At 59.1% G+C, this 115,343-nt stretch carries 93 protein-coding genes, 1 tRNA gene and 1 pseudogene (1 of these 95 running past the window's edge); 51 read left to right on the forward strand and 44 right to left on the reverse strand.

All coding sequences use genetic code 11. The annotated features are described in order from the left end of the window. From C7H10_RS08505 to C7H10_RS08540, 8 genes are all read right to left on the reverse strand, one after another. The coding region (locus tag C7H10_RS08505) for an S-type pyocin domain-containing protein (protein WP_146136805.1) at nt 1-1,262 on the reverse strand (1,262 nt) is incomplete at its 3' end. Nucleotides 1,263-1,436: 174 nt separating this feature from the next. After that, complete coding sequence (locus C7H10_RS08510) at nt 1,437-3,425, reverse strand: acetoacetate--CoA ligase (RefSeq protein WP_106694537.1); 1,989 nt, start codon at nt 3,423-3,425, stop codon at nt 1,437-1,439. A gap of 16 nt (nt 3,426-3,441) precedes the next feature. After that, nucleotides 3,442-4,221, reverse strand: a complete 780-nt coding sequence (locus C7H10_RS08515; RefSeq protein WP_106694538.1) for a 3-hydroxybutyrate dehydrogenase — start codon at nt 4,219-4,221, stop codon at nt 3,442-3,444. Nucleotides 4,222-4,278: 57 nt separating this feature from the next. Then, entirely contained in the window at nt 4,279-5,649 is a 1,371-nt protein-coding gene (locus tag C7H10_RS08520; RefSeq protein WP_106694539.1) for a TRAP transporter large permease, read from the reverse strand. Between the two features lie 15 nt (nt 5,650-5,664). Beyond that, complete coding sequence (locus C7H10_RS08525; protein WP_208622815.1) at nt 5,665-6,279, reverse strand: TRAP transporter small permease subunit; 615 nt, start codon at nt 6,277-6,279, stop codon at nt 5,665-5,667. 76 nt (nt 6,280-6,355) lie between these two features. Further along, nucleotides 6,356-7,441, reverse strand: a complete 1,086-nt coding sequence (locus C7H10_RS08530; RefSeq protein WP_061331363.1) for a TRAP transporter substrate-binding protein — start codon at nt 7,439-7,441, stop codon at nt 6,356-6,358. 321 nt (nt 7,442-7,762) lie between these two features. Then, a complete protein-coding gene (locus C7H10_RS08535) occupies nt 7,763-9,175 on the reverse strand; it encodes a sigma-54 interaction domain-containing protein (protein ID WP_106694631.1) in 1,413 nt (470 codons plus the stop codon). Between the two features lie 144 nt (nt 9,176-9,319). Then, nucleotides 9,320-11,428, reverse strand: a complete 2,109-nt coding sequence (locus C7H10_RS08540; protein WP_106694540.1) for a 3-hydroxybutyrate oligomer hydrolase family protein — start codon at nt 11,426-11,428, stop codon at nt 9,320-9,322. A gap of 315 nt (nt 11,429-11,743) precedes the next feature. On the opposite strand from C7H10_RS08540, the gene C7H10_RS08545 reads away from it, so the two are divergent. Then, entirely contained in the window at nt 11,744-12,664 is a 921-nt protein-coding gene (locus C7H10_RS08545; protein WP_244178229.1) for an alpha/beta hydrolase, read from the forward strand. On the opposite strand, the gene C7H10_RS08550 is transcribed toward C7H10_RS08545, so the two are convergent. Beyond that, nucleotides 12,641-13,000 (reverse strand): DUF6164 family protein, encoded by a 360-nt coding sequence (locus tag C7H10_RS08550; RefSeq protein ID WP_106694541.1) that lies wholly within the window; start codon nt 12,998-13,000, stop codon nt 12,641-12,643. The genes C7H10_RS08545 and C7H10_RS08550 overlap by 24 nt on opposite strands. Nucleotides 13,001-13,083: 83 nt before the next feature. Here C7H10_RS08550 and C7H10_RS08555 point away from each other — a divergent pair, with 83 nt between their 5' ends. The 5 genes from C7H10_RS08555 (at nt 13,084) to C7H10_RS08575 (ending at nt 19,710) form a co-directional block, all read left to right on the forward strand. Beyond that, on the forward strand, nt 13,084-14,496 hold the full coding sequence (locus C7H10_RS08555; RefSeq protein WP_106694542.1) for a DUF2868 domain-containing protein: 1,413 nt from the start codon (nt 13,084-13,086) through the stop codon (nt 14,494-14,496). After that, nucleotides 14,493-15,923: a GTPase/DUF3482 domain-containing protein gene (locus tag C7H10_RS08560; RefSeq protein ID WP_106694543.1), complete on the forward strand. Its 1,431-nt coding sequence runs from the start codon at nt 14,493-14,495 to the stop codon at nt 15,921-15,923. Before C7H10_RS08555 ends, C7H10_RS08560 begins: the two co-directional genes overlap by 4 nt. Nucleotides 15,924-15,973: 50 nt before the next feature. Next, nucleotides 15,974-16,369 (forward strand): ectoine synthase, encoded by a 396-nt coding sequence (locus C7H10_RS08565; RefSeq protein ID WP_008176749.1) that lies wholly within the window; start codon nt 15,974-15,976, stop codon nt 16,367-16,369. 11 nt (nt 16,370-16,380) lie between these two features. Beyond that, nucleotides 16,381-17,571: an MFS transporter gene (locus C7H10_RS08570; protein ID WP_106694544.1), complete on the forward strand. Its 1,191-nt coding sequence runs from the start codon at nt 16,381-16,383 to the stop codon at nt 17,569-17,571. 69 nt (nt 17,572-17,640) lie between these two features. Beyond that, entirely contained in the window at nt 17,641-19,710 is a 2,070-nt protein-coding gene (locus tag C7H10_RS08575; protein ID WP_106694545.1) for a site-specific recombinase, read from the forward strand. Nucleotides 19,711-19,883: 173 nt separating this feature from the next. On the opposite strand, the gene C7H10_RS08580 is transcribed toward C7H10_RS08575, so the two are convergent. Continuing rightward, on the reverse strand, nt 19,884-21,059 hold the full coding sequence (locus tag C7H10_RS08580) for a type III PLP-dependent enzyme (RefSeq protein WP_106694546.1): 1,176 nt from the start codon (nt 21,057-21,059) through the stop codon (nt 19,884-19,886). A 171-nt stretch (nt 21,060-21,230) separates the two neighbouring features. Then, nucleotides 21,231-22,049: an ATP-grasp domain-containing protein gene (locus C7H10_RS08585; RefSeq protein ID WP_106694547.1), complete on the reverse strand. Its 819-nt coding sequence runs from the start codon at nt 22,047-22,049 to the stop codon at nt 21,231-21,233. A 147-nt stretch (nt 22,050-22,196) separates the two neighbouring features. On the opposite strand from C7H10_RS08585, the gene C7H10_RS08590 reads away from it, so the two are divergent. Both C7H10_RS08590 and C7H10_RS08595 read left to right on the forward strand, forming a co-directional pair. After that, a complete protein-coding gene (locus C7H10_RS08590) occupies nt 22,197-22,568 on the forward strand; it encodes a DUF6746 family protein (protein ID WP_106694548.1) in 372 nt (123 codons plus the stop codon). 72 nt (nt 22,569-22,640) lie between these two features. Then, nucleotides 22,641-23,495, forward strand: a complete 855-nt coding sequence (locus tag C7H10_RS08595; protein WP_106694549.1) for an eIF2B alpha/beta/delta subunit family protein — start codon at nt 22,641-22,643, stop codon at nt 23,493-23,495. Here C7H10_RS08595 and hrpB read toward each other — a convergent pair. The 7 genes from hrpB to C7H10_RS08630 form a co-directional block, all read right to left on the reverse strand. Then, the gene (gene hrpB / locus C7H10_RS08600) at nt 23,449-25,923 is read right to left on the reverse strand and encodes an ATP-dependent helicase HrpB (RefSeq protein WP_106694550.1); all 2,475 of its coding nucleotides are present in this window, start codon (nt 25,921-25,923) and stop codon (nt 23,449-23,451) included. The genes C7H10_RS08595 and hrpB overlap by 47 nt on opposite strands. A 372-nt stretch (nt 25,924-26,295) precedes the next feature. After that, the gene (locus C7H10_RS08605; RefSeq protein ID WP_106694551.1) at nt 26,296-27,498 is read right to left on the reverse strand and encodes a YbfB/YjiJ family MFS transporter; all 1,203 of its coding nucleotides are present in this window, start codon (nt 27,496-27,498) and stop codon (nt 26,296-26,298) included. Between the two features lie 126 nt (nt 27,499-27,624). Beyond that, complete coding sequence (locus tag C7H10_RS08610) at nt 27,625-28,287, reverse strand: SCO family protein (protein WP_058091859.1); 663 nt, start codon at nt 28,285-28,287, stop codon at nt 27,625-27,627. Between the two features lie 34 nt (nt 28,288-28,321). Then, entirely contained in the window at nt 28,322-29,242 is a 921-nt protein-coding gene (gene cyoE, locus C7H10_RS08615) for a heme o synthase (protein WP_106694552.1), read from the reverse strand. Then, complete coding sequence (locus C7H10_RS08620) at nt 29,239-30,297, reverse strand: COX15/CtaA family protein (protein ID WP_106694553.1); 1,059 nt, start codon at nt 30,295-30,297, stop codon at nt 29,239-29,241. The genes cyoE and C7H10_RS08620 overlap by 4 nt, the downstream gene beginning before the upstream one ends. 64 nt (nt 30,298-30,361) lie before the next feature. Beyond that, nucleotides 30,362-31,003, reverse strand: coding sequence for a hypothetical protein (locus tag C7H10_RS08625; protein WP_058091856.1), 642 nt, complete (start codon nt 31,001-31,003; stop codon nt 30,362-30,364). Beyond that, nucleotides 30,984-31,721, reverse strand: coding sequence for an SURF1 family protein (locus tag C7H10_RS08630; protein WP_106694554.1), 738 nt, complete (start codon nt 31,719-31,721; stop codon nt 30,984-30,986). Before C7H10_RS08630 ends, C7H10_RS08625 begins: the two co-directional genes overlap by 20 nt. 96 nt (nt 31,722-31,817) lie before the next feature. Here C7H10_RS08630 and C7H10_RS08635 point away from each other — a divergent pair, with 96 nt between their 5' ends. Next, nucleotides 31,818-32,027: a twin transmembrane helix small protein gene (locus tag C7H10_RS08635; protein ID WP_061331377.1), complete on the forward strand. Its 210-nt coding sequence runs from the start codon at nt 31,818-31,820 to the stop codon at nt 32,025-32,027. Nucleotides 32,028-32,042: 15 nt separating this feature from the next. Here C7H10_RS08635 and C7H10_RS08640 read toward each other — a convergent pair whose 3' ends face one another. From C7H10_RS08640 to coxB, 4 genes and pseudogenes are all read right to left on the reverse strand, one after another. Then, complete coding sequence (locus tag C7H10_RS08640) at nt 32,043-32,930, reverse strand: cytochrome c oxidase subunit 3 (RefSeq protein WP_106694555.1); 888 nt, start codon at nt 32,928-32,930, stop codon at nt 32,043-32,045. Between the two features lie 16 nt (nt 32,931-32,946). Then, nucleotides 32,947-33,549, reverse strand: a complete 603-nt coding sequence (locus C7H10_RS08645) for a cytochrome c oxidase assembly protein (protein WP_061331378.1) — start codon at nt 33,547-33,549, stop codon at nt 32,947-32,949. Between the two features lie 15 nt (nt 33,550-33,564). Next, nucleotides 33,565-35,148: a cytochrome c oxidase subunit I gene (ctaD, locus tag C7H10_RS08650; protein ID WP_058091851.1), complete on the reverse strand. Its 1,584-nt coding sequence runs from the start codon at nt 35,146-35,148 to the stop codon at nt 33,565-33,567. Between the two features lie 57 nt (nt 35,149-35,205). Beyond that, nucleotides 35,206-36,264, reverse strand: a pseudogene (gene coxB, locus C7H10_RS08655) (cytochrome c oxidase subunit II); the annotation flags it as partial. A 283-nt stretch (nt 36,265-36,547) separates the two neighbouring features. On the opposite strand from coxB, the gene C7H10_RS08660 reads away from it, so the two are divergent. From C7H10_RS08660 to C7H10_RS08690, 7 genes are all read left to right on the forward strand, one after another. Then, nucleotides 36,548-37,864 carry an MATE family efflux transporter gene (locus tag C7H10_RS08660; RefSeq protein ID WP_106694556.1) on the forward strand — a complete coding sequence of 439 codons (1,317 nt, stop codon included), beginning with the start codon at nt 36,548-36,550 and terminating at the stop codon, nt 37,862-37,864. 191 nt (nt 37,865-38,055) lie between these two features. Continuing rightward, nucleotides 38,056-38,706 (forward strand): hypothetical protein, encoded by a 651-nt coding sequence (locus C7H10_RS08665; protein ID WP_106694557.1) that lies wholly within the window; start codon nt 38,056-38,058, stop codon nt 38,704-38,706. A 16-nt stretch (nt 38,707-38,722) separates the two neighbouring features. Beyond that, nucleotides 38,723-39,388: a methylamine utilization protein gene (locus C7H10_RS08670; RefSeq protein ID WP_106694633.1), complete on the forward strand. Its 666-nt coding sequence runs from the start codon at nt 38,723-38,725 to the stop codon at nt 39,386-39,388. Further along, a complete protein-coding gene (locus C7H10_RS08675; RefSeq protein ID WP_106694558.1) occupies nt 39,388-41,742 on the forward strand; it encodes a putative bifunctional diguanylate cyclase/phosphodiesterase in 2,355 nt (784 codons plus the stop codon). The genes C7H10_RS08670 and C7H10_RS08675 overlap by 1 nt, the downstream gene beginning before the upstream one ends. Beyond that, nucleotides 41,739-42,614 carry a DUF3034 family protein gene (locus tag C7H10_RS08680; protein ID WP_106694559.1) on the forward strand — a complete coding sequence of 292 codons (876 nt, stop codon included), beginning with the start codon at nt 41,739-41,741 and terminating at the stop codon, nt 42,612-42,614. Before C7H10_RS08675 ends, C7H10_RS08680 begins: the two co-directional genes overlap by 4 nt. A gap of 2 nt (nt 42,615-42,616) precedes the next feature. After that, nucleotides 42,617-43,066, forward strand: coding sequence for a group I truncated hemoglobin (locus C7H10_RS08685; RefSeq protein WP_106694634.1), 450 nt, complete (start codon nt 42,617-42,619; stop codon nt 43,064-43,066). 16 nt (nt 43,067-43,082) lie between these two features. Further along, nucleotides 43,083-43,469, forward strand: a complete 387-nt coding sequence (locus C7H10_RS08690) for a DoxX family protein (protein WP_106694560.1) — start codon at nt 43,083-43,085, stop codon at nt 43,467-43,469. A 3-nt stretch (nt 43,470-43,472) separates the two neighbouring features. Here the strand turns inward: C7H10_RS08690 and C7H10_RS08695 are convergent, their stop codons facing one another. Further along, nucleotides 43,473-45,272 (reverse strand): sensor domain-containing diguanylate cyclase, encoded by a 1,800-nt coding sequence (locus C7H10_RS08695; protein WP_106694561.1) that lies wholly within the window; start codon nt 45,270-45,272, stop codon nt 43,473-43,475. Between the two features lie 161 nt (nt 45,273-45,433). Here C7H10_RS08695 and C7H10_RS08700 point away from each other — a divergent pair, with 161 nt between their 5' ends. Then, nucleotides 45,434-45,664 carry a DUF1653 domain-containing protein gene (locus C7H10_RS08700; RefSeq protein WP_058091846.1) on the forward strand — a complete coding sequence of 77 codons (231 nt, stop codon included), beginning with the start codon at nt 45,434-45,436 and terminating at the stop codon, nt 45,662-45,664. A gap of 114 nt (nt 45,665-45,778) precedes the next feature. Continuing rightward, on the forward strand, nt 45,779-47,101 hold the full coding sequence (locus C7H10_RS08705) for a Na+/H+ antiporter family protein (protein ID WP_061331384.1): 1,323 nt from the start codon (nt 45,779-45,781) through the stop codon (nt 47,099-47,101). Nucleotides 47,102-47,451: 350 nt separating this feature from the next. Here the strand turns inward: C7H10_RS08705 and C7H10_RS08710 are convergent, their stop codons facing one another. Beyond that, nucleotides 47,452-47,703 carry a YheV family putative zinc ribbon protein gene (locus C7H10_RS08710; protein ID WP_061331385.1) on the reverse strand — a complete coding sequence of 84 codons (252 nt, stop codon included), beginning with the start codon at nt 47,701-47,703 and terminating at the stop codon, nt 47,452-47,454. Between the two features lie 57 nt (nt 47,704-47,760). Next, nucleotides 47,761-49,806 (reverse strand): oligopeptidase A, encoded by a 2,046-nt coding sequence (prlC, locus tag C7H10_RS08715; RefSeq protein ID WP_106694562.1) that lies wholly within the window; start codon nt 49,804-49,806, stop codon nt 47,761-47,763. A 208-nt stretch (nt 49,807-50,014) separates the two neighbouring features. Between prlC and C7H10_RS08720 the strand changes: the two genes are divergently transcribed. The 6 genes from C7H10_RS08720 (at nt 50,015) to C7H10_RS08740 (ending at nt 56,697) form a co-directional block, all read left to right on the forward strand. Beyond that, nucleotides 50,015-50,554, forward strand: a complete 540-nt coding sequence (locus C7H10_RS08720; RefSeq protein ID WP_106694563.1) for a gamma carbonic anhydrase family protein — start codon at nt 50,015-50,017, stop codon at nt 50,552-50,554. A gap of 62 nt (nt 50,555-50,616) precedes the next feature. Beyond that, nucleotides 50,617-50,862 carry a hypothetical protein gene (locus C7H10_RS19195; RefSeq protein ID WP_167392887.1) on the forward strand — a complete coding sequence of 82 codons (246 nt, stop codon included), beginning with the start codon at nt 50,617-50,619 and terminating at the stop codon, nt 50,860-50,862. Beyond that, nucleotides 50,855-52,963: a glucans biosynthesis glucosyltransferase MdoH gene (gene mdoH / locus C7H10_RS08725; protein ID WP_244178230.1), complete on the forward strand. Its 2,109-nt coding sequence runs from the start codon at nt 50,855-50,857 to the stop codon at nt 52,961-52,963. The genes C7H10_RS19195 and mdoH overlap by 8 nt, the downstream gene beginning before the upstream one ends. Beyond that, complete coding sequence (locus C7H10_RS08730) at nt 52,942-54,519, forward strand: OpgD/OpgG family glucan biosynthesis protein (RefSeq protein WP_106694565.1); 1,578 nt, start codon at nt 52,942-52,944, stop codon at nt 54,517-54,519. Before mdoH ends, C7H10_RS08730 begins: the two co-directional genes overlap by 22 nt. Continuing rightward, nucleotides 54,519-56,087, forward strand: coding sequence for an alkaline phosphatase family protein (locus C7H10_RS08735; RefSeq protein WP_106694566.1), 1,569 nt, complete (start codon nt 54,519-54,521; stop codon nt 56,085-56,087). Before C7H10_RS08730 ends, C7H10_RS08735 begins: the two co-directional genes overlap by 1 nt. A 154-nt stretch (nt 56,088-56,241) precedes the next feature. Beyond that, the gene (locus C7H10_RS08740) at nt 56,242-56,697 is read left to right on the forward strand and encodes an Hsp20/alpha crystallin family protein (protein WP_058091842.1); all 456 of its coding nucleotides are present in this window, start codon (nt 56,242-56,244) and stop codon (nt 56,695-56,697) included. A gap of 20 nt (nt 56,698-56,717) precedes the next feature. On the opposite strand, the gene C7H10_RS08745 is transcribed toward C7H10_RS08740, so the two are convergent. The 8 genes from C7H10_RS08745 to C7H10_RS08780 form a co-directional block, all read right to left on the reverse strand. Next, nucleotides 56,718-57,035, reverse strand: a complete 318-nt coding sequence (locus tag C7H10_RS08745) for a PA4642 family protein (RefSeq protein WP_058091841.1) — start codon at nt 57,033-57,035, stop codon at nt 56,718-56,720. Between the two features lie 109 nt (nt 57,036-57,144). Next, entirely contained in the window at nt 57,145-57,978 is an 834-nt protein-coding gene (locus tag C7H10_RS08750) for a flagellar motor protein MotB (RefSeq protein ID WP_058091840.1), read from the reverse strand. Nucleotides 57,979-57,981: 3 nt separating this feature from the next. Next, entirely contained in the window at nt 57,982-58,755 is a 774-nt protein-coding gene (locus C7H10_RS08755; protein ID WP_061331392.1) for a motility protein A, read from the reverse strand. A gap of 35 nt (nt 58,756-58,790) precedes the next feature. Then, nucleotides 58,791-59,618 carry a shikimate dehydrogenase gene (gene aroE, locus C7H10_RS08760; RefSeq protein ID WP_106694567.1) on the reverse strand — a complete coding sequence of 276 codons (828 nt, stop codon included), beginning with the start codon at nt 59,616-59,618 and terminating at the stop codon, nt 58,791-58,793. Next, the gene (hemF, locus tag C7H10_RS08765; protein WP_106694568.1) at nt 59,608-60,537 is read right to left on the reverse strand and encodes an oxygen-dependent coproporphyrinogen oxidase; all 930 of its coding nucleotides are present in this window, start codon (nt 60,535-60,537) and stop codon (nt 59,608-59,610) included. The genes aroE and hemF overlap by 11 nt, the downstream gene beginning before the upstream one ends. An 8-nt stretch (nt 60,538-60,545) precedes the next feature. Continuing rightward, the gene (gene tsaC / locus C7H10_RS08770) at nt 60,546-61,118 is read right to left on the reverse strand and encodes an L-threonylcarbamoyladenylate synthase type 1 TsaC (protein ID WP_106694569.1); all 573 of its coding nucleotides are present in this window, start codon (nt 61,116-61,118) and stop codon (nt 60,546-60,548) included. A 45-nt stretch (nt 61,119-61,163) separates the two neighbouring features. Continuing rightward, the gene (dprA, locus tag C7H10_RS08775) at nt 61,164-62,309 is read right to left on the reverse strand and encodes a DNA-processing protein DprA (protein WP_106694570.1); all 1,146 of its coding nucleotides are present in this window, start codon (nt 62,307-62,309) and stop codon (nt 61,164-61,166) included. An 85-nt stretch (nt 62,310-62,394) separates the two neighbouring features. Next, on the reverse strand, nt 62,395-63,411 hold the full coding sequence (locus C7H10_RS08780) for a LysM peptidoglycan-binding domain-containing protein (RefSeq protein ID WP_061331396.1): 1,017 nt from the start codon (nt 63,409-63,411) through the stop codon (nt 62,395-62,397). Nucleotides 63,412-63,707: 296 nt separating this feature from the next. On the opposite strand from C7H10_RS08780, the gene def reads away from it, so the two are divergent. The 11 genes from def to C7H10_RS08835 all read left to right on the forward strand — a co-directional run bounded on the left by def (nt 63,708) and on the right by C7H10_RS08835 (nt 75,777). Next, nucleotides 63,708-64,214, forward strand: coding sequence for a peptide deformylase (def, locus tag C7H10_RS08785; protein WP_082780516.1), 507 nt, complete (start codon nt 63,708-63,710; stop codon nt 64,212-64,214). An 80-nt stretch (nt 64,215-64,294) separates the two neighbouring features. Then, nucleotides 64,295-65,230, forward strand: a complete 936-nt coding sequence (gene fmt, locus C7H10_RS08790; RefSeq protein WP_106694571.1) for a methionyl-tRNA formyltransferase — start codon at nt 64,295-64,297, stop codon at nt 65,228-65,230. Nucleotides 65,231-65,232: 2 nt separating this feature from the next. Further along, on the forward strand, nt 65,233-66,534 hold the full coding sequence (rsmB, locus tag C7H10_RS08795) for a 16S rRNA (cytosine(967)-C(5))-methyltransferase RsmB (RefSeq protein ID WP_106694572.1): 1,302 nt from the start codon (nt 65,233-65,235) through the stop codon (nt 66,532-66,534). After that, a complete protein-coding gene (gene trkA, locus C7H10_RS08800; protein ID WP_061331400.1) occupies nt 66,531-67,934 on the forward strand; it encodes a Trk system potassium transporter TrkA in 1,404 nt (467 codons plus the stop codon). Before rsmB ends, trkA begins: the two co-directional genes overlap by 4 nt. Nucleotides 67,935-68,069: 135 nt before the next feature. Then, on the forward strand, nt 68,070-69,092 hold the full coding sequence (gene glyQ / locus C7H10_RS08805) for a glycine--tRNA ligase subunit alpha (protein ID WP_058091829.1): 1,023 nt from the start codon (nt 68,070-68,072) through the stop codon (nt 69,090-69,092). A 2-nt stretch (nt 69,093-69,094) separates the two neighbouring features. Next, a complete protein-coding gene (gene glyS, locus C7H10_RS08810) occupies nt 69,095-71,176 on the forward strand; it encodes a glycine--tRNA ligase subunit beta (RefSeq protein ID WP_106694573.1) in 2,082 nt (693 codons plus the stop codon). A gap of 86 nt (nt 71,177-71,262) precedes the next feature. Next, nucleotides 71,263-71,339 (forward strand) — tRNA-Pro (locus C7H10_RS08815). Nucleotides 71,340-71,464: 125 nt separating this feature from the next. Beyond that, a complete protein-coding gene (locus tag C7H10_RS08820) occupies nt 71,465-71,785 on the forward strand; it encodes a nucleotide pyrophosphohydrolase (RefSeq protein WP_106694574.1) in 321 nt (106 codons plus the stop codon). Beyond that, nucleotides 71,782-73,992 carry a DNA/RNA helicase domain-containing protein gene (locus C7H10_RS08825; protein WP_106694575.1) on the forward strand — a complete coding sequence of 737 codons (2,211 nt, stop codon included), beginning with the start codon at nt 71,782-71,784 and terminating at the stop codon, nt 73,990-73,992. The genes C7H10_RS08820 and C7H10_RS08825 overlap by 4 nt, the downstream gene beginning before the upstream one ends. A gap of 184 nt (nt 73,993-74,176) precedes the next feature. Next, nucleotides 74,177-74,926, forward strand: a complete 750-nt coding sequence (locus C7H10_RS08830) for a HipA family kinase (protein WP_244178231.1) — start codon at nt 74,177-74,179, stop codon at nt 74,924-74,926. After that, entirely contained in the window at nt 74,923-75,777 is an 855-nt protein-coding gene (locus tag C7H10_RS08835; protein ID WP_244178232.1) for a DUF3037 domain-containing protein, read from the forward strand. The genes C7H10_RS08830 and C7H10_RS08835 overlap by 4 nt, the downstream gene beginning before the upstream one ends. A 46-nt stretch (nt 75,778-75,823) precedes the next feature. Here the strand turns inward: C7H10_RS08835 and C7H10_RS08840 are convergent, their stop codons facing one another. Then, complete coding sequence (locus C7H10_RS08840; protein ID WP_106694577.1) at nt 75,824-76,342, reverse strand: lipocalin family protein; 519 nt, start codon at nt 76,340-76,342, stop codon at nt 75,824-75,826. A gap of 136 nt (nt 76,343-76,478) precedes the next feature. Here C7H10_RS08840 and C7H10_RS08845 point away from each other — a divergent pair, with 136 nt between their 5' ends. Further along, entirely contained in the window at nt 76,479-76,850 is a 372-nt protein-coding gene (locus tag C7H10_RS08845; RefSeq protein ID WP_106694578.1) for a VOC family protein, read from the forward strand. A 46-nt stretch (nt 76,851-76,896) separates the two neighbouring features. On the opposite strand, the gene C7H10_RS08850 is transcribed toward C7H10_RS08845, so the two are convergent. The 3 genes from C7H10_RS08850 to C7H10_RS08860 form a co-directional block, all read right to left on the reverse strand. Next, on the reverse strand, nt 76,897-77,289 hold the full coding sequence (locus tag C7H10_RS08850) for a globin (RefSeq protein WP_106694579.1): 393 nt from the start codon (nt 77,287-77,289) through the stop codon (nt 76,897-76,899). A 140-nt stretch (nt 77,290-77,429) separates the two neighbouring features. Beyond that, the gene (locus tag C7H10_RS08855; RefSeq protein WP_106694580.1) at nt 77,430-79,676 is read right to left on the reverse strand and encodes an ATP-dependent DNA helicase; all 2,247 of its coding nucleotides are present in this window, start codon (nt 79,674-79,676) and stop codon (nt 77,430-77,432) included. Continuing rightward, nucleotides 79,673-81,391 carry a VRR-NUC domain-containing protein gene (locus tag C7H10_RS08860; RefSeq protein WP_244178233.1) on the reverse strand — a complete coding sequence of 573 codons (1,719 nt, stop codon included), beginning with the start codon at nt 81,389-81,391 and terminating at the stop codon, nt 79,673-79,675. The genes C7H10_RS08855 and C7H10_RS08860 overlap by 4 nt, the downstream gene beginning before the upstream one ends. Nucleotides 81,392-81,493: 102 nt before the next feature. Between C7H10_RS08860 and C7H10_RS08865 the strand changes: the two genes are divergently transcribed. Together C7H10_RS08865 and C7H10_RS08870 are read left to right on the forward strand one after the other, a co-directional pair. Continuing rightward, entirely contained in the window at nt 81,494-81,964 is a 471-nt protein-coding gene (locus C7H10_RS08865; RefSeq protein WP_106694582.1) for a hypothetical protein, read from the forward strand. Between the two features lie 15 nt (nt 81,965-81,979). Next, complete coding sequence (locus C7H10_RS08870; RefSeq protein WP_106694583.1) at nt 81,980-82,207, forward strand: hypothetical protein; 228 nt, start codon at nt 81,980-81,982, stop codon at nt 82,205-82,207. Nucleotides 82,208-82,212: 5 nt separating this feature from the next. Here C7H10_RS08870 and C7H10_RS08875 read toward each other — a convergent pair whose 3' ends face one another. Continuing rightward, nucleotides 82,213-82,656, reverse strand: coding sequence for a DUF4864 domain-containing protein (locus C7H10_RS08875; RefSeq protein ID WP_106694584.1), 444 nt, complete (start codon nt 82,654-82,656; stop codon nt 82,213-82,215). Between the two features lie 186 nt (nt 82,657-82,842). Between C7H10_RS08875 and recC the strand changes: the two genes are divergently transcribed. From recC to recD, 3 genes are read left to right on the forward strand one after another with little or no spacing between them, the layout of a single operon-like run. Then, the gene (recC, locus tag C7H10_RS08880; RefSeq protein WP_106694585.1) at nt 82,843-86,436 is read left to right on the forward strand and encodes an exodeoxyribonuclease V subunit gamma; all 3,594 of its coding nucleotides are present in this window, start codon (nt 82,843-82,845) and stop codon (nt 86,434-86,436) included. Beyond that, nucleotides 86,433-90,158 carry an exodeoxyribonuclease V subunit beta gene (gene recB / locus C7H10_RS08885; RefSeq protein ID WP_106694586.1) on the forward strand — a complete coding sequence of 1,242 codons (3,726 nt, stop codon included), beginning with the start codon at nt 86,433-86,435 and terminating at the stop codon, nt 90,156-90,158. The genes recC and recB overlap by 4 nt, the downstream gene beginning before the upstream one ends. Next, a complete protein-coding gene (gene recD / locus C7H10_RS08890; RefSeq protein ID WP_106694587.1) occupies nt 90,155-92,407 on the forward strand; it encodes an exodeoxyribonuclease V subunit alpha in 2,253 nt (750 codons plus the stop codon). The genes recB and recD overlap by 4 nt, the downstream gene beginning before the upstream one ends. Before the next feature lie 151 nt (nt 92,408-92,558). On the opposite strand, the gene C7H10_RS08895 is transcribed toward recD, so the two are convergent. After that, nucleotides 92,559-94,355, reverse strand: coding sequence for an ABCB family ABC transporter ATP-binding protein/permease (locus tag C7H10_RS08895; RefSeq protein ID WP_106694588.1), 1,797 nt, complete (start codon nt 94,353-94,355; stop codon nt 92,559-92,561). Between the two features lie 228 nt (nt 94,356-94,583). On the opposite strand from C7H10_RS08895, the gene C7H10_RS08900 reads away from it, so the two are divergent. The 4 genes from C7H10_RS08900 (at nt 94,584) to C7H10_RS08915 (ending at nt 100,748) form a co-directional block, all read left to right on the forward strand. Next, nucleotides 94,584-96,371, forward strand: coding sequence for an ABC transporter transmembrane domain-containing protein (locus tag C7H10_RS08900; RefSeq protein WP_106694589.1), 1,788 nt, complete (start codon nt 94,584-94,586; stop codon nt 96,369-96,371). Between the two features lie 60 nt (nt 96,372-96,431). Next, nucleotides 96,432-97,709: an aspartate aminotransferase family protein gene (locus C7H10_RS08905; protein WP_106694590.1), complete on the forward strand. Its 1,278-nt coding sequence runs from the start codon at nt 96,432-96,434 to the stop codon at nt 97,707-97,709. 438 nt (nt 97,710-98,147) lie between these two features. After that, entirely contained in the window at nt 98,148-99,884 is a 1,737-nt protein-coding gene (locus tag C7H10_RS08910; protein ID WP_106694591.1) for a carbohydrate-binding module family 20 domain-containing protein, read from the forward strand. Nucleotides 99,885-99,986: 102 nt separating this feature from the next. Further along, nucleotides 99,987-100,748 carry a VC0807 family protein gene (locus C7H10_RS08915; protein ID WP_061331419.1) on the forward strand — a complete coding sequence of 254 codons (762 nt, stop codon included), beginning with the start codon at nt 99,987-99,989 and terminating at the stop codon, nt 100,746-100,748. Nucleotides 100,749-100,837: 89 nt separating this feature from the next. Here C7H10_RS08915 and gyrB read toward each other — a convergent pair whose 3' ends face one another. The 5 genes from gyrB to dnaA form a co-directional block, all read right to left on the reverse strand. Then, nucleotides 100,838-103,252: a DNA topoisomerase (ATP-hydrolyzing) subunit B gene (gene gyrB / locus C7H10_RS08920; RefSeq protein WP_061331420.1), complete on the reverse strand. Its 2,415-nt coding sequence runs from the start codon at nt 103,250-103,252 to the stop codon at nt 100,838-100,840. 67 nt (nt 103,253-103,319) lie between these two features. Continuing rightward, nucleotides 103,320-104,462, reverse strand: a complete 1,143-nt coding sequence (gene recF / locus C7H10_RS08925; protein WP_106694592.1) for a DNA replication/repair protein RecF — start codon at nt 104,460-104,462, stop codon at nt 103,320-103,322. Between the two features lie 98 nt (nt 104,463-104,560). After that, entirely contained in the window at nt 104,561-105,832 is a 1,272-nt protein-coding gene (locus tag C7H10_RS08930) for an ABC1 kinase family protein (protein ID WP_061333174.1), read from the reverse strand. A gap of 18 nt (nt 105,833-105,850) precedes the next feature. Next, nucleotides 105,851-106,954 (reverse strand): DNA polymerase III subunit beta, encoded by a 1,104-nt coding sequence (dnaN, locus tag C7H10_RS08935; RefSeq protein WP_058090925.1) that lies wholly within the window; start codon nt 106,952-106,954, stop codon nt 105,851-105,853. Between the two features lie 53 nt (nt 106,955-107,007). Continuing rightward, complete coding sequence (gene dnaA, locus C7H10_RS08940; protein ID WP_374814451.1) at nt 107,008-108,462, reverse strand: chromosomal replication initiator protein DnaA; 1,455 nt, start codon at nt 108,460-108,462, stop codon at nt 107,008-107,010. A gap of 654 nt (nt 108,463-109,116) precedes the next feature. On the opposite strand from dnaA, the gene rpmH reads away from it, so the two are divergent. The 6 genes from rpmH to C7H10_RS08970 form a co-directional block, all read left to right on the forward strand. Continuing rightward, a complete protein-coding gene (rpmH, locus tag C7H10_RS08945) occupies nt 109,117-109,251 on the forward strand; it encodes a 50S ribosomal protein L34 (protein ID WP_008172542.1) in 135 nt (44 codons plus the stop codon). A 15-nt stretch (nt 109,252-109,266) separates the two neighbouring features. After that, nucleotides 109,267-109,665 carry a ribonuclease P protein component gene (gene rnpA / locus C7H10_RS08950; protein ID WP_072675874.1) on the forward strand — a complete coding sequence of 133 codons (399 nt, stop codon included), beginning with the start codon at nt 109,267-109,269 and terminating at the stop codon, nt 109,663-109,665. Then, complete coding sequence (yidD, locus tag C7H10_RS08955) at nt 109,665-109,919, forward strand: membrane protein insertion efficiency factor YidD (protein ID WP_082780614.1); 255 nt, start codon at nt 109,665-109,667, stop codon at nt 109,917-109,919. Before rnpA ends, yidD begins: the two co-directional genes overlap by 1 nt. Before the next feature lie 5 nt (nt 109,920-109,924). After that, the gene (gene yidC, locus C7H10_RS08960; protein ID WP_106694593.1) at nt 109,925-111,619 is read left to right on the forward strand and encodes a membrane protein insertase YidC; all 1,695 of its coding nucleotides are present in this window, start codon (nt 109,925-109,927) and stop codon (nt 111,617-111,619) included. 73 nt (nt 111,620-111,692) lie between these two features. Then, complete coding sequence (gene mnmE, locus C7H10_RS08965) at nt 111,693-113,063, forward strand: tRNA uridine-5-carboxymethylaminomethyl(34) synthesis GTPase MnmE (protein WP_061333178.1); 1,371 nt, start codon at nt 111,693-111,695, stop codon at nt 113,061-113,063. 119 nt (nt 113,064-113,182) lie between these two features. Beyond that, on the forward strand, nt 113,183-115,343 hold the 5' portion of the coding sequence (locus tag C7H10_RS08970; protein ID WP_106694594.1) for a TonB-dependent receptor domain-containing protein. It continues 32 nt past the right edge of the window; the window shows 2,161 of its 2,193 coding nt (coding positions 1-2,161); its start codon is at nt 113,183-113,185; its stop codon lies beyond the right edge, outside the window.

Genomic DNA, 115,343 nt, shown 5'->3' on the forward strand with positions numbered 1-115,343 from the left:
GCAGGTATCGGCGCTCCAAGATCTCTTGAGGCATTCTCTAACCAGATTCCGGTAATTTCTTCTCCGCCTCCAGTGACCACCCCTCGTTCATCGCGAGCAGTCTTCCGGAAAACCAAATACAACGGCTCAATCCCGCTGTCCGCCGGAAAGCTCACGATCAGCTCAACCTGATCCTCAAAGGGCTGCTGGTAGCCGGGTGGCGAATGTTCCTGGCCATCCTCCTGGATGGGTGTCACCAGAATGCTGTAGGGATCAATACCGGAATCCGCCGGGTATTCGGTGCTCACTACCGGGCGGTGGCCGCTGTCATCCGGGTACCACACGAGGGTGAAGTCGTCATCAACCACCACTTCAAAATTCTCGCCCTTGAGCTCTGCGTGAGCAACCGGAACCCGGTCTTTGTATCCGGTGCTGTCGTTGACGTGATAGCCGGCCACCCGGAGGTTTCCGGTGGCATCCACGTGCAGATGAAAACGCACCCGAATGGCCGCCTCAGCCATCTCAAGCAGTTCTTCCTCGGTGTACAGGGTGCTGTCGCCCAATTTGGATGGCCAGAGTGCCAACAGCACTGCACTGCCGGCGGTGCTGAGTACTCCGGCACCAATGCGCGCGGCCATGGCCCAGCCTTTTGCCAGTCTCATTGCCGAACCAGAGATCAGGCCCAGCGGCCGCAAGCCGTTTGCCCCAGGGCTGGTGACCGTGGCGGGGGCAAGCATCGCAAGGGTGCCGAAATTGCTGGCCTTTTCCTCGCCCTCATTACTGTCGGTATCCCCGGAGGGCCGGGTGCAAGACTTGGCGAATACCTTGGGCCCCAGGGGCGGAAGCCCAAAGTTTTCCGAGATCACCACCGGCGGGGGTAGAGGCTCAGGTGGTGGCTCAATCACCGGGGGTTCCGGCGTGTAGTCGAGCTTGGGCGGTGGTGGCAGGCTATCGGAATGAGCGTAGGCGGTGCCTCTGGAAGGAAACGCTTGCCGGTCACCGAAGCGTTTTTCGAAGGCCGTGACGGCATTCTCTGCAATGGCTGCAGAGGTGCTTTCCGTGGGAACAATGCGCCCGGATACCAGCCTGAAAACGGGAGCCGCCGGGATCTCTTTGAGCAACACCAACTCGCCACTGGCAAGCTGGTCTCTTAATCGGGCAGGGGTAGAACTGGAACTCGAAAGGTAGCTGGCCAATTCCCTATCGGAGTATTGGTCCCAACCACCCTCAATCATCAACGCTTCATGAAGCGCAAGCGAGTGCGGGTCTGCTATTTTGGTCACGTCCGTGTATCCACAAGGTGTTAATCGGCACAATCCATGCCTGTAGTGTTGGCAAATGTACCGGAATTGCCGAGCGAGTCCAAGCCTACATTCAGAACACTTGTGGTACTAAGTCGTAAGCCGGCCCTCGCTAATCAGAAGCATTGCATTCATGGCCATCCCTGGCCGATCAAATCACCTTGCGAGCAAACCAGTCTCCACCAACCGCTCACGTATCCGGTCCAGGGCTTCCGGATTGCCAAGGGCATCCCGGTTGTCCGCCTTGTTCGAGCCATTGATCAGCCGGGCCACCGCGAGTTCCACTTTTTTGCCACTGCGGGTGTAGGGAATGTCGGGCACTTCCACGATGTGTTTGGGTACGTGCCGGGGGCTGGCGCCTTCGCGGATTCGGGTTTTCAGGGTTTTGATCAGGTCGTCGGTGACAGTCTGGCCGTCGGCCGGGACTACGAACAGGACCACTTCCACGTCGCCGTCGATCTGGCGGCCGACCACGAGGCTGTCTTTCACCTCGCTGATGGTTTCCACCTGGCGGTAGATTTCGGCGGTGCCGATTCTTACGCCGCCGGGGTTGAGGGTGGCGTCGGAGCGGCCGTAGATGATGGCGCCGCCGTGTTCGGTGAATTCGATGAAGTCGCCGTGGGCCCAGACGCCGGGGAAGGTGTTGAAGTAGGCGTCTTTGTAGCGTTCGCCGTCCGGGTCCTGCCAAAAGCTGACGGGCATGGAGGGCAGCGGTTGGCGGCAAACGAGTTCGCCCCGGCCTTCGCTGACCGGCTGGCCGTCATCGCCGTAGGCGACGGCGTCCACGCCCAGGAAGCGGCACTGGATTTCGCCTCTTCGTACCGGCAGCAGTGGCGTTGATCCCACAAAGCAGCCGCAGATGTCGGTGCCGCCGGCGATGGAGCCGAGTAATACGTTGGGAGCGCCATCACTGTAGACCCAGTCGTAGTCTTCCGGCAGCAGTGGGGAACCGGTGGAGAACACCACGCGCAGGTGGCTCTGGTCCAGGGTTTTGGCCGGTTGCAGTTCGGCTTTGCGGCAGCCGGCAATGAAACGGGCGCTGGTGCCGTAGTGGGTCACCCGCTCTTTGGCCACGGTTTCCCACAGGAAACTCAGGCTCGGGTACCCCGGGGAACCGTCGACGGTAATGACGGCGGCGCCGGTCATCAGGGCGGAGGCCTGCCAGTTCCACATCATCCAGCCGCAGGTGGTGAAGTAGAGGAAGCGGTCGTCCGGACCCACGTCGCCGTGCAGCATAAGCTCTTTGGCGTGGTTGACCAACAGGCCGGCGGTGCCGTGAACGATGCACTTGGGTTTGCCGGTGGTGCCGGAGGAATAGAGGATGTAAACCGGGTGGTCCGGGTCCACTGGGGTGAATGAGGGGGCCTGGCCTTCGCCCGCCTTCAGGGCGTCGTCCCAGGTGGTGACCATCCCCCCTGGAATCGGGGCTTCGTCTGGCAGTTGCGCAACGCTGACCACCACTTTCAGGGACGGCAGGCCAGCGATCAATTCGGCAAAGTCATCCTGGCGGGCAAACACCTTTCCGCCATAACCGTAGCCATTCACCACGATCAACGCTGAGGGTTCGATCTGGCCGAAGCGGTCGTTGATGGCGCCGATACCGAAGTCCGGGGAGGCGGAGCTCCAGATGGCACCGAGACTGGTCGCTGCAAGCATGCCGACCAAGGCTTCGTAGCCGTTGGTGACCACGCCGGCCACTCGGTCACCTTTCTGGATACCTTTGCTGCGCAGGAAGGCTTCGAGGGCGCCGGCGTCGGCTTTCAGTTCAGCGTAGGTCTTGCGCATTACCGGGCGGGTTTCGCAGTAGGCCACCACGGCTTCTTTATCAGCATGATCGCCGTCCGCCAGCCGCAGCAGGTTGGCGGCAAAATTCAGCTTCATGCCGGGGAACCATTCAGCGCCGGGCATCTCACGGCGGCCCAACACCCGCTTGCCGGGGGTGTCGCAGACCAGGCCACAATAATCCCAGATCTTCTGCCAGAAGGTATCCAGCTCGGTGATCGACCACTGGTGCAGGGCGTGGTAATCGGCAAACGGGCCAAAGCCCTGTTGCTCAAGCCAGGCCTGAAACTGGCCCATTCGGGAACCGGTGAGGGTTTCCTGGCTCGGGGTCCAGACAACCGGTGATTGTTCTGTGTTGCTCATCCGTCTCTCCAGAAAATTACTGCATATGCCAGCCGTGGCTGACCACGATCGACTGGCCAGTGAGGGCGGCGGACGGGAAGGCCGCCAGGTGCACCGCCAGCTCTGATACGTCTTCGAGGGTGGTGAACTTGCCGTCCACCGTGTTCTTGAGCATCACCTTGCTGATCACTTCTTCCTCGGAAATGCCCAGCTCTTTGGCCTGCTCTGGGATCTGCTTGTCCACCAGCGGGGTGCGTACAAAGCCGGGGCAGATGATGTTGCTACGTACCCCATGCTCGGCACCCTCTTTCGCCACCGCCCGGCACAGGCCCAGCATGCCGTGCTTGGCGGCTACATAGGGCGCTTTCAGCGGCGAGGCTTCCACCGAGTGTACCGAGCCCATATACAGCATAGTACCCCCACCTTGGGTGTACATCTGGCGCAGGGCGGCACGGGTCACCAGGAAGGCGCCGTCCAGGTGCACGTTCATCACCTTGCTCCAGTCGGCAAAGGCCAGTTTATGCACCGGGTCAATGTGTTGGATGCCTGCGTTGGCCAGGGCCACATCGAGCCGGCCCCATTGCTCAATGATAGTAGCAACCCCCTGGTCCACCGCCTGCTCATCGGTGACATCCATGGCCAGGGCCATGGCCGTGCCGCCCGCCTGCTCGATGGCCGCGACAGTGTCGGCGGCACTTTCCAGTGTCAGGTCCGCGACCGCCACCCGGGCGCCTTCGCGGGCGTAATGCTCAGCAATGGCCCGGCCAATGCCCCGGCCAGCGCCGGTGATGAGTGCAACTTGGTTGTGAAGACGCATCACACTGTCTCCTTGTTGATGATCGGTTTGTTATTGGTCTTGTACAGGGCGGTCATATCAACGACCTCCGTAGACTTCGTTGGGCAGCCAGGTGGCCAGGGGTTCGAACCAGAAAACCAACGCCAGTCCGAGCACCTGCAGGGCAATAAACGGCAGCACACCCAGGTAGATATGGCGTGTGGTGATCCCCGGTGGGCAAACACCCTTGATGTAAAACAGGGAGAAACCAACCGGCGGGGTCAGGAACGAGGTCTGCAGACAGATGGCGAACATCACCGCAAACCACACCGGCTCCACGCCGAGGGAGAACACCACAGGGGCCACCAAGGGCAGGATGATCAGGGTGATTTCCACCCAGTCCAGGAAGAAGCCCAGCAGGAAGGTGATGAACAGCACGGTGATCAGGATGCCAGTGGTGCCGAACGGCAAACCGGTAATGGCATCGCGGATCACATCATCACCGCCCAGGCCGCGAAGGACGGCGGCAAATACCGTGGCGCCGATAAAGATGCCGAAGATAAAGGCCGTGGTGCGGCTGGTCTGGTACAGGGATTCCCGCAGTACCTTGACGTTAAGACGCCGGCTCAAAAGAGCCATCAGCAGGGCACCGAACGCCCCCACGGCCGAGGCTTCGGTGGTGGTGGCAATGCCAAAGAAAATGGAACCCAGCACCGCAATGATCAGCGCCATCGGCGGCACCACCGCCAGGAATACATCCAGAAGCGCCCTGAGATCCAGCGGCTCCCGGTTTTTCGGCGCCGGGGCCAGGTCCTTTTTGATGAAGGAGGCAATCAGGATGTACAGGATATACATGGCGCCGAGCATCAGGCCCGGAATCAGCGCTCCCATGAACAGCTTACCGACAGACGCATCGGACGTGCCCAAACGATCCGCCATCAACACCAGCATGATGCTGGGGGGCACCAGAATACCCAGGGTGCCCACGGAACACGCAGTACCCACCGCCAGGGATTTGTTGTACTGGGCCTGCATCATCGGCCCCAGGGACAACATGCCCAACAACACCACCGAAGCCCCGACAATACCGGTAGAAGCCGCCAGCAGCACACCGACAATCACCACGGTAATGGCATAGCCACCGCGCAGCGGGCCGAGTACCCGCACCAGGCTGTGCATCAGCCTCTCGGCAATGCCGGAGCGGTCGAGCATGATGCCCATGAAGATAAACAACGGTAGCGCCACCATCAGTTCATTGGCCACCACCCCATACAATCGGGCATCCAGGACGCCGATGGTGCCGTTCCAGGTGAACCAGAGGTCGGCATCAAAATGTTCAATCAGAAAGTTCGCCAGTACGGCAAACACCAGGCCTATGCCCGCCAATGACCAGGCCACTGGAAAACCCAGCAGCAACAGCACCATGAAGGCGGCGAACATGGCAATAACCAGAAGTGTTTCCAAGCCCATGATTCTTGTGCCTCGTTACGGATGCGGGTGTTCGCCGTTGCCATCACCTTCGGGCGTGGCAATCTCGCGGGGAAATCGGAACAGCAGCGTGCAGCAACGCAGGGCCCGGGAAGCCAGGGCAATACCCACCAGGGTCATGCCGATGGGCAGCACGCTCTTGAAGATGAAGCGATAGGGCAGGCCGCTGGGGGCCTGGGAACGCTCGTTGTACACATAAGAGCTGTAGGCGTAGGGAATCAGCGTTTCCACCATCAGGTAGACGATGGGCAGCGCCAGTAACAAGATGGCCGCCAGCTCTATTCTCGCCTGCCATTTCAGGGAAAACCGTTCCCGCAACACGTCCACCCGAACGTGATCGTCTTTCACCACCGCAAAGCCCAGCGTGAGCATCATGGCGGCACCGAAGAAGTGCCAGGACAATTCCTCAAGCCAGATCGATCCGGCATTGAGAATGAAACGGCTGAACACGTTGGCCAGCACCACCACCAGCACGGCAATCCATAGCCAGGAACTGAGCTTGCCAACGCCAGCCACAAACCGGTCCAGCCACCAGGACAACCGGTTGTAGGGCAGGCCAGACCCCGCCTGAGCAGGCACGGGCGCCTTGGGGGATTCGTGCTCGTGAGTCACAATCACCTCGACATAATCAGGGAAAATTCGGGGTGGATGCCGGCAACGCCGGCATCCACAGGTTCAGGACTCGGTATCAGTCGTACTGATAGAAGTCCCGGGGCAGGTAGCCCTTGGAGTGCCAGATAGAGTGGTGTTCCATAAACTCACGCTGGCTGGTCAGAACGCGACGGAACATTTCGTCTCCGGCTGCGATCTCGTCCAGTACTTCGTTGGTGACTTTCTGCAGCTCACGCAGTACCGGCTCCGGCAGAGTCTGGGCGTTTACGCCTTCCTTCTCGTAATCCCGCAGGGCGGTGGGCTGGGCCCATTCACTTTCGGCGAAGCCTTTCAGGGTTGCCGATTCGCAGCCCATTTCGATCACGGCGCGGGTTTCAGGCTTGAGCTTGTTCCAGACGTCCTTGTTCACCAGCAGGTGAGAAGTGGTCAGAGTCTGGTGCCAACCCGGCATGATGTAGTTCTTGATGATCTGGTCCAGGCCCAGCATCTTGTCGATGGCTGGCTGGGAGAACTCGGTGGCATCGATGGTCTTGCGCTCCAGGGCCTGATACAGCTCACCGCCCGGAATCATGGTGACTGATGCACCCAGCTTTTCCAGTACCTTGCCACCGATGCCGGCAAAGCGGATTCTCAGGCCGTCGATGTCATCCAGGCTTTCGATCGGCTTGGCGAACCAACCGGCACCCTCGGGGCCAATGATCGAACAGAGCATGGGGTGGATGTTGCGTTTAGCGTAGATTTCTTCAAGTAACTCGCGGCCCTCACCCTGGTAATACCAGGCCAGGTAGGCAGGGGGTTCCATGTTGAAGGGGGCGCCAGAGTACAACGGCAACGCGGGAATAGTACCCTGATCGTAACCCACCCAGGTGTAACCGGCGGGGTACTTGCCTGTGCTGACGGATTCCATGATTTCAAACGGGGGTACCAGCTCGCCCGGCTCATAGTAACGAAGCTGGATATTGCCGCCAGAAACCGCTTTCAGGTTCTCAGTCAGGTGTTTGACCGGGGTAGTCAGGCCAATCAGATGCGACGGGAATGCCAGGGGCACCTGCCAACGGACTCGTTCCGATGCCAGGGCATCGCTGCTGATCAGGCTGCCGGAAATCACAGCCGCAGCGGTAATACCATAGGTAAGACGCGAGAGCTTTTGCTTGATCGACATGAAATGGATCCTTCTTGTTGTTGTCATCCACCTTTCGGTCTTGGTGCCGAAAGGCTGGTCTGAGTTGAATCAGACAACGCACGAAACCGCGACTGACCGGTTCGGGTCCAACGAATGTGCGCCAGTGTTGTTTTCGAGCGTTGTTCTGACGTCCTGCATTCAGGCTGTAGCAGACACCGTGCCATCCAAACAAAGTCTTTATTTATCAATTAATTATGATTTTTCCCCATATTCCAGAAACATCGGAGCGTCTGGCTGACCGGACACTTCAAGACCTTGGTCGGAGTGAAGTGTCCTAAAAACAGGACATATGTCTTGGATTCAGGACAGCTTCGCCAGTTTTTCATAGAAAACCGACCGGGAAATGCCCAGCAGACGGGCGGCCTTGGTACGGTTACCCCGGCAGGCCAGCAGCGCCTGCTCGATGGCCTGGGCCTCCGCCTCGGCCAGGGTCTGGGCGAGCGGCCGCACCGGCCTGGGCGCCATGGCCGGCACAGTGCGCTGGCTCGCCCTCGGCAATACCTTGAAGATGGCATCGGCATCCAGCAGGTCGCCATCCTCACTCATGGTCAACGCCCGCTCCAGCACGTTGCGCAATTCCCGGATATTGCCCGGCCAGTCATAGCTGCCAAGAGCCGCCACCCCGGCATCGGTAATTTCCCCCCGCAGCCCCTGACCGTCGCAGATTTCACCCAGCAGCGCCTCGCACAGCACCCCGAGATCCGCCAAGCGGTCCCGCAGCGGCGGTATGTTGATTTCCAGCACGTTCAGGCGGTAATAGAGGTCTGACCGAAAACTGCCCTCAGCAATCATCGATTCCAGATTCCGGCTGGTTGCCGCGATGACCCGAACATCCACATTGGCCACCTTGTTTGAACCCAGGGGTTCGATTTCCCCCTCCTGGAGGGCCCGCAGCAGTTTCGCCTGCAACGGCAGCGGCATGTCGCCCACTTCGTCCAGGAACAGGGTGCCCCCGTTGGCCAGTTGAAACTTGCCATCACGGGTACGCCGGTCAGCTCCGGTATAGGCACCCGGCGCCACACCAAAAAACTCCGCTTCCAGCAGATTTTCCGGAATGGCCGCCACGTTCACCCCAACGAAGGGTTTGTCGGCCCGGGGCGATACCGCGTGGATCGCCTGGGCCAGAACCTCCTTGCCGGTACCGGTTTCTCCCAGCAGCAGCACTGGCATGTCCCGGCCAGCGGCCAGACGGGCACGCCGTTTGACTTCCAGGGCAGCGGGACTGCCACCAACAAAGTCCCCAAGGCTGTAACGGGTGCCCCGGGCCTTCTTCGCCAGCGCCTTGCGGGCGGCGGCGAGATCACGGTGCAGGCGACGGTATTTTGATACCAGCGGCGTCAGCGGTTGCAGGTCATCATAAAGGACGAAGGCAACCGCCCCCTCGATTTCACCCTGCTGGTCGTAATAGGGCAGCCGGGTAACCACCAACTGCTGCTGGTTGTGTTCCATGATGTCCAACAGCAGGGGTTTGCCGGTTTCCACCACCTCCGGCATTCGGGTTTGGGGTATCACCTGGCGCACCGGTTTGCCGATTGCCTGGGCTGGGTCGCCAAGGCCCAGCAGGTGGGAATAGCTGCTGTTAATCCAGGTAATCCGGGTATGCCGGTCCACGGCAATGGCACCGGCACTGGCTTCCTCAAACATGGGAAACAGCGCTTCTATCAGGTCTCTTGTCAGACCACTCTTGTTTTTATCGGTAAACAGCTCGGTCATGTACCGCGTACTCACGGGCCGGAATTGGTTCATGGGGCAACCCTGGGCGTCCGGATTTCCGGACGCAGTCACGGAAGTATAGAAAGCCCCCGGTCCGGGGGCAAATCGAAATATCCTGTCTTTCAGAAACCGACCAAACTCGCCCTACTCCGGTATTCGAAGCTGGCTTCCGGTATGGATAATCCGGTCGGCGTCCGCCGGTACCGGCAGCACTGGCGGGAGGTTGGCTTCCGTCAGCGGATTCGCCAGGTCGCCCCTCGGAACGGCCCGAACCACCTGGCTTGGCGGTAATGGCTGGCCTTCGGTGAGATGGGCCCACATCAAATCCAGCGCCTGGAAGTAGTAATGGTGAAGGGGGACATAACGATCTCCGACGCCGGGAAATCCGTTGAGCACATCCAGGTGGTGGGCGTTGAGGATTTCGTAATAGCGCAGTCCGCTGCCGCTGCCTTCCACCTGCCGGTTGAGCCCCACATAGGGCCGTGAGGTGTGATTGATGGGCAATATTGCATCGGCGCGCCCGGTCACAAACACCGCAGGTTTACCCCGAAGGTTTCCGGTTGCCCGCACCTCAGCAATACCCGAGGCGGCCGCATCGCTCAGCGCCGCTGCATCACCGGTCAGCTCGGCACCGGTTTCCGGGTGCGTGCCTTGCGCAAGGGCACGCAGGCACAACAGGGCATCCAGGCCGTAGTCCGGCAGGCTGGAGCTGGGAGACACACTGGCGGCAAGGTTGGTGGGCTGCCCTTCCGCCTGATCGTACACAATGTTGACACCGGCTGATGGGGGTATGCCATTACTGGCCGAGAACAGTGCCGCCTCCGCCGCCGGAGCCAGGGGTATGACAGCCCCGCTACCGTCAGTGGCGGCCAGGCTGAGGTCGCAGAGGCGATCTTCCACACCGCTGCGGCTGTAGGCATTGGCGTAGGTCATGGAAATGCTCTGGGCGACGGCCAGTCCGAAATGCAGCGGCGCCAGCAGGTTCTGTTCTGGCTGAATGGCAAATTCCTCATTGAGGATCCGCAGGGCATCGGTTGCCTGGTCATCCACCGTGGCGCCGGACACCAGGCCTTTGTTGGCCAGTGATTGGCAGATGTTCTGGCCAATGGCCGGAGGATTGAATGCACCGTTCAACGGTGCCAGGTCGCGAATGGCCGGGGCCTGATTGGCACACCCCTGATAAACCGCCAGGGCAGTGGTGTAATCCAGCAGGCTGCGGCTGTGTTCGGTGATCTCGGGCCCCTCTCCCTGGCGAATGCTGAAGCTGCGATCCACTACCGGATTGACATTGGGTTCAGACACCGCAACTCCGTCGATCAGCCCCTGCTGATCCTGCTCTGCTGCCTGTATCGAGGCACCGCCGCCATTGGAAACACTGGAGGCAATGACCAGGGTATTGTCCGGCTTAATGGTTTTCAGTCGTTTACCGTTCGGCAGCAGGCGCCCAAACTTTTGGTTCAGTACGTAGAAGCCAAACTCAACGGACTGCAGTACATGCCGGCCCCAGTCCGCCTCCGGATTGGCCCGGGAATGGGCATGCTTCCAGGCGAATCGGTCCGGCCACTGGGCGTTGAAGTCGCCGCGCTGGATGTCGGTCAGCGGTGCCCGAAACAGCACTGGCACATCCTGATCGGTCAGGTCGCCATCGAGGGTCTGGGCCTGATTGTTCGCCAGGTTGTGGGCACCGGTGCCGGTGCCTTTATCGGTGTACACCACGGCACACTGCTTCTTTAACCCCCATTCACCGGCCGTACCGATTGCACCATAGACTCCGCGGGAACCGGACGAAGGAGCGGTTACCATACAGGGCGCATCAACGTTGAAGCTAGCCGGCACCTGCACCATCACGGTCACCGGCACCGGGCTGCCAGGCACAGACATCAGAGCCAGGAATTCCTCACCGGGCACCTGGCCATCACCCGTCACCCCGACGTGTGGCCCGAACAGCTCACCGTAGCCGCCACCCGGGGCAGTATCCACCAACGCCCGGTAGTTGTTGTAAATAGCCAGTCGGCGACGCTCCCGGGCCGTCGGGTTGAGAGGGTCGGCGAACGCCGGAGCGGTGGCAGACGCCAATCCGTCTGCCCCCAGGCCTGCGGTCAGAAGATCGTCGGTAATGCCATCGTAATCGTGCTGAAGAACGTCGCCCTGGATGAAGTCGGGCAACTGATTGAAGGCGGGGTTGCGGTCGTTGCAGGCAGTCAGCAACAACCCGCTGGCCCCGATCAGGGCACAGAGTGTTATGGGTTTCATGATCGTTCCTTGTTTGTTGTTTTTGAAATCACCTCATAAGAGGCGAAAGTGCCCTTGCGGATCCTGTGCCAACAACCCAACCATCTGTTTTTATTGATTTAATTTCAAATAACACAGATTCAACAGGTGAAAGCTTCCGGATTTCCGGACATGCACAGGCTCAAATCACCTTCGATCCCCGGCAGTGCGGCCTTTACAGACGTGTCCGGCTTTTCATACAGCGTCCTGCGATCCGGACACATGCCCCCATCGACATCCATCTTCAGCGGCAGCTCGTATCATCGGGGTAATTGGCAAGCCTTAAGGAGGCAGGGAGTGATCGTTCGTAATGTCAGGTATTTCAGTGCCATCATGGCCATGTCCGCCCTGTTCCTGACAGGTTGCGCCAGCCACCAGCCAACGCCATCACACTCCGTTACCCTGCCGGAAACCGGGTTCACCGTTCATTCCTCACTCCGATATTCACCGGATACCTGGCCAGAGCCGCTGTACGCCGATCTCTACGTGCCTGAGCGCACTGATCCTGCCCCGGTAGTTCTGATGGTTCATGGTGGTGGTTGGGAGCGTCGCTCTCGAAGCGATATGACCTGGGTGGCGGAGTCCCTGGCCAGCCAGGGATTCGCCGTGCTCAACGTGGATTACCGGTTCGCCCCGGACTTCACGTTTCCGGCACAGCTGCACGACCTGCAGATCGCCCGCCACTGGCTGAACCGGAATGCTGGCCGCTATGGCCTGGACACTTCCCGGGTCACTGGCTTCGGCTTCTCCTCGGGCGCTCACCTGGTGGCCCTGCTAGCGACTGTCGCCAGCACAGACAGCGATCTGAACACCCCCCATGGCGGACCGGACACGGCCTTACAGGCAGCGGTGGCCGGCGGGCTTCCAGCGGACTTGCCCGCCTTTGGCTCTGGCCGGCTATTGCGTCAGCTTCTGGGGGCTGAATTGGAAGAACAACCCGATCGTTACCAACGGGCGTCTCCGGTTACCCATGTGAGTGCAGCAACGCCGCCGTTTTTCCTGTTTCACGGCACCATGGATATGTTGGTTCCGTTCAGTCAGGCCGAGCGTTTTGCCGAGGCCCTGGATGCCCAGGGGGTGTATCGCGAGATCTACCGGATGCGCCTGCGGGGCCATGTCACCAGCTTTCTGACCGCCGGCAATGCGGTCGATCAGGCGGCCCGGTTCCTGGCTCGCCAGGGCGCCGGGCCGCAATCAGCCCAGGCGAATGAACGGTAACAGGCTCAACCCGAGAATAACGGCAATGGCGATGAGTGCCGCCAGGAAGGTGACCGGCCGGAGTCGAAACTGATACCAGAGCCCGGTTTCACCACGCTGGCAACGGGCCAGGTAGTCTTCGCGCTGGGCCTGAAGGCGGCGTGCCTGGTAGTCATCCAACAGCGCCCGGGCGCGCTCCGCCTCGTCATCGTCATGCACCCAGAAACCGCCCATGCTGATGCCCCAGCGGCTGGGTGGTGTTTCGTAATAGCGCACCTCATGCTCTTCGAACAGGGCGCGGATATCGTCGGCCTCGTCGTCGGGTACGTTACGCAGGTTCATCAGGTGGTGGGGCATAGGGCGTTCCGGCTGGCTTAACGGGCGTTGTTGGCTATATCCTAGCAGGAAAGCATAACCGACCGAATGCAACAGGATTCTGCATGAGCCACCATCCCCTTCGTCTGCTGCTGGAGTTTGATGACCGCATCCAGCGCGACAGGGAGCAAGCCCCCGCCTTTCTGCACCGCCGGGACCGGCGTTTTGCACTGGACTGCGAACAGCAGGGCATTCGCCCCGACGCAGCGGCCTGGCTGGCACACATGCAGCGACTCAGCGGCCCCGGCAGTGCAAGCCAGGCGAACCACAAGCTCGAGTTGCAGTGGCAACGTATCCAGCGTGGTTTTATCGCAGCCGGGGCACTGTTCGGGTTGATTACCATGGCCGGCCTGCTGTTCTACGATGGCGGCCAGCGCATCAATATCACGGTGTTCGTGGCATTTGTGCTGCTGCAGCTGTTGCTGGCTACCGCAACCACCGTCCAGGCGGTTGCCGGCTGGCAGCCCTGGGGTTGGTTGCAACGGCGGTTGCAGCCGCAACTGCCGGGGCAAACCCTGGCACAATTGCAACCGCTGTTGATGGCCCGCGCCGCCCACGCCGGCGGCACCGCGTTCGCCACCACCGGGCTACTGACCCTGCTGGTGTTGCTTGTTATTCAAGACCTGGCCTTTGGCTGGAGCACCACACTCGACACGGCCGCCGGCGGGTATCACACACTGGTGCAGGCGCTTGCCACCCCCTGGGGCTGGCTGTGGCCGGCGGCTGTGCCGTCCCAGGAACTGGTCGAAGCCACGCGGTTTTTCCGGGCGGCTCCGGATAGCGCCGGCACAGCCCCGGCGCAATGGGGCCAATGGTGGCCATTTGTCGTCATGCTGTGGCTAACCTGGGTGCTGGTGCCCCGTTTGATGCTGCTGGCTTTCAGCCACTGGCTGATCAACCACAAGGCCGTCCGGATTCTGCAGCAGCATCCCGGCATGCAAGCGCTGGCCTGGCGCATGGAAACCCCGACCCTGGACACCGGCAACCAGCACAACGACGCCGACGACCTTCCCGACACCACCACCCGGGCCCGGACCGTCGAACTATCAGACACGGACCATATTGTCTGTTGGGCCGGCGCCGGTGAGCCGGAGTTACCGCAACAACTACTTGGCAACCAGACCCAGATCCTCAAGGCTGGAGGCCGGGCCTCCCTGGAAGAGGATGACCGGGTACTGGCAACCCTGGCGCAGGCCCTGGCGCAGAGCCCGGAACCCAGCGTTATGTTGATCACCCGCAGTTGGGAGCCCCCCACCGGTGAACTGCACGACTTCCTGGACCATGCCCGGGCACAATGGCCAGGGAATACCCGTGTACTGATACTGCCGCTGGCCTCCGACGCCAACCGGGCGCCGGCCGACCACTTGCTCCAGCCCTGGCTGCGCTTTACCGAGCGACTACCGGAGGGCTTTGCCCAGGTCACCGTGCTGCCGTCCGTGCCGGATAACCCCTACCAGACCGGAAACGAACGCCCATGAACCAGCAGCCGGTTTTCGCGGTGGTTGGCCACCCCAACAAAGGCAAGTCCAGTGTGGTGGCCACCCTGTCCCAGAACGACGCCATCGCCATCGCCCTGGAACCGGGCACCACCCGGGCCCGACAGGCCTACCCGCTCAGTGTTGATGGCCAGCAGCTGTACACCCTGGTCGACACCCCCGGCTTCCAGCGACCCCGGCGGGTACTGCAGTGGTTGGAAGCCCACAGCCTGTCGGCCTCCGACCATCCGGAAACCGTCCGGGCGTTCGTGCTCCAGCACCAGGGCGATGATCGCTACGTGGATGAATGCGAATTGCTGACACCCGTTATCGAAGGCGCCGGGATCATTTACGTGGTGGATGGTTCCGTGCCCTACAGTACCGAGCACGAGGCGGAAATGACCATCCTGCGCTGGACTGGCCGGCCAAGCCTGGCCCTGATCAACAGCATAGGTGATGACGACTACAGCGATACCTGGCAGGCCGCACTCGGCCAGTTCTTTCAGGTTGTCCGCAAGTTCGACGCCGTTCGCGCCCCATTCGAGCAGCATCTCAGCCTGCTCAAAGCCTTCGGACAGCTTGAACCGGACTGGGAGCAGACCCTCGCCCGGGCCACCGACCTGCTGGCCCAGCAACGACAACAGCGCCGCCACCAGGCCGCCGGCCTGATCGCGCGAGCCCTGGAAGACATGATGGGCTATCAGGAGAAGCGCACACTCACCCTGGATCAGGTGGCCAGCATCAGTGATGCTTCCCTGGCTGAAACCCTGCGGGACCGCTGGTATCGGCATCAGCGCCAGCGCGAACAGACCCTGCGGGTGAACATTGAACACCTGTACCAGCATCAGCGCATCCAGCGACAGGAGGCAGAGCTGGAATGGGCCAACCAGCACGACCTGTTCTCCGAAGACACCCGGAAACACTGGGCGGTCAGCAGGAAGTATCTGGCCGGGGCTGGCTTTGGTGCGGGTGCGGTCGGGGGTGCCGGCATTGACGCCGCGACCTTCGGCACCTCCCTGGGCACCGGAGCCCTGGTGGGTGGGCTGATCGGTGCCGCCGGCAGCTACTTTTACGGTGACCGGCTGCTGCTCCCGGCCCTGAACATCGGCCCCCTGAAAGATGGTTTGAAAAGCGCTACCTTCGGCCCCGTACAGGACAGCCAGTTCGGCTATGTTGTCCTGGGCAGGGCGGTGGATCACTGGTGGCACATCAGCCACCGAAACCACGCCGGCCGCGACCTTCTGGAGCTGGAACCGGCCGATCAGCACTGGCTGGAACGGCTCGATAAACACAGTCGCCGGGAGATCCAGAAAGCCTTCGACCGTTGTCGCAAACAAAAATCTCTCGGCCACCAGCAACGACAGATTCTGGCAACCGCCATTGAGCATGCCATGATGGTTTACGACGATTGGCGGTTGAATCGGCCTTAACTGGCATGTTTATACTGTACGGCTATTCCATCACACAATGAGGAATGCGAATGAAAATTGTACGAGTGCAAGACATTATCGGTACCGAGCGCGAAGTCACCGGCCCAGGCTGGACCAGCCGCCGCATGCTGCTGAAAAAAGACGGCATGGGTTTCTCGTTCCACGAAACCATTATTCCCGCCGGTGCCGAGCTTAACCTCTGGTACAAGCATCATCTGGAAGCGGTTTACTGCGTTGCCGGTAACGGCAAAATCCTGGATAAGGCCACCGGCGAAACCCACGAGATCACCGATGGCACCCTGTATGCACTCGACAAGCACGACCAGCATACCCTTTACGGTGGCACCGAAGACATGCGCCTGATCTGTGCCTTCAACCCTCCGGTCACCGGCCGCGAAGTACACGACGAAGACGGCGCCTACCTGCCCGACACCAGCGAAGACTGAACCCGCTTGTCGTGACAACCCCCTCGGCAACCACTGCACCGCCATCGCCAGCCAGGCTGCTGCCGGTGGCGGTGCTGCTTTGGCTGGCCGGTGTTTACCTGAGAATTCCGGTACTGGTGGCGCCGCCACTGGCGCCATTTATTTCAGATGAACTAGGCCTTACCCAGGCCCTGACCGGCGCCCTCACCACTTTACCCATCCTGATGCTGGCCATTGGCGCCATGCCTGGCTCCCTGGCCATTTCCCGCATCGGCCCCAGAAACACCCTGGCCATGGCCATGGTGATCATGGTGATCGGCTCCGCAGGTCGCGGCCTGGTGCCGGACACTACCACGCTGATGCTCGCCAGCGCGGTCATGGGGCTCGGCGTCGCCATGATGCAACCGGCATTACCGGCTTTGCTGCCACGCTGGCTGGCGCCCCATCACCTGGCCATCGGCTCTGCCATCTACATGAACGGCATGTTGATGGGCGAATTCATTGGTGCCGGCATCACATTACCGGTGCTCATGCCATTGCTGGATAACAGCTGGCGCGCCACGCTGCTGGCGTGGTCGTTACCGGCACTTCTGGTTGCCGCAGCCCTGTTTCTGCCCAAGCGGGACCTGGCACGGCCGGTGCGCCGCAGCGCCTGGCTGCCAGACTGGAAAAACCCGCTGACCCTGCGTATTGGCCTGCTGTTGGGCTTGTCCGGCTCCATGTTTTTTGGCCTTAACGCCTACATGGGGAACCTGCTGGAACAGCAGGGGCATTTTGAGAAGCTGGCAGACGCGCTTTTCTGGTATAACTTTGCGCAAGTGGTGGCCTCGCTGCTGATGCTCAAGATGGCCCGATTCTGGGTAGGTAAGCGCAGCATGATCATCTTGATGGCGGTGCTCAGTATCGCCGGCACCGGCGGCACCCTTGTCCTTGAGGGGTGGCCAGCCATATTCAGCGCCACCCTGATGAGTTTTGTTGCCGGTATCCTGCTGATTCTGCTGGTTGCGCTGCCACCACTGCTGGTACGCTCGGAGGAAACCGGGAGGTTGTCGGCCGGCACGTTTCTGGTGGGCTATACCCTGGCGTTTTCAGTGCCCATGATCGGCGGCCTGATTGCCGACTGGAGCGGGGATATCCGCCACGCCATCATGGTGATGGTAGGGTATAGCCTGCTGGTGTTACCCATAGCCTTTACCCTGGATCTGCGCCGTCGACCGGCCTGAGTATCATCTGTCAGCCAATAAACATCGTATGGAAGCCGTTAAGCCCCATGCTCAAGCAAGGACTCTGTGTTGAAACTGGCCACCCTGATTAACCAGCTCGCGGATGAAGACACCAGCGCCCTGAAAACACTCAGCCTGGTGGTGGACTGGATTCGCCCGCAACGGAGCGAAACCGTCCACAACGCCGTTGACCGCATGAAGCAATTGGAAGCGGCCCTGACCGAGAACCTGGACGTACACCTGGCAGTTTCTGGCCGGCTGCAGGAATGGCTCGACCAGGCACAGTTTTTCCAGTTGTTGTCTGGCCTGGGGCTCTATTCCCGCCGGGGCTTCCTGAAAGAAATCGGCGAGCGCCTTTACGAGCGAATCAACCCGGCCCCCAAAGACCGCAACAACGTCAAGAACGTGCTGTTTGTGGTGTTCCACCGCAAAGACGATGCCGAATGGATTCACCGCATCCCCGATGAGGCTTTAATCCGCCTGTTGACTACCCTCTGGCACTTTTCGCCCTCGGCCCTGGAACGCACCCGCAATCGCATTTACAGCCAGATGCTCAACGCCCTGGAGATGATGTCCATCTGGGTCGCCGCCGAGGAACTGGAGCCCAACATCCTGCGCTTGAACCCGAAGATCATCGACCGGGAATCCGCCTTCGTGGCCCTTCAGCGGGAAATCGCCGCGCTGGTGCAATCCTGGGGGCATGCCCTGCAGGAAAAGGAATCCGTTGAGCTGGACGATGCCCACGCCCGGGTACTGATTGAACAATGCCGTGAAGAGATTGACCGACTGCAACGCAAATCCGTCACCGCCGGCTCCACCATGGCGCTGACCCACCTGCTGGAGCGGCTGCACCAGACCCTGGACCGGATTGAACACCTGCTGGATATTCTGGACCCGGCAGACCCGGTTAAACGGCTCAATCGCTCCGTGGAACTGTTCAAGACCCTGGTCCAGGCCAGCGCCGAGCGCCACGGCGTCAGAGCCCTGTGGCGCGCCAATCTCAGGCTGATGTCCCGCAGCGTCACCGAGAACGCCAGCGACCACGGCGAGCATTACATCGCCGGCAGCCGAAAAGAATACCTGGCCATGCTGGCCTCAGGCGCCGGCGGCGGGTTTATCATCGCCTTCATGGCACTGATCAAAATCCAGATACTCCAACTGGACCTGACCAAGGGTTGGGAAACCCTCTGGGTCAGCCTGAACTACGGCATCGGCTTCATGATCATCCACATGCTGCACTGCACCGTGGCCACCAAACAGCCCGCCATGACTGCCGCCAGCATCGCCGAAAAAGTCGAGCAGGGCGAGCAGGGCCGCGCCAACGCCCGCAAACTGGCGGAACTGCTGGTCCGGGTTGGCCGCACCCAATTCGTCGCCATCATGGGCAACGTCGCCGTCGCCCTTTCTGTGGCTTTCGCCGTTGGCTCGTTATACAGCCATGTGCAAGGCGTTCCGCTGATCAGTACCGAACGCTACGATTACATGCTCACCGGCATCCACCCCTGGCAAAGCCTGGCCTTGATGTACGCCGCCATCGCCGGTGTCTGGCTGTTCTTCTCAGGCCTGGTGGCCGGCTACTTCGACAACCGCGCAGCCTACCTGAACCTGGCCGAACGCCTGGAACAACACCCCCTGCTGCGCCCCCTGATGCCGCCGGAAACCCGCGCCCGCTTCGGCGCCTACGTGGCTGAACACTACGGCGCCCTGATGAGCAACTTCGTGTTCGGCGTGCTGCTCGGCGTCACCGGCTACATCGGCTACCTCCTGGCCCTGCCCATCGACATCCGCCACGTCGCCTTCTCCTCCGCCGACGTCGGCTACGCCATGACCGTGTTCATCCCCGGCGCCAGCGACTTCGCCCTGTTCACCCTGTTCGCCCTGCTGATCGGCGGCGTCAACCTCATCGTCAGCTTCACCCTGGCCCTGAACGTGGCACTCAGAGCCAGAAACACCCGGATATCCAGCTTCCCGAAACTGATCAAAGCCTGGTTCCAGGTGGTCGCTGAAAACCCCATGGCGCTGATTTACCCGCCAAGAGATCCGCTACCGGAACCAGACGACCTCAAAGAGGCTCAACCCGACAGCCCGCAAACCAAGGCCGAAAACAAAGAACAGCGCCAAAAGGCCCTACAGAAATAAAAAAGGGCCGCCAAAGCGACCCACAAAACAGTGACGAAAATCAGACTCCCCGAACACAGCTAGCAGGCCGTGGGGCGGGGAGGTCTTTTCCGCCGGAAAAAAGATGTCTGAGCGAAGCGAGTTGTTTTTTCCAGAGGAAAAGACCTCCCCGCTCCGCGGCCAGACTCCCAAACTCAGATGTAGTAGTCCTTCAACGGAGGAAAGCCATTAAACTCCACCGCACTGTAAGTGGTGGTATAAGCCCCGGTCGACAACCAGTACATCCGGTCACCAATCGCCAGATTCAAAGGCAACGGATACTTGTGGTGCTCATACATGATATCGGCACTGTCACAGGTCGGCCCCGCAATCACACAGTCCTCGCCCTCGCCGGACTTCTCGGTCCAGATCGGAAACTTGATCGACTCATCCAGCGTCTCAATCAGCCCGGAGAACTTGCCCACATCGGTAAACACCCAGCGGTGCAACGCGGTACGGGACTTCCTGGAAATCAGCACCACCTCACTCACCAGCACACCGGCGTTAGAGATCAGCGACCGCCCCGGCTCAATAATGATTTCCGGCAGATCGTCGCCAAAATCCTCCCGCAGGAAACGGGCAATTTCTTCTGCATACACCGCCAGCTCATTGGTGCGGGTGATGTAGTTGGCCGGAAAACCACCGCCCATGTTGATCATCTTCAGCTCAATGCCGTCTTCTTCCTTCAGGCGCTCAAAAATCACCTTCACCTTGTTCAAGGCCGCATCCCAGGCGCCGATTTCCCGCTGCTGGGAACCCACGTGGAATGACACACCGTAAGGCACCAGGCCCAGATCGCGAGCCAGGATCAGCAGGTCCATGGCCATATCCGTCTGGCAGCCAAACTTGCGGGACAACGGCCAGTCTGCGGTCAGGGTGCCTTCGGTCAGAATGCGCACATACACTTTTGAGCCCGGCGCCGCTTTCGCGATGTTGCGCAGGTCGGCTTCGGAGTCAGTGGCAAACAGGCGCACGCCCTTCTCGTAGAAGGTGCGAATGTCCTTCGCCTTCTTGATGGTGTTGCCATAACTGATGCGATCACCGGTCACGCCCAGGCCCATCACCTTGTCCAGCTCATACACCGATGCGATATCGAAACAGGCACCCTTATCCCGCAGCATGGTCAGAATCTGCGGCGCCGGGTTGGCTTTAACCGCATAGTAAACCTTGGCGTACGGGAACCCTTCCACCAGCTCCTCGTACTGACGGTCAATGGTCTGGGTGTCGATGACCACAAACGGGGTTTCCTTGCCGTCGGCAAAGTCCTTGATCCGCTTGAAGGTCTCGGCGCTGTAATAATCGGCGATGTCAGCGTTGGGGTTCAGATTCATGGGTGGTGTGTCCCTCCACAGGGTAAACGGGCATAAAAAAAGGGTAGCACAGCCTCGCCGTGTTACCCGTGAATAGTCGCGATCATCAGGCTTTTTTCTGACCACCGCAAATGCGCATATATACCCATAAATCCGGCAACGGAAACCGGACCTCTGGCAGAGAATTCTGTATCACACCGCCACCGGCCAAAGCGGCGTCGGCTCTGTCGGCCCGTCCGGATCCTGGGGGCAGCTCTGCCTGTTCAGATAATCCAGAATGGCCTCTTTTAGATCGCTGCCCTGGCCGAGCCCCTGGTTGCCAAACAGCCGGTTGAATTCCAGAACGTAGGGGTAGCCGTCAACCAGCGCTATATCAAAGCCAGCGTGGTCTACTCCCAACTCTCTCGCCAACCGCAGGGCCAATTCGGTGACCACCCCTGGCACCTCGCTGGTATCAATTTTCCCACCCCGGGCCACGTTGTTGTAGAAGCCCTGTTCCGCCTGGGTTCGCCAATAGGCCGTCAGCACCCGGTCACCCACCACCACAACCCGCACATCGCGGTCGATAGGCAAGTATTCCTGAGCATAAAGTACGTGGGTACGTTCGCAGTACCGGCGCCAGTCGTCCCGGTTTTCAATCAGCCACACTCCTTCGCCCATACTGGCCTTGGGCAGCTTCGCCACAAAGGGCAGGGCCATGGTGTCCCAGATCAGATCCCGCTCCTGGGGGCCGTTGGCTTCGATCAACGTCCAGGGGGTGTGTTCCGGCGCTACGGTCTGGAACGCACGGGTCATCTCCACCTTGTCATGACCAATGCGGTAGCTGGCCTCGCTTGGAAACACGCGGCACTTGAGCCCATGGACCAGGGCGTTCAGTTGCCAGTATTCCGGGAACAGCACCCAGTCGGCGTCTCGCAGCAGGTCCTTGTGTCGAAGGAACTGCTCCGGCTTGAGTACTGTGGTGTCAGGAAAGCCAAGGGTACGGAAGATATCAAAGGAAACCAGGTGCATGGTGTCAGCGGCACTCCAGATAGGTTGCGCGCATTTTATACAGAATCCGGTTCCGGACAAGCTACCTCAGGAAAAATAATTGACCGGCGTCATGGACAGAGCGAATATAAATGATAATACTTTGCATTAACACAAAAGGAGCTACCCATGACCAAAAACCTGATGTTTGCCACCCTCACCTGCGCCGCCTTTGCATTCGGCGCCAACGCCCACGCCAGTGACGTCGAGCACTTCAAGGGCAAGCCCTCTGACACCCTGGAACAAGCGGTTAGCAACTTCTCGGAATACAACAATAAGTTGGAAAAGGTATTGGCCGGAGACATGACCCCCGAGGCCATGAACGAGGTCCACGAATTGACCTATACCCTGGAAAACGCCCTGGGCAAGATCAATGAGGAACTGCGCGAACTGGCGGATGTGCTGGAAGAAGTTCACGTTGCCTCCGAGCACGCTAATGGCAACGCTGTTAAAAAGCACGGGCAGAAGTACCTTGAAGTCAGTCGGGAAGTGATCAGATAACGGATTGCTGTTCCGGTTCTCCATCGCTGCTAACCTGAAGGCTACTCACCCGGTGAACACAGGTTAGTGGCGATGGCCGTTCTTGATCCGCAAGCGCAGGCACTGTTACAGCAGGTTGAACAGGATACCCACTCGGGCGCCAGTCAACTGGCGCTGACGACTCTGCGCCAGCTGCACCGCTACGTCGCTGAACAACCGGCGGCAATACAAGGCCTGGAACCGTTGTTGGCTGCCCTGACCAAAGCCCGCCCCAGCATGGTGGTGATTGGCAACAGTGTCGACCGCCTGCAACGAGCAATGGCTGAGAATCTACAGTCAGCTGAAAGCGCCATTCAGGCATTAATCATCGAGCTCGAATCAGCCACCAGCCAGCTGATCGCCCACGCCCGCGCACTTGTACAACACGGCAACACCATCCTGACCCACAGCGCCAGTTCTGTGGTGCTGCAGTGTCTGACCGAACTGGCCCGGGATGGCGTGGAGTTTTCGGTGATCTGCACCCAAAGCAGCCCCGGTTTCGAGGGCCACGGCCTGGCCACAGCGCTGGCCCACCAAGGGGTTCCGGTCACACTGATTACCGATGCCCAGGTCGGTCTGTTTATGCCGAGAGCAGACCTTGTGTTCACCGGCTGCGACTGCTGGCTGGCGGACCATCACTTTATCAATAAGAGCGGCACGCTGCTTGTAGCCCTGGCCGCGCGGCATGCGGGAACGCCGTTCTGGGTATTGGCGGACACTTTCCGGGACAGCCCGGAAACCGTTAACAGCATCCAACTCGAGGAAATGCCCGCGGATGAACTGCAGGGGCCCGCAGAGACGGGCATAACCGTGCGCAATATCTACTTCGAACCGGTGCCTGATAACCTGGTGACCGGGCGGGTCAGCGAGAAGGGCATTTTTTCGTTCCCTGCTGGGCCTGGGCGGTGAGTGGGTCGTCGGGCCAGGGGTGTTTGGGATAACGGCCACGCATGTCCTTGCGCACCTCGGGATAGGCGTTCTGCCAGAAACTGGCCAGGTCGGCAGTAACCGCTAAAGGCCGCTGGGCCGGTGACAAAAGGTGAATCAACACCGGTACTCGACCACCCGCCACTTTCGGCGTTTCGGTCCAGCCAAACAACGCCTGCAACTTGGCCGCCAGCACAGGGCCATTTTCAGCGCAGTAGTCCAGGGTGACATTCTGGCCGGTGGGAATAGTCAGAGATCTGGGCGCGAGTTCGTCCAGTTGTTGCTGTTGCGGATAATCCAGCAGGGCACTCAGGGCCTGAACCAGATTGATACCCGCCAGGTCAGACCAGCGCTTCATGCCCGCCATAAACGGCGCTAACCAGGTCTCCAGAGTGTCCAGCAAGAACTGGTCGCTGACCTCCGGCCAGTCGCCAGGGAACTGCCCCGCCAGCAATCGCACCCGGGCAACCCACTGGCGGGCCGCATCGCTCCAGGGCAGGCTGTCCAGACCTTTGCGGCGCACCGCATCCAGCAGCCCCTGCTGAACCAGTTCCGGGGCAACCTGATTCAGCGGCTTCTCCGCCAGCACCAGTGCCCCGAGCTTACGGATCCGGCGGGCGACGATGGTACCGCGTTTGTCGTCCCACAGGGCATCCTCACGTTCTTCGATATGGTTAGCCAGGTCCTGTTCAAGGTCCGTGAGATCGACCGGTGCCGCCAGATAAATCGTCGCTTCCCGGGCCTTACCATCCAGATCCGCCGTCACCAGCCAGTCCTGCCGAGCCAGGGGATCGTCCTCCCGCAACACCGCACCCTTGCCGTTACTCAACTGATACCGGGGCATGGCCCCTGAGCGGCGGCGGGCAATACGGTCCGGATAGGCCTGGGCCAACACCCGCCCAACGTCGGTTTCCGAGGGTAAATCCTGTGCCAGCTGGCCACGGCACAGTCGTTTTGCCGCCTGCCGAACCGCCTGCACCCGTGCGGCATCCAGCCCGCGATGACCGCGTTCGCCCCGCAGCACCCGAATCCGTTCATGCAGATCCGCACCGGAGCCTGGCCCGAGCAGATCCCGCTCCTCCAACAGCGCCGCCAGCTCGGCCGCCAGCTGGCCCAGCCCCAGGGTACGGCCTTTGATCACCATATGGGCCAGGCGAGGGTGCAGGCCCAGCTCCCGGGCCGCCTTGCCGTGGTCTGTGATGGCTCCCTCGGCATCCAGCAGTTCCAGCCACTGCAACAACGCCACCGCCTGCTGCCAGTGCGCCTTCGGCGGGGCATCAATCCAACCCACCTGCTCCGGGGAACGGGCCCCCCACTGGGCCAATTCCAGCACCACCGGCGCCAGGTCGGCTTGCTGGATTTCCGGCGGCGTGTAGTCCGCCAACCCGAACTGCTCCGACTCACTCCACAGCCTGTAACACACCCCCGGCTCCACCCGACCGGCCCGGCCCTTGCGCTGCTCGGCAGACGCCTTCGATACCCGCCCGGTCACTAGGCGCGTCATACCGCTGTTAGGATCAAACACTGCCCGGCGCTGCTGGCCGGCATCAATCACCACCCGCACGCCTTCAATAGTCAGACTGGTCTCGGCAATCGCCGTGGCCAGCACAATCTTTCGGGTACCATCCGGCGCCGGCGAAATCGCCCGGTCCTGTTCTTCGGACTTTAAATTACCGTACAAGGGGGCCAGCAGTACGTTAGCCGGCAACTGCCCCGCCAGCTGCTGCGCCACTCGCCGAATCTCCCCGGCCCCGGGCAGGAACACCAGCAGGGAGCCGGTCTGATCCCGAAGCGCTTCCTGAACCACCGCCACCACCTGATCCACAACCCGGCCATTACGGGGCAGGGGCCGGTACATCACCTCCACCGGAAACGCCCGGCCCTCGCTGGTGATTACAGGTACATTCCCCAGTACCCGGGCAATGGGCGCGGTGTCCAGCGTGGCCGACATCACCAGCAATCGCAGGTCTTCCCGCAGGGCCTGCTGACTCTCCCGCACCAGCGCCAATCCCAGATCGGCTTGCAAGGAGCGCTCGTGAAACTCATCAAACAACACAGCAGCATAGTCTTCCAGCATCGGGTCGTTCTGAATCAGGCGCGTCAGAATGCCCTCGGTCACCACCTCAATCCTGGTGCTACCTGACACTTTGGTATCCAGACGAGTCCGATACCCCACCGTCTGCCCCGGCGCTTCCCCAAGCTGCTTCGCCATATACCGAGCCGCCGACCGCGCCGCCAGCCGCCTGGGCTCCAACATCAGGATCTTCCGGTTGTCCCGCCACGGGGCATCCAACAGAGCCAGCGGAACCCTTGTCGTTTTACCCGCGCCCGGCGGGGCCTGAAGCAGGGCCGTGGTGCCCTCTTTCAGCGTTTGTTTCAGCTCTGGGAGTATGTGTTCTATTGGGAGCATGGGGTGTGGTTGGGTTTAGCCTGCTGGTTTCGGGTGTGGCGCGGGGGTGTTTTGGTTTTTTTGGCCGAAAAAGAACTCGCTTCGCTCAGACACCTTTATTCGGTCAAAAAAACCAAAACACCCCCACACCCTGCGTAACTTTAAGGGTATATCCAGAGGTTACCATGGTCTGTCTGGGGTTAAGCGGCTCATGCTGTCAAACACACCCGGCAATTTTTTCTTCAGCGGAACCGCCATGGTCAGCTAGAGCGGGGTGGTGGGGTATTTTTTTCCGCCGGAAATGAATGTCTGAGCGCAGCGAGTTTCATTTCCAAGGCAAAAAATACCCCACCACCCCGATCAATCCCCCAGAACCCGCAGTCTGGGGCCAAATCAAGACCGCGAATGCCAAGAGTCAGCACTAGGCACAAAGAACGCAAACAAAAGCCCAAATGCCAGCGCCGCCACTCCAATACCGAAGGCAGACCCAAGGGTTCCGCCCGCATCCAGCCATTGTTTGGTGAGCCACGGCCCAACCATCTGGGTGAAACCGTAAAGCGCCACCATCGCCGCCGACAACCGGGGCCCCTGATGAGGATGCAATGCCCGTCCGATACGCTGAGTCAGCAGCACCGTACCCAGGAACGTGCCGCCTACCAGGGCTGCACACAGGACCAACCCCAAGGCCCCAGGCCAGACCACCGCCGCCAGCACCCCCGCCAGCTGGATCAGGAAATTCAGCCTCAATGCCGGCAGATCCCCCATCAGGGCCCCCAACTTGTTCCAGAGCCAGGGTGCGGGAATGGTAAACAGGGCTACGATCACCCAGGTGCCGTCCAGTAGCCCGTGGCCCTGGGGCAAGGTCATCTTGGCCAGCAGCGGCAGGAAGGTCATGGGTAGGATGTACCCCAGGCCAGCCCCGGCATAGGACAGGAACAACGGAATACTCGCGCGATCCAGTAACGGGGTATTGCTGACCACCTGCCCGGAATCGTCGTGCTGGCGCACCGGTACGTCCAGCCTGCGAAGCTGCATGGCGCCCCACCAGGCTATTGGTATCGACAACACCGCCGCGGGCCACCAGCGCTCGGCGCCTTCAAGCAGGGTCGCAGAACCGGTGACCAGTCCGCTGGACACCAGCAGGCCGATGCCCACACCGATATAGACCAGGCCGCTGAGCGAGGCCCTGTTGCGCAACACCAGCCACTCCAGTATCAAAGCAGGCGCCTGCACGAACACCACGCCGTTGGCCACGCCGTTCAGCCAGCGGCTTGCGAATATAACCGTGAGGTTGTCGATCTGGGTGACCACCAGTGTGGTGACCACATGGATAGCGAGGAACAGCGGCAGCATGACACGGATCTGGTCAATCCGATGCCAGCGAATGGCCAGCATGGCGCCCATCAGGTATCCAAGATAGTTCCAGGTGGCGACGGCAGCGCCATCCGCTGCGCTGAATTGGCCGTCTGCAACCAGGTAGGGCAACAGCGGGGTGTAAATAAACCGGCCAAGGCCATGCACCACCAGCAGCACCAGGGCGCCGGCGGTCAGAACGGTAAACAGCTGTCTTTGGTCAGCAGAGTGCGAGTTGGTCATAGCGCAGCCCGGAGGTCGTGTCGATCAATGAAACGGCCGAGCAGTGTAGGTCACTACCGATTAATTGTCAGTGTGACTTTCGCAGGATAGGGTCCAAGCCGCTCGCCCGCCGAACGGGCCACGGGCTCAGGAGCCGGGGTTTCGGGCCTTGGCCCACTGGGTAATGCGCTGATAGGCCTGGGCCAGCTCCTGGGGCTTATGGGGCGGTTGGATCAGGGCCTGAAGCTGGCCCTCGGGGTTGAGCAAGGCGAAGTGACCACTGTGGTCCACCAGCAGTTGCCCGTCCACCTCCCGATGAACAAACACGGCGCTGACACTCTTGGCCAGTTCACGCAGGGTCTCCAGGTCGCCGGTCAGGCCATGGAAGTTCTCACCGAAAAAGCCGGTGTAGGCTTTCAGCTGTTCCGGGGTGTCGTGTTCCGGGTCTGCCGTGACCAACAGGTAGTCCGGTTTGGGCACATCCGCCGACAACAGCTTGTCGGTCTGGCGCAGGTTGGCCATGGCCGCCGGGCAGATATCCGGGCAGTTGGTGTAGCCCACAAACACGAACGTCCACTGGCCCTTCAGGTCATCGCGGGTGACGGTTTCACCCTGTTCGTTGGTAAGGGTGAACTCCGCCAGGGGTCTTGGCTGCTCGTACACATAAGTGTTGTACTGGCTCAGGTCGGGCGCCGCCACTGGCGATTCACCGGCTCCTTTCAGGAACACCTGCCGGCCAACCGTCAGGCCGAACACCAGCATGACCACCAGGAACAAGACAAACAACGTGATGCGTAACGATCGCCCCATGGGGCCTCCACTTTATAAACCCGGAAACTGTCATTCAAAAATAGACAAAATGATCCACCAGCAGCACCACAAACAACGCCATCAAGTATGTGATGGAGTATTTGAAGGTGTTCAGCGCCACCCGCCGGTCATCGCCCTTCAACAACCGGATGGCGTATTGCAGGAACCTCAAGCCTAGTGCCAGTGCACCGATCAGGTAAATACCACCTGACATCCCTGTGACAAAAGGTAGCAGGCTGACCGCCAATAGCATCAGGGTGTACAGCAGAATGTGCAGCTCGGTGTACTTGTTGCCATGGGTCACTGGCAGCATGGGAATACCAGCCTTGGCGTATTCCTCTTTACGGTGAATGGCCAGGGCCCAGAAGTGCGGCGGTGTCCAGGCGAAGATGATCAGTACCAGCAGCAGGGCGTGGCCCTCTACCTGACCGGTAACGGCGGTCCATCCCAGTAAGGGGGGCATGGCGCCTGCCAGACCACCAATGGTAATGTTCTGTGGCGTGGCCCGCTTCAGGAACAGGGTATACACCCCGGCGTAACCCACCAGTGAAGCCAGGGTTAGCCAGGCTGTCAGTTCATTTACCTGCCAGACCAGCACAACCATACCAACGGCCGCCAGTACGGTGGCAAACAGCAGGGCATCAATGGCAGCAATCCGTCCTGTGGCTACCGGACGCTTACGGGTGCGAGCCATTACGGTGTCGATCTTCTGATCCACAACGTGGTTAACGACGGCCGCCGCCCCAGCCAGCAGCGCAATACCCAGGTTGCCATACAGCAAAACGCCCCAGCCAGGCACGCCAGGTGCTGCCAGCAGCATACCGATCACCGAGGTGAGGATCATCAGCGCCACCACCCGGGGCTTGGTCAGCTCCAGGTAGTCCCGCCAGGAAATGGATTTGCTCAGGGAACTCGCATGCTCCTCGGCCGGCAGCGCTTTGACTTGCTCGCTCATGCCGTTACCTCCCGGTTTATGGTTGTTGTATGGGTTGCGGGGGATGTGTGTGCTTGCGGCAACTGCCGGTGATGCCAGATCAGATGCACGATGGCCAGTAACAGGCCGGCGCCCATGGCATTGTGCGCGACGGCGATAGCCAGCGGTATGTGCAACCAGACATTGGCCAACCCCAGGCCAATTTGTACCACAAGTGCCGCCGCAACCAGCAGAATACTGCTATCCAGCCCGCTGTCACTCCTATGGCGCCACAGCAGCGCCAGCAGCACCAGGAAATAGCCCAGCACGATGACGGCCCCCAGGCGATGGGTAACATGGATCGCCACACGGCCGTCCGCCGTCAGCTGGCCGCCCAGGTAGTTCGGGCCAACCTGCTGGGTAATATCAAAACCATGCCGGAAATCCATTCCTTCCGGCCACCATTGCCCCTGGCAGGTAGGCAGGTCGGTACAGGCTACAGCGGCATAGTTAGCTGCGGTCCAGGCACCCAGCGCAATTTGCATAATCACCAGTAAAAGACCGCCGTACATCCAGGGGCGCAAGCGGGCGAGGGCTGGCGATGCAGTGCTTGACGGAGCAACACTCCGGGATCGTTTGCGCAGACGTAGTGTCAGCAATAACAACAAGGTGAGCGTGGTGAACCCACCCAACAAATGCAGGGCGACCACCTGTGGCCAGAGTTTGAGGGTCACGGTCCAGGCGCCAAACGCACCCTGCAGAAGGATGAAGGCCGCGATGAACAGTGGCAATTTGACCGGCACGCCTGCCCGGCGATTGCGAACCGCGATGGCGGCCAGACCAAACACCACCAGGCCCAGTATGCCTGCAGCGTAGCGGTGGATCATTTCCGGCCAGCCCTTGGACACATCCACCGGCGTCTCGGGGAAACGGGCATTGGCGATGGCAATGCGGGTTTCACTCTGGGGCACCGTCAGGAAGCCGTAACACCCCGGCCAGTCAGGGCAACCCAGCCCGGCATCCACCAGTCGGGTCCAGGCACCGAGCATAATCACCACCACCGCCAGCAGGCAGGCAGCGGTGGACCAGCGGGCCATTTTCTTAACCGTTTGAGCAGAATGCTCCCGGGAAAACTGTTGCGTCACGTTCCGTTCTCCCTGGTCAGCCAATCTGCGACAACTTCAGTAAATGCTTGAGGTCTTTGAGCATTTGCTTGCCAGTGTGCTCGGTGCCGTAATGCATCATCACGTTACCGAAAGGATCGATCAGCAAGATCCGGGGGGCTGTCTCGGGTGACACGCCAGTGGGCCAGGCCGCTGCAGCGCCGGGCGCCGGGCGCAGTCGCTCCATGGAGCTGTACTCTGCCTGCCAGCGTTGCTCGAGCCCTGCTGGCACAGAGCCCAGCGCTGCTGCCCGGCTGACCCGAGGTGCATTTTTGCCAAGGGCGATGTTGACCTGGCGGGCCAGATACAGCAGCTCCTCGCAATCACTGCCGCAAGTACCGGAGACCACCAGCATAAGCCAGTTAGGGTCGACCTGATCAGCACCGAAGCGCTCTGCCAGCGGCACCCCGTTTGAGGTTTCCAGATTCAATGCCTGCACCGGCACAGGCGGCATCAGGAGCTCGCCTTCGTTGGTATGACCAACCGGATTCAACCAGCCGGTATAAAACATGATGGTGGCCAGAATCATCGGCCCAAAACCCACCGCAAACAGCAGCAAGGCGGTGCGCCTGCCACGACGAACCTGTTCCGGGCTGAGAGGGTCCTGCCCGGTCACGGAATCAGCCGTTGTCGTTGTCATTATCGGCTCCTGTCTTTCGGATTCTTTCATTTTTTTTATAACTCGCCACTAACGTCAATATAGTCAGTGCTGCAGCAAGCGCAAACCATTGCACAGCATATCCGTAGTGGGTCTGGGGGCCCATCACATCCGGTGCATGATCAGCGCGGTAAGCACCCGGCTGCTCGCTGTCTGAGAGCTTTAGGACCATCCCGGCCGGACTGGCCACCGTGTCTTCAACAGTGGCCTGAGGTAATGCCTGTACCCGTCTTGGCCAGCCACTGGCAGGGCCGGTATCCTCCGCCAGCACCGGAGGCACCGGGTAATCATCCAGCCGTCCCTCCAGGGTAAACAGTCCGCCCGGGGTGTCGATTTCCGGCAGTTGATCCCGAGTGCGGGGGCCGCGAACCCAACCACGGTTGACCACCAGCGACGGCCCCTCTACCGGCGTAAACACGGTCAACACCTCGTATCCGGGCACGCCGTCACGGGTTCGGTTATCCAGTAGCCAGGTGTATTCGGTATACCAGCCGGTCAGAACAACCGGCTGCCCCTTTTCTAATTCGCCTGAGACAATTGCTGGCCAATCACTCTGGCTGGCCTGTTGCTGCCAGGCCGCCAACAGCAACTGCTTTTCCTCTGCCCGGTTGAGTTGCCAGACGCCCAGGCTCAGCAGCACCGGCAACAGCAACCCGCTGAACATCAGCAATCGCCAGTCAAACTGCCATCGGCGATTCATCAACCGAACCTACCCATGCTTTGCTATAGTGATATCAGGTTCCCACATTTCTCCGGAGCCACCGCCCATACAATCATTCAACAACAGGGACACCCCATGTTAAAACTTCTCATCGTCGTACTGCTTCTGGCGGTTATGGTCAGCCTGTTCAGTGGCCTGTTTTTCCTGATCCGCGACGGTGGCAAAACCAGCCGGGTGGTGAACTCCCTTGCAGTTCGGGTGGCGTTGAGCGTATTGCTGATTGCCGTGGTTCTGACCTCCCTGTGGACCGGAGATCTTGTGCTTAACCCGACCCCGGTCCCGTAATGGCCAACATCGTTGTCAAATGACATAGACGAACACAAACAACCCCAGCCAGACCACATCCACGAAGTGCCAGTACCAGGCCGCTGCCTCAAAACCAAAATGGTTGTCGGCGGTGAAATGGCCCTTGTTTACGCGTATCAGCATGATCACCAGCATCAAGGTGCCAAGGAATACGTGAGCACCGTGGAAGCCCGTCAGCATAAAGAAGGTACTGCCGTAGATACCGGATTGCAGGGTCAGGTCCAGATCCCGATAGGCGTGCAGGTATTCATAGGACTGCACGAACATGAACACAACCGCCAGCGCAATGGTCGCCATCAACCAGAGTTTGATCTTTGCCCGGTCACCCGCCTTCATGGCGTGATGGGCAATGGTAACGGTAAAGGATGAGGTTACCAGCAGGATAGTGTTGATCAGAGGCAAGCCCCAGGGGCCGATGACTTCCGTGGGGCCCGGATAGGCTTGCGGGTCCGGATTGTTCACCAACGGCCAGCTGGCCTGGAACCCCTCCCAGAGCATGTTGGTGCTGCCCTTGTCGCCTTCACCACCCAGCCAGGGCACCACAAACACCCGAACATAGAACAACGCGCCAAAGAAGGCGGCAAAAAACATCACTTCCGAAAAGATAAACCAGCTCATACCCCAGCGGAACGAACGGTCCATCTGGGGGCTATACAGGCCGGCCCGGCTCTCACGGATGACCGCGCCAAACCAACCAAACAGCATGTACGCCATGATCAAGGCGCCTATCATGAACATGATCCAGGAGCCGGTGGTGCTTTCACCCTGTTTGCCATTGACCATGATTGAGGCCACCCCGTAGAGGGTCACCCCCAGCCCGACAGTGGCAACGATGGGCCATTTGCTCTGTTCGGGAACGTAATAGGTCTGGTTATCCGCCATAACTGTCTCCGATGGCTTAGCCGTTATTGTTAGTTGTTGTCTGCGCCCGGTCGGACTTTGAAACTTCCGCCTGCTTGCCCTGATCGTACAGGGTGTATGACAAGGTCAGTTTGGTGATGTGTTCCGGCAAGTCCCGGTCAACGATAAAGATCAGCGGCATTTCCACACTTTCCCCCGCTTCCAGTGGTTGCTGGTTAAAGCAGAAACACTCGGTCTTGTGGAAGAACAGAGTGCCTTCGGAGGGGGCCAGGCTAGGTACCGCCTGGCCAACCATGGGCTGATCGGTCGGGTTCTCGGCATAGTAATTGATGGTTACCGATTCCCCCGGATGCACTTGCACACTTCGAACCACCGGACGGAATTTCCAGGTCATACCTGGGCCGTTGCTGGCCAGGAACTGAACTGTCACGGTCCGGTTTTCATCCACCTGCTGGGTGGCACTGGCTTCATACCGGCCACCGGTTTTGCCGTTGATGCCGGTGATCTCACAGAACACCTCATACAACGGCACCAGCGCGAACCCGAAGGCGAACATGCCCACCACCCCTGACAGGCACCAGCCAATCACCCTCGCATTACTTTTACGCTCTGGCGTTTTCTCACCTGTTTGCTCAGACATGGTGCAGTCTCCCGGTTATTTCACTTCCGGTGGAGTGGAGAAGGTGTGGTAAGGCGCTGGTGACGGCACGGTCCACTCAAGACCTTCAGCACCATCCCAGGGCTTGGCGGGCGCTTTCTTGCCGCCCTTCACACACTTGACCACGATGAACAGGAACAGCAATTGGGTTGCCCCGAACATGAACGCCCCGATACTGGAGATCATGTTGAAGTCGGTGAACTGCAGGGCGTAATCCGGAATCCGGCGCGGCATACCCGCCAGCCCCAGGAAGTGCATGGGGAAGAACGCCAGGTTCATACCGATGAACGACAACCAGAAGTGCGTCTTGGCCAGTGTTTCGTCGTACATGTGGCCGGTCCACTTGGGCAGCCAGAAGTAGGCAGAGGCAAAGATGCCGAAGATGGCACCCGGCACCAGTACGTAGTGGAAGTGCGCCACCACAAAGTAAGTGTCGTGGTACTGGAAGTCCGCCGGCGCGATGGCCAGCATCAGTCCGGAGAACCCGCCAATGGTAAACAGGATGATAAAGGCCACCGAGAACAGCATCGGCGCCTCAAAGCTCAGGGAGCCCCGGAACATGGTGGTCACCCAGTTGAACACCTTCACCCCGGTGGGCACCGCAATCAGCATGGTGGCGTACATGAAGAACAACTGGCCCGCCAAGGGCATGCCCACAGTGAACATATGGTGCGCCCAGACCATGAACGACATGATAGCGATCGCACCCACCGCATACACCATGGAGGCATAACCGAACAGTGGCTTGCGGGAGAACGCAGACACAATGTGCGAGATGGCCCCGAACGCCGGCAGGATCATGATGTACACCTCGGGGTGCCCGAAGAACCAGAACACGTGCTGGAACAGCACCGGATCACCGCCACCGGAAGCATCAAAGAAGCTCGTCCCGAAGTGGATGTCCATCAGCATCATGGTGACCACACCAGCCAGTACCGGCATGACAGCAATCAGCAGGAAGGCAGTAATCAGCCAGGTCCATACGAACAGGGGCATTTTCATCAGGGTCATACCCGGCGCCCGCATGTTCAGAATGGTGGCAATCACGTTGATGGCCCCCATGATCGACGACACACCCATGATGTGCACCGCGAAAATAAAGAAGGTGGTACTCGGCGGCCCGTAGGTCGTCGACAACGGTGCATAGAAGGTCCAGCCAAAGTCCGGAGCACCGCCCTGCATGAACAGGGTAGAGACCAGAATCAGGAAGGCACAGGGCAGCAGCCAGAAGCTCCAGTTGTTCATCCGCGGCAGGGCCATGTCGGGCGCCCCCACCATCAGCGGCAACATCCAGTTGGCCAGGCCGACGAAGGCCGGCATAACCGCACCAAACACCATGATCAGGCCGTGCATGGTGGTCATCTGGTTAAAGAATTCCGGCTCGACAATCTGCAGGCCGGGCTGGAACAGCTCGGCCCGAATCACCATCGCCATGCTGCCACCCAGCAGGAACATGGCGAAACTGAAGATCAGGTACATCGACCCGATGTCTTTATGATTTGTGGTCAACAGCCAGCGGCTAATGCCTTTGGCCGGGCCATGATGATGGTCCTGGGTGTGGGTATCTGCAACCGCACTCATGAAAACCCCCGTTACCGCCGTTTGTTATGGCTGGTGATTGTTGTTATCTGGCGTTGATTACTGTTGGTTCTTGTAATCAAAAATCTCTTTGGGCGTGACCATTTCGCCGGTGTTGTTACCCCAGGCATTCCGCTCGTAGGTAATCACCGCGGCAAGGTCGACCTCGCTCAACTGGTTGCCGAAGGCCTGCATGGCTGTGCCCGGCGCACCGTTCACCACGATATCGATATGGCCCTCCATGTCTTCCAGCGCCATCTGGCTGCCCTTCAGAGCCGGAAACGCCGGAGGCAGACCGGTACCATCAGCCTGGTGGCAGCTGGCACAGGCGGTTGCATAAGCCCGTTCACCACGCTCCATCAACTCGTCGAGCGTCCAGTCTTTCTCGGTCAACTGGCGTTCCATTTCAGCCATTTCTCTCTGCTCCGCCACCCATTCGTTGTATTCCTCCTCAGGCACCGCTTTGACGACCACCGGCATAAAGCCATGGTCCTTGCCACAAAGCTCGGTACACTGGCCACGGTAGGTGCCGGGCACATCCACCCGGGTCCAGGTCTCGTTGATAAACCCGGGAATGGCATCTTTCTTCACACCAAATGCCGGCACCCACCAGGAGTGAATGACATCGTTGGCGGTGAGCAGGAAACGGACTTTCTTGCCGACAGGAATCACCAGCGGGTTATCGACCTCCAGCAGGTAATGTTCACCCTTGGCCTGACGATTGCGGATCTGGTCGCGCGGCGTCGACATGTTCGAGAAAAAACTGAAATCGTCGTCAATGTACTCGTATTGCCAACGCCACTGGTAACCGGTGATCTTGATGTCGACATCCGATTCGGTGGTGTCGTACATCTCGACCAGTGTCGCGGTGGCGGGAATCGCCATGGCCACCAGAATGGCCAGTGGGATAATGGTCCAGAGCACCTCCACCACGGTGTTCTCATGGAAGTTCGCGGGCTTGGCACCCCGGGACTTGCGGTGAGCAAAGATTGACCAGAACATGACCCCGAAAACGATGACGCCAATGGCGACACAGATCCAGAGAATGGTCATATGAAGGCTGAAAATCTGGTTACTGGTGCTGGTCACCCCGGGTGACATGTTCATGGTCCAGTCAGCCATGACAGTGACCGGCAACAACAGACCAGCGGCTAGGGCTACTGCCCGCTTGGCATGCACGCGCATACTGTGTCTCCACAGAGTGTTATTCTTGTCGGATTTTGCGTCATCCCCCTGCGACACACCCCGGCGCTCGCAACACCGGATGGCCTCAGAGTGAAAGCCTGATTATGGATACATCAGGATCGAGTATAGACACAGATCAAGAAAAGGCTAAAAAATCCTTAAATCCAAAACGGATAAACACGGAATTTTGAGAACCATAACTCATAAAAGGCCCATAATGACCAGTACAGACCATCGCCTCTGGGCACTGGCCTGGCCGCTGATGCTGACCAACCTGACCGTGCCACTGCTCGGCCTGGTGGACACCGCCGTGCTGGGCCACCTGGATAGTCCGGAATACCTTGGTGCTGTGGCGGTCGGTGCCAACCTGTTCAGTATTCTGTATTGGACATTCGGCTTTATGCGCATGGGAACCACGGGGCTGGCGGCCCAGGCCTGGGGCAAACGTGACCCCTTCGCCCAGGTAGCGCTGCTGCTGCGTTCCATCGTGCTGGCGGTCGGCATCGGCCTGATGCTCATCGTATTTCATAAGCCCCTGATCAGCCTGGGCCTGACCCTGATGAAACCCAGCCCGGCGGTGGCCGAGCTGGCCGCCGAATACGCGGCAATCAGGATCTGGAGCGCGCCGGCGGTACTGTGCCAGTACACCCTGGTGGGCTGGCTTATTGGTACCCAGTTCCCCCGGGGGCCTATGGTGATGCTCATCATCGCCAACGGCATCAACATCGTGCTCGATGTGTTTTTTGTGACGGTTCTGGGCTGGAACAGTCGCGGCGTGGCCCTGGCCACGGTCATCGCCGAATACGGTGCCGCCCTGATCGGTTTTGCCATCGTGTTACGCAGAATGCCCGAAGGCCAGCGGCTGACCCGGGCGCTGATCGGCCAGGTGTCCGATTACCTGGCGATTCTGCAGGTGAATCGCTACATCATGGTCAGGACCATCGCACTGCTGCTGGTACTGGCGTTTTTCACTGCCCAAGGCGCCCGCCAAGGCGATGTGATCCTGGCCGCCAATGCTGTGCTAATTACCTTTTTGCTGGTGATCTCCAATGCCCTGGACGGGTTCGCCAATGCCGCCGAGGCACTGATTGGCGAAGCCGTTGGCAAGGGCAGCCGGCGGCGCTTTCGCCTGGCTTTCCGAAGCGCCCTGCGCTGGTCTTTATGGGGCTCGCTGATACTGACCATTGCCTTTGTCCTTGGAGGTCGATGGCTGATCAGCCTGCTCACCGGGCTGGAAGAGGTGCGCACCGCGGCCTGGCAGTACCTGCCCTGGCTGTGGCTATTGCCGCTGGCCGCGATATGGGGTTTCCTGCTGGACGGTGTATTCATCGGCGCCACCCGCACCCGGGAAATGCAGAACACCATGCTGTTTTCGGCCCTTGGCGTGTTCCTGCCGGTCTGGTGGCTGAGCACTGGGTGGGGCAACCATGGGCTCTGGCTGTCGCTCATAGCCCTGATGTTGGCAAGAGCCGCCAGCATGGGCTGGCTCTGCTGGCGTTATACCCGCCAGGACACCTGGTTCAGCCAGAGCTGACCCTGAACCGCGTTCTGGCCGTGAAAGGTTAACTTCTGTCATAACCACAGCAGAGCCCAAAATCTTGGCTACACTGATCAGAAACGGCGGGGGCGTTTGTGATTCAGCATTGGCGCCTTTGCCCGTGTACTCCTCGACCCAGGGGGAACGCCTTGCGACCTCAACTTGTTCATACACTGGCATCTCCTGAAATGACACCAAAGGCTGTTCTCAACATCATTGACCAGGCAAGGCGAAAGGAAGCCCGCTCCGGCGCATTTCTCCGGCAGATGAAGGAGAAAGCCGCCCAACTGCCCACAGCGATCGTGGTTGACGGCTATCAGCCGGCCACGTCGTTGTTCCAGTTTGCCGTCGAATACATCGAAATGGCGCCAAGACTGATCGAGTGTGTTGATGCCTGCGCACGGGAGGCCGGCAAGTCCCAGCTGTTTCAGCCTTTCGTCGACGCCGCTATCCGCTACTTTACCCAGCCGTCCGTGCTGTTGGTGCAATACGACGGTCTGGATGGGCTTCTGATACGAGCCTACCTCTGTCATCGGTTGATGGAAGAGATGCACGACAGTAACCGCTCAATTCGAGCCAGCGAACTGGTGGATCTGGAGGCAACCCGTGCCAACCTGCTGGCCCACGAACTGATTGGCGAGCCATTCGCTAACGAACTCGATGATTCCATTACCGTCACCGTACTGCAGATCGCCGGCACACCGGATTATTACAATCTTGATCTTGATCCTTTTATCGACCAAGTCAACAACCGAGCCTGGGACTGGATGCGGCATTATTGGGAGAACCTGTTAGTACGGAATCACATTCGATTTTCGCTCGGTTCCGGTATGGTCTGATGTGCTCGAGGAATCCATGAAAACGTCCACAGTCACCCTGACGGCGCTCCTTTCAATGCCGGCAATACCCGCCGTAACGAGTGGCCACGAACTGTCAGTGTCCGTCAGGCTTGTTGGCAGCGATGCGCCTGTTGCCAATGCCGTGGTTTCGGTGCCCAGTGGCCTCAGGCCCGACCCGGTAATCGCAGAAATATATCAGAAGGATCGTGCCTTCCACCCTCATATTCTGGTTGTTCCCATCGGATCCAGCGTGGATTTTCCGAACCGTGACAATACACAACACCACGTCTACTCGTTTTCACCCGCAAAGACGTTCAATATCGAACTCTACGCTGATCGCCCTGCCGCCCCGATCATATTCGACAAACCTGGCATCGTTGAGCTGGGCTGCAACATACATGATCACATGCAAGGCTTTGTGGTGGTCACAGACACTTCGACCTTCGGCCAGACCAACGAACATGGTCAGGTTACCCTGCCCATCGATCCCGGGGGCGCCAAAGACAACCAGGGCAGCATAACCTTGAACGTATGGCACCCACGCCTGCCAGATAACACTCACCCGGTAACTCGGGAAATAGGGAACGGCAGTCAAACAGTGGTCGTTACCCTCGATCTGGAACCCGCGCCAGCCACAGAAGGCTCCCTGGACCGACTCCAGCAACGCTTCCGGAAACTGTAATGGCCTTGGCTGCTCGTCTCGGGTTCCGCGGCCGACTCATTACCGCCATGATCTCGCTGGTCGCTCTGGTCAGTCTTGTGATCGTTGCCCTGCTGATGGTGTACCTGTTCGAGGATGAAAAAAGCAGGGCCCTGGAACAACTGGCCATTGGGAAACGGCTGACCAACGAAGTCATTGACCGGCGCACCGAGCTGGAACTGTCGCGGCTCAGTGTCGTGGTGCAGGATTTCGGTTTCCGTTCTGCCATCGCCAGCGGAGACCCGGCCACGATTGACAGCGCTCTCGAAAATCACAGCGGCAGGGTGGGTGCTGACTTTGCGCTGTTACTGGACAGCCAGGGAAAGCCTCTGGCCTCGACACTGCAACAACCCTTTCCTCAAATATCACAAGAACAGCTGAGCAACTCCCGCCGCAACGGTTTCACCCGGTCACTGCGGGCAATCGACGGTAAGGGTTACGAAGTTCTTGTTATTCCGATTGAGGCGCCCGGACTTCGAGCCTGGCTGGTCACCGGTTTCGCCATGGACCAACCCCTGGCAGAGGTGATTGCCCGGCTCAGTGGCACATCGGTAATTTTTCGGGCCCAATCAAACCAGACTGGCAGTTTGAGCAGTTTCGCCGCCACCGCCAGCATTGACGACAACCTTGAACAGGAGCTCGCCGGGGCATCGGGGGACGCCAATTTCATCGAGAGCGCCGGCTATTTCACACGCATTATCAACCTTGGCGAATCGGAGCCCGCCGCCATCCAGGCAGTGCTGCTGATCAGCCGTGATGCCACGCTTCAGAACTACTACCGACGGGCCGTGGAAATTGCCTTGCTGGTGACCGCCATCCTTATTTTCGCCATCGTGCTGGCCCTGGTTATCGCCCGGAATCTGGGGCGTCCGGTTTTGCAACTGGCAAGCTACGCGCGCGCAATCGGTGAAGGAAATACCCCTCGCCCCCCCACAATCCGGGCCGGCGGCGAACTGACCCAGCTCAGGAACGCCCTGCGGGACATGCTGTCCGGTCTCCGGGAAAGGGAAGCCCAGATCCGCTATGCGGCCACCCATGATGACGTCACTGGCCTTGGCAACCGCAACGCATTGATGCAGGCAGCCGCCGATCTGTTTGAACAAAAAGCCCAGGGCATCCTTCTGGGTATCCGGCTGAACGACCTCTCCGACATTAACGATACCCTGGGCCTGGAGTTCGGCGACAAGGTGCTGATCGGTATTTCAAAACGCCTGCAACAGGAACTTCAGGATGCCCGAATCCTTGCCCGTACCGGCGGCGGCGAGTTTCTGGCCCTGATTCCCCCCTTGCCCCCGGAGCGACGCAACCACAGGATTCGTCAACTGCACGCACTCATTGAGTCTCCGCTGCAGGTGGACCAGACTCCCTTCTCCCTGCGCGTCACCATGGTAACCATGGAATTGCCCGAGGACGCCTCAGACACCGATGCTCTGCGCCGCAGGCTCAACCTGACATTCGAACAGGCCGAGGCAAACCCAGAACCCTTTACCCGATACCAGCCTGGGCAGGATGAGAGCCATCTCAGAGAACTGAAACTGATCACCGACCTGCATGCCGCTATCCTGAGTGACGGGTTGCACATGAACTACCAGCCAAAACTGAACAGCCAGACCGGGAAGCTGGTGCAGGTAGAGGCCCTGGTACGGTGGATTCATCCGGAACTGGGCTTTGTGTCCCCAGAAGAGTTCATCTTTCTCGCCGAACAGTCAGGGCAGATCCACGATCTGACGGCCCATATCCTGAAACGGGTCGCCAGGGATGCCCGACAATGGCATGAGCAGGGTGTCGACGCGGGCGTCGCCATTAACCTGTCCGCAATGGACCTGACCTGGCCCGACCTGACCCGGCACATCGCGGAAACCTTTAACGATTGGCACCACGATCTGGAGCGGGTCACCCTGGAAGTCACTGAAAGTGCACTGATGGAGGATCCGGAGGAGGCCATGGCCACCCTGAACCAGCTCCGGGAGCTGGGCGTAACCCTGTCGGTGGATGACTTTGGCACCGGCTACTCCTCATTGTCCCAGCTGCGCAAGCTGCCGGTACAGGAGCTGAAAATCGACAAGTCGTTCGTGCTGCAGCTGGATTCCGAGCCCCAGGACCAGCTGATCGTAAAGTCCACTATTGATATGGCCCACGGCCTCGGGCTGAAAGTCGTGGCCGAAGGCATTGAGAATCTGGAAGCCTGGCAGTTGCTGCAACATTGGGGCTGCAACCTCGGCCAGGGTTTTTACCTCAGCCGCCCGGTTCATCCTGAGGACCTGCCGGAGACTGCACAGGCCCTGGCCGACCGCAAAGGGGAGCTGAGCCAACCCAACCCGGAGTATTCAGAATGACAGCAAGACTGTTGGTCACACTCACCATGGCGCTTCTGATGGCATCGACCGCCATGGCCGACATTGGCAGCCGGATTTGGGCGACCGGAGGCGTCACCACCATTGAGGGCAGTGCCGGCGGTGGCCTGGTCCCCTGGGCACTGCTGGGCAGCTATGCCAGCGACGAGGAATGGGGCGGCACCCTGGCACTCAGCCGTGCCGAAGTGGACGATTACTCGCTCACGGTCACTGGTGCCGGGCTGAACTGGAATAACCGGCTGGAGCTCACCGTAGCACGGCAGACCCTAGACCTGGACAGTTTGGTCTTTACCCTCAAAGACGGCTTCGGCCTTGAACAGGATGAACTGAACCTGGATATATTCGGGGCCAAGGTCCGACTCGCCGGCGACGTGTTATACAGCCCCTGGGGCCAATTGTCCGCCGGGGTACAGTACAAGCGCCAGCGGGATTTTACCGTGCCCTCCGCAATCGGTGCCCGTGATGACACTGGTACCGATATCTACTTCAGTGGAAGCAAACTATTCTTCGCCGCGGTTCTGGATCGCAACCTGCTGGTTAACCTGACGGCCCGAGCAACTCGGGCCAACCAAGGCGGATTGCTAGGTTTCGGCGGTGACCAAAACAATAGCCATGAGGTAATGATGGAAGGCGGCGTAGGAATTTTCCTCACTCGTCAGTGGCTGGTCGGAGCGGAGTACCGGCAAAAGCCGGACAACCTGAATTTTGCCGCCGAAGATGACTGGTGGGACCTGTTCATAGCCTGGGTCCCGGACCGTCGGTTGGCAGTTACCGGCGCCTTCGTAAGCCTGGGCGACATTGCCACACTGGAAGACCAACAAGGCCTGTATCTGTCGCTGCAGGGGAGTTTCTGATGATGGCCAATCTGTACCTCAAACACCTGATCGCCGCTCTACTGTCAGGGATCGCGCTGATCCTGGTTGGCTGCCAGAGCCTGAATAACCAGCCTGACGAATCTCTGTATCAGCAGCTCGGTGAACGTGAGGGCATAGCCAACGTAGTGGAGGACCTGCTTTACCTGATCGTGGACGACGAACGCATCAACCAGCAATTCAAAGGCATGGATGTAGCCCAGTTCCACCGCAACCTGACCGACCAGCTGTGCGAGCTCAGCGGCGGGCCTTGTACCTACACCGGACGGCCGATGCGGGAACTGCATTCCGACATGAGTATTACCGACACTGAGTTCAATGCCTTGGCCGAAAACCTGATTTTAGCCATGGAGCGGAATGATATCCCCACGGGCGCACAAAACCGGCTGATAAAAGCGCTCGTGACAATGTATCCTGACATTCGCAATTTATAGGATGGAGAACTGAACCTTGCTCGAAAACGCCGATTTGGGAAAACTGATTGTCCGACTCACCCTGGGCGGACTTTTGCTGTTTCATGGTATTGCCAAACTGTTAAATGGTATTGGCTTCATTGAAGGACAGCTCGCCGCTCACGGCCTGCCGACCATTTTCGCCTACGGCGTTTACGTGGGTGAAGTCATTGCACCGCTGATGGTGATACTGGGCTACCAGACTCGCATCGGCGCACTGATTATTGTCTTCAATATGATTGTCGCCATCGCCCTGGTCCATGGGCATCAGCTGTTGAGCCTCAGCAGCAACGGAGGCTGGGCACTGGAGCTGCAGGGTTTCTTCCTGTTTATTGCCTTTGCAGTGATTTTTCTGGGGCCGGGCAAGTACAAACTGAAAAACTGAGGCTCAGGAGTCGGCGGTGGGCGCGGGGACTTTCGGCTGCCAAACCGCCACCCGGTTCCGGCCATTGTCCTTGGCGGCATAGAGTGCTTCATCGGCGCGGCGCACCAGCTCTGGGCTGCTGACGCCTCTCGCCGGTAGCATGGTTGCCACACCAACGCTGATGGTCAGTGGCACCGGCGCATCCTGCTCTTTAGTGGCCACAGGGGTTCCCGCAACCGCCTTGCGAATGCGCTCTGCCACTAACAGGGCACCCTCGGAATCGGTGGTTGGCAGCAGTATCGCAAACTCCTCACCGCCGTAACGTGCCACAAGGTCGCCTGCCCGCTGGACTTCCGCCCGCAAAATGCCGGCAAGTGCCACCAGGCAATCATCGCCGGTCAGATGCCCCAGCTCATCATTGACCCGCTTGAAGTGATCAATATCCAGTAACAGCAAGCTCAGCTCGTGCTCATGGCGCAGCGCACGGCCCCACTCAATCTCCAGTTTCTCATCAAACCGGCGGCGGTTTGCCACGTGGGTAAGGCCATCGGTCAGGCTAATGGCCTTGAGCTGTTCGTTGGCACGCTCCAGCTCTTCAGTGCGCTCTCGCACCCGTGCTTCCAGCGTCAGGTTGGCCTGCTGCTGCACTTTCAGTGCATGCTCCTGTGCCTCCTGCCGGCGTCGACGTTCCAGGTTGATCCGGTAGGCGAGGGCAAACGATAGCAGAATAGCCTCAATCGCCACCCCTGCCTGAGGCACCAGTTCGGTGACCTGACTGGTGGGTATCCAGCCCAGCTTACTGACCGCCAGCACCAGATGGCCCACCAGCAGAGGCGTCCAGGCAAGCACGTAAAACCCCGCAAGCACCTGCCCCTGACGCCAGACATACAGCCCGATCAGCCACGCCGCCGGAGTTGCAAAAGCAGCGATCCCACTGACCAGAGCAATGCCACTTTGATAGGGACCAAACACACCGTAGAAGAAGGTAAAACTGCAGGCGCCGATCACCCCCTGCAAGATGCGATAACTGAGGAGACTGTAGTGGCGTACCGCCAGAAACTTAATGGTGAACATGACGGCGCAAAACATGCCAAGACTGATCGCCGGCACCGTAAAGTAGCGGTTGAGGCCGGGTAGATCAGGCCAGATCCATTGGAATAGCAAGCCATTAAAGTTGAGCTGGATCATGCCGGTTGATACAACCGTGAGCACATACCACAGGTACGTGGTGTGGCGAACGATGACAAAAAGAAAGAGGTTATAAAACGACAAAGCCACCACGATGCCCAGAAACATGGCCTGCCAGCCATAGGAAAACTGCTCGTTGGCGAGAAACCGGGCTGATGTCGTAACCGCCATGGGAATTTGCACCGCTCCCTGAGTTTTCACCCTTACCCAGGCGACGACTGGCTCGGTGTTCGACGGCACCAGAAACACAAAATTGCGATGAATGATCGGCCGGGTATCGAATGGCCGGGTGTCTCCGGTGTGGTGAGATTCGACAATCTGGCCGTCCAGTTCCCAGTAAACGGATACCTCATCCAACAACGGATAGGCGATTTCCAGCACCCGGTTGACGGGCTCCGGCGTAATCGGCACCCTCAGCCAGAACGCACCATTGCTGAAGCCCTGGTTCAACACCCTGGCAGCGCTATTGTATTGCCATTGGCTATCAGGCAGTTGCTGTATCTGAGTAACGGTCAGGTTGTCCTCGGGCACCTCAACCCAGTCAAATCCCACAGGCTCTGCATGCACATGGAAGCTGACAACACACAGCAACAGCCCGAAAAGCTGGCATACAGTGCGCGGAAATGGGCCATTCATTCTTGTCTGTTATTCCCGGCGTTAGAGTCTTGAACTACACTGGGGAACGGCTGTACGGCTACAGATCCAAACCCCAGCGTCTGAGTTAAGTGTAGACGTTACTGGCGCGGGAGTCCGCCGAAATTAAGGGGTAATCCCCGGTTACCACCTGAGAGGAAGGCATGTTCGACAAAAAACACCCCATCACCCCCGGTCGATACCGCCATTATAAAGGCAAGGATTACGAGGTCATTGGCGTAGCCCGGCACAGCGAGACCGAGGAACCCCTGGTGGTGTACCGCTGCCTTTACGGGGACTACAGCCTCTGGGTGAGGCCGCTGGCCATGTTCCGGGAAACCGTGGAAGTGGCCGGTGAACAGGTTCCCAGGTTCGCCCGCCTGGACACCGAATGACCGTTACATAACCGCTTTGACTGCCGCGGCCATTTCCTGCACATTAGCGCACTTTTCGTGCTGCCGGCGCCCATAAGGCGCCGGTAAAACCTCAATTCCTACCCGGAGTTTGCCATGAATGCCGTTGTTGCTGCGGTACTGATCATGCTCGTACTGAGCCTGTGCCGCATCCATGTTGTCGTCGCCCTGATCATTGGTGCCATTTCCGGTGGCCTGGTGGCAGGAATGTCTCTGGAAACCACCATCAATGCCTTCAACACCGGCCTGGGTGGCGGTGCCACGGTAGCGCTGTCGTACGCTACCCTGGGCGCCTTTGCCGTCGCCATCGGCAAATCCGGCCTGGCCCACGCCCTGGCCGACAAGGCCCTGGCCATTGTCGGCCGACAGGAGGAGGGCGGCGCGGCCACCGGCATCCGGTTCATGATCATCGGCCTGCTGCTGGCCATTGCCATCTCGTCCCAGAATATCCTGCCAATCCATATCGCCTTCATTCCCCTTGTGGTTCCGCCACTGCTGTACGTGATGGCCAAGCTGAATATGGACCGCCGTCTGGTAGCTTGCGTGCTCACGTTCGGCCTGATCACCCCGTACATGTTCCTGCCCGTAGGGTTTGGCGGTATTTACCTGAATGAGATCCTGCTGGCCAATGTCGGCGATAACGGCGTGGATGCCAGCGAGCTGAACGTCATGTCCGCCATGGCCCTGCCGGCCCTGGGTATGTTCATCGGCCTACTGATCGCCGTGTTCTTCAGCTACCGGGGCGGCCGGGGCTACGACATGAAACTCATCGAACGCACCGAGCGGGTGGATGTGAAGTACAGCCCCAAAACCCTCGTGATGGCGCTGGTGGCCATTGCCGTGGCCTTCGTGGTGCAGCTCTGGCTGGGCTCCATGATCCTGGGCGCCCTGGCGGGCTTCGTGCTGTTCAACATTTCCGGTGTGGTGAAGTGGAAGGAAGCGGATGACCTGTTCACCGAGGGCATGAAGATGCTGGCGATGATCGGTTTCATCATGATCGCCGCCAACGGCTTCGCGGAAGTGATGCGGGAAACCGGCGAGATTGCCAGCCTGGTGGAGGGTTCGGTGGCCGCTATCGGTGACAACAAGGCGCTGGCAGCATTGCTGATGCTGGTGGTGGGCCTGCTGATTACCATGGGGATTGGTTCGTCGTTCTCCACCATTCCCATCATCGCGGCGTTGTATGTGCCGCTGGCCCTGCAACTGGGCTTCAGCCCCCTCGCCATCGTGGCCCTGGTGGGCACGGCCGGTGCCCTGGGGGATGCGGGTTCACCGGCCTCCGATTCCACCCTTGGGCCGACAGCGGGCCTGAACGTGGACGGCCAGCACAACCACATATGGGATACCGTGGTGCCAACGTTCCTGCACTACAACCTCCCATTGCTGGCCTTTGGGTGGTTGGCGGCTATGGTGCTTTGACGATTGGTGTTTGCCTTCGCTTTGTAGCCTTCGGTTTTAGTGGACGGTTTGGGGTTGGTGAGGGGTGTCAAAACGGAAAACGGTGGTTTTCCTGATGGTTTTGACACCCCTCACCAACCCCAAACGTTGATCTTCACAGGAATCGCTCGAAAACGAAAAAATAGCCTTGGTTCACCTTGGACTCCCGGGACGGCAGGCACCCAAGCGGTTCTGAAACAGCCAAATAAAAGGGGTTCGGGAGAGGGTCCCAAAACCATCAGGAAAACCACCGTTTTCCGTTTTGGAACCCTCCCCCGAACCCCGACCATTCGCCAATCAAGCAGGCTACGAGGCCAAACCCCAAAACAAGGTCAGTCCTCAGAGCCAGCCTTAAAAAACACCACCTGTTTGACGGTATGGTCATCGGTGTTGGCCTTTTTGTTCACCCGCGTTTCAATCTCCGGAGCCTCCGGCTGCGGCTGGTCAGACAGGGCATCGGTATAACCACAGGCCACGCACTCGCGAATCTGGTCGCCAGCCTCGGTGGTGAACATCGTAATCTTATCCATCTCCGCGCAGCGGGGGCACACAGCGCCGGCGATGAAGCGTTTCGGACTTGCCATAACTTTACTCCAGTAACACACACCCGGTCGCCACTACGACAACCGGGGTGGATTGTATCAGGCCGCTTCGTCCGTGATGCCGGATTGTTTCAGCAGGGCATCCACCTGCGGTTCGCGGCCTCGGAAGGCTTTGAACAATTCCATGGGCTCCTGCGAGCCGCCTTTTTCCAGGATATTGTGCAGGAAAGCCTGGCCGGTTTCCGGGTCGAAGATGCCTTTTTCCTCGAACAGGGAGAAGGCGTCGGCGGCCAGCACTTCCGCCCATTTGTAGCTGTAGTAGCCCGCGGCGTAGCCACCCGCGAAGATGTGGGAGAAGCCGTTGGGGAACCGGTTGAACTCCGGCGCCTGGACCACGGCGATTTCTTCCCGGACTTTGCGGTGCATGTCCAGCGGGTTGGTGGGAGCCACGTCGGTGAATTCCGCGTGCAGGCGGAAGTCGAACAGTGAGAACTCGAGCTGGCGTATCATTCCCATACCAGACTGGAAGTTCTTGGCGGCCAGCAGCTTCTGCAGCAGGTCTTCCGGCAGTGGCTCGCCGGTTTCATGGTGGCTGGCGATCAGGGCCAGGGATTCCGGGTTCCAGCACCAGTTTTCCAGGAACTGGCTCGGCAGTTCGACGGCATCCCAGGCGACGCCGTTGATGCCGGATACATCCATTACCTCCACCTGCGTCAGCATATGGTGCAGGCCGTGGCCGAACTCGTGGAACAGGGTGGTGACTTCGTCATGGGTCAGCAGCGACGGTTTGCCATCCACCGGCGGGGTGAAGTTACAGGTCAGGAATGCCACCGGCAGCTGCAGCGTGCCACGCTGGTTGCGCCAGCGTACCCGGCAGTCGGCCATCCAGGCACCGCCGCGCTTGCCCTGGCGGGCGAACAGATCCAGGTAGAACCAGGCAATGGGCTGACCGTTACGGCTGATGCAGTAAGCTTTGGCGTCGTCATGCCAGGTTTCTACGTCTGCGTGCTCTTCAATTTGCACATCAAACAACTTCTCCGCCACCCGAAACAGGCCCGGCACCACTTTATCCACCGGGAACCAGGGGCGCAGGGTTTCGGGGGAAATGTCGTACTGCTTCTGGCGCAGCTTTTCGCTGTAGTAGCCGATATCCCAGGCCTGCAGGTCGTCTACACCGTATTCATCTTTCACAAACGCCTTCAGCTCGGCAAACTCCTTCTCCGCCTGAGGCTTGGACTTGGCCGCCAGCTGGTTCAGGAATTCCAGCACCTCGTCGACACTCCGGGCCATCTTGGTGGCCAGGGAACGCTCGGCGTAGTTATCAAAACCCAGCAGCTGGGCCAGCGCATGCCGGCGCTTAAGGATCTCCGCCATCACCGGTGTGTTGTCCCACTTGGCTGCATCCGGGCCTTGATCAGAGGCACGGGTCACAAACGCCTCGTACACCTCCCGGCGCAGTTCCCGGTTGTTGCAGTAGGTCATCACCGGGTAAAAGCTTGGGAAATCCAGAGTAATGACGTAACCATCCAGATCCTTCTGCCGCGCCGCCTGCTTGGCGCCCTCAATGGCGGTTTCCGGCAGGCCGGACAGCTCGTCCACGTCGGTAATCTGCTTGAACCAGTGCTGAGTGGCATCCAGCACGTTATCACTGAACTTGTTGGACAACTCCGCCAGCTCCCGGGACAGGTCCGCGTAACGCTTCTTCTTGTCCTCCGGCAAGTCGACCCCGCCCAGGCGGAAATCCCGCAGCACGTTCTCGATGGATTTACGCTGGGGCTCACTCAATGCCTTGAAATCCTCCCGTGCGGCCAGTTTCTTGTAGGCCTCACACAGGGCACCGTTCTGGCTGACTTCGGTACTGTACTCGGTCAGCTTTTCCAGACAGTTCTTGTACACCTTGCGCAGGTCATCGTTGTTCATCACGCCGTTCAGGTGTGAAATCACCGACCAGGCGTTGCTGAGCTTGTTCTCTAGCGCTTGCATCGGCTGGGCCAGGGTGTCCCAGGTTGGGTCGTCCTGCTGGGACAGCTCGGCAATTTTCATTCGATTCTCGCTGAGAATCTGGTCAATGGCTGTCTCCATGTGTTCGGTGCGGATATGACCGAACTTCGGCAACAAGTCATCTGTCAAAAGCGGGTTATTCATAAGTCCCCTTCTCAGCTGTTCGTCTTTAGGGTAGCTTCCCGTTTATCAAGTATTGGCGATTGGTGCGTGTGGGGTAGGCCTTTCCAAAACACGCTGTGAATACATCCTTGTACGCTCTGCTCCGCCATCCCTGGCTCCGCAAGGTTTTGGAAAGGCCTACCCCACACGCACCCCCAATCTTCGGGAAAACGAGATACAGGTATATGTAATGGCAAATGTACGAACTCACAAGGGTATCACACCACAATTTGGTGAACGGACCTGGGTAGATGAGAGCGCCGTGGTCATCGGCGATGTCCAGATGGGCGAAGACTGCTCGGTCTGGCCCATGACCGTCATCCGCGGTGACATGCACAAAATCCGCATCGGCGACCGCTGCAGCATTCAGGATGGCTCCGTTCTGCATATCACCCACGCCAGCGACTTCAACCCTGGAGGCTGGCCGTTAATCATTGGTGATGACGTGACCGTTGGCCATAAAGCCCTTTTGCATGGCTGTACCATTGGCAGCCGGGTGCTGGTGGGCATGGGGTGCACGGTGATGGACGGCGCCATCGTGGAAGACGAAGTGATTATCGGGGCTGGCACCCTGGTGCCGCCGGGCAAGCGGCTGGAGTCGGGATACCTGTACGTGGGCTCGCCGTGCAAGCAGGCCCGGGCACTGTCAGACAAGGAGCGCACGTTTTTCAAATACACCGCAGCCAACTACGTGAAGCTCAAAGACCAGTATCTTAACGACGCGTCATAAAGTGGTCTGAATACCGTGGCGCTGCCGTATGTTTCCGTGCCGTTACAAGCCGGGAGACAACCGTGGATCTGACAGACACCACCCATCAACGTGCATTGTTGTATCTTCGTGCCGTAAAGCACGATGCCTGCCCCGTTGCTCTGTCCCGCCTGCAACATGTGGTTGACCGGCACTGTTACGGGGCGGGCAATGCAGATCTGAACCATGTTCTGCCTGCCATTCAGCGTTCTCTTTCGACAGACACTGACAAGCACCAGGCTACCCCGCCGAAACTTACCCGCAGCCGGATCGGGTACCAGGGTGACTGAACCCCGTTGGCAGACTGTCGCCTACAAGCGGCGCGCTTTGCTCGCACTGCTGGTGCTGGGGCAGACAACTTTCGGCGTTTGGCTGCTTTCCCATAGCCTGTCCATGACCCAACAGGGGTGGCCCGCGGTACTGTTGGTTGTTCTGTTTTCCATTCTGTTTACCTGGATAGGCCTCGGGTTCTGGACCGCGGTGTTCGGCTTTGCAATGCTCAGGCGCGGGGGCGATCCCCACAGCCTCAGCCGCCGGTTCTCAGGGTGTGCGGGCGCCGGGCCGTTCAAAGGCCGGCTGGCGTTGGTGATGCCAGTCTGTCACGAACCGGTGCAACGTTCCCTCGGTAATCTTCAGGCTGTGTATCAAGAGCTTGAAGACAAGGGCTGGCACAACCAACTTGATGTCTATGTGTTGTCCGACAGTCAGGACCCGGAAGTCTGGCTTGAGGAGCAGGCAATCTGCGCTGAATTGAGCGCCGGTATGGCTGCCGGCAACCGGCTTTTTTACCGCCGCCGGCGAGTGAACCTGAACTTTAAAAGCGGCAACATCGCCGATTTCCTCCGACGATGGGGCGCCCGATACCGTTACATGGTGGTGCTGGACGCCGACAGCCTGCTCACAGCCTCAGCGATTGAAAAACTCGTTCAGTTGATGGAACAGCGTCCCCGGGCCGGCATTATCCAGACCGCACCCAGGCTGGTACGGGCGGATACCCGCTTTGCCAGGCTGCAACAGTTCGCCAATCGGTGCTATGGCCGAATCCACAGTGCCGGCCTGGCAGCCATTCAACTGGGTGATGCCAATTACTGGGGCCACAATGCCATTATCCGGGTAGCACCGTTCATGGCCCACTGCGGTTTGCGAAAGTTACGGGGTTGGGGGCTTTTTCGTGGCCCGATATTGAGTCACGACTATCTCGAATCTGCGCTTATGGGCCGCGCCGGTTTCGAGGTGTGGCTGGAACCGGCCATCGCCGGCAGCTATGAGGAATCACCGCCCACCCTCGGAGACGACCTGATTCGCGACCGTCGCTGGTGCCGGGGCAACCTGCAGCACCTGGTCCCCTTGCTCACGATGACCAAGCTGCGTTTTGCCCACCGCCTGGCGCTACTCACCGGCATTCTGGCTTATCTGGCCTCACCCCTGTGGTTGGCGTTTCTTGCCTTGTCTGGCTACCTCGCCATGGCGGGAACACCGGTTAGCCAACCGTTGCCCGGGCTGATCGGGGTGTCGTCCACAGGCTGGAACCTGGCTGGAGCCTGCCTGATCGGGCTCACCGTAACAACGCTGCTGGGCCCGCGGATTCTGGCACTGGTAGACCAGTGCCTTGCCCGGCGCGAGAGGCTGTTTGGTGGCCGGTGGCGGATGGCAGCCAGCACGGTCATTGAAACCCTGATATCACTGATACTGGCACCCATCCGAATGATCGCCCATAGCGGCCATGTCGCCGGTGCAGTCGTGAATAGCAGCTTGCGTTGGCAGGGGCAGAATCGAACCGGTGCCGGTGGGCTGGAGGAAGCGCTTCAGCACTTTGCCCGGCCCGCACTGGTGTGCGCCGGCGTACTGATTTTGATCCAGTGGTTCAGCCCGAACCTGACGCTCTGGGCCCTGCCGGTCACGATTCCGGTGCTGATTGCGCCGTTACTCACGGTGTGGCTAGCGGGCAAGCGCACCGGCCAACAAATGGTCATTCCCGAACAGGCATCCCCTGTGCCAGTCATCGCTCGCGCTTCGATGGACCACCCGCAGAACAATCGCCTGCCATCACTGAGCTGGTTCGAACAGACAGTGCTATCTCCCCGTTACCACTGTTGGCGGCAACGCCAACCCGGCCCCTCCGGGGGGAGCAAGCAACGGGTGTTGAATGCCCTGGTTAACCAGTGTGCAGCACAGGGCCCCGGCGCACTCACCAGCAGCCAGATCAGCCTGCTCTGCGACCACCCTGAAGCCATGCAATCTCTGCATCTCAAGGCTTGGCAGTCTGAGCCCGACTCACCTTGGGGTAGGGCACTTGCCCGACTGAGCCTGAACCTGAGCCCGATACAAACCGCTACTCACACCCACAGAAACCAACCGGAGCACTCCCCATGGATCGGCGTCGCCTCCTGAAATTCGGACTGGCACTGGCCGCTGGTGCCCCCCTTGCCCTGTCCGGCACCGGGCGAGCACTGGCCAGCGTTGCCGGCTCCGCCGGGCAGGTTTTTAGTGCCCGTTGGCTCCGGGAACACGCCCGGATATTGGCGGCCCAACCTTATCGCGCCCCCCAGAACCCCCTGCCGCCAAGCCTGCAATCCCTCAATTGGGACCAATATCAAGCCATACGCTACCGGCCAGAACAGGCACTTTGGCGGGAACGAGACAGCGCCTTTCAGGTCCAGTTCTTTCATTTGGGCCTCTACTTCCAGGAGCCCGTGCACTTCTACGAAGTGGTCAATGGCAGGGCCCACGCCTTGCCCTACCGGAACGAAAACTTCGACTATGGCGACAATGACGCGTTTGATGACCTGCCAGACAGCCTCGGCTACGCCGGATTCCGCGTGCATTTTCACCAGGACTTCAGCCGGGACATCGCAGCATTTCTGGGCGCAAGCTACTTTCGGGCGGTGGGGGAGTCGCGCCAGTACGGTCTGTCAGCCCGCGGCCTGGCGATCAATACCGGGCTGCCGCAGCCCGAGGAATTTCCTCGCTTCACCACCTTCTGGCTTGAACGCCCAGCCGAAGGCGACCTGTCACTGACGGTCCATGCCCTGCTGGATTCGCCGAGTGTGACCGGCGCCTACCGGTTTGTGATTCATCCCGGTGCCAACCTGACCATGGACGTGGAGGCCACCCTTTACCCCCGCAAGGAGCTGACACGCTTCGGGCTCGCGCCGCTCACCAGCATGTACCAGACCGGTGAGAATGATCGGCGCATGGCCAATGACTGGCGCCCGGAAATCCACGATTCCGATGGCCTGGCGATCTGGACCGGCAACGGCGAGCGCATCTGGCGCCCCCTGACCAATCCACAGCAACTGACGGTCAGCCATTTCGTCGATAACCAACCCCGGGGATTTGGCCTTCTGCAACGAGATCGGGATTTCAGCAACTACCAGGATGATGGCGTGTTTTACGAACAGCGGCCCAGTCTTTGGGTAACCCCCCAAGGTAACTGGGGCGAGGGCGCCTTGATGCTGGTGGAGATTCCGACACTCGATGAAACCTTTGACAACATCGTGGCCTTCTGGAATCCGAAGGAGTCCTGGCGGCCCGGAAAAGCCTACCCCATCGGGTACCGGCTCACCTGGGGCGAAACCATGCCGGATCAAAATCCGGAGCTTGGCGCCGTGGTCGCCACCCGCACCGGGGTTGGCGGCGTCATCGGTCAACCCAGAACCTACTTTTCCCGGCGCTTTGCGGTGGACTTTGCCGGCGGGAGCCTTTCAATGATGGACCGTCATGCCGGGGTCGAGGCAGTCGTGAGTGCCAGCCGGGGCAAGGTAGAACTGGTATCGGCCAGGCCGCTGCACGCCATCAACGGCTTCCGCGCCATGTTTGATCTGATTCCGGATGATGACACCAGCCCGATAGACCTGCGCCTTTACCTGAGAATAGGCTCCCAGGCACTGACTGAAACCTGGCTGTACCAGTACGCGCCACCACCGCCCGAGGCCAGATCGTTCTGATGCTGGCCGCCTTTGTATTGCTTAACGGGCTGTTGCTGCTACCCGCCATGGCACTTTCGGGCCCGGCGCCCTGGCTGGCGCTGGAAGCCCTGTTTATCTGGTGGCTGTTACACCGGCTGCCCAGCCAGCGTAACCGACTGGTACTGCTGTTCTCGAGCCTTTACGCCCTGATGGTCTTGCTGATTGCGGCCGACGCGCTGGTCCGTCAGAGCCTGGGGCGGGGCCTGAATCTGTATCTGGAAGTGAGCTTGCTGGATGCCGCCTGGCATCTGCTCCGCACCAACCTGGGTATCCCGGGGGCCGTACTGGTTTTGGTCGCGCTGATCCTGACGGCGGCCCTCGTGGCCTGGGTGTTTCGCCGGCTCGGACTGCACCTCGCCCGAACGCTGCCGTTACGGGGGCGGGCCCTGGGGCTCAGCGCCACGGCATTGCTCACGCTGGCCATACTGACCCCTTGGGTAGGGAGCCCGGCCCTGGCCTTCGTCGCCAATCAGGGATCGTTGATCAAACACACGCATCAGGCCACCTCGGCTTTTCGTGCCGGCCTGGAACAACAACCAACCGCCAGCCGGCAACCGCGCGCACTGCCGGGCCTGGCCAATACCGATGTGGTATTGGCCTTCGTGGAATCCTACGGCATCTCCGGGCTTACCGATGAACGTTACCGGCCGGTATTGGGCCCCAGGCTGGCCACCTTGGCCGAACAGCTGGATAGTGCCGGCCTGACCGTCGCCACCGGCCGCCTGAAAGCACCCATCCAGGGCGGGCAATCCTGGCTCGGCCATCTCTCGGTGCTCAGTGGGCAGTGGATCAACACCCAGATTGCCTATGAAGCGCTGCTGAGCAGCAACTACGCCACGTTGATCGATGATTTCCGGGTGACCGGGCATCAGACCATGGCGGTGATGCCCGCCATCACCCGGGAATGGCCGGAAGGTCAGCTATTTGGCTACCACCGCATTTATGATCAAGACGCGCTCGGTTACCAGGGGCCAGCGTTCAACTGGGTCACCATGCCCGATCAGTTCACCTGGCACCGGTTCGAACAGCTGCGACAGGCAACGCCGTCCCCGGTGTTCGCGGAGCTGGCACTGATCAGCAGCCACGCTCCCTGGGTGCCGATACTGCCAGTGCTGGACGACTGGGACAGCATTGGAGATGGCCGGATTTTCCAGCAATGGGAAGGCGCTGGCGAGGCGCCCGCCTCGCTCTGGCGGGATCCGGAACGGGTGCGGGAACATTACATTCAGGCCATCGATTACGCCCTGGCCGTTGCCGGAGACTACGCGGCTCGCTACCTCACTGACGAGTCACTGCTATTCATACTGGGTGATCACCAGCCAGCGCCACTCATCACTGGAGACGATGCCAGCAGAGATGTGATCATTCATGTGATCAGCCGCAACCCGACACTGGTAAACCCTTTTCTGAACGGAGACCTGTCAGGATTCCGGCCTGGTACCCTGCCGGATGAACATACCGATGGCGCCCCCATGAGCCGATTTCGGGCATTTCTGCTCACGCAGTTTGGCGAACCTTCAAGGCCCTTGATGCAGGTCAAAAAGTAACCAGAGGGGTGCTTGAAAACAAACCGGGCGATCCTATATTCGTGAATAGCAGAAGTTCACGGAGTCCATCCGGCTGGCGCCACCGGTATGGAGCTGTTCCGCGAGCGAAGCTGATGAAAATCTCAGGTTCGACATCGTTAAAGGAGGAGTTCCTATGAGCAATCTGACCCGCTGGAATCCGATCGGCGAATTCGAAGACATGATGAACCGCTACAACCGGATGTTCGGGCTTGCACGCACCAATGGCGAACGGGAAGGTAAAGACCTGTTCAGTCGCAGCGACTGGGCTCCGGCTGTGGATATCAAGGAAACGGCCGAAGCCTTCACTGTAGAAGCCGAATTACCCGGCATGAACAAGGACGATGTGAAGGTGACCGTGCACGATGGCGTGCTCACCATTCAGGGCGAGCGCAAGCACGAGGAAGAGACCAGTGACAAGAAGCACCACCGCATCGAGCGGGTCTACGGTAGCTTCCTGCGCCGGTTCACGTTGCCGGACAATGTGGACGAGAACAGTGTGAAAGCCAACTTCAAGGACGGCCTGCTGACTTTGAGCATCCAAAAGGCCGAACCCAAAGAGCCCAAAGCCATCGAAGTAGAAGTGCAGTAAGGCGATGTTCGGGCCGGGGCTCAGTTCCCGGCCGTTGCCTTTTGTTTTGCGCCGGCTTTTTCCAGAGCCCGGGCGTAGTCGCTGCTGCGACGGTGCTGTGACACCCGGTCCAAGATGGTCTGGCCGTGCTCATCTTCGGCGTTTAGATCGCGTCCGGCTTCCACAAAGAACGCCAAAAACCGTTCGAAATCACCTGCCCGCATGGACTCATAGGCGCGAATCAGCACGAAATGATCCGGGTTCAGGTTCTTGTCCCAGGGTGACAGATCGAGAAAGCTTTTAACCCGCTCGTCACTCCACTCTTCTCCAATAACCTTCGGTTTATCTGGTCCGCTCATGCTGAAAACTCCCGTTATCTGCCAAGGTTTGAGCGGCACAGTATAAGGCTTTGAATCTGCATCACTTATATGAATGCACTATGAGAATCTGCACTCAGGCTATAAGCGTTCAGGGGATGATTTCCACAGGCAAGTCGCGGGTGGGCACGGCATCGTCACACTCGGGATTACGAACCGATATTTCAACCCGCCGGTTCACCGCCCGGTTCTCCGCGCTATCATTGGCCACCAACGGCCGGGTTTCGGCACGGCCGGCCGCCACAACCCGCTCAGCCGGTACCTGGCGGTTCAGCACCAGTTCGTGGACGACAGATACCGCCCGGGCAGCAGACAAATCCCAGTTTGAGCGATACACGCTGCTGGATATGGGCACATCGTCGGTGTGGCCAGACACCACCACATCCCCGGTACAGGCCGACAGCACGGTAACCACCCGTTCGATGATCGGAATCATACCCGGCATGATGGCGGCATCGCCAGAACGAAAGGTGGCTTCTTCGGAGAAACGGATAACCACCTGGTCTTCATCGTAATTGATGTGCAAGGTATCGGAGGCAACTTCGGTTTCCAGCTCCTGGATCAACCGGCTGGCCAAGTCCAGGACACCACCGGGAATCTGTCGGGTTTCCGAGCGCTCGGTTCGCTCGTCAATGAACTCCGGCTGATCCTGCAGGTTTTCAGAAGGCTCCGGCAGCGATACGGTATCGGCTTCAATCAGGGTGAGGGGTGTACCGCCGATGTCCTCGGCCACCACATTGCTGGAGCCAAACGCCAGGGACATGGAGTTCGCCATGGCCCGGTACTTCTCGATATCCATCTCGGCGAACGACAACAGCAGGATAAAAAACGTCAGCAACAGAGTTGCCAGATCCGCGAAGGTGACAATCCAGTCGGGCGTACGCTTTTTGAGTGCGTTTTTTTTCAGTGGCCGCGCCGGTTGCAAACCTCAGGCCTCCCGCTCCGGTTCCAGGTTGGTCCGGTGCTCTGGTGTTACGTAAGACGACAGCAGCTCCGTCATAACCCGGGGGTTCTCACCACGCATGATGCTCTTGATGGATGTGATAATCAGCATCTGGTTGCGGGAATCGTCTTCCGCCTTGAGTTGCAGTTTATCCGCCAGGGGCAAGGCAATGAGCTGGGCAATAAAGGCGCCGTAGAGTGTGGTCAGCAGGGCAATGGCCATGGCCGGGCCAATGGATGAAGGGTCATCCAGAGTGTTCAGCATCTGCACCAGCCCCACCAGGGTACCCAGCATACCGATGGCCGGCGCGGATTCACCAATACCCCGAAACACTCGCTCAGCCACTTCATAGCGCTCTGCGGTTTGCTGGGTTTCCTGTAGCAGAGCCTCTTCTACCAGTTCCGGCGGGTGGCCATCTACACACAGGTTGATGGCTTTTTGCAGAAATTCATCGTCGGTTTCGTGGTTTTCCAGGCCCAGGATGCCCTCTTTGCGAACCACCCGAGCCAGTACACCCACTTCCCGGATCAGTTCCGCCGGACGGGGCAACCGGTCAGTAAAAGCCGAACGAAAAGCCAACCGGAAGGCGCTGACTACCGAGGGCATTCGGAACTTGATCAGTGTCACTGCGAAGGTGCCACCCAGAACAATCGCCAGTCCGGGCAGATTCAGGAAGGTGATGACCGTGGCGTTGGCCAGCATCGCCAGGACAACAATCAGGATTCCGGCAAGCAATCCGACAAGCGTGAGAATGTCCATGAACAACCCTTATGAAACGGCCGGAACCCGCGGCCTCAATCGGTTCGCAATTCTTCAATCACCGGCGCGGTTTCCGGACGCACACCCCGCCACACAAAAAACGATTCTGCGGCCTGTTCCACCAGCATTCCCAGGCCGTCATGCACCCGACGGGCACCGTTATCCAGGGCCCACTGATTGAAGGTGGTGGTCTGCAGAGAATACATCATGTCGTACACCACCGTAGCCGGCCCGATCACATTTGCAGACACCGGGGGCAAGTCTCCCTGCAGGCTGGCGCTGGTGCCATTGATGATCAGGTCAAACGGTTGATCCGGTGCCTCGAAACCACTGGCGCTCAATACCGTTGCGCCGGCATCTTTCGCAAACAGCCTGACCAGCGCTTCCGCCTTGGCCACCGTTCGGTTGGCAATGGTAAGCGCTGCCGGCTGCTCGGCCAGTATCGGGCCAATGACGCCCCGAGCGGCACCGCCAGCACCAAGCACCAGTACCTTCAAGCCTTTCAGTGCCACTCCGTGATTGTTCTGCAGATCACGGACAATACCGACGCCATCTGTGTTATCGGCCACCAGCTCGTTTTCTTGATCCAGGTAAAGGGTATTGGCGGCACCGGCTTTCTCTGCCCGAGGCGTCCGGTGGTCCGCCAGGGTCCAGGCCTGCTCCTTGAAGGGCACCGTTACATTCAGGCCCTTGCCGCCCCGCTCAAAAAAATGCCGCACGGTGCCGGAAAACTCATCAATCGGAGCCTGAATGGCGGTGTACTCCACCGGTTCGCCAGTCTGGCAGGCAAACAGGCTGTGAATCCTGGGCGACTTGCTATGGCTGATGGGGTTACCCACCACCGCGTAGAGTTCATTGGTCATTGGCGCCCTCCAGCCAGTTATGGCCCGTCAGGAAGTAGTCTGTCAGCCTGGCTTCTTCGCTGCCGGGCTCCGGCTGCCGGTCATAATCCCAGCGCACCAGCGGTGGCAGCGACATCAGAATGGACTCCGTGCGGCCACCGGACTGCAGGCCAAACAGAGTGCCCCGGTCATACACGAGGTTGAACTCCACATAGCGACCCCGGCGATAAAGCTGGAATTCCCGTTCCCGCTCGCCCCAGGGCTGGGCCATCCGGCGCCGCACAATCGGCTCGTAGGCTTCTATGTAACTGTCGCCTACCGCCTGCATAAAGGCAAAGTCCCGGGCAAAATCACCGGTATTGAGATCGTCAAAGAACAATCCACCCACACCCCGGGGCTCCTGTCGGTGTTTCAGATAAAAATAGTCGTCACACCATTGCTTGAACCGGGGGTAAACGTCATCACCAAACGGGGCACAGGCGTTGCGGGCGGTCTGGTGCCAGTGCACGCAGTCTTCCTCGTTGCCGTAGTAGGGCGTCAGGTCATAGCCACCGCCAAACCAGTACACCGGCTCGGCATCTTTTGGCGTGGCGATGAAGAATCTCACATTGGCGTGCGAGGTCGGCACGTAGGGGTTTTCCGGATGAATCACCAGTGACACGCCCATGGCCTGCCAGGGTGCACCGGCCAGATGGGGCCTATGCGCGGTGGCGGAAGCCGGCATGGTGTCGCCCATCACGTGGGAGAAATTCACACCCCCCTTCTCGATCACCTTGCCACCGCTGATCACCCGGCTGATACCGCCGCCGCCTTCCGGGCGCTGCCAGCTGTCACGGATAAACGTTGCCCCGCCATCGACCGCCTCAAGACGCTGACAGATGCGCTCCTGAAGCCCAATTAGATAGTCTTTGACGGCTTGGGTATCCGGCTGCTGTGACATGCACTCTCCTAGCGAAACTGTTTTCCGGTGACAATATCGATGATTCGGCTGGGCTTGCGGTTTCCACCCAGTGCTCCGGGCACAATACGGTCCAGCTCATCACCGAAGTAACGGCGTACCTGCCAGATGCTGCGGGCCGGCGCCCGGCCAGCGGGGTTGCAGGACGTGGACACCAGCGGCATGCCCGTGGCATCGCAAAGGGCCCGAACTACCGGATGGTCACTGACACGAACCGCAATGGAGCTGTGGCTGCCGCGCACCCAGTCCGGCACCTGCTCGAGCACATCCGGTACCAGGCAGGTAATCGGACCTGGCCAGTGCTGCTCGGCTTCCCATTGCAGCACCCGGGGCAAAGGGTCCAGCAGAAAGCGCACCTGATCAATAGACGCAGCCACCAGAATCATGCCCTTGTGCATCGGGCGCTGCTTTAATTCGAGGATGCGCTCAACCGCCTCGCGGTTCCAGGGATCACATCCCAGCCCCCAGACGGCCTCGGTGGGATAGGCAATAACGCCGCCGGCCAGAACGGTGCGGCGGGCACAATGGAGCTGCCATGAATGCAGGGGAGACGTCGCTGACATAACGAAATTGTACTATCCGGTTGGTCGAACCCAAATAATGCACCGTCAGCCCGCCCGGAGATAACCACCGGGAGCGGAATTAGCCAGCCCTTCCAGCTCCAGCAGCAACAAAGACTGCATCAGCTGATCGGCTGGCAGGCCCGTGGCCTGGCTCAGTGCATCGGTAGATTGTGGATCATACCCCAAAGCCTCAAGCACCGCGATTTCCCGACTGTCCAACCCGGACAAATCCCGCTCTGCAGGGCCGGTTTGATCACATTCCGATGCGGGCTGCATCGACCACCAGGTGCCCAGTTCCTCCAGAACGTCATCAGCGGTCTCCACCAGCCTTGCGCCCTGTTTGATCAACTGGTGACAACCCCGAGCCACCGGGCTGTGCACCGAGCCGGGAATGGCGAACACCTCGCGCCCCTGTTCCAGCGCGGTTCTCGCGGTGATCAGCGAGCCACTGCGCAGGCTGGCCTCAACCACCAGCACGCCACGGCTCAGGCCACTGATAATCCGGTTCCGTTGCGGAAAGTGGGCGGCCCGTGCCTGTGTTCCGGGCGGGTATTCCGAGACAATAAGCCCCTGCTTAATGATGCGCCCCGCCAGCTTTCGGTGTTGTGCGGGATACAACCTGTCGAGACCGCAGCCCACCACGGCAATGGTCGGAAAACCGGCATCCAGGGCGCCGGCATGGGCGGCACCGTCAATCCCCAGCGCAAGGCCACTGGTGATCAGAAGCCCGCGCCGGCTCAGTTCGGCGGCAAACTGCCGGGCGTGCTCCAGGCCAGCCCGGGTGGCATTGCGACTGCCGACAACGCCAAGCTGGTCCTTGTGCAGCAAGTCGGGATCACCCCGACCGTACAGCAACAACGGGGCGTTGTGGATGTGCCTGAGCGCATCCGGATACCCGGCTTCACCGTAACCAATCAGGAAAATTCCGGACGCCCGGCAGGCCGAGCATATCCGGCTTGCCTCCACCAACACCGGGTGCCCGGAATCGTCAGCCTGCCAGGCTATCACGGCATTGATGGCATCGGTGGCCAACCCCAGAGCTTTCAGGGTGGCGGCGTTCATTTCGAGGATATCAGTCAGCTGGTCGGTGTTGGCGAGTACCCGCTCACGCAGGCGAAGGCCAAACCGGGGCAGTAGAGACAACAGGAGCCAGCGGTCGCTGGCCGAATCCAGACAGTTACGTACAGACATCTTTTTTCATCCTTGAAAACGACAATGGCCGGGCGCTCCGGCCCGGCCATTCTACCTCATTACAGACAAGCCCATGCAGGGGTGATCAGGGGTTCTTGACCCGATCACCCACCGCCAGCGGGCGAGTCGCCTGAAGAATCAGGCCATAGCTCATCTTTTCGTAAGACTGGAACACCATCAGCAGGCCAGCCCGCTCGGACGGCAGCTCGATGGTTTCACCGGTGACCGGGTCACGGACCAGGTTACCGCTCTTCATGACTGCCAGCACGTGGCCCGGCATCAAGCCCTCACGTTCGCCGCGGTTGATGGCCACCACGTTGTACTGACCGATCTGGTTAACACCACCATCCACGGAAATCATCCGGCCCTCAATTTCCTCGTCCGGAGAGCTGGGCACGAAGTTGGTGGTCAGGCGGCGGTCTTCGTTGACCAGCAGGCGGTCACCGATGCGCACTTCCTCACTGGAACGGGTCAGGGTCATGGTCAGTACATCACCGTTTTCCGCGGTAATGTTACCCTTGGCGATGCTGCGCGCTTCCAGCCCCAGGAATTCACCGGTTTCAGGATCCACAAATTCCTTGCTGCGACGGAAAACGCCAACCCGGTCAGCCGGCTTCTGGCCACGGGCATAAACCCGGTCACCGGCACCGGTGATGATGCGACCATCTTCGCCTTCCAGCACGTAAGGTGCGCCGTTGATTTCAGCCGGAGAGACAATGCGGGTGTCGGTCAGGAAGCTGCTGATGGCATCCAGCGGGATGGCTGGAATCGGGGTATCGATCGCTTCGGAACGGATTTGCGGTGACAGCTTGACGACATCGCTGGTAGACACCTTGGTAATACGGGGCTTGCCATCGATGTACACCAGCGCCAGGCGATCACCCGGGTAAATCAGGTGGGGGTTGGCAACCTGCGGATTAACGTGCCAGATTTCCGGCCAGTACCAGGGGTTGTTCAGGAATCGCGCTGAAATGTCCCAGAGGGTGTCCCCTTTGACGACAGTGTAACGCTCAGGATGATCAGACCTGAGCTCGGGTTGTGCCTGGGCCCAGGAGGTAAACAGCAGCGCCGTCGCTGCCAGAGCGTACAACAATTTCCTCATTGTCTATATCCTTGATCGCGTGCCTTGAATCTTTGCGTTGGGTAACGTCGCAGCGGTATCCCCGCAGCTTATTACGTTGTTATTCCCGTTACTATAGAAGATGTTCGGGTATTTGTGATGTTATCTTTTGTTCTTCCAGTAAATTCTTCAGTATGGCTGAAAGATTTTAACTATTAACTGATCAGTTTGTACTCAATCGACAATTTATCGGATAATAGAGCCATTACGTTCTCCCCATCATAGATTCGTGGAGAAAATTTGCGCAGACCGCCGTCGCATTTCAGAGAAGCCAAAGCATTATGATTTTAGAGATTCTTGAGTACCCGGACCCGCGCCTTCGCACCATCGCCAAGCCGGTGGACGAGGTGACCGACGACATCCGCAAGCTGATCGACGACATGTTCGAGACCATGTACGATGCCCCCGGCATTGGCCTGGCGGCTACTCAGGTCAATGTGCACAAGCAGATCATCGTCATGGACCTGTCGGAAGACAAGAGCGAGCCCCGGGTGTTCATCAACCCGAAAGTGGAAGTACTGGACGGTGAGCTGGAAGCCATGCAGGAAGGCTGCCTGTCGGTACCCGGTTTCTATGAAGACGTGAAGCGCATCGAACACTGCCGGATTACCGCCAAAGACCGTAACGGTGAAGAATTTGTGCTTGAGGCTACCGGCCTGCTGGCGGTGTGCATCCAGCATGAAATGGACCACCTGAACGGCAAGCTGTTCGTGGATTACCTTAGCTCGCTCAAGCGTAACCGCATTCGCAAGAAGCTGGAAAAGCTCCACAAGCAAAGCGCCTGAGGCGCCAACAGCACAGAACCGAATTCAGACCGGGTTACGACCCGGTTTTTTCGTATCAACGACACAGAGAAGCAACCACCGTGCGCATTGTTTTTGCCGGAACGCCGGATTTTGCCGCCACTGCCCTGAAAGCCCTTCTGGAAGCCGGCTATAACCTGGTGGGCGTCTACAGCCAGCCAGACCGCCCCGCCGGCCGGGGCCGCAAACTGATGCCCAGCCCGGTCAAACAGGTCGCCCTGGACGCCGGCATTCCTGTGTTCCAACCGGTCAGCCTGAAACCGGAAGACGCCCAGCAGGAACTGGCTGAGTTAAAGCCAGATGTGATGATTGTGGCCGCTTACGGCCTGATCCTGCCCAAAGCCGTGCTGGACATACCGACCCACGGCTGCCTGAACATCCACGCTTCCCTGCTGCCGCGCTGGCGAGGTGCCGCCCCGATCCAGCGGGCCATTGCCGCCGGCGACGCCGAAACCGGCATCACCATCATGCAGATGGACGAAGGCCTGGATACAGGCGATATGCTGTTGAAAGTCACCACGCCGATCCACGCCGACGACACCGGCGGTAGCCTGCATGACCGCCTGGCGGACATGGGCGGCAAAGCGATTGTGGAAGCCCTGGTGCAACTGGCAAACAGCGAACTGGCCCCTGAGCCACAGAACGATGCCGACGCCAACTACGCCCACAAACTGTCCAAGGAAGAAGGCCACATCGACTGGTCCCGCAGCGCCATCGAGATCGAACGCTTGATTCGTGCCTTTAACCCCTGGCCCGGCACCTTTACCGATCTCGGCGAGCAACGCATCCGCCTTCATCAGGCAACCGCTCTGGAGCAGAGCTGTGACAAGGAGCCAGGCACCGTGATCAGTCGCGAGAGAGAAGGCGTTGAAGTCGCCTGCGGCACCGGTACCCTGAAGATTACGTCGGTGCAGTTACCCGGCAGCAAAGCCCAGAGCATCAGCGACCTGATCAACGGCGGCAAGCAGGTGCTGCTGCCCGGCCAGGAGCTGAACTGACCATGGCCTACCAGCCCCTGCCATTCCGTGCCGTCGCTGCCAATGTGTTGCTGGCAGTGGAAAGCGGCCAGTCATTGACCCAATGCCTGCCGCCAGCCCTGAACCAGTTACCCCCGGAACAACGGCCGCAGCTACAAGCGATCTGCTACGGCACCTGCCGCTGGTTTCACCGGCTTGAGGGTGAGCTGAACCAGCGCCTGAAAAAGCCCCTGCGCAAACCGGACCGCGTTGTTCATCACCTGATGCTGGTGGCCCTGTTCCAACTGCGGTTCAGTGAACAGGCCACCTACGCCGTGCTGAACGAAACCGTGGAAGCCTGCCGGGCGCTGGACAAACCGCACCTCACCGGCCTGGTCAACGGCGTGTTGCGGGCTGCGGAAAGGGAAGGTGCGCCGGAGCCGAAAGACGACAGCAGCCGCTACAGCCATCCGGTGTGGATGGTGGAAAAGCTGCGCCACAACTGGCCGGACGACTGGCAAACCATTCTCGAAACCAACAACACCCAGGCGCCCATGACCCTGCGGGTAAACGCGCTGCGTTTCAGCCGTGATGAGTACCTGAAGCTACTGTCTGAGGCAGGTATCGAGGCCAAACCTACCCGTTTCGCCCCCCACGGCATCCAACTGGATCGCCCGGTGCCGGTAGAACGTCTGCCCTGGTTTGAAGACGGCGGCGCCAGCGTTCAGGACGAAGCCGCGCAACTGTGCACCACTCTGCTGGACCTGCAACCAGGCCAGCGTGTACTGGACGCCTGCGCAGCTCCCGGCGGCAAGACCTGCGCCATTCTGGAGGCCTGTGGCGAACTGGACGAAGTGATTGCCATCGACGAATCCGCCGAGCGCCTGCCCCGTGTACAGGAGAACCTGGACCGGCTCGACCTGCACGCCACCCTGACACAGGCGGACGCCGCCGATATCGACAGCTGGTGGGATGGCAACCCGTTTGACCGCATCCTGCTGGACGTACCCTGTAGCGCCACCGGCGTGATCCGCCGGCACCCGGACATCAAGCTGCTGCGCCGGGAATCCGACATCGTGCCCCTGGCCAGCATTCAACTTGGCCTACTGGAGGCCATGTGGTCTATCCTGAAACCCGGTGGCCGGTTGGTGTACGCTACCTGTTCGGTGTTTCCTCAGGAAAACCACCGTATAATCCAGCGGTTCCTGAAACAGCAGGACCAGGCCCGGCTGATAGAGATTGATGCCGACTGGGGTCAGGACATGAACACCGGGCGCCAGTTACTGCCAGACCCGGACAGCCATGACGGCTTTTTCTACGCCGTGCTGGAGAAACCTGAACTATGAAAATCCTGATACTCGGTGCGGGCCAGGTAGGCGGCACCCTGGCGGAAAACCTCGCCAATGAAGCCAACGACATCACGGTGATTGACAGCGACAGCGCCCGCCTTCGTGAGCTTCAGGACCGGCTGGACATCCGCACCATGCATGGCCGCGCCTCCTACCCCACGGTACTGCGCCAGGCCGGCGCCGAAGACGCCGACATGGTGATCGCCGTAACCAACAGCGACGAAACCAACATGGTGGCCTGCCAGGTGTCCAAGCTGTTGTACAAGACACCCACCACGATCTGCCGGGTGCGGGCAAACGCCTATCTGGCCAAATCCGAGCTGTTCTACCGTCGTGACATGGACAAAGACCTGGACAGCCTCCGGGGCTTTCCCATCGACGTGCTGATCAGCCCTGAACACCTGGTCACCAAACATATTACCCGGCTGATCGAGTACCCGGGCACCCTGCAGGTGCTCGAGTTCTCCAAGGGCCTGGTCAGGCTGGTGGCCATACGGGCGACCAAAGGCGGGCCACTGGTAGGCCATGAGCTGTCCTACCTGCGCACCCACATGCCCAAGATCGATACCCGGGTGGCCGCGATTTTCCGCAAAGATCGGGCCATCATGCCCCAGGGCGACACCGTCATCGAAGACGGCGACGAGGTGTTCTTTATTGCCGCCTCCGATCACATTCGCTCGGTCATGAGCGAGCTTCAACCCCTGTCCAAGCCCTACAAACGCATTTTTATCTGCGGTGGCGGCAACATTGGTTACCGGCTGGCCAATACCCTGGAAAGCCGCTACCAGGTGAAGATTCTTGAGCGGGACCATGACCGCTGTGTGATGCTGTCCGAACGTTTACGTAAAACCGTAGTGCTGGAAGGCAACGCCGCCGACAAGGACATCCTGCTGGAAGAGAACATCGAAAACACCGATGTGTTCTGCGCCGTCACCAACGACGACGAAGCCAACATCATGGCATCCCTGCTCGCCAAGCGGCTGGGTGCCCGCAAGGTGCTGACCCTGATCAACAACCCGGACTACGTCGACCTGATCCAGGGCGGTGATATCGATGTCGCCATCTCGCCCCAGCAGACCACCATCGGCAGCCTGCTCACCCACGTGCGCCGGGGCGATGTGGTGAACGTTCACTCGCTGCGCCGGGGCGCTGCGGAAGCAATTGAGGCCATCGCCCATGGTGACCACCGGTCATCCAAGGTGGTCGGCAAGCGCCTGGACGAAATCAATCTGCCACCAGGTACCACCATCGGCGCCATCGTTCGCCACAACGAGGTACTGATTGCCCACGACCATATTCGAGTGCAGCCCGATGACCACGTGATCCTGTTCCTGGTGGACAAAACCCGGATCCGGGACGTGGAAAAGCTGTTCCAGGTGGGCCTCACCTTCTTCTGATTGATCTCAAGCAAAACAACACCCTGGCTGGCACTTAGAAATGCAACGCCAGCCAGCGTATAATGCGCGTTTTCAAATTTCGGAGTGCCCCGCAAACCGGGGCGCCACACACAGACTGACCAGCAGGCAAACGTCGTGACAGACAAGGCAACCAACAACTCCGCGCCGGACATCAAGACCTTTCAGGGTCTGATCCTGGCACTGCAGAATTTCTGGGCGCAGCACGGCTGCGTGGTTCTCCAGCCCCTGGACATGGAAGTGGGCGCCGGTACTTTTCACCCGGCCACCTTCCTGCGTTCCATCGGCCCGGAAACCTGGAACTCCGCCTACGTCCAGCCCAGCCGCCGACCCACAGACGGACGCTACGGCGAGAACCCGAACCGCCTGCAGCACTACTATCAGTTCCAGGTGGTTCTGAAACCGTCACCGGACAACATCCAGGAGCTGTACCTGGATTCCCTGCGCGCCCTGGGCCTGGACCCGCTGGTACACGACATCCGCTTTGTCGAGGACAACTGGGAATCCCCCACGCTCGGTGCCTGGGGCCTGGGTTGGGAAATCTGGCTGAACGGCATGGAAGTGACCCAGTTCACTTACTTCCAGCAAGTCGGCGGCCTGGAATGCTACCCGGTCACCGGCGAGCTGACCTACGGGCTTGAGCGTATCGCCATGTACTTGCAAGGCGTGGACAGCGTGTACGACCTGGTGTGGACCAAAGGCCCGGACGGTGTGGTCACCTACGGCGACGTGTTCCATCAGAACGAAGTGGAGCAGTCCACCTACAACTTCGAACACGCCGACACCGAGTTCCTGTTCCACAGCTTCGACGTGTACGAGCGGGAAAGCGCCCGCCTGATCGAAGCCGGCCTGCCACTGCCTGCCTACGAACAGGTACTCAAGGCCTCTCACACCTTTAACCTGCTGGACGCCCGCCACGCCATTTCCGTGACCGAGCGCCAGCGTTTCATCCTGCGTGTACGCACCCTGGCACGCTCCGTTGCCCAGGCTTACTTCGAGAGCCGCCGCAAGCTGGGCTTCCCGCTGGCGCCCGAGCATCTTCGCAAGGAAGTGCTGGCCGCCGCCGAGGCTGCTGACGCCAAGGCCAACAAGAAGGGCAAGAAAGCCAACAAGGCACCGCAGGAACAGGGGAACGCATAATCATGGCAACACAGGATTTTCTGGTCGAACTGGGCACCGAAGAACTGCCTCCGAAAGCCCTCAAACCGCTGTCTGACGCCTTCACCCAGGGCATTGTCAAAGGCCTGGAAGAGGCGGGCGTGGCCTTCGGCAAGGTCGAAGCCTTCGCCGCCCCACGCCGCCTTGCCGTGCGCATTCGCGACCTGGCCGATGCCCAGCCAGACAAGCCGGTAGAGAAGCGTGGCCCGGCGGTGAAAGCCGCCTTTGATGACGCCGGCAACCCCACCCGGGCCCTGACCGGCTTTGCCACCTCGCTGGGCATCACCCCGGACCAGCTCGACACCCTGGAAACCGACAAAGGCGCCTGGCTGGTGTATCGCACCGTGGAGCAGGGCAAACCGACCGTCGAGCTGATGCCCGAGCTGGTAGAGAAATCCCTGGCAGCGCTGCCGATTCCCAAGCGCATGCGCTGGGGCGCCCACAAAACCGAATTCGTGCGCCCGGTACACTGGCTGATCCTGCTGTTCGGCAACAAAGTGATCGACATGCCGGTGATGAACCTGAAGCCCGGCAACAAAACCCGTGGCCACCGGTTCCATTGCCCGAAAGAGCTGATTGTACCGACCCCGGCCGATTACGAAGTGGTACTGAAGCAGGAAGGCTACGTGCTGGCCGACTTCGCCGAACGCCGCGAACAGATCCGCCAGGGCGTTGCCCAACTGGCAGAGAAAGAAGCCAACGGCAAAGCGGTGATCGACGAAGACCTGCTGGACGAAGTCACCGCCTTGAACGAATGGCCGGTGCCACTGATGGGCCGCTTCGAGGAGCGCTTCCTGGAGGTGCCCGCCGAGGCGCTGATTTCCTCCATGAAGGAGCACCAGAAATACTTCCACGTGGTGGATGCCAGCGACAACATGCTGCCGCTGTTCATCACCGTGGCCAACCTGGAGAGCAAAGACCCCGCCCAGGTGATCTCCGGTAACGAGAAGGTGATTCGCCCGCGCCTGTCCGACGCCGCGTTCTTCTACGAGACGGACCGCAAGACCAAACTGGAAGACCGCATCGAGGCCCTCAAGCCCATCGTGTTCCAGGACAAACTCGGCAGCATTTACGACAAATCCGTGCGGGTGGCTGCATTGGCGAAGAAGATCGCCGAGGCCATCAACAGCGACCCGGCCCTGGCCGAGCGCGCGGCGATGCTGGCCAAGACCGACCTGGTCACCGAAATGGTGCTCGAGTTCACCGATCTTCAGGGCATCATGGGCCAGTACTACGCCACCAACGACGGCGAACACGCCGACGTGGCCAAGGCCCTGAACGAGCAGTACATGCCGCGCTTTGCCGGCGACGACCTGCCCACCACCCTAACCGGCTGCGCCGTGGCCATCGCCGACCGCATTGATTCCCTGGTGGGCCTGTTCGGCATCAATCAGCCGCCCTCCGGCACCCGTGACCCGTTCGCCCTGCGCCGGGCCTCCCTGGGTGTGCTGCGCATCATCATCGAGCGAGAGCTGCCGCTGGATCTAAACGACCTGTGTGCATGGGCAGAGGAAGAACATACAAATACAACTGAGCCCAATACCGCTGAGGCGGTAGTGGACTACATGCTAGAGCGCTTCCGTGCCCACTACGACGAGCAGGGCATCGGCGCCGAAGTGTACCTGGCCGTGCACGCCCGCCGCCCAACCCGCCCGCTGGACTTCGACCGCCGGGTGAAGGCCGTGGAAGCCTTCCGGCAGCTGCCAGAAGCCCTGGCCCTGGCCGGCGCCAACAAGCGGGTGTCTAACATCCTCACCAAGCAGGGTGGAGACAGCATCGGCGAGACGGTGGATAACGCACTGCTGCAGGATACCGCCGAGAAGACCCTGGCCGCGAAGGTAGAAGAGCAGGCGCAGAAAGTACTGCCGCTGTTCGAGCAGGGCGACTACGCCAGCGCACTGACCTCCCTGGCCAGCCTGCGCGAGCCGGTCGACACCTTCTTTGACGACGTGATGGTGATGGCAGACGACGAGGCCGTGCGCGACAACCGCCTGGCACTGCTCAACCGCCTGCGCAACCTGTTCCTGCGAGTGGCCGATATCTCCCTGCTGCCAACGGCCAGCTGAGGTACCGCTCCGCAGTTATACGGATAAATTTCCCCAGGGACGGGGTAGTAAAACGGCCGGCAATCCGTATAATACCGGCCGTTGATCGGCGTGTAGCGCAGCTTGGTAGCGCACTTCGTTCGGGACGAAGGGGTCGGAGGTTCGAATCCTCTCACGCCGACCATTTTCCCTCCTGTTTTGTCTTTTCCTGTTTTAGTTTTCCAACGCTGTTTCTCTGGGTTCTTACACCCCGAGCCCATGAATTTCTGTATCCTTAGTAAATCTGCTCATGATTAAAGGGGTATTTTGATGAATGAGGCGATCGCCCGGCTACGTCAGTTCCGGGATGACAGAGACTGGAAACAATTCCACAACCCGAAAGACCTGTCACTGGCCCTGAGTATCGAGGCTTCGGAACTGCTGGAGCTGTTCCTGTGGAAATCTCCCGAACAAGCCGATGTCAGCAAAGTGAAGGAAGAGCTGGCCGACGTGATTGCCTATGCGCTACTGCTGGCAGACAGCTATGAGCTGGACGTAGAACAGATTGTTCTCGACAAGATTGCCCTGAACGAAAGGAAATACCCGGTCAGCAAAGCCAGGGGAACCTCGAAGAAGTACACGGAGCTATGAGCCATTCACCGATGGTAGAGATTCAGCGCTACCCCTTCAGCCGGGACGCCCTGAACGACTTGCGCGATAATGCCTTTGCTGCGGGCAACTGGCCCCTGGTCTACTTACTCAGTGACGAAAAGCACCGGCGCGCCTATATCGGCGAAACCACCGACACGCTCACCCGCATGAGCACTCACCTCAAGCACGACGAAAAGCAACTGCTGACCGCGGTGCACCTGATTACCAGCGAGTACTTCAACAAATCTGCCACCCTGGATGTGGAATCTCTGCTGATCAAGTACATGGCCGCCGATGGCAAGTACACCCTGTTGAACGGCAACCTGGGGCTGGCTGACCACAACTATTACCAGCGCGGTGCCCTGTATGAAGAGGTGTTTCGGGAAGTCTGGAACCGGTTGATTGCCAAGGGGGTTGTGTCCCGCACCCTGGACCACCTTGATAACTCCGATGTCTTTAAATACTCCCCCTACAAATCCCTGTCCTTCGATCAGCGCCAGGGCCTGCTCACCATCATGCATGAGCTGCTCAATCCCGGTGTGAAGAACATCGTGGTGGAAGGGGGAGCCGGAACCGGCAAATCGGTACTGGCCATCTTTCTGTTCAAGCTGCTGCATTCGGAAGCACACCAGATCAATCTCAAGGAATTCTCTGAGGAAGAGGCCGAGATCGACTCTCTGCTCTCGTCGCTCAAAGCCGTCATGCCCAAACCGAAAATGGCGCTGGTGGTGCCGATGACCTCCTTCCGAACCACCCTCAAGAAGGCGTTCAGGCATGTCTCCGGGCTCAGCCCTGACATGGTCATCAGCCCGTCCGAGCTCACCAAACAACACTACGATATTGTTCTGGTGGACGAGTCTCACCGTTTGCGCAAGCGCAAGAATCTGGGCGCTTACTTCGGCAGCTTCGACAAAGCCTGTGCCGCGCTGGGTATGGACAAGCATACCTGCTGCGAAGTGGACTGGGTCTGCCAACAGGCGGGCAAAGCAATCTTCTTCTACGACGAGGGCCAGTCCATCAAACCCTCCGATGCCGATCTTGAAGTGTTCCAGCGCCTGAAAGTTGCCAACGGCTCGGTCACTCATCGCTTGCTGTCCCAGTTCCGGGTAAAGGCCGGGCAACCCTATGTCGAATTTGTGGATAAGTTACTGAACGGCCGTGTTGATGATGGCGTGGTGTTCTCCGCAAAGAACTACGAATTTGAGGTCTTCGACTCCCTCAAAGACCTGGTCCATACCATCAACGAAAAAGAGGAACAGGTCGGGCTGTCACGGCTGATCGCCGGTTATTCCTGGCCCTGGGCCTCGAAGAAGGATAATGAGGCTTACGACATCGTGATCGACGATGTTCAGCTACGCTGGAACAGCACCAATACCGACTGGATCAACAAGGAAGGATCACACCGGGAAGTGGGCTGCATTCACACCACTCAGGGCTATGACCTGAACTATGCAGGCATTATCTTCGGAGAGGAGATCCGGTATGACCCGGACAGCCAGTCCATCGTCATCGACAAGGGCAACTACCACGACCGCACCGGTGGCCAGGGCATCAAAGACCCGGCGGAACTGAAGCAATACATCATCAACATCTACCGCACCATCATGCTGCGCGGCATCCGCGGCACCTTCGTCTACGCCTGTGACGATGCGCTGCGGGAGTATCTGAAGCAGCACATTCCGGTTCACACCGCTCATATCGAGCAGCCTGAAGCCACACACGTAGTGGAGCTGGAACCTTATGTGAATGCCGTGCCGCTGTTCGACCTGCAGGCGGCTGCGGGGGATTTCGGAGCACTCAGTGATGTCAGCTACATTGACCCTACCAGGCACCCAGACTGGGTCGGAGTGCCCGATGGAGTGCGAGTGCGTAAAGACATGTTCGCCTGCCGGGTGTTCGGCGAATCCATGAACCGGGTTATTCCCCATGGTGCCTTGTGCCTGTTTCGGACCGACCCTGGTGGTTCCAGAAACGGAAAAACGGTTCTGGTGGAGTGTATGGACAGCATTGATGCAGATTCAGAGTCACGCTACACGGTGAAGGTCTACGAAAGCTTTAAGAATGAAGACAAATACGGCTGGCGCCATACCCATATTCAACTGAAACCGAACTCTTACGATGACAGTTTTCAACCCCTTCTCCTGACAGATGAAGAAGCACTTCAATATCGAGTGGTTGGGGAGTTTGTTGGCGTTATTGATGAGTAGTATACAGATCAAAGGTGTTTGACAACCCAAACCCAGCATATCAGACTTCAAATCACATCCGCCCCTTGGCAGTACGCCTCCCTCAACTATCCCGAGGGTGTGCCGAGCCCTTGGGGCTTTTCTGTTTAGGGAAAACCAAGGCGCTTTCAGCGTCATGGAACATGGGGAAAGGACAATACCCTCTGTGACCAAAGCCTTATCCACCGTTGAAATCGTAGAAGTTATCCGCCGGTCGGAGCACGGGATGACCGAACCCTTTATCTGCCGGGGCGACGATGACAACTTCTACTTTGTAAAAGGCATTGGCGCAGGCCGGGACAGTCAGATCAAAGAATGGGTTTCCGGTAACCTGGCACTGCTCTTCGGTATACCCGTAGCGCCATTCAGAATTGTAAACGTGCCAGAAGAGATTCTGGAGATACTGCCTCCTGGCCATGCAAGAGATCTTGGTGCTGGGCCTGCATTTGGCTCTTTAGAAAAACGCCTCACGGAAATAACCGTTCCCCAGATTCGAGAGGTTCCGCTAAAGATCAGAAAGGCCCTTCTATGTTTTGACTGGTGGATTGCAAACGGCGACCGGTGCTTTTCCGAGAACGGTGGTAATCCGAATCTGTTCTGGGAGCCCAGCAAGAGGGAACTGGTCGTTATCGATCACAATCAGGCCTTCGATACAGAAGTTACTGCAGAAACCTTTTTCCGTGACCACATCTTCCACGATGTGTCTGCGGACATTGCGGATGACTTGGTTGAGCGGCAGATCTACACTGACAAAATGAATGACGCACTCTTCCACTGGGATTCGATCGTTGCCGGGTTGCCAGAAGAGTGGTTTTATATTGATCCTGAAATGACGATTGAGCTGGGTCTGAGCACCGATGAGCTTAAAACGCATTTGTTACGTTGTCTGAGCGATGACTTCTGGAACTGGAAATGACTAGGTTTGCTTGTAACTACGCCATTGTGCGATTCATGCCATACGTCGAAACCGGCGAGTTTGCCAACGTCGGCGTTTTGCTGTGGATACCCAAGCAGAAAACTTTGTTGTTCAAACTTCTACGACGTAAGTACGGACGAATTACTCAATTCTTCGAAGAGCTGGATAAACAGGTCTACCTGAAGGCCATGGCTGATCTGGATACCGAGCTTCACCGAATCGAGGGGCTGCTGAAGGAAGGTGCTGTGGTAACCGCCAATCCAAATCTTGAATACGGCTTCCATAAGGGCATTTTCAAAGAAATCATCCGTCCCCGTGAGACCATTGTCCGCTTTAGCGAGCAAAGGGCCATTCTGACGGAGAATCCGACAGAAACACTCGCTGCACTCTACGACTATTACGTTGGCCGCAACTTCGTGACCAAGGAGTATCAGGAAGGGCTGATGGAGAAGGGTATCAAGCGCCTGCTAGATCAGGAAAATCTTGGCAAGCGCTATCAAAAGCGAAAAGTTCAGGACAAGGTTTACGGTGTTTCCTTCCCCTTTGTCGAAGAGCAGAATCAAAAGGCAGTGAGGGTGATCAAACCATTATTTCTGGGCCAGGCCGATTCAACCGCGATTATCGAGCATGGTGGTCAGTGGCAACTTAAGGTCGAACAACTCAGAAAACGGCAACTACTTCATGGCCCAGTTTTATTTCCCGTAAAAGGCCCCGAGGATGCTAAAGCCGGCGACCACCGCCAAGAGGCTTTCGAAGAAACCAAGCAGAGTCTCTCAGGTGAAGGCATAGAACTGGTTGCCTTTGAAGAGCACAAGAAGATTTTGGAATTCGCTTCTCAACTTGTGCATTGAACGACCATTTTCGTGATCTCACGAAAATGGTCATCTTTTATTCCCGTCAACGCGACTGCTCCACCACAATCAACTCCCCAAGCTCAAACCCCTCCGCCTCTGCCCTTTCCATGAACGTCTCCAACACCTCCTCACTCACCTCCGGCGTGCGCGACATAAGCCACAGGTAGTTTCGGTTGTAGCCGGTGATGTAGGCGGTGGTGTAGTCGTCATCCAACCCGAACACCACGTAGGAGGCGTAAAAGGGCCCGAAGAACGACACTTTCAGGTGGCCCACATTGCTGTCACCCACAAACTTTGCCCGGCCCTGGGCTTCTTTCCACTCACCTTTCTCTTCGCTATAGCCCCGGTTGATGACCTTGATGCTGCCGTCGTCATTCAGGGTGTACTCGGCGGTTACCTGGTTCAAGCCCCGCTCGAAGGAATGGTCCAGCCGGGCGATCTCGTACCAGGTGCCCAGGTAGCGGTTCTGGTCAAAGCCGGTGACCGGTTCGATGCCTTTGGGCAAGCCGGTGCAACCGGCCAGCAACAGGAGTAGGGTGGTCAGCAGAGCAAAGGGTTTCATCAGGCGCTGTCCTTGATTCAGGGAGATGCAGCAACAACCATAACAAAGCGCCGGCGAAAACACTGCTGTGATTGCCTGAGCTCTGGAATGCGAAAAGCGACGTATACTGAACCTCAACCAATCAAGGAGAACAGGCATGATCGGATACGTAACCATCGGTGTCAGCGATATGGGCAAGGCCAAGCAGTTTTACAGCGATCTGCTGGGGGATCTGGGCGGCAAGGTGTTGCTGGATATGGAGCGCATTGCGTTCATTGGCGAGAGCATGGCCAAGCCCATGTTGGCGGTGTGCGTACCGTTCAACGGTGAGCCCAACCATCCGGGCAATGGCAACATGGTGGCGATCCCCGCGGGGTCCAAAGCAGCTGTCGATAAGTTTTATCACAAAGCCATTGAGCTGGGCGCAACCTGCGATGGCGAGCCTGGGCAACGAATTCCGGATATGTTCTACGGCGCCTATGTGCGGGACCCGGACGGCAACAAGCTGGCGTTCTTCGAGTTCGGCTAAGCGTGCAAAAGGCCCCGTCGTGGGGCCTTTTTGTTGGTGACGCGGTTCAATACGCGCCGCGAATCAGATCAATCCCCGGCTTCAGCACTTCCCGCCAGGCTTCCCTCAGCTCTGGTGTGTATTCCGGATCGTGTACTCGCACCGTTTTCAACAGGGCTTCTTCCCACAAACCGTACCACTCCGGCTGGATGTCCATGCGCTTGCGACTGTGGCTTTCACCCAGATCCCGCAGTTTGCGATCAGACATGCCCCGGGCCACCAGAATAATCTGCATCACGCCGTTACGCAGCAGATGGCGCTGGGCGGGCATATCGGTATTCACAAACCGGGCGCGAATAGCATCCGAGCTAGCCATAAAGAAGTCGTAGAAATCGACGAAGAATTCATCTTTCCGGCAGCAGCGGCCATAGCTCTGAAATACGAGATCCGTTGGGTTCATTTGCAATCTGTGTCCTTGATCAACGGTGGGATTGTCATTAAAGGCCACGGATTCTAAGCAAGCGAACAAGATTTTCCATAGCGAGTTGTAACACCTGTCGCTGTCAGCGACGGCTATCTATAGCTGTCGTAACTGCCTGCTCAGATAAACCACCACCCCGGCAGCAGTCGTTTTACCGAGGGCTGCAGAAACCGGTCATCAATCAGCCAGATCACGCCCTGGTCGTCCGGGGTGCGGATCACCCGGCCGGCGGCCTGGGCCACTTTCTGCAGGCCGGGGATCAGGTACGTGTAGTTGTAGCCTTCGCCAAAGCGTTGCTGCAGGCGGTCTTTGAGGATTTCATGCCAGGGGTCGAAGGGCGGCAGGCCCAGGGTGGCCACAAAGGCGCCGATCAGCTGCTCGCCAGGCAGGTCGATGCCTTCACTGAACACGCCGCCGAGCACCGCAAAGGCGACGCTGCCTTCGGGTTTCTGGAACTCCGCCAGGAATTGCCTGCGCTGCTCCGGGCTCATGCCCGGCTGCTGGGAACGCTGGGGGGTATCCGGTGCCTGGTCCGCCAGCGCATCACTCACTTCTTTGGCGTATTTGAAGCTGCTGAAAAACGCCAGGTAATGGCCCGGCCGCTCCCGGTACTGTCTGGCGATCAGTTCGGCGATGGGTTGCAGGCTGGCCTGCCGATGCACCTGTCGGGTGCTGATGCCGGGGGTGAACTGCACCTGCAATTGCTCGGCGCTGAACGGGCTGGGCAGGGAGGTGAAGCGGGCGTCTTCCGGCAGGCCAAGTAGATCCCGGTAATAAACGCCGGGGCTGAGGGTAGCGGAGAACAGCAGTACCGAGTGCGGGGTCTTGAAGCGTTCGGTGAGGAAATCCGCCGGGATCAGGTTCTGGGTGGTCAGGCTGGCCCGACCACGACCGCTGCGCGCGAACTCGCAGAGCGAGTGATCCCCGAAGCTGTCCGCCAGTTTCATAAACGCCACACTTTCAAACATCACTTCCTGCAGGGCCAGGTCTGGCGGGTTGTCGGCCAGGTAGTCAGTGATCACGGAAACCATGGCCTGCAACGCGCCCAGCAATTGCGGCGGCAGGGTGGCCAGGAACACCGGCTGCGCCTGCTCACCGTGATCCCGAATCAGCGCCTGCCAGGCCCGGGCGGTGCGGTCCAGGGCTGCTTTTACCGGTTTCGGGGCGGTCTTCTTCAATTTCAGCAAGCGCTGTTGCTCCAGCTGCACTGAATACATGCCACGGGCCCGATCCACCAGGTTGTGGGCTTCGTCCACCAGCACGCTGGCTCGCCAGTTGTTCTGGCGGATCAGGCCATGCAGCAGGGCCGACTGGTCGAACAGCCGGTTCACATCGCCAATCACCAGATCGCTCCAACGGGCCATTTCCTGGGCCAGAAAGTAGGGGCATATGTCGTGACCTTCCGCGATTGTCGCCAAATTCTGCTGATCCAGCGGCTCCTTGCTCTGCACCGCCTCGGCCCGGGCATCAGGCAGGCGATCAAAAAAACCTTTGGCGAGGGGGCAAGACTCGCCGTGGCAGGCTTTGTCCGGGTGTTCGCAGGCGTCGTCTTTCGATACCAACTCCAGGGTGCGCAGCGGCCAGGGTTGTAGCTCATCCTGGGCGTGTCGCAACTTATCCACAGCATCCAGCGCCAGTTGCCGGGCGGTGTTGCGGCAGGTGAGGTAGTACAGCCGGTCCTGCTTTGCCGCGGGCATCGCCATCAGGGCCGGGAACAGGGTGCCCAGGGTTTTGCCCAGGCCCGTGGGGGCTTCCAGCAGCAGGGTGCCGGCTTTGACGGAATTCTTGTACACCGTCTCCGCCAGTTGCCGTTGTCGGGGGCGAAAGTCCGGGAAAGGAAAGGTCAGGGTGGCCAAGAGGGCATCACGCTGATCCCGATGGTGCTCTTCCTGCTCGGCCCAGGCTTTAAAGCGGCCACACAGGGTTTCCAGTTCCTGCCAGAGCTCGTCTGCCTTGGCGGTTTCGGTGAGCACGGTTTCCTTGTCCCGGCCGGTGTCGTAATACACCAGGGCCAGTTCCACGCTTTTACGGTTTTCCTGCCGGCACAACAAAGCGCCGTAGGCCCGCAACTGGGCCCGGTGCAGGGCGCGCTGGTGGGGGCGAATTCGGGACACATCCCCCCGGTGAGTCTTGATTTCTTCCAGCCGGTTCTTGTGGGGGTGGTAGCCATCGGCCCGGCCGGAAAGCTCCAGCTCCATGCAGTTTCCGGTAAGTGAATACTCGCTTTTATAGCCATAGCCACGTTTTGACTGGATCGCCTGGTGGCCGGCAATGCCCTCCTCGGCACTTGGCGCCGGGGTGTAGCGGAAGTCCAGGTCGCCGTGACGGGCCGCGAATTCACACAGGGTGCGGACGGCGACTTTCACAGGCTTGCTTCGTCGTTCTGCCAACGCACATAACAGACGCTGGCCGGGATACCCTGCCGGGCGAAGAACTGAAGCCAGCGAACCTGGTGGTCCTGCAGCCGGTCGCCGGGGCCTTTTACCTCGATCATTTCATAGCGCTGTTCCCGTTGCCCGGCGTCCGGCACCAGCCGGATCAGGTCGGGGAAGCCACTGCGGTGTTCCTTGATGTTGTTGAGCAGGCGGCGGAACAGGGCCTCCAGATGGCGCGGGGGAATGCAGTGCAGGGCCAGCTCCAACAGCTCTTCATCCAGTACCGGCCAGAACACAAAGGGATTGGCGATACCCTGCTTGGTCTGAAAGGTATCGAGAATGTCCCGGCGATAGGCGCCGGTTTCCAGCAAACGGAAACGTTGCTCGAATGCCTGCTGGCGACGGTCGACAAAATCTTCCCGGGTCAGGTCTGCCGGACCAATGTGGAAAGGATGGAAGAAAGCGCCGGGCAGGGGCTTGAAGATCACCGGCCAGCACAGCAGCCCGAACAGGGCGTTGATCAGGGTGTTCTCCACATAGAACACCGGCGCGTCATCGGTGCCCAAATGACGCAGGGCCGCCAGTTCCACGGTGCCGGTGTCTGGCTTGGGCAAGGTCAGGGTGAATTCCCTGAGGGTGGGTTTATCCACAGGCTCGGGCTTGTCCGCCCCCACCTTGGGCGCCAGCCGTTTCAGCAGGCGGTTCAGGCCCTGGGCTTCGGCGTCGGTCAGCTCACTGGTCCGCCACTGACAGGCAATGGCCCAGGCTTCATCAAAACGCTTCATACGCTCCAGCAACCGCAGCTGTTTCAGTCGCGCTTCCCGGTGGCCACTGGCCGCCCATACCTGCAATGCCAGTTCCTGCTCGCCCTGGCGCTCCGCCTGCCGGCCCAGCTCCAGCAACAGCCGGTCCCGGCGGCTGGTGAGCCAGGGGTTATCCACAGGGCCGGGTACATCCGCCCAGACCTCTGTGGCTGGCTCACCCCGATCAAGCCGTTCCCGGCACTGATGCATTTGCAGGTAACCATCCACTTCCGAGCGATGCTGAAAGGCGCGAGATTCCGGGGTAAAGGCCACCGGCTCGAACTGCTGCACGCCCAGTTCCACCAGCACAAAATCCGTCCAGCTCTGGCGCAGGTTGCCGAAAAACATCAGGCGGATACGGTCGAACAGGGCCATGTCCTGGAGCTGGACCACTTCCGGGGCCTGTTCACCGACTGCCTCTGCCAGCCAGTGCTGCAGGGGCTTTAGTTCACTGAACGCTTCCGCCAGCAACTCCCGCATCTGAGCTTTTCCCAGCGTTTTCGGGTGGCCCTGTTGGTGCAGCCAACCGCCAAAGACCGGCCTTAGTTCAGCCAGGGTAAACAGCCGGAACAGATCATCCAGGCTCAGCTCCGGCGAGTTATCCAGCCAGCCCTCCTGCACCAATAACTTGAGCGCTTCGGCCTCCGGCACCGGCAGTTCCGGATAATGCAGCTTGTCGGCCCGGAACAGCTCACCGGTACGCATCACCATCCGCGTGAGCAAGGCCCTTGGCCCGGTCGCCAGGTTGGCAAACGCCGCCAGCCGGTTTCGCTCCCGATCGGTCAACAGATCTGCGTGATGATCGGCCACCCAGGACACGATGGTGTCCATGTTGCTCAGGTAATACAGGGGGTCTTCAAGGTTCGCTGTTTGCGGGCGCTGACCCATGTGTTCTGTCGTCATAGGGCTGGAACTGTAATCCATGCACAAAAATTAATCATCACACGCCTTGCCAACCCCTCTAATGATAACTATTATCATTTGCATCAAGACAAGGAGGACGCCATGAAATTTCTCTGCCCGCGCCATCGCCAAATGTTTGCCCGCCTCTCCATCAACGAACAGAACGATCTATGGCTGTTCTGGATGGAATACGCCTTCACGTTCTGCGAAACCGAGCAGACCGAGAAGATGATCGCCGCCACTGGCAGTGCCTTTGACCTGGCCTGTCTGGCCAGGGCGGACCACCCGGAATGCATGCACGTGGAACTCACACTTTCCGCCATTCTGGTGTGCCGTGCCCTTCGGGACCGTGGTGATCACAACGCGGCAGACTACGTGCTGTTCAGCGCCCTGGAAAGCCTGCAGTCTTCCGAGCCCTGCTATGGCAGTCCCAGCGGCGGTTGCAGCACCGATCAGTGCATTGAAGTGCTGCTGGACACCTCCCGGCAAGCCAGCTTTTTTGCAGAATACCTGAACTGGCCCGCCACGCCACTGGCACCTCGGGCACAACGTTCGGCAATGGTCGCTCACTAACGCAAAGGAGGGGTTATGGGAATGCTATTCAATATCCCGGACGCATACCGGAAGAAGCAGGCGGAACAGATATCTTGGCTGGATTGGAAGCCTGGTGGTCAGGTTTGTATCAGTATCGATGCTGACTGCCTGGCCAGACTGTTGGCAAAAAACCAGCTCCATGTTCAGGACTTTTCCTGCACCGACGAGGCCTCAAAACAGATTGTCAGGGGCCTGCTGCTGGATTGTCTCCGGGTACCCTGAGATCGTCAGATACCCAGGTCCGCAGGCTGCAAGCGAACTCCGGCAATTTTCCAGGCTCCGTCCGTCATCTCCATGCGGTAATAGGCGTCCCAGCGTTTGCCTTCGGGCCCTTGCAATCGAACCACCTGGATATCAAAGCCATCATGAGGTACCCGCTGGGCAAACTCGATGGCGGTGGCGCTGTGAACGGCGGGGTAGGCCTCGCGCACCATCGCCAGAAAACCTTCAGAGGTGCCAAATCGCCGTTTGATCCCTTCCGAGGCATACTCCCAGGCCTGAACCTCATCCTCATTGGCAAAGGCTTCAATCTGGCTGAGGATGGCGTCCTGTATATCGGCATCCGCGTCATCGTCCGCCAGCGGTCTGGAGGACCAGGCCAAGGCAAGCACCAACGCCATCGTAATAGTCAGGATAACGCCGGTTTTGATGTTAATGATGTTAAGCCCCATGACGACCACCCGCATTCTGTTCAACTTTTAATCAATACGCTACCACTGCGGCTGCGGATTGATCCATCACTGTTGCTGCTCAGGCCAAATCAATCGCCCCGAGACTCGATGCGAGGGTCCGCATCTGCGGTCACATACGGTAACCTGTACCCTCAGGATTGACTCGGACACCAGACAAGGAATCCCATGGCGGCCTCACCCACCATCGCACCCGGCTTTCATGCCATTCACGCCAATCATCTGGAAGATCTGCGCCGGGCGGTGGTGTACATCTGCCGCCAGAACCCCATGCCGCCGCTGCAGAGCGAGACCTTTCTGGTGCAGAGTAACGGCATTGCCCAGTGGCTGAAGCTAGCCCTGGCGGAAAAGCGCACCGACGATGGTGTGGAAGGCGGCCTGGGCATTGCCGCCGGCATGGATTTCCTGTTTCCGGCGCGGTTTATCTGGCAGGCCTATCGTGCGGTGCTGCCGGATGGCGAGGTGCCGGAGCAGTCTCCTTTCGACAAGCGCCGGCTGGTCTGGCGGCTGTACCGGTTGCTGCCGGAACTGGTTGGGCAGGATAAGGCCTTCACGCCCCTGGCGCGGTTTCTGGACGGTAGCGACACCGACCTGCGCAATTTCCAGCTGGCCGAGAAAGTAGCCGACCTGTTCGACCAGTACCAGGTGTTCCGGGCCGACTGGCTGGCGGCCTGGGAGCAGGGCAAGGACGTGGTGATTACCGCCCGGGGTGAGGAAAAGGCCCTGGATGCGGAAACCCTCTGGCAGCCGTTGCTCTGGCGTAAACTGGTAGAGGACGTGGGCAGCGAGGCCCACACCAGCCGCTCGCAGATTCACACCCGCTTTATGGAACAGGGCCAGCGCATCGGCCAGCCGGCCAACCCGGGGCGCCTGCCCAAGCGCATCGTGGTGTTCGGGGTATCATCCCTGCCCCGGCAGGCACTGGAAGCTTTGTCTGTATTGAGCCGGTTCAGCCAGGTGGTGCTGTGCGTTCACAACCCCTGCCAGTTCTACTGGGCCGACATCATCAGCGACCGGGAACTGCTAAAAGCCGAACGCAAACGGGGCGCCGCGCACCCGGTGTTGTCACAGATTGACGACCCGGACCAGCTGCACCAGCACGCTAACCCGCTGCTGGCGGCTTGGGGCAAGCAGGGCCGGGACTACATCCGCCTGCTGGATGAATTCGACAACCCGGACGACTACCGCGCCAGCTTTCAGACCCCGGGGCAGAAGATCGACATCTTCACCGACCATGGCGATGTGGATAACCCCTGCTTGCTGCACCAGTTGCAGAACGATATCCACAACCTGACGCCGCTGCAGGAAATCCGCCAGCAGCAGCGCACGGTGGATCTGGCCTGTGACCATTCCGTGGTGTTCCACGATGCCCACGGCCCCCAGCGGGAAGTGGAAATCCTCCACGACCAGTTACTGGCCGCGTTCAATGCCGACCCCACGCTGCGGCCCCGGGATGTGATCGTGATGGTGCCGGACATCAATGTGTACGCGCCCCACATCCAGGCCGTGTTCGGCCGCTATTCACCGGGCCGCAAGCGCCACATTCCGTTCACCATTTCCGATCAGGGCCAGCGCCACCATGAACCGGTGCTGATTGCCCTGGAAACCCTGATGTCGCTGCCCCGCAGCCGATTTGGCGTAAGCGAGATCATCAGCCTGCTGGAAGTCCCCGGCATTCGCGACCGCTTTGATATCAGTGAGGACGACATTCCCCTGGCCCGGCGCTGGGTGGAAGGCGCCAACATCCGCTGGGGCCTGCACGGCCAGCACCGGGAAAGCCTGGACCTGCCGGCGGAGCTGGATCGCAACACCTGGCAGTCTGGCCTTCGGTCCATGCTGCTGGGCTACGGCATGGGCGATGACGAGCCCTGGGGTGGGGTGGAACCCTATGGCGAAATTGGCGGCCTACAAGCCAGCCTGGCGGGGCGTCTGGGCGAGTTCGTGCACCAGCTGGAAACCCTGTGGCAGGCCCTTCAAACCACCCGCACTCCGGAGCAATGGGAAGCCCTGTTCTCCGCCATGCTCGAGCAGTTTTTCCACAAGGTGGAAGGCCAGGACCTGCTGTTGCTGAACCGCTTCCGCCGCCAGCTGGAGCAGTGGCTGGAAGATGCCCTCGCCGCAGGCCTTGATGATCAGCCACTGCCCCTGAACATCGTCAAGGATGTGCTGCTGCAGGGCCTGGACGAAGGCGGTCTGAACCAGCGCTTCCTGGCCGGCAAGGTCAACTTCGCCACCCTGATGCCGATGCGGGCCATTCCGTTCCGCAAGGTGTGCCTGCTGGGTATGAACGACGGCGACTACCCCCGCTCCCGGCCACCGGTGGATTTCGACCTGATGGCCCAGGACTATCGCCCCGGCGACCGTTCCCGCCGGGAAGACGACCGATATCTGTTCCTGGAAGCCCTGCTGTCCGCCCGGGAACAGCTGTACATCAGCTGGGTAGGGCGCAGTATCAAAGACGACTCTGAACGGCCACCCTCGGTACTCATCGGCCAGTTGCAGGATCACCTGGACAGCCTGTGGGCCGTGGCAGGCAAAACGGACAGCTCGGTTACCCAAGCCCTGACCACCCAGCACCCGCTGCAACCCTTCAGCCGGGACTACTTCCCGAAAGCCAATGGCGTCGGCGAAGGCGAAGAGGCCCGGCCCAGGCCGCTGGCCGAGGTGCTGCAGGCCCGTGGATTGTTCACCTACGAACGGGAATGGCGCAGCGCCCACGCTGTGGATAACTCTGAGCAGAGCCGGGAAGCCCTGCCATACCAAGCTCCGGAAGAACCCATCAGCCTGAACGATCTGGCAAACTTTCTGAAAAAGCCCATCGACACCTTCTACCAGCGCCGGCTGCAGGTGCGCTTTGAAGACGTGGAAGACGAGGATACCGACAACGAAAACTTCGACCTGAACGGTCTGGACCGCTGGCGCCTGGATAACGAACTGATTCAGCACAGTGTGCTGAAAGCCGCTACCGAGGAAGAGTTGCACGAACGGCTGGAAACCAACCTGGACCGCATGGCCCGGCGCGGCGACCTGGGTATGGGCGTCACCGAACATCGCCTGCGCACGGAACTGGCCGGCCGGTTGCCGGATCTGTTTGACCGCTATCGAGGCGCCCTGGCGGAATGGCCGGAAGTGGTGGCCGAACCTTTACCCTTCGAGTTTCGCTATTCAGGGGATCTTGGCTCGGTTGAGGTGGCAGATTTAATCGACAACCTGCGCTGTAATCACCAGGGGCAGTTGTGCCGCCTGGTAATTGCCAGTTCCGGCCTGCTCACCGGCTCCGGTTACTCGAAAAAAGTGCGCTACGCCAACCTGCTGCGGGACTGGCTGATTCACCTGGCCGGCCAACTCAGCGGCCAGCCCTTTGAAACCCTGATCCTCGGTAAGGAAGAAGGCCGCAAATTCCAGTTCCCGGTGATGGCCCTGGAGCAGGCACGAAAGCATGTCGAAGCCATTGTCAGCCGCTGGATGGAAGCCACCACCCGAGCCCTGCCATTGCACTGCGAGGCCGGCTTCGCCTGGATTACCAGCTACTACGGTGGCAAGAAATTTGTCGGCGACCACGAACGGGCCATCAGTGAGGCGGAACAGGCCTACGCCACCGCCCTGGACCGGGACACCGGCTACCTGCTGGGCGCCTTCGAAAGCCCCGAGGCGCTGATGGCCAGCGGCGAGTTTGAAGCCCTGCTGCACCAGCTTTATGTCCCCTTATGGGAAGCCGAACAGGGCAAGTCGGCGGCGGAGCAAATCGGGAGCATGGAATGACCGACCAGATGACCAATCGAAACCCCAACCTGGACCCGCTGGCCATGCCCCTGAACGGCAGTGCGCTGATCGAAGCCAGCGCCGGCACCGGCAAAACCTTCACCATCGCCATCCTGTATGTGCGCCTGGTACTGGGCCATGGCCAGGCAGCAGACAGCCCGCTGCAGAACCTGCTGCCGCCGAACCTGCTGGTGGTGACCTTTACCGACGCCGCCACCAAGGAGCTGCGAGACCGCATCCGCACCCGGCTGACCCAGGCCGCCGAGGTATTTTCCGAAGCCGCTGACCACCTTGAACCCACCCCGGAAACCGCACTTATCCACAAGCTGCGGGATGACAGCTACCCGGACCCGGACAGTTGGCCCGACTGCCGCAAGAAGCTGCTGTTGGCCGCCGAATGGATGGACGAAGCCGCGGTATCCACCATTCACGGTTTCTGCAATCGTATGCTCAGCGAACACGCCTTCGACAGCGGCAGCCTGTTCAAGCCCACCCTGGAAACCGACCAGAGCGAACTGCTGGACGACGTGGCCCGGGACTACTGGCGCACGTTTGTTTATCCGTTGCCGCCGGCTCTGATGGACGAAGCCCTGAGCCACTGGAAAACCCCCACCGACCTGCGCAAGGCGGTGCGTAACCTGATCGACGATCCAGAGGCCCTGGGTAACCCTCCAGAGAACGTGCACCAGGCCATCAACCAGGTGGTCAGCGAACGGCTGGCACGGGCCAGTGAACTGAAAGCCCACCCCTGGGGCCAGTGGCAGCAGGAAGTTACCGACCTGTTGAACGACCTGAACAAAGGCAAACGCCTGCACGGCGGCAGCAAGAACGCCATGCTCAAGGTGTGGGAGTTCCTGGTCACCTGGGCCGAATCCGATGACCTGCTGCCGGAGAAGCTGGACAGCGCCGCCGGATTCAAGAACCAGACCCCCGAGGGCCTGGACAACATCCTGAAAGGGGACGACCCGGCGCCTCAGCACCCGGCCTTTGACGCCATCGAAGCCTTGCTGGAATTCGGCCAGAACCAGCCCAGCGCCAAGTCCGATATCCTGCGCCACGCCAGCCACTGGATTGCCGAGCGGCTGGAAGCGGAAAAGCAGCAGCGCTCGGAAATGGGCTTTGATGACCTGCTCACCCGCCTGGATGACGCCCTGCATGGCCCCCGGGGCGAACAGCTGGCCGCCACCATCCGCCGGCAGTTTCCGGTGGCGCTGATCGACGAATTCCAGGACACCGACCCGGTGCAGTACCGCATCTTTAACCGGATCTACGCGGTGCAGGACAACAGCGCCAACACCTGCCTGCTGATGATCGGTGACCCGAAACAGGCCATCTACGGCTTCCGGGGCGCCGATATCCACACCTACCTGCAGGCCCGGCTGGGTGTGCAGGCCCGCACTTACACCCTGGGCACCAACTTCCGCTCCGCCAAGACTATGGTCAGCGCCGTCAACCGGGTGTTCGAGTACAGCGACCAGCACAGCCCGAAAGGCGCCTTCCTGTTCGGCAAAGGGGACAGCACGCCACTGCCGTTCCAGGGCGTGGATGCCAACGGCACCAAACGCCTGTGGGCGGTGCAGGGTGAAATCCAACCCAGCCTGATGTTCTGGACCCACGAATCCGATGAAACCGACAAGGATGGCAACCCCAAAGGCCTCGCCAAAGGCGCCGCCACCGCCGAGGTGGCCGAAACCTGCGCCAGCGAGATTGCCCGGCTGCTGACCCTGGGCCAGGCCGGGCAGGCAGGCTTTGTCCTGCCAGATAACCCGACTGACCTGGAGCCCGTCGAACCCAAAGACATCGCCGTGCTGGTGAACAACCGCAACGAAGCGGCTGCGGTGCGCGACGCCCTTGGCCGCCGGCGCATCAAAAGCGTGTATCTGTCGGACCGGGATTCGGTGCTGACTTCCCGGGAAGCCAAAGAAGTGTTGTGCTGGCTGCGCGCCTTCGCCGAACCCCGGCAACTGGCCTTCATCCGCGCCGCCCTGGCCACACCAACCATGGGCCAGAGCTGGCAAGCGCTCGACCGGCTGCTGACCGACGAGTTGGTGCTGGAACGGGAAATCGAGCGCTTTCAGGGTTACCAACAGCAATGGCAAAGCCAGGGCGTGCTGCCCATGCTGCGCAGCTTTTTGATGGACTTCGAAGTGCCGGGCCGCCTGCTGCAGCGCCCGGATGGTGAGCGAAGACTGACCGACATCCTGCACATTGCCGAACTGCTGCAGCAGGACAGCCTGCAACTGGACGGCGAACATGCACTGGTACACCACTTCACCCAGATCCTGCGGGCGGCAGACGAAGAGGACGAACACCGCACCCTGCGCCTGGAAAGCGACGCCGGGCTGGTGAAGGTGATCACCGTGCACAAGTCCAAGGGCCTGGAATACCCGCTGGTGTTCCTGCCCTTCGGCACCGCCTTCCGGGCAGAAAGCCAGAAGCAGGCGTATGTTCGCTACCACGACGACACCGGCAAGCTGGTGACGGTGTTCGACCCAACGCCGGAAGACATCGAACAAGCCGACCAGGAACGCCTGGGCGAGGACATCCGCAAACTCTACGTGGCCCTGACCCGGGCCCGGTTTGCCACCTGGGTGGGCGCGGCGGCTGTGGATAACTGGCACCAGAGTGGCCTGGGCTATGCGATTGCCGGAACACCGGAGCAGCCCATCAGCCAGGCCCTGGCCCCGCTGGCGCAAGGCCGCCCGGACATCCGGATTACCCCACTGCCGGAGGCCGAAAGCACGATATTCACCGAAACCGCCCCGGAAGCCCTGGGGCCAGCCCTGGTCTCCACCCGGGAAGCGAAGGAAGACTGGTGGATTGCCAGTTACTCCACCATCGAATACACCGGCATGGCAGGTACCGGCATTACGTTCACCGGCGAGGTGGAAGACGCCCAGACCCAGAACCTGCTGGAAGAAAGCGCCCAGGAGCATGTGGAAGAGGCACCCGCCGTGCCCGCCATACGCAACCACCACCATTTCCCCAAGGGCGCCGGCCCCGGCACCTTCCTGCACGAATTGCTGGAGTGGTGCACAGCCCAGGGCTTCCAGCGGGTTGTGGATAACCCCGAACTGCTGCATGAGCAGCTGGCCCGCCGTTGTGGCACCCGGGGTTGGGGCGACTGGGTGGACCCCCTGCAACAGTGGCTGCTGGCACTGATCCGAAAGCCGCTGAAGCTGGACCGGGAAGGGCAACAAAGCGCCAGTCTGGCGCAACTCGGCAGCCTGCGCCCGGAACTGGAATTCTGGTTTGAAAGCCGCAACGTCAGCATCCGGCAACTGGATGCCCTGGTCACCCGTTATACCCTGAACGGCGCCGATCGGCCCCGGGCCGAGGCCAACCGCTTCAACGGCATGCTCAAGGGCTTTATCGACCTGGTGTTTGAACACAAGGGGCAGTATTACGTGCTGGACTACAAATCCAATGCTCTGGGCGAGGACGACGACGCCTACACCGACCAGGCCATGGGCCAGGCGATTCTGGATAAACGCTATGACCTGCAATACATCCTCTACCTGCTGGCCCTGCACCGGCTGCTGAAGGCCCGACTGCCCGGCTATGACTACGACCAGCACATCGGCGGCGCGGTGTACCTGTTCCTGCGCGGGGTGAATTCCGCCAGCGGCGGGGCGTTTACCGACAAGCCACCCAGAGCGCTGATTGAACAACTGGATGCCCTGTTCGATGGCGAGCCGGTGTCCGGGGAGGTGGCCGCATGAGTCGTACCCGCCATACTGAAAACCAGTTTGCCCTGGACCTGGGCGACGACGCACCGGTGAACCCGGCGGCCACGGCATCGAGGAAAGCTGTGGATAACTCACACCTCCTGGCCAGCCTGAACGAAACCGAGGCCCTGTTAGGGCAATGGCAACAGGCCGGCTGGATTCGCCCGCTCGATACCGGCTTTGCCCGGCTGATCCGGGAACTCAGTGAAGAGCAGGGCGAAAGCCCGCAGCCTCTGGTACTGTTGTTGGCGGCACTGATCTCCCATCAGGTGGGCCGCGGCCACGTGTGTATCGACCTGGCCACGCTGCTGGACGATGCCGGCCATACGTTGGCACTGCCGCCGGAAGAACCGGCCAACTCCGGCCTCTCAGAAGCCGAGATGGCCAACCTGCATAAGCTTTATCCACAGGAGCTACTGGCGCGGGTGGAGCTCTCTGACTGCCTGGCAGCCCTTCAGGGTTCCCTCGCCGTGAGCGATGGTTCGGTATCAACCCCACTGGTACTCAACGGCACCCGGCTGTATCTGCGCCGTTTCTGGCGCTATGAGCAGCGCATTGCCGAGGGTATCCAGCAACGGCTGACCTTGCCATCGCCGCTGGCAGACCCTCAATCAGTGGCCGCGCAAACCTTATCCACAGCCCTCAACAAGCTGTTCCAGTCAACAGAACCGGTGGATTACCAGAAACTGGCCTGCGCCCTTGCCGCCCGGAACCGCTTTGCGGTGATCACCGGCGGCCCGGGTACCGGCAAGACCACTACCGTGGTGAATCTTCTGGCGGCCCTGCAGGCGGTGGCCGGGGAAAGCCCGGAACGGGCAGGGCGTAAGTACCGTATTCGCCTGGCGGCGCCCACCGGCAAGGCCGCCGCCCGCCTGAACGAATCCATTGGCGGCGCCGTCAGCAAGCTGCCGCTGGCAGACCTGCCCGGCACCGTGCAACTGGACGACATTCCCACCAAGGTCACCACCCTGCACCGGTTACTGGGCAGCCGGCCCGACACCCGACAGTTCCGCCACAACCGGGACAACCCGCTGCTGGTGGATATCCTGGTGATCGACGAAGCCTCCATGGTGGATGTCGACCTGATGGCCTCGGTGTTCGACGCCCTGCCCGCCAGCGCCCAGCTGATCCTGCTGGGCGACAAAGACCAGTTGGCCTCGGTGGATGCCGGCGCGGTGCTGGGCGAGCTGTGCCAGCGGGCCTTCGACGCCCACTACACCCCGGACACCGCCAGTTGGCTGGCCGCCATCACCGGCGCCCAGGTACCGGCCAGCCTTGTGGATAACTCAGGCCAGCCACTCGACCAGGCCGTGGCCATGCTGCGCAAGAGCTATCGTTTCGGGCAGGACAGCGGTATCCGACAGTTAGCAGAAGCCGTTAATACCAGCGCTCTGACGAGCACCGTGCTCAAGCAAATTCGTGACGCCGAGTTTGAGGATGTCATCTGGCTGAACGGCCACACCCCGAAACCCGCCCCGGAACAGACGCTTGAGCTGATCTGCCGCCACGCCATCACCGGCACCCCGGAGAGCTTCCTCAACGCCGGGCAGGGCCGGGTGGTCAATGGCAAAACACTGCCTTCGCCGGTGGGCTATCGCCATTACCTGGAAGTTATCCACAGCTCCAGTTTAACCGCCGACAGTCCCCGGGAAGCCTGGGATGCCCACGCCTCAAACGTGCTGGAAGCCTTCAACGACTTCCAGGTTCTATGTGCGTTACGCAAAGGCCCCTGGGGCGTGGAAGGCTTAAACCAGCAAATCGCCCAAAAGCTGCTGGCGGAGAAACTGATCGACAAAACCGAAGGCTGGTATGCCGGCCGGCCGGTACTGGTCACCGGCAACGACTACAACCTGGGCCTGATGAACGGGGACATCGGTATCACTTTCAGTGTGCCCTGGGACAGGACCGCCACTGGTGAGCCAAAAGACACCTTGCGGGTGGCCTTCCCGAGTGGTGACAGCACCGGCGGCATCCGCTGGATTTCCCCAAGCCGTCTACAGCAACTGGAAACCGTTTACGCCATGACGGTGCATAAATCCCAGGGCTCGGAGTTCAACCACACCTGCCTGGTGCTGCCGGACCGCCTCAGTCCGGTGCTTACTAAAGAGCTGGTTTATACCGGCATCACCCGGGCAAAGAACTGGTTTAGCCTGATTGCTGGCGATGCTCAGGTGTTCAGGGACAGTGTGGGGCAACAGGTGGTGCGGGCGTCTGGCCTGGCGCTTCGGCTTGGGGATAACTAGGCCCTGGTGTTCCGGACTTTGGGGGCTCCGGGACGCCAGTAAGCGGAGGGCCTTGCCAAAACACGCTCCTTCGGCACGTCCCTGTGACGCTTGAGCTCCGCCATCCATGGCTCCGCACAGTTTTGGCAAGGCCCTCCGCTCACTGGCTCAGCTAGGAGTTGTCCTCACTCCGGTGCTGCTGCTCCCACAGATGGGCATATTGGCCACCTGCAGCCAACAGCTCATTATGACTTCCGCTTTCCACAATCCGGCCGCCATCCATCACCAAGATGGTATTAGCATCTCGAATAGTAGAGAGGCGATGGGCAATCACCAAGGTGGTTCTCTGCTGACTGACTTCTTTCAAGGCTCCAAGTATCGCCTGCTCGGATAACGAATCCAGCGACGACGTGGCTTCGTCCAGAATCAATAACGGCGGGTTCTTCAGAATCACCCGGGCAATCGCAACCCGCTGTTTTTCGCCGCCGGACAACTTCAGCCCCCGCTCGCCCACTTTAGTTTCGTAACCTTCCGGAAGGCTGTGGATAAAGTTTTCCAGGTGGGCCATGCGCGCGGCCCGGTGTACTTCTTCCTCGGTCGCTTCGGGGCGGCCGTAGGCCAGGTTTCGGTAAAGCGTGTCATTGAACAATACGGTGTCTTGGGGAACCACACCAATAGCGGAGCGTAAGGAGTCCTGGGTGACCTCACGGATGTCCTGACCATCAATCCGTATGGAACCGTTATCCACCTCATAGAACCGGAACAACAGCCGGGCAAGGGTAGATTTGCCGGCACCGCTGGCGCCCACCACCGCCACGGTGTGGCCGGCGGGAATGGTGAAGTTCACATCCTGCAGAATGGGGCGGTCTGGCCGGTAGGCGAAATGGATGTGCTCGAACCGTACCTCGCCGTTATCCACAGTCAGGGGCTTGGCATCCGGGGCATCCTGGATGGCTGGTTGATCCCCCAGCAGTTTGAACAGGCGCTCCACGTTCACCAGGGCTTGGCGAATTTCCCGGTAGACAAAGCCCAGGGCGTTCAGGGGAATGAACAACTGCAGAAGGTAGGCGTTGATCATGGTTAAGTCGCCCAGGGTTATCTCGCCACTGGCTACTTCGCCGACCGCCATCGCCATGATCACGATCAGTGCCACACCAATGATCAAGGCCTGGCCGGCGTTCAGGGTGGCCAGAGACAATCGGTTCTTCAGCCGGGCCTTTTCCCACTCGTCCAGGTCCTGGTCGTAGAGTTCGGCTTCGTAGCGTTCGTTGTTGAAGTATTTGACGGTTTCATAGTTCAGCAGGCTGTCGATGGCCCGGGAGTTGGACTGGTTGTCCCTTGCGTTGGCTTCCCGCACGAACTTGGTTCGCCACTCGGTGATTTTGATGGAGAACACCACATACACCACCACCGCCACCAGAATGGCCAGCACGTAACCCACGTTGAACACTACCAGCAAGATGGCCGCTACTAGCAGGATTTCCAGGATGGTGGGCACAATGTTGAACAGGGTAAAGCGCAGCAGGAAGCTGATGCCGTTGGTACCCCGTTCAATGTCACGGGCCAGGCCACCGGTTTTTCGGTCCAGGTGAAAACCCAGCTCACGCTGGTGCAGGTGCTCGAAGACGCGCAATGACACCCGCCGCATAGCCCGTTCCGCCACCCGGGCAAACACGGCATCCCGCAGTTCGCTGAACAGGGTGGCGCCAATGCGCAGGCTGCCATAGGCCACCACCAGCACAACCGGAATCCACAGCAACATGTCGGCGCCGCGGTGCTGGTCCAGGTAATCGACGATGTATTTCAGGGCGACCGGCGTGGCCACCGTGGCGAGTTTCGCCAGTACCAGTAAGGACAACGCAAGTACCACCCGGCCACGGAACTCGGCCAAGTAGGGCCAAAGGCCGGCAATCACTTTCCAATCAGGCTTATGATCAGCAGGGTAGTCGTTGTCAGCGTAGACTCTCAAACAGCAATCTCCATGGTTGGGGAGCGCGTGGGTCCGGTAGGGCTTTCCGGGACCGTCAAAAGCCAGGGATGGCTTTTGTCGAGCGTACAGGGACGTATTTACAGCGTGTCCCGGAAAGCCCTACCGGACCCAGGTGCTCAGACTCCAAAGTTAAAGGCTATGATACGTCTTCAATGGAGAACAAATCGTAAAACAAACGGCTTTATTAAATCTTGATCGATCAGGAGAGTGACCATCAGCCCCAACCATCGTAAAGCGTTAAAGCTCGTCATAGAGTTTATCAGCCCCTACCGCCGCGCCGTGGCCGGAGCACTGCTGGCACTGGTCATCACTGCCGGCATAACCCTGGGTCTGGGCCAGGGCCTGCGTATTCTGGTGGATCAGGGCCTCGCTACGCAATCACCGGAAAACCTGGCCAAAGCCATCGGTCTGTTTTTTGTGCTGGTACTCGGCCTCGCATTTGGTTCGTTTGCCCGGTTCTACCTGGTGTCCTGGATTGGCGAGCGGGTGGTGGCGGATATTCGCAAAAAGGTGTTCAACCACCTGATTGATCTTCATCCCGGTTTTTTTGAGCAGAACCGGGCCCTGGAAATCCAGTCCCGGTTTACCGCCGATACCACCGTACTGCAATCGGTGATCGGCTCCACCGTGTCCATTGCCCTGCGCAACACGCTGATGCTCATCGGCGGGCTTATTCTGCTGTTTGTCACCAACGCCAAGCTGGCGGCCATCATCCTGCTGGGCTTCCCCCTGGTGATTGCGCCGATCCTGTTCTTCGGCCGCCGGGTTCGGCAGCTGTCACGGCTGAGCCAGGACCGGGTGGCGGATGTAGGCAGTTACGTGGGGGAGAACCTTTCCCAGATCAAAACCGTGCAAGCGTTCAATCATCAGCCCCACGACCGGCGGTTTTTCTCGGAGGTGTCCGAGAAGGCGTTCGACATTGCCCGCGAGCGCATCCGGCAGCGGGCGTGGCTGACCACTCTGGCTATTTCCCTGGTGATGGGGGCGGTCGGCGTTGTGATCTGGATTGGCGGGCTGGATGTGATTCACGGCCGGATAAGCCCCGGTGAACTTGCTGCTTTTGTGTTCTACAGCCTGCTGGTTGGCGTTGCCGCGGGTGCGATCAGTGAGGTGATTGGTGAACTGCAACGGGCTGCCGGGTCTGCGGCCCGTCTGTTTGAGCTGCTGCAGACCGAGCCGGCGTTTGTCCGAGAAGGGGAGAACCGGTCTTTTGCCGGGCCGGTCACCGGCGAGATCGCCATCGAGCATCTGGGCTTCAGTTATCCCGGCCGACAGGCCCAGCCGGCGATTTCCGATCTGTCCCTGCATATCCGCCCCGGGGAGACCCTGGCCCTGGTTGGTCCTTCCGGGGCCGGCAAGTCCACGCTGTTCGATCTGTTGCTGCATTTCTATCAACCGGATTCCGGGCGGATTCTGATCGACGGGATAGACACCTCCGATCTGTCTTTGGACGCGCTAAGACGCTGCTTTGCCCTGGTGCCCCAGAATCCGGCGTTGTTCCATGGCACGGTGGCCGACAACATTCGCTATGCTCGCCCCGGCGCAGAGCAATCCGAAGTAGAGCAGGCGGCGCGGATTGCCCACGCCGATGAGTTTATCCAGGCGCTTCCGAAGGGCTACGACACACCGCTGGGCGATGCCGGGCTGGGGTTGTCCGGTGGGCAGAAGCAGCGCCTGGCCATCGCCCGGGCGCTGCTGGCGGATGCCCCGATTCTCTTGCTGGATGAAGCCACCAGTGCCCTGGATGCCCAAAGCGAGCACCTGATTCAGCAAGCCATGCCGGCGCTCACCGCCGGGCGTACCACTCTGGTGATTGCCCACAGGCTGGCAACCGTCAGAGACGCCGATCGCATCGCGGTACTGGAACAGGGTCGGCTGCTGGCGGTCGGCAGCCACGATGAACTGATGCGCGATAACGAACTTTACCGGCGCCTGGCCAGCCTGCAGTTCCGGGACGAAGCCGCAGATACGGACAATGGTCGGTTTGTGTGTTGAGTGCGTACTCCCTACACTGTTAAGAGAATTTCTCAATCCTGAACCAGGGAGAACAGCAAAGTGAGCAATAAAGAATTGCAGGCACTCAAAGAGCGATACGTCGCTGCGGGCGCGGCAAGCCCCAATGATCAATTTGCAGATCACGCCCTGAACGCAGAAGTCTGGGACGCCGACGGCAAGCGCATGATCGACTTCGCCGGCGGTATCGGCGTTCTGAACATCGGCCATCGGCACCCGAAAGTGGTCGAGGCGGTTAAAGCCCAGCTCGACAAGCTGATGCACACCTGCCAGACGGTAATGCCCTATGAGGGTTACGTAAAACTGGCCCAAAAACTGAGCGAAGCGGTGCCGGTCAAAGGCCACGGCAAAGTGATGCTGGCCAACTCCGGGGCCGAGGCGCTGGAAAACGCGGTCAAGATTGCCCGTGCAGCCACCGGCAAGAACAACGTGATCTGCTTTGATGGCGGCTACCATGGCCGTACCTTCTTCACCATGGCCATGAACGGCAAGGCTGCCCCTTACCAGACCTCATTCGGCCCCATGCCCGGCCTGGTGTACCGCGCGCCTTACCCGGTGCCTTACCACGGCATTACTGAGGAAGACGCCCTGCGTGGCCTGGCAATGACCATGAAAGCCGATTCCCCGGCCCACGAAACCGCCGCCATCGTACTGGAGCCGGTTCTGGGTGAGGGTGGTTTTTATCCCGCCCCGGACAGTTTCCTGAAAGCCCTGCGCAAAATCTGCGATGACAATGACATTCTTCTGATTGTCGACGAAGTGCAAAGCGGCTTTGGCCGTACCGGCAAACTGTTCGCCATTGAACACAGCGGCGTTGAGCCGGACATCATGACCATGGCCAAATCCATGGCCGATGGTATGCCGATCTCTGCCATCGTCGGTACCGACAAGGTAATGGACTCCTCGGGCCCGAATTCCCTCGGTGGCACCTACACCGGCAGCCCTACTGCCTGTGCCGCAGCTCTGGCGGTGTTTGATGTGATCAAAGAGGAAGATATCCTCGGCAAAAGCCAGCGCCTGGGTGACAAACTTAGGGCCCGGTTCGACCAGTGGCAGGAGCAGTTCACTCACGTGGATAATGCCCGCAACATGGGGCCGATGGCCGCGTTTGAGCTGGTGGAAAGCAAGGAATCCCGCAAGCCCATGCCGGAGCTGGTAGCGGCGATAACCAAGAAAGCCAAAGAGAAAGGCCTGATACTGCTCAGCTGCGGTATGTACGGCAACACCCTTCGGTTCCTGATGCCGGTGACCATCGAAGATGAGGTACTGGAAGAGGGCCTGAACATTGTTGAGGAATGCCTGAAGGAGGTGGGTGCCTGATATTGGCGCTTTCTTTCAGTTCCAGAGAGCCGGGCTTTTGCCCGGCTTTTTTATGCCACTCTGAAGATCACTCTTATTGATACCTGCACAATGACCGGGACCGGTGTGAGGTAGTGCTCTCCAAAACTGTGCGGAGCCATGGATGGCGGAGCCCAAGCGCCACATGGATGTGCCGCAAGGAGCGTGTTTTGGAGAGCCATCCCTCACAACGGGCCTTGCACAGTTTCAGAAGGGCTTCCCCCGCCCACGCTCTTCACATCATTCAATGTGACCAAAAAATATACCCTCCTAAGCTCTACGCCCCTTTTATCTGCTCTGAGGATGTGTTGGCTAATCATTGATCATTGCATGTTGTGAACATCAGCCCGTTTGAACAAAAAACCGACAACCGAGGCTGATCCCAAATGCACCACAACAATGACAACACAGGAGCATGCAATGATCTCACTCTCCCGATTGGCAACCGGTGCCACGCTCGGACTGGCACTGACATTGCCAACCCAACAAGCCCAGGCCGGTGCCTTTGTGCATCTGTTTGAATGGAAATGGAGCGACGTCGCCCAGGAATGCGAAAACTTCCTGGGCCCCAAAGGGTTCAGTGCGGTTCAGGTATCGCCGCCCCAGGAGCATATCCAGGGCAGTGCCTGGTGGACCCGCTATCAGCCGGTAAGTTATCAGCTGAACAGCCGCAGTGGCGACGCCAGCGCATTTGCTGACATGGTCCAGCGTTGTAACGCCGCCGGCGTGGATGTGTACGCCGATGCGGTCATCAACCATATGGCCAATGGCAGTGGTACCGGCACGGCGGGTTCAGCGTACAGCTCAACCTCCCTCAGTTATCCTATCTACAGTAGCAATGATTTTCATACACCCTGCGGTATCAATCCGGAAGATTACGGCACCGATGCCTGGCGGGTTCGGAATTGTCAGTTGGTGGGGCTGCCCGATCTCAATACCTCAGACAATTACGTTCAGAACACCATTGCCGGGTATCTGAACCAGCTGACAGCGCTTGGGGTTAAAGGTATCCGAATCGACGCCGCCAAGCATATGTCGCCCTCGGATATCAGTGGCATCTTGAACCGGGTGAACAATCCACTGTATGTATTCCAGGAAGTGATAGACCTGGGCGGCGAGGCGGTGAGTGCCGGCGAGTACACCGGGCTTTCCGATGTTACCGAGTTCCGCTACAGCGCGGCTATTGGCGACGTGTTCAAGAACCAGCGCCTGGCCAATCTCAACGGGTTTGGTGAAAGCTGGGGTTTCCTGGCCGGTGGTGATGCGGTTGTGTTTACCGACAACCACGACAACCAGCGGGGCCATGGCGCCGGTGGCAGCAATATCGTTACCTACAAGGATGGCGGCCTGTATAACCTCGCCAATGTGTTCATGCTGGCCTGGCCCTATGGGTATCCGAAGGTGATGTCGAGTTACAGCTTCTCGGATGGCGACCAGGGACCACCCGCCCAGGCGGTTTACCAGAACGGTAGCGCACAATGTGGCAGCGCCTGGATTTGTGAGCACCGTTGGGATTCGATTGCCAACATGGTGGCTTTCCGCAATGTGACGGATGGTTCCGGCGTCAGCCATTGGTGGGATAACGGCAATAATCAGATCGCCTTCAGCCGTGGCAACAAGGGCTTTGTGGCCATCAACCGGGAAGGGGGTACTCTGGCTCGAACCTTCACGACCGGCCTGCCCGACGGTCAGTATCGTAACGTAGCTGGTGACGGTAGCTGCGTCACCGTGCAGGGTGGGCAGGTGAGCCTGTCGGTGGCGCCGATGGAAGCGGCGGCCCTCCATGTTAGCGCTGACTGTGATGGCGGTGACGGCTCTGATGAAGGAAACAACGGCAACGGTTCAGACGCGGAACAGGCCAGTGTCACCTTCCAGTGCAGCAACGGTACCACGGACTGGGGACAAAGTGTCTACGTTACCGGCAATCATGCCACCCTGGGTAACTGGTCACCTGCGAATGCACTGAAACTGGATCCAGGTAATTATCCAACCTGGTCCGGGAGCTTCGACATGCCTGCGAACACGCAGGTAGAGTGGAAGTGCATCAAACGCAGCGAGTCAGACCCGGATGCTCAATTGGTGTGGCAAAGCGGTGCCAATAACCAGGTGCAAACCGGCGCGGCTGGCTCATCCATCAGCTCGTCCGGTAGCTTCTGAGTCCGGTTACGTTCGGCCTTCAATTCGTCGTATACTGCCGGAAGCTCTTTCCGGCAGTGCCTCTTCAGGCGCCTGCCGTCGATTCATCGATAGGCGGTAACCATGACGTCCCAGACCAACTCTTCCATTCCCGACCACAAGCCCAGACCCTGGATTGACCTTCTGGTCAGTATCATCATTCCCTCTGTGATTCTGATGAAGTTCAGTGGTGACGAACACCTCGGCAGTGTCAACGCGCTGGTCATTGGCCTGGCGTTTCCCCTTGGCTGGGGGCTGTTTGAACTGATTCGTTACCGCAAGAAAAACTTCATCGCCCTGCTGGGCCTGATCAGCGTTGGCCTGACCGGCGGCATCGGGCTACTGGAGCTGGACGCCGGCTGGCTGGCCATCAAGGAGGCGGCGGTACCTGCAGTGATTGGTCTTGCGGTATTGATATCCACCCGCACCAAGTACCCACTGGTACGAACGCTGCTGTACAACCCGAACATTCTGGATGTGGATAAGATCCACGCCTCGCTGGAAGAGAAGGGCTGTGTTGACCAGTTCGAGGCGCGGCTGCTCAATGCCAGCTATTTCTTTGCCGGTACCTTCCTGTTCTCTTCAATCATGAACTATGTACTGGCCAAGTGGATTGTGGTGAGCCCCTCGGGCACTCAGGCATTCAATGAAGAGTTGGGGCGGATGACCCTGGTGAGCTATCCGATGATCGCCATTCCTTCAATGATCATGATGATGCTGATCTTCTACTACCTGTGGCGCACCATTCGCCGGCTTACCGGGTACACGCTGGAAGAGGTGATGGCTCAGCACCTGGTGGAGAAGGAGAAAGAGAAGGAACAGAAACGCGCGGAATCCTCGAAGTAATCTATCGGAATAAAAATTCCCGGCTGATAACAAAAAACGGTGGCACCTGTCGGGGCCACCGTTTTTTTTATGCCAGTCTGTCGGTGTGATTACACGTCCAGATTGGTCACTTCCAGAGCATTGGTCTGGATAAAGATCCGGCGCGGCTCCACGTCATCACCCATCAGGGTGGTGAAGATCTGGTCGGCAGCGATGGCGTCTTCAATGGTGACCTTCATCATGCGGCGGCTTTCCGGGTCCATGGTGGTTTCCCACAGCTGTTCCGGGTTCATCTCACCCAATCCCTTATAGCGCTGGATGTTCAGACCACGCTGGGCCTCTTTCATCAACCAGTCCAGAGCACCCTCAAATGACAACACCACCTGCTTGCGCTCGCCACGCTGTACGTAGGCACCTTCATCAATCAACCCCTCCAGCGTCTCACCCAGGCGGGCAATCGCCTTGTAGGAGGATGATTCGAAGAAGTCATGGCTGAAGATGTGCTCATGGGGAATACCGTGCACATAGATGGTAACCATCGGCAGATACAGGCCACGCTCTTCGTCCCGGGTCACCGAGAATACGTATTTGGTGCCGGTGCGGGTATCCAGTTCAAGGCCATCACCCAGGTGGGCAACCCACTTGGCAACCGCCGCCTCGTCTTTCAGCTGCTCCGGCTTGAGGGTGGTGTTGTACACCATCTGCTGCAATACCTTCGCGGGGTAGGCCCGGGACAGGCGTTCGATCATCGCCATCACCGCCTGGTAGTCCTTGACCATGGTTTCCAGGGCGGAATCCTTGATGGCGGGCGCCTCCGGGTTCACGTACAGCTGAGCGCCGTCCAGGGCAGTCTGGGTGAGGTAGGCTTCTTTCGCCTTCTCATCTTTCAGATACTGTTCCTGCTTGCCGCGCTTGACCTTATACAGGGGCGGCATGGCAATGAACACGTGACCGCGCTCGATGATTTCCCGCATCTGGCGGAACAGGAACGTAAGCAGCAGGGTACGGATGTGCGAACCATCCACGTCCGCATCGGTCATGATGATGATCGAATGGTAGCGTAGCTTGTCCGGATTGAACTCTTCCCGGCCGATGCCGCAACCCAGTGCGGTAATCAGCGTACCCACTTCCGCAGACGACAGCATCTTGTCGAAACGGGCTTTCTCCACGTTCAGGATCTTACCTTTCAGGGGCAGGATGGCCTGGGTTTTACGATCACGACCCTGCTTGGCACTGCCACCCGCAGAATCACCCTCCACTATGAACAGTTCAGACAGGGCGGGGTCTTTTTCCTGGCAGTCAGCCAGCTTGCCGGGGAGGCCTGCGATGTCCAGGGCGCCTTTGCGGCGGGTCATGTCCCGAGCCTTTCGGGCGGCTTCCCGAGCCCGGGCTGCTTCAACCATCTTGTTGACGATCAGCTTGGCCTCGTTGGGCTGCTCCTGCAGGTACTCGGCAAAGCTCTGGTACAGCTCCTGCTCAACGGCGGTTTTCACCTCAGAGGAGACCAGTTTGTCCTTGGTCTGAGAGGAAAACTTCGGGTCGGGTACTTTCACACTGATGATGGCGGTGAGGCCTTCACGGGCATCGTCACCCGTGGTGGCTACCTTGGCCTTTTTCCCCAGACCTTCATGATCGATATAGTTATTCAGGGAACGGGTCAGGGCGGCACGGAAGCCCGCCAGGTGCGTACCACCATCCCGCTGAGGGATATTGTTGGTAAAGCAGTAAAGGTTCTCCTGGAACGCGTCATTCCACTGCATCGCCACTTCAACCGAGATGCCGTCTTCTCGATCACGGGTGAAATGGAACACCCGGTTAATTGGCGTCTTGTTGGTGTTCAGGTGTTCTACGAAGGCCCGCAAACCACCCTCATACTCGAACACTTCTTCCTTGCCGCTGCGTTCATCGGTCAGGCGAATACGCACGCCGCTGTTCAGGAACGCCAGTTCCCGCAGGCGTTTGGCCAGGATATCGTAGTGAAACTCAATGTGCGTGAAGGTTTCCGGTGAGGGAATAAAGTGCACCTTGGTGCCGGACGCTTCTGTTTCACCCACTTCTGCCAACGGTGCATTGGGCACGCCATGGGTGTAGGTCTGCTCATAGACCTTGCCCTCACGCCGGATGGTCAGAGTCAGGGTAGAGGACAGGGCGTTAACCACCGAAACACCCACACCGTGCAGACCGCCGGAGACCTTGTAGGAGTTGTCATCAAACTTACCGCCAGCGTGCAGCACCGTCATGATGACTTCGGCGGCAGAGACACCCTCTTCTTCGTGGAGATCCACCGGAATACCGCGGCCGTTATCTTTTACGCTGACGGATTCGTCAGGGTGAATGATGACCCCGATCTCGGAACAGTAGCCAGCCAGGGCCTCATCGATGGAGTTATCCACCAACTCAAAGACCATGTGGTGCAGGCCGGTGCCGTCATCGGTATCACCGATGTACATGCCCGGGCGCTTACGCACCGCATCCAGTCCTTTCAGGACCTTGATACTGGAGGAATTGTAGTTCGATTCACTCATTAATGAGACTCCTGAAGTTGATACCGGCCAGGTTCAGCGGAAAACGGTACACGCCGCCTATGCCAGTCTATTCTTCCGTCAATTTTCCATGTTCCACGTGGAACATTCTGTATTCCGGTGCATCACGGTCGCCCCAGAGCACGTCAGGTTCCGGATGCTCGATAGAGGTGATAAACACCTGACAACGCAAATCCTGGAGCTTATGCGCCAGCATGATCCGATGGCGCACATCCAATTCGGCATTGATGTCGTCCAGCAGGAAAGTCACCTGCTTACCAAGATCACTCAACACCTTTCCCTGGGCAATCTTCATCAGAATAACCAGTGTCTTCTGCTGCCCCCGGGAAAAGGTTTCCGCAACCGGCCGACCACCTAACTTGAGACGGATATCTGCACGATTAGGGCCATACAACGTGTGCCCCATCCGGCGTTCCTGCTCCCGGTGGCTCGCCAATATGTCCACAAGCGAGCGGGACCGATCCCAGCCCGGATAGAACTCAAGTTTGAGACCTTCCGTCCAGCTGGCATCCAGCTCCTGCAGCACCGCATCGAACGCCCCTTTGAACTGCCTGAAAACCTGCTCTCTGACATCGCTCAGGGTTTCCGCCAGGGCACCGAACTGACTGTCCCAGACCCGGAGCAACGATTCGTCCAGTCTACCATTTCTGAGCGTTTGATTCCGCTGTGATGTCACTCTCTGGCACTGTTGCCACATTACCGAAAAGGAAGGTTCCACGTGGAACACTAACCAGTCGAGAAACTGTCGACGTTTTCCGGGGCCACCGGCCACAATGTCGAATACCCCCGGATCAATCACCGACACAGGCAGATGCATGGCCAGGGATGACAAACTGCGTACAGCTTCGCCATCCACCCTTAGCGCTGTTTCCTTGGCAGATACATCCCGGGATATTCCCAGACGATGGGCGATGCCGGTGGTGCCTTCCGCCGTACCACTTTGGTCCTCATTATTGCTGAGCCCACTGTCCAGAGCGCCAAATACCGTTAACTTGCTGTGACCATGGCTGACCACCGCCTGATGCCGACTCACCCGAAAGGACCGCCCCAATCCCAGATAAGCAATCGCTTCCAGGGCACTGGACTTACCGCTGCCATTAGCGCCATACAACAAATTAAAGGAAGGTGAAAAACCGACAGGGTCCGGCGCCAGGTTTCGGAAATTCTGGGTCTGGAGTTTCACAAGCGCCATAAAGGAGGAATTCTCATCACCGGAGTCGGAGCACAAAAAAAGGCAATGCCGGAACGCGACATTGCCTTAGTGTACAAGATGCGTGGCGGCGACGCTCGTCAATGGAGCATGGTCAACCGCTCATCCATAAACACATCCATCTCCGGTGCGAGAATATGCACATACCGATCAAAATAGAGGAACTGTTTCAGCAACAGCGCAAATTCCCGCGGAAAGTGCAGGCCATGACTTTCGCCCACCTTCACCATATCCATAAGAATGTTGTTGACGTCATCTTCCGCCTGACCCATTTCATAGGGAACGTCGTCCGGAACCATTCGATCCATCTGACGATACAGGCGTTGCAGATCGGCAGAGAGCTCATCCACCCTTACCGTGCGACGGGTGACACCAATCCGGATCATGGCATCAGCCATACCGTCGAAGTTACCGACCATAATCGCGGAGATGAAATCGCTCACCGCCTGCCAGGTGTCCGGCCTGATGCGCCCGACAATACCAAAATCGATAAACCCGACGCGCCCGTCCTTCAGCACCATCAGGTTGCCAGCATGCACATCCGCGTGGAAAAACTCACACTGGGTCAGGCTGGCGAACCAGGTGTTCATGGCGGTAATCAGGGTACGTTCGGGATCCTTCGAAAAACCGCGAATGCTTTCGAGATCCGTCAGCGGAACGCCATAGAAACGTTCCATGGTCAGGATCCTGCGAGTACTACATTGCTCATATACCCGGGGCACGGTCGCGTCGTCGTTATGGGTATTCAGCAAGAATTCCCGGAACACCTTCAGATTATTGGCTTCCTTGATGAAGTCACATTCTTCCATCATGGTCTGCTGAATTTCTTCAACAATGCCAGACAGGGATGTCCACGACAGCTTCGGCGCCAGAGTTTCCAGAATCCGCGCCGACAGGTACAGAAAGTTCAGGTCCGTCAGCAGAATATTTTCCACGCCAGGCTTCTGAACCTTGATAACCACGTCTTCGCCAGTCACCAGTTTCGCCGCATGAACCTGCGCAATAGAGGCCGACGCCAGAGCCACCGGATCGATTTCCGAGTACACCTGATCAATCGGCCGCCCGAGTTCCTCACGAATAATGCGCTTGATCACGCCAAATGGAAGACTGGGGGTTTTATCAAGACAATACTGAAACTCTTCCACGTACTCTTTTGGAAAGAACGTGGGGGAGCTCGCTATAAACTGACCAAGCTTGATATAGGTGGCCCCAAGATTCTCAAACGTCTGGCGCAGCAGTTTCGGGGTAGGGGGGCGATCGCCCCGAACCCAGTTCAGACCGGTACGGCCAAGCACCGACAGTGTTTGACCAACCCTGAAAGCACCTTTGATTCCGTTCGTTACGGCACCCATTAAATTCCTCCGGAAAGGTTACAGCCGCATCGGCATGACCACATACAGGCAGCTGTTATCGTTCTCTGCTTCGATCAATGCGCTGCTGTTGGGATTGGACAGGGTAATCTTCACCTGCGCCTCATCCAGCGCATTCATCACGTCAATCAGATAACCTACATTAAAACCGATCTGAAGGGATTCGCCCTGATAGTCCACCGGCAGCGCATCTTCGGCCTGTTCCTGGTCCGGGTTGTTGGCGAACACCTGCAGCTCTCCCGGCGCCAGGTTCAGGCGCACACCGCGGATATTCTCATGAGACAGAATACCGGCCCGCTGCAAGGTGTTCTTCAGCGTTGCCCTGTCAGCGAGCACCACCTTATCGCCACCCCTGGGGATAACCCGGTTGTAATCCGGGAACTTGCCTTCAATCAGCTTGGAAGTGAAGGTATACGCACCCACCGTCGCACGCAGATGATTGTCGCCAATCACCAGGGTCACCGGCGATTCCACATCGTCCAGCAGGCGGGCGAGCTCCAACACGCCTTTTCTCGGCACAATCACCTGCCGGGGTTCCGGGCACCCGGTCTGCAGATCGGAATGTGCCATCGCCAGGCGGTGACCATCGGTTGCTACTACCCGTACATGGCCGCTGTCGACTTCCAGTAGCAGACCATTGAGGTAGTAACGAACATCCTGCTGTGCCATGGCAAACGCCGTCGCGTCCAGCATACGGCCGAGTTCTTTCTGCGGCAGCTCCAGGCGGAAGCTTTCCGGCTCGTCTTCCACATTGGGGAAGTGCTCGGCCGGCAGGGTCGACAAGGTAAAATGGGAGTTGCCTGCACGCACGTGCAGACGGTCGCCTTCCAGCGCCAGATCAATCGGGGCTTCGTCACCCAGTGCCCGACAGATATCAGACAGCTTCCTGGCCGGTACCGTGATCCTGCCCGGTTGGTCCACGTGGACCGGCGTAACCCGCCCGACCAGCTCAACTTCCATATTGGTACCGGTGAGTGTCAATGTGTTGTCTTCAGCTTCCAGCAACACGTTGGACAAAACCGGCATGGTCTGTTTCTTTTCCACAACGCCAGCAATGCTTTGCAGAGGAGTAAGAAGGGATTCACGGCTTATGGTCAGTTTCATGGCACTCGGCTTCAGTTGTCGGAAGTGAATGTTGTTGGTTGATCGCCACCCGGTCAGGTGGTCAGCAATCGCATAAAGTTCTGGTAGTCCTCGCGGATTCCAGGGTCCGTTTCCTGGAGTTCCACAATCTTCTTACAAGCATGCAACACCGTGGTGTGGTCACGGCCACCAAAGGCGTCGCCGATTTCTGGCAGGCTGTGATTGGTCAACTCCTTGGCCAGGGACATGGCCACCTGGCGGGGCCGGGTCACCGTCCGGGTGCGGCGTTTGGACAATAGATCGGCCACCTTGATCTTGTAGTACTCCGCCACCGTGCGCTGGATGTTATCGATACTGACCTGCTTTTCATGCAGCGCCAGCAGATCCTTCAGGCTTTCCCGAATAAATGGAGGGGTAATCTCAGACCCAGTGAAGTGAGCATTCGCTATCACCAAACGAAGCGCGCCTTCTAACTCTCGAACGTTTGATCGAATCTTCTGAGCAATAAAGAATGCCGCCTCGCTGCTCAATTTCACATTGGCCTGCTCAGCTTTTTTCATCAGAATCGCCACCCGGGTTTCCAGCTCCGGCGGCTCCACCATTACCGTCAGACCCCAGCCAAACCTGGATTTCAATCGCTCTTCCATATCGACGATTTCTTTCGGAAACCGATCACAGGTCACGATGACCTGCTGGCCACCTTCAAGCAGCGCATTAAAGGTATGGAAAAATTCTTCCTGTGAGCGCTCTTTACGGGCAAAGAACTGAATATCATCAATCAGCAACGCATCCACAGATCGATAGTAACGTTTGAACTCGTTGATGGCGTTCAGCTGCAGAGCCTTGACCATATCCGCAACGAACCGTTCAGATCGAAGGTAAGCGACTTTCGCCTTGGGATTACGGCGGACGATTTCATTACCGATGGCATGCATCAGGTGGGTTTTACCAAGACCGACACCGCCGTACAGGAATAGCGGGTTATAGGCTCCGCCGGGGTTCTCAGCCACCTGCATTGAGGCCGCGCGGGCCAGCTGGTTGGACTTACCCTCAACAAAGGTCTCGAAGGTGAAAGTCTCATTCAGAAAGCTCTGGTGCTTGATGTCACCTTCCACTTGAACCGGCCGGCGCTCGCCATTGATTTTCTGCGCACTGCGGCTAACACCGGCAGAGGTAGAACCCGCGACAGTTGCCGCGACACTCTTCTCTTCCTCGGTTACCCGCTGCCCGATTTCGTCGGCCAGACTAGCCGGCTTTGGCTCAGCCACCGAGCGCACCACCGGTTCACTTTCCCGGGGCGCCGACCCTACTTTCATCTGAACCCGCGGCGCCTGGCCACCGTTGAGGTCCTTCAGAACTTCCTCTATACGGCGCAGATACTTTTCATTAACCCAGTCCATCACAAAGCGGTTCGGCGCAAACAGCATCAGCTGGCCCTCTCGGAGATCCGACTGGAGGGGTCTCAACCAGGTATTGAACTGTTGCGCGGGAAACTCATCCCGGAGTACTTCAAGACATTGATGCCACATACTGTTAGGCACGACCGCCTGCTCCCGAAACCTGACTGTTCTCACATCGGAAAAGGCTTTTCCCGACGCTCAAGGTGACCCCGGATTCTACCCCGCCGTGGCCCACAGTAAAAGGCCAACAATCACTGTCATAAACAGCCTGTGGAAACATTTCTCCTCATCTTTCAGAAAGTTCCAGACCTATCTACAGGCTTGTGTACAGAAATGCCCTGAAAAAAAGTTACCCACAGGTCCTTGTGCACAGACCGCCCCCAACCCTGTGTGAAAGCCTTGGACCAAACCATGAATAACTCGGGCCTTCCTCGAAACACCGGGTTATTCACAATTCCACACCCTCTCGTCCACAGGGCTCACGGCCACCTGTCACCGTACTTGTCATTAATTCAAGTATTTGTTGTTGAAGGAAAAAACAGACTTTCCCACAGATATCAAGGTGCCTAATAACAGTAATAAATAATCTTTGAAAGAATTTAAAAAAGACCTATAGATTTTATTAGTCAGGCCTTCGGCTTTTACCCATACCGAAAAATTCACTTCCCCGATGCACAGTCATTGAACTTGCTAGCAGATTTGACTAGAATGCCGCTCCTGTTTTGGCTGTCTATTTTCCAGCCAACGACCAATGTCCATTGACGAATTTGTGAGAACATCACCATGAAAAGAACATTCCAACCGAGCGTCCTGAAGCGCAAGCGTGTTCACGGCTTCCGTGCCCGTATGGCGACTGCTAACGGCCGTAAGGTAATCTCTCGTCGCCGTGCCAAGGGCCGCGCACGCCTGTCAGCGTAACCTGATGTTTGCCTCATGAAGGCCTTGACGTTTCCGAAGTCACACAGACTGTTGCGGCCTTCGGACTACAGCAAGGTCTTCGATGATGTGCAGCTGAAAGTTCCGCACAGGAATTTTCTGATCCTGGCAGCTCCAAATAATCTGGGCCACGCCAGGGTCGGACTCATTTTCTCCAAAAAGAATCTCAAACTGGCGGTCCAGAGAAATCGGATAAAACGCCAGGTTCGAGAAACTTTCAGGCATCAGACGGATCTACCGGACCTCGACATTATTGTTCTTGGTCGGCAAGGACTCGCTCAACTGGATAACGCCTCAGTCATATCGTCGCTTAACGATCTTTGGCGCCGTCTCAGAAAGAAGTACCATCAGTCCTCAGTTGATCAAACGACTGTGAATTCAAAAGGTACGGGTTAATGCGACAGATTCTGTTACTGCCTATCCGGTTCTATCAGTACGCTATCAGTCCCATGATGGCCAGCCATTGCCGGCATTTCCCAACCTGCTCCCAGTACGCGGTTGAAGCTATTCAACACCACGGAGCAGCCAAAGGCTCGTATCTGGCAACCCGCCGATTATTAAGGTGTCATCCCTGGGCCGAAGGCGGTTATGATCCCGTACCGGGCACAGAGACCCAATATTCTCCGACCAACACTCAAACCAGAAACTAACGTTTATGGATATTCAACGCATCGTTTTGTTTGCCGGCCTGGCTATTGTCAGTTATCTGATGGTGCTTGCCTGGAATGAGGACTACAACCAGCCCCGTACTGAACAGGTCACCCAGGTAGAAACCTCGGGGTCGAACGGATCTGTTGATGACATGGTTCTGCCGGAAAGTGCTTCCCGGACAGACGATGAGTTTGTCACGCCGGAAACCGGCGAACTCCGGTCCACCTCCTCTGACGGCGAACAAAGTGTCGGCGACCAGTTCATCACGGTAGTGACCGACGTACTGGAACTGACCATCGACCGTGTTGGTGGCAATGTCATTGCCAGTTCCCTGCTTCAGTACGATGAATCGCTCGACAGCGAACAACCCCTGACTCTTCTGACCAACACCCAGAACCGTACCTATATTCTGGAAAGTGGCTTGATCGGGCGCAACGGCCCCGATGGTCGCAGTGCCGGTCAGGCACCGGTTTACCAGGCAGAAGCATCCCGTTTCGAGCTGACCGATGGCCAGGATGAACTGATCATTGACCTAAAACTGACCACAGACGATGGCGTTGATATCACCAAACGCTACCGTCTTGCCCGGGACAGCTATGAGATTGATATCCGTTACCTGATCAACAACCAGTCCGATACCGACTGGCAAGGTAACTTCACCGGCAAAATCGTAAGGGACGAGGCTCCTGACCCAACCTCCCAGACCACTATGGGTATCAAGGCCTACCTTGGCCTGGTCATCAGCACGCCTGACGATCCCTATGAAAAATACGATTTCAGCGACCTGGGCAAACAACGGGTAAACGAACCGGTCACTAATGGCTGGCTGGCGTTCCTGCAGCACTACTTCATTACCGCCTGGGTTCCGGACCGTGATAAAACAGCCCAGTTCCAGACCACCCGCCGGGATCAGTTGCATGTGATGGGTTTTGTCTATCCAGCAACCGCGGTTGCCCCCGGGCAGACTGTTGAGGTAGGTGCTACTGCTTACGTGGGCCCCAAAATCATTGATCGTCTGGAAGCCCTGGCTCCTAACCTGGACCGTACCGTTGACTTTGGCTGGCTGTTCTTCATCTCCCTGCCGCTGTTCTACATCCTGGAATGGTTCTATGGCCTGGTGGGTAACTGGGGTGTGGCCATTATTCTGCTGACCGTTCTGGTAAAAGCCGTCTTCTTCCACCTGTCAGCAACCAGCTATCGCTCCATGGCAAAAATGCGGGCCGTCGCGCCACAACTCACGCGCCTGAAAGAACTCTATGGTGACGATCGCCAGCGGATGTCCCAGGAGATGATGGCCCTGTACAAGCGGGAAAAGATCAATCCGCTGGGTGGCTGTTTGCCGATACTGGTACAGATGCCGGTGTTCATTTCGCTCTATTGGGTACTGTTCGAGAGTGTGCAGCTGCGCCATGCGCCGTTCATGTTGTGGATAAACGATCTGTCCCAGATGGATCCGTACTTTATCCTGCCAATTCTGATGGGCATCAGTATGTTCATCCAGATGAGCCTGAACCCGACACCACCAGACCCCATGCAGGCGAAGATCATGAAGCTGATGCCACCAGTCTTTACGGTGTTCTTCCTGTGGTTCCCGGCTGGTCTGGTACTGTACTGGCTGGTGAACAACATTCTTTCGATCTCCCAGCAGTGGTACATTACCCGCAAGATCGAAGTGGAAATGGCAGGCAAGAAACACTGAGTGATCAGTTGCACTGACCTGACAAAGGCTCCCCTGTGGAGCCTTTGTCATTTCTAATCAGGATAAACACACCATGCAGGCAACCACAGACACCATCGCAGCCATTGCCACCGCACCAGGCCAGGCGGGTGTGGGTATTGTTCGGGTTTCAGGGCCAAAAGCCGTTGAGATTGCCCGGAACATGCTCGGTTTTGAGCCCCGGCCCCGCTACGCCCATTATGGACCTTTTCACGATAGCCGGGGCGAACTGATCGACGAGGGCATCGGGCTGTATTTTCCGAACCCTCATTCGTTCACCGGTGAAGACGTGTTTGAGTTGCAGGGGCACGGCGGTACCGTGATCCTCGATATGCTGTTGCGGGAAGTCTGTAGTCAGGGCGCCCGTCTGGCACGGCCTGGTGAGTTTTCTGAGCGGGCGTTTCTGAATGACAAACTCGACCTGGCCCAGGCTGAAGCCATTGCCGACCTGATTGAAAGCAGCTCAGAGCAGGCAGCCCGTTGCGCCGTGCGCTCCATGCAAGGTGTGTTTTCCAGACGGATTGATGAACTGGTCGATGCGGTTACCCACTTGCGTATCTACGTGGAAGCGGCCATCGACTTTCCGGAGGAAGAAATCGATTTTCTCGCCGACGGCAAAGTGGCGGTTGATCTGCAAGGCCTGTTGCAACAGGTGGAACAGATCCTGTCGGAAGCCCAGCAGGGCACCATTCTGCGGGATGGCATGAAGGTGGTGATCGCCGGTCGTCCCAATGCCGGAAAATCCAGCCTGCTCAATGCCCTGGCCGGCCGCGAAGCGGCCATTGTCACCGCCATTGAAGGCACCACCCGGGATGTCCTGCGGGAACATATCCACATTGATGGCATGCCGTTGCACATCATCGACACCGCCGGCCTCCGGGACAGCCCGGACGAGGTGGAACAGATCGGTATTGCCCGGGCCTGGGATGAAATACGCCAGGCGGATCGCATTCTGTTGATGGTGGATGCCACCACCACCGATAAAACCGAACCCCATGAAATCTGGCCAGATTTTATTGACCAGCTCCCGGCCAGTGCCCCGGTCACGGTTATCCGTAACAAAGTGGATTTGTCGGGTGAGCCGGTGGGCATCAGTGCCGAACCCCACCAGACCGCGCCGGTTATTCGCCTGGCGGCCAAAGGGTCGGAAGGCCTGGACACCCTCCGTACGCACCTCAAGGAATGCATTGGCTTTGCCAGTACCACCGAAGGCGGCTTTCTGGCCCGCCGACGCCACCTGGATGCCCTGGAACGCGCTCGGGATTCCCTTCTTCAGGGACAGACCCAACTGGAAGGCTATGGCGCCGGGGAACTCCTGGCTGAGGATCTTCGGGCGGCCCAGGACGCCTTGGGTGAAATCACCGGCCATCTCACGCCCGATGACCTGCTGGGCAAGATCTTCAGCAGCTTTTGCATCGGCAAGTAGCCCCGGTCAAGGGTTCCATTTTCCGGGACACATCGTCCCGGTTAAATCGTTGTAATTATCAAATGAGAAATAATATCATTCGCTCCTGATTTTCAGTCTTGATCTTCAAGGAGTGACTCATGGTATTCAGGCCCTCAATTCTGGCCGCGTCTGTTGCGGCTGTTAGCAGCACCTTTTCTCTACACAGTGTTGCCCAACCGACGCAACTGGATGAGCTGGTTGTTTCGGCATCGGGCTTTGAGCAGAAGGTGACCGATGCTCCGGCCAGCATCAGTGTGATCAGCCAGCAGAACCTGCAACAAAGCCAGTTCTCCAATCTGGCGGAAGCCCTGGAAACCGTGGAAGGCGTGGATGTACGCCAGAGCACCGGCAAGACCGGTGGGCTGAACATCAGTATTCGAGGCCTACCGAGTGAATATACCCTGATACTGATTGACGGCCGCCGCCAGAATCCTCCGGGCAACGTCACTCCAAATGGCTTTGGTGATACCTCCACCAGCTTCATTCCGCCTTTGTCGGCGATTGAACGTATCGAAGTAATCCGCGGGCCCATGTCAACGCTATACGGTTCCGATGCCATTGGTGGCGTGGTGAATATCATTACCAAGAAGGTGTCCGATGAGTGGATTGGCTCGGTCACGCTCGAGCACACCTTCCAGCAACACCGGGAGTACGGCGATAACGGTAAAGCCAGTTTCTACACCAGTGGACCGCTGATCGACAATATGCTCGGGCTTGCAGTACGCGGCAGCGTGTTTGATCGATCGGCGGCGGATCTGAGTTTCGACGACGGTAGCGAGGCGCCCAAGCGGGGTGTTGCACCGGTGGATGGTCGTAACCATAACCTTGGTGCAAGGTTGACGCTGGTGCCGGTTCAGGGCCATGAGTTCTATCTGGATGCCGAACAGGGGCGCCAGGTGTATAACAATGACAGTTGCCAACTGGGTACCCTGGATGGGCAGAATCGGGCCTGCAACGCTGACACCAACACCGCCAATGGCTATCGGGACGAGCTACGGTTCAACCGTGACCAGGTTGCCCTGGGCCATGCCAGCCAGCTGGGCTTTGGCACCTGGAGCAGTGATCTGACGTACAACGTGACCGAAACCAAAGGCCGGACCATTCCGGGTACCATCGGCACGCCTTACGATGCGCCCTATCAGAATCTGATTGGTGGCCAGGATCGCAAGCTGGAATCGGAAGATACCGTGTTTGATACCCGGTTGGTTGCGCCCGTCACCGCCAACCACATCGTGACGCTGGGGGCACAGTACCGTGATACCCGACTGGAAGACAGCGTTGCCAACACCACCTTCAAACAGGAATCCTGGGCGGTGTTTGCCGAGGATGAATGGTATCTGAGAGACGATCTGGCCCTGACGCTGGGAGGGCGTTACGAAGATCATGACGCTTTCTCCGGCCATTTTACGCCCCGGGCTTATCTGGTGTGGAACACGTCACCCAGCTGGACCCTCAAGGGTGGTGTCAGTCAGGGTTATAAAACCCCTGACATCAATGATTTGCACAATGGCATCAACGGTGTCACCAGCCAGGGTGAGGTGCTGACCATAGGCACACCGGACCTGGAACCGGAAAAAAGCACCAACTACGAGGTAGGCGCCTACTTTGACAACCTGCAAGGTTTCAAAGCCAACGCCACGGTATTCTTCACCCAGTTCAAGGACAAGATCGACAGCGGAGCGCCGGTGACCATCAGTGGTGACCCTAGGATTCCGGACGGCACCTACGACCAGCTGGATAACATCGGCAAGGCTGAGACCCGGGGTATCGAGCTGGCGTCCAGCTGGCGCTTTGCTCCGGACTGGAGTATTCGCGGCAACTATACCTATACCGACACTGAGCAGAAGAGTGGTGACAACAAAGGGGCACCTTTGACCAACACGCCGGAGCATGTGGTGCATGCGCGCCTGAACTGGCAGGCGTCTCCGCAGCTGGATCTATGGTTGTCCGGCGAATACCGAGGTGAGCGTACCCGCTACCTGAAGAACCGGGAGAATTTCACCGCAGAAGAAGCAGCGGTGTTTGACCAGGTGGGTGACCTGAGCGCCTATGCGCTCTTCCACCTGGGCGGCGCTTATCAGGCCAGCGAGCGGGTAAAACTCACCGCCACCGTTTACAACCTGTTCGACAAGGAGTTCCTGTCTGGCAGTGAGTACTCGTATGTGGATAACAATGGCAACCAGGTGGATGCCTGGGCTTCGGATTATGTGTATATCTTCCGTGGCATGGCCAGCGGCGGAACGGTAGAAGAAGGTCGCC

The sequence above is a fragment of the Marinobacter shengliensis genome, assembly GCF_003007715.1.
In the GTDB taxonomy this organism is placed as follows: Bacteria; Pseudomonadota; Gammaproteobacteria; order Pseudomonadales; family Oleiphilaceae; genus Marinobacter; species Marinobacter shengliensis.

What these genes read in the sequence shown, in the direction of transcription:
- yidC (WP_106694593.1), top strand. Translation starts at nt 109,925, where the DNA reads ATGGATATTCAACGCATCGTTTTGTTTGCCGGCCTGGCTATTGTCAGT.
- C7H10_RS08930 (WP_061333174.1), bottom strand. Translation starts at nt 105,832, where the DNA reads ATGGGTGCCGTAACGAACGGAATCAAAGGTGCTTTCAGGGTTGGTCAA.
- C7H10_RS08825 (WP_106694575.1), top strand. Translation starts at nt 71,782, where the DNA reads ATGAGCCATTCACCGATGGTAGAGATTCAGCGCTACCCCTTCAGCCGG.
- C7H10_RS08665 (WP_106694557.1), top strand. Translation starts at nt 38,056, where the DNA reads ATGACACCAAAGGCTGTTCTCAACATCATTGACCAGGCAAGGCGAAAG.
- C7H10_RS08605 (WP_106694551.1), bottom strand. Translation starts at nt 27,498, where the DNA reads ATGACCAACTCGCACTCTGCTGACCAAAGACAGCTGTTTACCGTTCTG.
- C7H10_RS08530 (WP_061331363.1), bottom strand. Translation starts at nt 7,441, where the DNA reads ATGTCGATCAAGCAAAAGCTCTCGCGTCTTACCTATGGTATTACCGCT.
- C7H10_RS08535 (WP_106694631.1), bottom strand. Translation starts at nt 9,175, where the DNA reads ATGACCGAGCTGTTTACCGATAAAAACAAGAGTGGTCTGACAAGAGAC.
- C7H10_RS08510 (WP_106694537.1), bottom strand. Translation starts at nt 3,425, where the DNA reads ATGAGCAACACAGAACAATCACCGGTTGTCTGGACCCCGAGCCAGGAA.
- rpmH (WP_008172542.1), top strand. Translation starts at nt 109,117, where the DNA reads ATGAAAAGAACATTCCAACCGAGCGTCCTGAAGCGCAAGCGTGTTCAC.
- C7H10_RS08850 (WP_106694579.1), bottom strand. Translation starts at nt 77,289, where the DNA reads ATGAACCCAACGGATCTCGTATTTCAGAGCTATGGCCGCTGCTGCCGG.
- C7H10_RS08870 (WP_106694583.1), top strand. Translation starts at nt 81,980, where the DNA reads ATGGGAATGCTATTCAATATCCCGGACGCATACCGGAAGAAGCAGGCG.
- C7H10_RS08580 (WP_106694546.1), bottom strand. Translation starts at nt 21,059, where the DNA reads ATGAATCTGAACCCCAACGCTGACATCGCCGATTATTACAGCGCCGAG.
- ctaD (WP_058091851.1), bottom strand. Translation starts at nt 35,148, where the DNA reads ATGAGTGCGGTTGCAGATACCCACACCCAGGACCATCATCATGGCCCG.
- C7H10_RS08875 (WP_106694584.1), bottom strand. Translation starts at nt 82,656, where the DNA reads ATGGGGCTTAACATCATTAACATCAAAACCGGCGTTATCCTGACTATT.
- C7H10_RS08515 (WP_106694538.1), bottom strand. Translation starts at nt 4,221, where the DNA reads ATGCGTCTTCACAACCAAGTTGCACTCATCACCGGCGCTGGCCGGGGC.
- C7H10_RS08640 (WP_106694555.1), bottom strand. Translation starts at nt 32,930, where the DNA reads ATGGCGGATAACCAGACCTATTACGTTCCCGAACAGAGCAAATGGCCC.
- C7H10_RS08635 (WP_061331377.1), top strand. Translation starts at nt 31,818, where the DNA reads ATGTTAAAACTTCTCATCGTCGTACTGCTTCTGGCGGTTATGGTCAGC.
- mnmE (WP_061333178.1), top strand. Translation starts at nt 111,693, where the DNA reads ATGCAGGCAACCACAGACACCATCGCAGCCATTGCCACCGCACCAGGC.
- C7H10_RS08835 (WP_244178232.1), top strand. Translation starts at nt 74,923, where the DNA reads ATGACTAGGTTTGCTTGTAACTACGCCATTGTGCGATTCATGCCATAC.
- C7H10_RS08595 (WP_106694549.1), top strand. Translation starts at nt 22,641, where the DNA reads ATGGCCGTTCTTGATCCGCAAGCGCAGGCACTGTTACAGCAGGTTGAA.
- C7H10_RS08585 (WP_106694547.1), bottom strand. Translation starts at nt 22,049, where the DNA reads ATGCACCTGGTTTCCTTTGATATCTTCCGTACCCTTGGCTTTCCTGAC.
- C7H10_RS08550 (WP_106694541.1), bottom strand. Translation starts at nt 13,000, where the DNA reads ATGCCCCACCACCTGATGAACCTGCGTAACGTACCCGACGACGAGGCC.
- C7H10_RS08620 (WP_106694553.1), bottom strand. Translation starts at nt 30,297, where the DNA reads ATGGCCCGCTGGTCCACCGCTGCCTGCCTGCTGGCGGTGGTGGTGATT.
- C7H10_RS08610 (WP_058091859.1), bottom strand. Translation starts at nt 28,287, where the DNA reads ATGGGGCGATCGTTACGCATCACGTTGTTTGTCTTGTTCCTGGTGGTC.
- C7H10_RS08915 (WP_061331419.1), top strand. Translation starts at nt 99,987, where the DNA reads ATGACGTCCCAGACCAACTCTTCCATTCCCGACCACAAGCCCAGACCC.
- C7H10_RS08910 (WP_106694591.1), top strand. Translation starts at nt 98,148, where the DNA reads ATGATCTCACTCTCCCGATTGGCAACCGGTGCCACGCTCGGACTGGCA.
- recF (WP_106694592.1), bottom strand. Translation starts at nt 104,462, where the DNA reads ATGGCGCTTGTGAAACTCCAGACCCAGAATTTCCGAAACCTGGCGCCG.
- tsaC (WP_106694569.1), bottom strand. Translation starts at nt 61,118, where the DNA reads ATGTCAGCGACGTCTCCCCTGCATTCATGGCAGCTCCATTGTGCCCGC.
- C7H10_RS08820 (WP_106694574.1), top strand. Translation starts at nt 71,465, where the DNA reads ATGAATGAGGCGATCGCCCGGCTACGTCAGTTCCGGGATGACAGAGAC.
- trkA (WP_061331400.1), top strand. Translation starts at nt 66,531, where the DNA reads ATGAAAATCCTGATACTCGGTGCGGGCCAGGTAGGCGGCACCCTGGCG.
- C7H10_RS08675 (WP_106694558.1), top strand. Translation starts at nt 39,388, where the DNA reads ATGGCCTTGGCTGCTCGTCTCGGGTTCCGCGGCCGACTCATTACCGCC.
- C7H10_RS08710 (WP_061331385.1), bottom strand. Translation starts at nt 47,703, where the DNA reads ATGGCAAGTCCGAAACGCTTCATCGCCGGCGCTGTGTGCCCCCGCTGC.
- C7H10_RS08540 (WP_106694540.1), bottom strand. Translation starts at nt 11,428, where the DNA reads ATGAAACCCATAACACTCTGTGCCCTGATCGGGGCCAGCGGGTTGTTG.
- gyrB (WP_061331420.1), bottom strand. Translation starts at nt 103,252, where the DNA reads ATGAGTGAATCGAACTACAATTCCTCCAGTATCAAGGTCCTGAAAGGA.
- hrpB (WP_106694550.1), bottom strand. Translation starts at nt 25,923, where the DNA reads ATGCTCCCAATAGAACACATACTCCCAGAGCTGAAACAAACGCTGAAA.
- cyoE (WP_106694552.1), bottom strand. Translation starts at nt 29,242, where the DNA reads ATGAGCGAGCAAGTCAAAGCGCTGCCGGCCGAGGAGCATGCGAGTTCC.
- dnaN (WP_058090925.1), bottom strand. Translation starts at nt 106,954, where the DNA reads ATGAAACTGACCATAAGCCGTGAATCCCTTCTTACTCCTCTGCAAAGC.
- C7H10_RS08625 (WP_058091856.1), bottom strand. Translation starts at nt 31,003, where the DNA reads ATGACAACGACAACGGCTGATTCCGTGACCGGGCAGGACCCTCTCAGC.
- C7H10_RS08860 (WP_244178233.1), bottom strand. Translation starts at nt 81,391, where the DNA reads ATGACGACAGAACACATGGGTCAGCGCCCGCAAACAGCGAACCTTGAA.
- C7H10_RS08840 (WP_106694577.1), bottom strand. Translation starts at nt 76,342, where the DNA reads ATGAAACCCTTTGCTCTGCTGACCACCCTACTCCTGTTGCTGGCCGGT.
- C7H10_RS08705 (WP_061331384.1), top strand. Translation starts at nt 45,779, where the DNA reads ATGAATGCCGTTGTTGCTGCGGTACTGATCATGCTCGTACTGAGCCTG.
- C7H10_RS08745 (WP_058091841.1), bottom strand. Translation starts at nt 57,035, where the DNA reads ATGAGCGGACCAGATAAACCGAAGGTTATTGGAGAAGAGTGGAGTGAC.
- C7H10_RS08645 (WP_061331378.1), bottom strand. Translation starts at nt 33,549, where the DNA reads ATGTCTGAGCAAACAGGTGAGAAAACGCCAGAGCGTAAAAGTAATGCG.
- C7H10_RS08630 (WP_106694554.1), bottom strand. Translation starts at nt 31,721, where the DNA reads ATGAATCGCCGATGGCAGTTTGACTGGCGATTGCTGATGTTCAGCGGG.
- yidD (WP_082780614.1), top strand. Translation starts at nt 109,665, where the DNA reads ATGCGACAGATTCTGTTACTGCCTATCCGGTTCTATCAGTACGCTATC.
- C7H10_RS08780 (WP_061331396.1), bottom strand. Translation starts at nt 63,411, where the DNA reads ATGAGGAAATTGTTGTACGCTCTGGCAGCGACGGCGCTGCTGTTTACC.
- rsmB (WP_106694572.1), top strand. Translation starts at nt 65,233, where the DNA reads ATGGCCTACCAGCCCCTGCCATTCCGTGCCGTCGCTGCCAATGTGTTG.
- C7H10_RS08720 (WP_106694563.1), top strand. Translation starts at nt 50,015, where the DNA reads ATGGCAAATGTACGAACTCACAAGGGTATCACACCACAATTTGGTGAA.
- rnpA (WP_072675874.1), top strand. Translation starts at nt 109,267, where the DNA reads ATGAAGGCCTTGACGTTTCCGAAGTCACACAGACTGTTGCGGCCTTCG.
- C7H10_RS08755 (WP_061331392.1), bottom strand. Translation starts at nt 58,755, where the DNA reads ATGGACATTCTCACGCTTGTCGGATTGCTTGCCGGAATCCTGATTGTT.
- C7H10_RS08685 (WP_106694634.1), top strand. Translation starts at nt 42,617, where the DNA reads ATGGCCAATCTGTACCTCAAACACCTGATCGCCGCTCTACTGTCAGGG.
- dprA (WP_106694570.1), bottom strand. Translation starts at nt 62,309, where the DNA reads ATGTCTGTACGTAACTGTCTGGATTCGGCCAGCGACCGCTGGCTCCTG.
- C7H10_RS08555 (WP_106694542.1), top strand. Translation starts at nt 13,084, where the DNA reads ATGAGCCACCATCCCCTTCGTCTGCTGCTGGAGTTTGATGACCGCATC.
- prlC (WP_106694562.1), bottom strand. Translation starts at nt 49,806, where the DNA reads ATGAATAACCCGCTTTTGACAGATGACTTGTTGCCGAAGTTCGGTCAT.
- C7H10_RS08560 (WP_106694543.1), top strand. Translation starts at nt 14,493, where the DNA reads ATGAACCAGCAGCCGGTTTTCGCGGTGGTTGGCCACCCCAACAAAGGC.
- C7H10_RS08670 (WP_106694633.1), top strand. Translation starts at nt 38,723, where the DNA reads ATGAAAACGTCCACAGTCACCCTGACGGCGCTCCTTTCAATGCCGGCA.
- C7H10_RS08735 (WP_106694566.1), top strand. Translation starts at nt 54,519, where the DNA reads ATGCTGGCCGCCTTTGTATTGCTTAACGGGCTGTTGCTGCTACCCGCC.
- C7H10_RS08845 (WP_106694578.1), top strand. Translation starts at nt 76,479, where the DNA reads ATGATCGGATACGTAACCATCGGTGTCAGCGATATGGGCAAGGCCAAG.
- hemF (WP_106694568.1), bottom strand. Translation starts at nt 60,537, where the DNA reads ATGTCACAGCAGCCGGATACCCAAGCCGTCAAAGACTATCTAATTGGG.
- C7H10_RS08520 (WP_106694539.1), bottom strand. Translation starts at nt 5,649, where the DNA reads ATGGGCTTGGAAACACTTCTGGTTATTGCCATGTTCGCCGCCTTCATG.
- recC (WP_106694585.1), top strand. Translation starts at nt 82,843, where the DNA reads ATGGCGGCCTCACCCACCATCGCACCCGGCTTTCATGCCATTCACGCC.
- C7H10_RS08740 (WP_058091842.1), top strand. Translation starts at nt 56,242, where the DNA reads ATGAGCAATCTGACCCGCTGGAATCCGATCGGCGAATTCGAAGACATG.
- recB (WP_106694586.1), top strand. Translation starts at nt 86,433, where the DNA reads ATGACCGACCAGATGACCAATCGAAACCCCAACCTGGACCCGCTGGCC.
- C7H10_RS08565 (WP_008176749.1), top strand. Translation starts at nt 15,974, where the DNA reads ATGAAAATTGTACGAGTGCAAGACATTATCGGTACCGAGCGCGAAGTC.
- recD (WP_106694587.1), top strand. Translation starts at nt 90,155, where the DNA reads ATGAGTCGTACCCGCCATACTGAAAACCAGTTTGCCCTGGACCTGGGC.
- C7H10_RS08660 (WP_106694556.1), top strand. Translation starts at nt 36,548, where the DNA reads ATGACCAGTACAGACCATCGCCTCTGGGCACTGGCCTGGCCGCTGATG.
- C7H10_RS08680 (WP_106694559.1), top strand. Translation starts at nt 41,739, where the DNA reads ATGACAGCAAGACTGTTGGTCACACTCACCATGGCGCTTCTGATGGCA.
- C7H10_RS08695 (WP_106694561.1), bottom strand. Translation starts at nt 45,272, where the DNA reads ATGAATGGCCCATTTCCGCGCACTGTATGCCAGCTTTTCGGGCTGTTG.
- C7H10_RS08730 (WP_106694565.1), top strand. Translation starts at nt 52,942, where the DNA reads ATGGATCGGCGTCGCCTCCTGAAATTCGGACTGGCACTGGCCGCTGGT.
- C7H10_RS08865 (WP_106694582.1), top strand. Translation starts at nt 81,494, where the DNA reads ATGAAATTTCTCTGCCCGCGCCATCGCCAAATGTTTGCCCGCCTCTCC.
- glyS (WP_106694573.1), top strand. Translation starts at nt 69,095, where the DNA reads ATGGCAACACAGGATTTTCTGGTCGAACTGGGCACCGAAGAACTGCCT.
- dnaA (WP_374814451.1), bottom strand. Translation starts at nt 108,462, where the DNA reads ATGTGGCATCAATGTCTTGAAGTACTCCGGGATGAGTTTCCCGCGCAA.
- C7H10_RS08590 (WP_106694548.1), top strand. Translation starts at nt 22,197, where the DNA reads ATGACCAAAAACCTGATGTTTGCCACCCTCACCTGCGCCGCCTTTGCA.
- C7H10_RS08700 (WP_058091846.1), top strand. Translation starts at nt 45,434, where the DNA reads ATGTTCGACAAAAAACACCCCATCACCCCCGGTCGATACCGCCATTAT.
- aroE (WP_106694567.1), bottom strand. Translation starts at nt 59,618, where the DNA reads ATGACCAATGAACTCTACGCGGTGGTGGGTAACCCCATCAGCCATAGC.